The organism is Bacillus sp. DE0042 (assembly GCF_007680225.1).
GTDB classification, from domain to species: Bacteria; Bacillota; Bacilli; order Bacillales; family Bacillaceae_G; genus Bacillus_A; species Bacillus_A wiedmannii.
Genome location: NZ_VEJP01000003.1, coordinates 341,794 through 457,136 on the forward strand (window position 1 = coordinate 341,794; position 115,343 = coordinate 457,136).

Annotated in this window: 130 protein-coding genes, 2 pseudogenes and 3 riboswitches (1 of these 135 running past the window's edge); of the genes and pseudogenes, 43 read left to right on the forward strand and 89 right to left on the reverse strand. The window is 35.2% G+C overall.

The window, feature by feature from the left end; all coding sequences use genetic code 11:
* Positions 1–189: 189 nt before the first annotated feature.
* The 8 genes from FS802_RS15735 to FS802_RS15765 form a co-directional block, all read right to left on the reverse strand.
* A complete protein-coding gene (locus tag FS802_RS15735; RefSeq protein WP_000301172.1) occupies positions 190–1,320 on the reverse strand; it encodes an N-acetyldiaminopimelate deacetylase in 1,131 nt (376 codons plus the stop codon).
* Between the two features lie 61 nt (positions 1,321–1,381).
* Entirely contained in the window at positions 1,382–2,104 is a 723-nt protein-coding gene (gene dapD / locus FS802_RS15740; RefSeq protein WP_000783245.1) for a 2,3,4,5-tetrahydropyridine-2,6-dicarboxylate N-acetyltransferase, read from the reverse strand.
* 71 nt (positions 2,105–2,175) lie between these two features.
* Positions 2,176–3,060 carry a transcriptional regulator CcpC gene (locus FS802_RS15745; protein ID WP_002008407.1) on the reverse strand — a complete coding sequence of 295 codons (885 nt, stop codon included), beginning with the start codon at positions 3,058–3,060 and terminating at the stop codon, positions 2,176–2,178.
* A gap of 142 nt (positions 3,061–3,202) precedes the next feature.
* On the reverse strand, positions 3,203–3,646 hold the full coding sequence (gene cbpB / locus FS802_RS15750) for a cyclic-di-AMP-binding protein CbpB (protein WP_000623572.1): 444 nt from the start codon (positions 3,644–3,646) through the stop codon (positions 3,203–3,205).
* A gap of 169 nt (positions 3,647–3,815) precedes the next feature.
* The gene (gene abbA / locus FS802_RS15755) at positions 3,816–4,007 is read right to left on the reverse strand and encodes an antirepressor AbbA (protein WP_098653346.1); all 192 of its coding nucleotides are present in this window, start codon (positions 4,005–4,007) and stop codon (positions 3,816–3,818) included.
* Positions 4,008–4,115: 108 nt separating this feature from the next.
* Positions 4,116–4,634 carry a ribonuclease H-like YkuK family protein gene (locus FS802_RS15760; protein WP_000896654.1) on the reverse strand — a complete coding sequence of 173 codons (519 nt, stop codon included), beginning with the start codon at positions 4,632–4,634 and terminating at the stop codon, positions 4,116–4,118.
* A gap of 74 nt (positions 4,635–4,708) precedes the next feature.
* The gene (locus FS802_RS31100) at positions 4,709–4,858 is read right to left on the reverse strand and encodes a hypothetical protein (RefSeq protein ID WP_000440533.1); all 150 of its coding nucleotides are present in this window, start codon (positions 4,856–4,858) and stop codon (positions 4,709–4,711) included.
* A 215-nt stretch (positions 4,859–5,073) separates the two neighbouring features.
* Entirely contained in the window at positions 5,074–5,310 is a 237-nt protein-coding gene (locus FS802_RS15765) for a YkuJ family protein (RefSeq protein ID WP_000055151.1), read from the reverse strand.
* A gap of 232 nt (positions 5,311–5,542) precedes the next feature.
* Between FS802_RS15765 and FS802_RS15770 the strand changes: the two genes are divergently transcribed.
* On the forward strand, positions 5,543–5,779 hold the full coding sequence (locus tag FS802_RS15770) for a glutaredoxin family protein (RefSeq protein ID WP_001225788.1): 237 nt from the start codon (positions 5,543–5,545) through the stop codon (positions 5,777–5,779).
* A 116-nt stretch (positions 5,780–5,895) separates the two neighbouring features.
* Here the strand turns inward: FS802_RS15770 and FS802_RS15775 are convergent, their stop codons facing one another.
* From FS802_RS15775 to fadH, 3 genes are all read right to left on the reverse strand, one after another.
* The gene (locus tag FS802_RS15775; protein WP_001233813.1) at positions 5,896–6,384 is read right to left on the reverse strand and encodes a DUF3993 domain-containing protein; all 489 of its coding nucleotides are present in this window, start codon (positions 6,382–6,384) and stop codon (positions 5,896–5,898) included.
* 182 nt (positions 6,385–6,566) lie between these two features.
* Positions 6,567–7,784: an EAL domain-containing protein gene (locus FS802_RS15780; RefSeq protein ID WP_000564299.1), complete on the reverse strand. Its 1,218-nt coding sequence runs from the start codon at positions 7,782–7,784 to the stop codon at positions 6,567–6,569.
* 254 nt (positions 7,785–8,038) lie between these two features.
* Positions 8,039–8,803, reverse strand: coding sequence for a 2,4-dienoyl-CoA reductase (gene fadH, locus FS802_RS15785; protein WP_000660897.1), 765 nt, complete (start codon positions 8,801–8,803; stop codon positions 8,039–8,041).
* A gap of 244 nt (positions 8,804–9,047) precedes the next feature.
* Here fadH and FS802_RS15790 point away from each other — a divergent pair, with 244 nt between their 5' ends.
* Both FS802_RS15790 and FS802_RS15795 read left to right on the forward strand, forming a co-directional pair.
* Positions 9,048–9,905, forward strand: coding sequence for a metallophosphoesterase (locus FS802_RS15790; protein WP_098653345.1), 858 nt, complete (start codon positions 9,048–9,050; stop codon positions 9,903–9,905).
* A gap of 97 nt (positions 9,906–10,002) precedes the next feature.
* On the forward strand, positions 10,003–10,239 hold the full coding sequence (locus FS802_RS15795) for a hypothetical protein (RefSeq protein ID WP_000283743.1): 237 nt from the start codon (positions 10,003–10,005) through the stop codon (positions 10,237–10,239).
* Between the two features lie 173 nt (positions 10,240–10,412).
* Here FS802_RS15795 and FS802_RS15800 read toward each other — a convergent pair whose 3' ends face one another.
* Positions 10,413–12,521: a polyphosphate kinase gene (locus tag FS802_RS15800; protein WP_098653344.1), complete on the reverse strand. Its 2,109-nt coding sequence runs from the start codon at positions 12,519–12,521 to the stop codon at positions 10,413–10,415.
* A 108-nt stretch (positions 12,522–12,629) separates the two neighbouring features.
* On the reverse strand, positions 12,630–14,168 hold the full coding sequence (gene ppx, locus FS802_RS15805; protein WP_098653343.1) for an exopolyphosphatase: 1,539 nt from the start codon (positions 14,166–14,168) through the stop codon (positions 12,630–12,632).
* A 177-nt stretch (positions 14,169–14,345) separates the two neighbouring features.
* Here ppx and FS802_RS15810 point away from each other — a divergent pair, with 177 nt between their 5' ends.
* Positions 14,346–14,804 carry a YkyB family protein gene (locus FS802_RS15810; RefSeq protein ID WP_000804864.1) on the forward strand — a complete coding sequence of 153 codons (459 nt, stop codon included), beginning with the start codon at positions 14,346–14,348 and terminating at the stop codon, positions 14,802–14,804.
* A gap of 31 nt (positions 14,805–14,835) precedes the next feature.
* On the opposite strand, the gene FS802_RS15815 is transcribed toward FS802_RS15810, so the two are convergent.
* Both FS802_RS15815 and FS802_RS15820 read right to left on the reverse strand, forming a co-directional pair.
* Positions 14,836–15,498, reverse strand: a complete 663-nt coding sequence (locus FS802_RS15815; RefSeq protein WP_098653342.1) for a YkyA family protein — start codon at positions 15,496–15,498, stop codon at positions 14,836–14,838.
* A 653-nt stretch (positions 15,499–16,151) separates the two neighbouring features.
* Positions 16,152–16,793, reverse strand: coding sequence for a diguanylate cyclase domain-containing protein (locus FS802_RS15820; protein WP_000680839.1), 642 nt, complete (start codon positions 16,791–16,793; stop codon positions 16,152–16,154).
* A gap of 163 nt (positions 16,794–16,956) precedes the next feature.
* On the opposite strand from FS802_RS15820, the gene FS802_RS15825 reads away from it, so the two are divergent.
* The gene (locus FS802_RS15825; protein ID WP_000939452.1) at positions 16,957–17,190 is read left to right on the forward strand and encodes an SPP1 phage holin family protein; all 234 of its coding nucleotides are present in this window, start codon (positions 16,957–16,959) and stop codon (positions 17,188–17,190) included.
* Positions 17,191–17,221: 31 nt separating this feature from the next.
* Here the strand turns inward: FS802_RS15825 and FS802_RS15830 are convergent, their stop codons facing one another.
* Entirely contained in the window at positions 17,222–17,722 is a 501-nt protein-coding gene (locus FS802_RS15830; RefSeq protein ID WP_000870035.1) for a hypothetical protein, read from the reverse strand.
* Positions 17,723–18,147: 425 nt separating this feature from the next.
* On the opposite strand from FS802_RS15830, the gene FS802_RS15835 reads away from it, so the two are divergent.
* The 3 genes from FS802_RS15835 to metE all read left to right on the forward strand — a co-directional run bounded on the left by FS802_RS15835 (position 18,148) and on the right by metE (position 23,294).
* Positions 18,148–19,689 carry an MDR family MFS transporter gene (locus FS802_RS15835; RefSeq protein ID WP_098653341.1) on the forward strand — a complete coding sequence of 514 codons (1,542 nt, stop codon included), beginning with the start codon at positions 18,148–18,150 and terminating at the stop codon, positions 19,687–19,689.
* Positions 19,690–19,780: 91 nt separating this feature from the next.
* Positions 19,781–20,338, forward strand: a complete 558-nt coding sequence (locus tag FS802_RS15840) for a PadR family transcriptional regulator (protein WP_000062071.1) — start codon at positions 19,781–19,783, stop codon at positions 20,336–20,338.
* Between the two features lie 351 nt (positions 20,339–20,689).
* Positions 20,690–20,877: riboswitch (cobalamin riboswitch) on the forward strand.
* Between the two features lie 128 nt (positions 20,878–21,005).
* Complete coding sequence (gene metE / locus FS802_RS15845) at positions 21,006–23,294, forward strand: 5-methyltetrahydropteroyltriglutamate--homocysteine S-methyltransferase (RefSeq protein WP_076539918.1); 2,289 nt, start codon at positions 21,006–21,008, stop codon at positions 23,292–23,294.
* A 37-nt stretch (positions 23,295–23,331) separates the two neighbouring features.
* Here metE and comJ read toward each other — a convergent pair whose 3' ends face one another.
* Positions 23,332–23,721, reverse strand: a complete 390-nt coding sequence (comJ, locus tag FS802_RS15850) for a competence protein ComJ (RefSeq protein ID WP_000424013.1) — start codon at positions 23,719–23,721, stop codon at positions 23,332–23,334.
* A 35-nt stretch (positions 23,722–23,756) separates the two neighbouring features.
* Complete coding sequence (gene nucA, locus FS802_RS15855) at positions 23,757–24,191, reverse strand: DNA-entry nuclease (RefSeq protein WP_000811502.1); 435 nt, start codon at positions 24,189–24,191, stop codon at positions 23,757–23,759.
* A 237-nt stretch (positions 24,192–24,428) separates the two neighbouring features.
* Between nucA and FS802_RS15860 the strand changes: the two genes are divergently transcribed.
* On the forward strand, positions 24,429–25,178 hold the full coding sequence (locus FS802_RS15860; protein WP_098653340.1) for a DUF3967 domain-containing protein: 750 nt from the start codon (positions 24,429–24,431) through the stop codon (positions 25,176–25,178).
* Positions 25,179–25,216: 38 nt separating this feature from the next.
* Here the strand turns inward: FS802_RS15860 and kinB are convergent, their stop codons facing one another.
* Positions 25,217–26,491 carry a sporulation sensor histidine kinase KinB gene (gene kinB / locus FS802_RS15865; RefSeq protein ID WP_000420381.1) on the reverse strand — a complete coding sequence of 425 codons (1,275 nt, stop codon included), beginning with the start codon at positions 26,489–26,491 and terminating at the stop codon, positions 25,217–25,219.
* 309 nt (positions 26,492–26,800) lie between these two features.
* On the opposite strand from kinB, the gene FS802_RS15870 reads away from it, so the two are divergent.
* Together FS802_RS15870 and FS802_RS15875 are read left to right on the forward strand one after the other, a co-directional pair.
* A complete protein-coding gene (locus FS802_RS15870) occupies positions 26,801–27,001 on the forward strand; it encodes a hypothetical protein (protein WP_000929285.1) in 201 nt (66 codons plus the stop codon).
* Between the two features lie 123 nt (positions 27,002–27,124).
* Positions 27,125–28,288: an aminotransferase A gene (locus FS802_RS15875; protein ID WP_098653339.1), complete on the forward strand. Its 1,164-nt coding sequence runs from the start codon at positions 27,125–27,127 to the stop codon at positions 28,286–28,288.
* A 14-nt stretch (positions 28,289–28,302) separates the two neighbouring features.
* On the opposite strand, the gene malR is transcribed toward FS802_RS15875, so the two are convergent.
* The 4 genes from malR to FS802_RS15895 form a co-directional block, all read right to left on the reverse strand.
* Positions 28,303–29,325 (reverse strand): maltose operon transcriptional repressor MalR, encoded by a 1,023-nt coding sequence (gene malR / locus FS802_RS15880; protein ID WP_000219036.1) that lies wholly within the window; start codon positions 29,323–29,325, stop codon positions 28,303–28,305.
* A 282-nt stretch (positions 29,326–29,607) separates the two neighbouring features.
* On the reverse strand, positions 29,608–30,450 hold the full coding sequence (malD, locus tag FS802_RS15885) for a maltosaccharide ABC transporter permease MalD (RefSeq protein WP_001022594.1): 843 nt from the start codon (positions 30,448–30,450) through the stop codon (positions 29,608–29,610).
* Entirely contained in the window at positions 30,451–31,752 is a 1,302-nt protein-coding gene (malC, locus tag FS802_RS15890) for a maltosaccharide ABC transporter permease MalC (protein ID WP_001194989.1), read from the reverse strand.
* A 64-nt stretch (positions 31,753–31,816) separates the two neighbouring features.
* Complete coding sequence (locus tag FS802_RS15895; RefSeq protein WP_000709925.1) at positions 31,817–33,076, reverse strand: extracellular solute-binding protein; 1,260 nt, start codon at positions 33,074–33,076, stop codon at positions 31,817–31,819.
* Between the two features lie 323 nt (positions 33,077–33,399).
* Here FS802_RS15895 and FS802_RS15900 point away from each other — a divergent pair, with 323 nt between their 5' ends.
* Positions 33,400–35,160 (forward strand): alpha-glycosidase, encoded by a 1,761-nt coding sequence (locus FS802_RS15900; protein ID WP_098653338.1) that lies wholly within the window; start codon positions 33,400–33,402, stop codon positions 35,158–35,160.
* Positions 35,161–35,199: 39 nt separating this feature from the next.
* Here FS802_RS15900 and malL read toward each other — a convergent pair whose 3' ends face one another.
* Entirely contained in the window at positions 35,200–36,876 is a 1,677-nt protein-coding gene (gene malL, locus FS802_RS15905; protein ID WP_098653337.1) for an oligo-1,6-glucosidase, read from the reverse strand.
* A gap of 262 nt (positions 36,877–37,138) precedes the next feature.
* On the opposite strand from malL, the gene FS802_RS15910 reads away from it, so the two are divergent.
* On the forward strand, positions 37,139–38,239 hold the full coding sequence (locus tag FS802_RS15910) for an ABC transporter ATP-binding protein (protein WP_075308238.1): 1,101 nt from the start codon (positions 37,139–37,141) through the stop codon (positions 38,237–38,239).
* A 66-nt stretch (positions 38,240–38,305) separates the two neighbouring features.
* Here the strand turns inward: FS802_RS15910 and FS802_RS15915 are convergent, their stop codons facing one another.
* The 3 genes from FS802_RS15915 to FS802_RS15920 all read right to left on the reverse strand — a co-directional run bounded on the left by FS802_RS15915 (position 38,306) and on the right by FS802_RS15920 (position 39,616).
* Entirely contained in the window at positions 38,306–38,815 is a 510-nt protein-coding gene (locus tag FS802_RS15915; protein WP_000218425.1) for an SDR family NAD(P)-dependent oxidoreductase, read from the reverse strand.
* A gap of 64 nt (positions 38,816–38,879) precedes the next feature.
* Complete coding sequence (locus FS802_RS31105) at positions 38,880–38,978, reverse strand: hypothetical protein (RefSeq protein ID WP_000145652.1); 99 nt, start codon at positions 38,976–38,978, stop codon at positions 38,880–38,882.
* Positions 38,979–39,160: 182 nt separating this feature from the next.
* Complete coding sequence (locus tag FS802_RS15920; RefSeq protein ID WP_000769076.1) at positions 39,161–39,616, reverse strand: RDD family protein; 456 nt, start codon at positions 39,614–39,616, stop codon at positions 39,161–39,163.
* 131 nt (positions 39,617–39,747) lie between these two features.
* Here FS802_RS15920 and FS802_RS15925 point away from each other — a divergent pair, with 131 nt between their 5' ends.
* Positions 39,748–40,179 (forward strand): DUF3997 domain-containing protein, encoded by a 432-nt coding sequence (locus FS802_RS15925; protein WP_000758774.1) that lies wholly within the window; start codon positions 39,748–39,750, stop codon positions 40,177–40,179.
* A gap of 46 nt (positions 40,180–40,225) precedes the next feature.
* On the opposite strand, the gene FS802_RS15930 is transcribed toward FS802_RS15925, so the two are convergent.
* Together FS802_RS15930 and FS802_RS15935 are read right to left on the reverse strand one after the other, a co-directional pair.
* Positions 40,226–40,990 carry a hypothetical protein gene (locus FS802_RS15930; RefSeq protein ID WP_098653336.1) on the reverse strand — a complete coding sequence of 255 codons (765 nt, stop codon included), beginning with the start codon at positions 40,988–40,990 and terminating at the stop codon, positions 40,226–40,228.
* Positions 40,991–41,026: 36 nt separating this feature from the next.
* Positions 41,027–41,755: a DUF4184 family protein gene (locus FS802_RS15935; RefSeq protein WP_001116890.1), complete on the reverse strand. Its 729-nt coding sequence runs from the start codon at positions 41,753–41,755 to the stop codon at positions 41,027–41,029.
* A 215-nt stretch (positions 41,756–41,970) separates the two neighbouring features.
* Here FS802_RS15935 and FS802_RS15940 point away from each other — a divergent pair, with 215 nt between their 5' ends.
* Positions 41,971–42,696, forward strand: coding sequence for an AAA family ATPase (locus tag FS802_RS15940; protein ID WP_000567973.1), 726 nt, complete (start codon positions 41,971–41,973; stop codon positions 42,694–42,696).
* Between the two features lie 31 nt (positions 42,697–42,727).
* Here FS802_RS15940 and FS802_RS15945 read toward each other — a convergent pair whose 3' ends face one another.
* From FS802_RS15945 to FS802_RS15955, 3 genes are all read right to left on the reverse strand, one after another.
* Positions 42,728–43,903, reverse strand: coding sequence for an acetyl-CoA C-acetyltransferase (locus FS802_RS15945; protein WP_000552069.1), 1,176 nt, complete (start codon positions 43,901–43,903; stop codon positions 42,728–42,730).
* A 139-nt stretch (positions 43,904–44,042) separates the two neighbouring features.
* Positions 44,043–44,492, reverse strand: a complete 450-nt coding sequence (locus FS802_RS15950) for an NUDIX hydrolase (protein ID WP_000540530.1) — start codon at positions 44,490–44,492, stop codon at positions 44,043–44,045.
* Positions 44,493–44,602: 110 nt separating this feature from the next.
* The gene (locus FS802_RS15955; RefSeq protein WP_000288329.1) at positions 44,603–44,896 is read right to left on the reverse strand and encodes a DUF3928 family protein; all 294 of its coding nucleotides are present in this window, start codon (positions 44,894–44,896) and stop codon (positions 44,603–44,605) included.
* A 160-nt stretch (positions 44,897–45,056) separates the two neighbouring features.
* On the opposite strand from FS802_RS15955, the gene FS802_RS15960 reads away from it, so the two are divergent.
* The gene (locus FS802_RS15960; protein ID WP_000371616.1) at positions 45,057–45,674 is read left to right on the forward strand and encodes an ImmA/IrrE family metallo-endopeptidase; all 618 of its coding nucleotides are present in this window, start codon (positions 45,057–45,059) and stop codon (positions 45,672–45,674) included.
* A gap of 15 nt (positions 45,675–45,689) precedes the next feature.
* Here FS802_RS15960 and FS802_RS31555 read toward each other — a convergent pair.
* From FS802_RS31555 to FS802_RS15975, 4 genes and pseudogenes are all read right to left on the reverse strand, one after another.
* A pseudogene (locus FS802_RS31555) lies at positions 45,690–45,826 on the reverse strand (DNA-binding protein); the annotation flags it as partial.
* An 8-nt stretch (positions 45,827–45,834) separates the two neighbouring features.
* A complete protein-coding gene (locus FS802_RS15965; RefSeq protein ID WP_098653335.1) occupies positions 45,835–46,599 on the reverse strand; it encodes a DUF1129 domain-containing protein in 765 nt (254 codons plus the stop codon).
* Positions 46,600–46,612: 13 nt separating this feature from the next.
* Positions 46,613–47,380, reverse strand: a complete 768-nt coding sequence (locus FS802_RS15970) for a DUF1129 domain-containing protein (RefSeq protein WP_098653334.1) — start codon at positions 47,378–47,380, stop codon at positions 46,613–46,615.
* Positions 47,380–47,712, reverse strand: coding sequence for a PadR family transcriptional regulator (locus FS802_RS15975; RefSeq protein ID WP_000107987.1), 333 nt, complete (start codon positions 47,710–47,712; stop codon positions 47,380–47,382). The genes FS802_RS15970 and FS802_RS15975 overlap by 1 nt, the downstream gene beginning before the upstream one ends.
* A gap of 195 nt (positions 47,713–47,907) precedes the next feature.
* Between FS802_RS15975 and FS802_RS15980 the strand changes: the two genes are divergently transcribed.
* Entirely contained in the window at positions 47,908–48,684 is a 777-nt protein-coding gene (locus FS802_RS15980) for a 3-hydroxybutyrate dehydrogenase (RefSeq protein ID WP_098653333.1), read from the forward strand.
* A gap of 94 nt (positions 48,685–48,778) precedes the next feature.
* Here FS802_RS15980 and FS802_RS15985 read toward each other — a convergent pair whose 3' ends face one another.
* The 4 genes from FS802_RS15985 to FS802_RS16000 all read right to left on the reverse strand — a co-directional run bounded on the left by FS802_RS15985 (position 48,779) and on the right by FS802_RS16000 (position 52,392).
* Positions 48,779–48,916 (reverse strand): YvrJ family protein, encoded by a 138-nt coding sequence (locus tag FS802_RS15985; protein WP_000393342.1) that lies wholly within the window; start codon positions 48,914–48,916, stop codon positions 48,779–48,781.
* Between the two features lie 67 nt (positions 48,917–48,983).
* Entirely contained in the window at positions 48,984–50,045 is a 1,062-nt protein-coding gene (gene mtnA, locus FS802_RS15990) for an S-methyl-5-thioribose-1-phosphate isomerase (RefSeq protein WP_098653332.1), read from the reverse strand.
* Complete coding sequence (gene mtnK / locus FS802_RS15995) at positions 50,042–51,223, reverse strand: S-methyl-5-thioribose kinase (RefSeq protein WP_098653331.1); 1,182 nt, start codon at positions 51,221–51,223, stop codon at positions 50,042–50,044. The genes mtnA and mtnK overlap by 4 nt, the downstream gene beginning before the upstream one ends.
* A 91-nt stretch (positions 51,224–51,314) precedes the next feature.
* Positions 51,315–51,457, reverse strand: a riboswitch (SAM riboswitch).
* Positions 51,458–51,528: 71 nt separating this feature from the next.
* The gene (locus tag FS802_RS16000; RefSeq protein WP_141547091.1) at positions 51,529–52,392 is read right to left on the reverse strand and encodes a carbon-nitrogen family hydrolase; all 864 of its coding nucleotides are present in this window, start codon (positions 52,390–52,392) and stop codon (positions 51,529–51,531) included.
* Between the two features lie 14 nt (positions 52,393–52,406).
* On the opposite strand from FS802_RS16000, the gene FS802_RS16005 reads away from it, so the two are divergent.
* The 6 genes from FS802_RS16005 to FS802_RS16030 all read left to right on the forward strand — a co-directional run bounded on the left by FS802_RS16005 (position 52,407) and on the right by FS802_RS16030 (position 57,427).
* Positions 52,407–53,585, forward strand: coding sequence for a pyridoxal phosphate-dependent aminotransferase (locus tag FS802_RS16005; protein WP_088081506.1), 1,179 nt, complete (start codon positions 52,407–52,409; stop codon positions 53,583–53,585).
* A 64-nt stretch (positions 53,586–53,649) separates the two neighbouring features.
* Positions 53,650–53,755, forward strand: a riboswitch (SAM riboswitch).
* A 64-nt stretch (positions 53,756–53,819) separates the two neighbouring features.
* The gene (gene mtnW, locus FS802_RS16010) at positions 53,820–55,064 is read left to right on the forward strand and encodes a 2,3-diketo-5-methylthiopentyl-1-phosphate enolase (protein WP_000014173.1); all 1,245 of its coding nucleotides are present in this window, start codon (positions 53,820–53,822) and stop codon (positions 55,062–55,064) included.
* Positions 55,061–55,720 carry a 2-hydroxy-3-keto-5-methylthiopentenyl-1-phosphate phosphatase gene (locus FS802_RS16015; protein ID WP_098653330.1) on the forward strand — a complete coding sequence of 220 codons (660 nt, stop codon included), beginning with the start codon at positions 55,061–55,063 and terminating at the stop codon, positions 55,718–55,720. The genes mtnW and FS802_RS16015 overlap by 4 nt, the downstream gene beginning before the upstream one ends.
* Positions 55,717–56,355 (forward strand): methylthioribulose 1-phosphate dehydratase, encoded by a 639-nt coding sequence (locus FS802_RS16020; protein ID WP_098653329.1) that lies wholly within the window; start codon positions 55,717–55,719, stop codon positions 56,353–56,355. The genes FS802_RS16015 and FS802_RS16020 overlap by 4 nt, the downstream gene beginning before the upstream one ends.
* The gene (locus tag FS802_RS16025; RefSeq protein ID WP_000057317.1) at positions 56,333–56,845 is read left to right on the forward strand and encodes a 1,2-dihydroxy-3-keto-5-methylthiopentene dioxygenase; all 513 of its coding nucleotides are present in this window, start codon (positions 56,333–56,335) and stop codon (positions 56,843–56,845) included. Before FS802_RS16020 ends, FS802_RS16025 begins: the two co-directional genes overlap by 23 nt.
* Before the next feature lie 306 nt (positions 56,846–57,151).
* The gene (locus FS802_RS16030; RefSeq protein ID WP_000054671.1) at positions 57,152–57,427 is read left to right on the forward strand and encodes a hypothetical protein; all 276 of its coding nucleotides are present in this window, start codon (positions 57,152–57,154) and stop codon (positions 57,425–57,427) included.
* Positions 57,428–57,478: 51 nt separating this feature from the next.
* Here the strand turns inward: FS802_RS16030 and FS802_RS16035 are convergent, their stop codons facing one another.
* From FS802_RS16035 to FS802_RS16050, 4 genes are all read right to left on the reverse strand, one after another.
* The gene (locus tag FS802_RS16035) at positions 57,479–57,811 is read right to left on the reverse strand and encodes a DUF3909 family protein (RefSeq protein ID WP_000365719.1); all 333 of its coding nucleotides are present in this window, start codon (positions 57,809–57,811) and stop codon (positions 57,479–57,481) included.
* A gap of 5 nt (positions 57,812–57,816) precedes the next feature.
* Complete coding sequence (locus FS802_RS16040; protein ID WP_098653328.1) at positions 57,817–58,695, reverse strand: NAD(P)-dependent oxidoreductase; 879 nt, start codon at positions 58,693–58,695, stop codon at positions 57,817–57,819.
* Between the two features lie 4 nt (positions 58,696–58,699).
* The gene (locus FS802_RS16045) at positions 58,700–59,848 is read right to left on the reverse strand and encodes a serine hydrolase domain-containing protein (protein ID WP_141547092.1); all 1,149 of its coding nucleotides are present in this window, start codon (positions 59,846–59,848) and stop codon (positions 58,700–58,702) included.
* Positions 59,849–59,939: 91 nt separating this feature from the next.
* Positions 59,940–61,232 carry a GGDEF domain-containing protein gene (locus FS802_RS16050; RefSeq protein WP_048562406.1) on the reverse strand — a complete coding sequence of 431 codons (1,293 nt, stop codon included), beginning with the start codon at positions 61,230–61,232 and terminating at the stop codon, positions 59,940–59,942.
* A 330-nt stretch (positions 61,233–61,562) separates the two neighbouring features.
* On the opposite strand from FS802_RS16050, the gene FS802_RS16055 reads away from it, so the two are divergent.
* The 3 genes and pseudogenes from FS802_RS16055 (at position 61,563) to FS802_RS16065 (ending at position 63,252) form a co-directional block, all read left to right on the forward strand.
* Entirely contained in the window at positions 61,563–62,180 is a 618-nt protein-coding gene (locus FS802_RS16055) for a nitroreductase family protein (protein ID WP_000180385.1), read from the forward strand.
* A gap of 290 nt (positions 62,181–62,470) precedes the next feature.
* On the forward strand, positions 62,471–62,689 hold the full coding sequence (locus FS802_RS16060) for a hypothetical protein (RefSeq protein WP_000100492.1): 219 nt from the start codon (positions 62,471–62,473) through the stop codon (positions 62,687–62,689).
* Positions 62,690–62,885: 196 nt separating this feature from the next.
* Positions 62,886–63,252: pseudogene (locus tag FS802_RS16065) on the forward strand (DUF3915 domain-containing protein).
* A gap of 97 nt (positions 63,253–63,349) precedes the next feature.
* Here the strand turns inward: FS802_RS16065 and ptsP are convergent.
* The 4 genes from ptsP to glcT form a co-directional block, all read right to left on the reverse strand.
* Positions 63,350–65,062, reverse strand: coding sequence for a phosphoenolpyruvate--protein phosphotransferase (gene ptsP, locus FS802_RS16070; protein WP_070169108.1), 1,713 nt, complete (start codon positions 65,060–65,062; stop codon positions 63,350–63,352).
* Positions 65,062–65,325, reverse strand: coding sequence for a phosphocarrier protein HPr (ptsH, locus tag FS802_RS16075; protein ID WP_000411080.1), 264 nt, complete (start codon positions 65,323–65,325; stop codon positions 65,062–65,064). The genes ptsP and ptsH overlap by 1 nt, the downstream gene beginning before the upstream one ends.
* A 136-nt stretch (positions 65,326–65,461) precedes the next feature.
* Complete coding sequence (gene ptsG / locus FS802_RS16080; RefSeq protein ID WP_098653327.1) at positions 65,462–67,525, reverse strand: PTS glucose transporter subunit IIABC; 2,064 nt, start codon at positions 67,523–67,525, stop codon at positions 65,462–65,464.
* Positions 67,526–67,864: 339 nt separating this feature from the next.
* The gene (gene glcT / locus FS802_RS16085; protein ID WP_098653326.1) at positions 67,865–68,713 is read right to left on the reverse strand and encodes a glucose PTS transporter transcription antiterminator GlcT; all 849 of its coding nucleotides are present in this window, start codon (positions 68,711–68,713) and stop codon (positions 67,865–67,867) included.
* A 165-nt stretch (positions 68,714–68,878) separates the two neighbouring features.
* Here glcT and FS802_RS16090 point away from each other — a divergent pair, with 165 nt between their 5' ends.
* Complete coding sequence (locus FS802_RS16090; RefSeq protein WP_000594232.1) at positions 68,879–69,685, forward strand: Cof-type HAD-IIB family hydrolase; 807 nt, start codon at positions 68,879–68,881, stop codon at positions 69,683–69,685.
* Positions 69,686–69,755: 70 nt separating this feature from the next.
* On the opposite strand, the gene phnF is transcribed toward FS802_RS16090, so the two are convergent.
* From phnF to scpA, 6 genes are all read right to left on the reverse strand, one after another.
* On the reverse strand, positions 69,756–70,487 hold the full coding sequence (gene phnF, locus FS802_RS16095; RefSeq protein ID WP_002194085.1) for a phosphonate metabolism transcriptional regulator PhnF: 732 nt from the start codon (positions 70,485–70,487) through the stop codon (positions 69,756–69,758).
* On the reverse strand, positions 70,417–71,205 hold the full coding sequence (gene nagB, locus FS802_RS16100; RefSeq protein WP_098653325.1) for a glucosamine-6-phosphate deaminase: 789 nt from the start codon (positions 71,203–71,205) through the stop codon (positions 70,417–70,419). Before nagB ends, phnF begins: the two co-directional genes overlap by 71 nt.
* 4 nt (positions 71,206–71,209) lie before the next feature.
* Positions 71,210–72,352 carry an N-acetylglucosamine-6-phosphate deacetylase gene (gene nagA, locus FS802_RS16105; protein ID WP_002107769.1) on the reverse strand — a complete coding sequence of 381 codons (1,143 nt, stop codon included), beginning with the start codon at positions 72,350–72,352 and terminating at the stop codon, positions 71,210–71,212.
* 207 nt (positions 72,353–72,559) lie between these two features.
* A complete protein-coding gene (locus FS802_RS16110) occupies positions 72,560–73,462 on the reverse strand; it encodes a ComEC/Rec2 family competence protein (RefSeq protein WP_001257291.1) in 903 nt (300 codons plus the stop codon).
* Between the two features lie 78 nt (positions 73,463–73,540).
* On the reverse strand, positions 73,541–74,113 hold the full coding sequence (scpB, locus tag FS802_RS16115; RefSeq protein ID WP_000375162.1) for a segregation/condensation protein ScpB: 573 nt from the start codon (positions 74,111–74,113) through the stop codon (positions 73,541–73,543).
* A 158-nt stretch (positions 74,114–74,271) separates the two neighbouring features.
* Positions 74,272–75,015: a segregation/condensation protein A gene (gene scpA / locus FS802_RS16125; protein WP_001199757.1), complete on the reverse strand. Its 744-nt coding sequence runs from the start codon at positions 75,013–75,015 to the stop codon at positions 74,272–74,274.
* A gap of 169 nt (positions 75,016–75,184) precedes the next feature.
* Between scpA and FS802_RS16130 the strand changes: the two genes are divergently transcribed.
* Positions 75,185–75,280, forward strand: a complete 96-nt coding sequence (locus FS802_RS16130) for a YjcZ family sporulation protein (protein WP_000510194.1) — start codon at positions 75,185–75,187, stop codon at positions 75,278–75,280.
* Between the two features lie 97 nt (positions 75,281–75,377).
* On the forward strand, positions 75,378–75,896 hold the full coding sequence (locus FS802_RS16135; RefSeq protein ID WP_098653324.1) for a DUF309 domain-containing protein: 519 nt from the start codon (positions 75,378–75,380) through the stop codon (positions 75,894–75,896).
* A gap of 20 nt (positions 75,897–75,916) precedes the next feature.
* Here FS802_RS16135 and ribT read toward each other — a convergent pair whose 3' ends face one another.
* The 3 genes from ribT to FS802_RS16150 all read right to left on the reverse strand — a co-directional run bounded on the left by ribT (position 75,917) and on the right by FS802_RS16150 (position 77,191).
* Positions 75,917–76,285, reverse strand: a complete 369-nt coding sequence (ribT, locus tag FS802_RS16140) for a GNAT family N-acetyltransferase RibT (protein ID WP_000908397.1) — start codon at positions 76,283–76,285, stop codon at positions 75,917–75,919.
* A 67-nt stretch (positions 76,286–76,352) separates the two neighbouring features.
* On the reverse strand, positions 76,353–76,535 hold the full coding sequence (locus FS802_RS31560; RefSeq protein ID WP_098653418.1) for a hypothetical protein: 183 nt from the start codon (positions 76,533–76,535) through the stop codon (positions 76,353–76,355).
* Between the two features lie 218 nt (positions 76,536–76,753).
* Positions 76,754–77,191: a peptidylprolyl isomerase gene (locus FS802_RS16150; RefSeq protein WP_000853785.1), complete on the reverse strand. Its 438-nt coding sequence runs from the start codon at positions 77,189–77,191 to the stop codon at positions 76,754–76,756.
* Positions 77,192–77,378: 187 nt separating this feature from the next.
* On the opposite strand from FS802_RS16150, the gene FS802_RS16155 reads away from it, so the two are divergent.
* A complete protein-coding gene (locus tag FS802_RS16155; RefSeq protein ID WP_000850512.1) occupies positions 77,379–78,245 on the forward strand; it encodes a DUF1002 domain-containing protein in 867 nt (288 codons plus the stop codon).
* Between the two features lie 31 nt (positions 78,246–78,276).
* On the opposite strand, the gene FS802_RS16160 is transcribed toward FS802_RS16155, so the two are convergent.
* From FS802_RS16160 to dacF, 14 genes are all read right to left on the reverse strand, one after another.
* On the reverse strand, positions 78,277–79,080 hold the full coding sequence (locus FS802_RS16160) for a Cof-type HAD-IIB family hydrolase (protein WP_002096335.1): 804 nt from the start codon (positions 79,078–79,080) through the stop codon (positions 78,277–78,279).
* A gap of 95 nt (positions 79,081–79,175) precedes the next feature.
* Complete coding sequence (spoVAF, locus tag FS802_RS16165) at positions 79,176–80,648, reverse strand: spore germination protein SpoVAF (RefSeq protein ID WP_048562394.1); 1,473 nt, start codon at positions 80,646–80,648, stop codon at positions 79,176–79,178.
* Positions 80,635–81,204: a stage V sporulation protein SpoVABEA gene (gene spoVAEA, locus FS802_RS16170; protein WP_001254417.1), complete on the reverse strand. Its 570-nt coding sequence runs from the start codon at positions 81,202–81,204 to the stop codon at positions 80,635–80,637. The genes spoVAF and spoVAEA overlap by 14 nt, the downstream gene beginning before the upstream one ends.
* Positions 81,205–81,209: 5 nt before the next feature.
* Positions 81,210–81,560 (reverse strand): stage V sporulation protein AE, encoded by a 351-nt coding sequence (spoVAE, locus tag FS802_RS16175; protein WP_000345909.1) that lies wholly within the window; start codon positions 81,558–81,560, stop codon positions 81,210–81,212.
* Between the two features lie 3 nt (positions 81,561–81,563).
* The gene (spoVAD, locus tag FS802_RS16180) at positions 81,564–82,580 is read right to left on the reverse strand and encodes a stage V sporulation protein AD (RefSeq protein ID WP_098653322.1); all 1,017 of its coding nucleotides are present in this window, start codon (positions 82,578–82,580) and stop codon (positions 81,564–81,566) included.
* A 13-nt stretch (positions 82,581–82,593) separates the two neighbouring features.
* Positions 82,594–83,052 carry a stage V sporulation protein AC gene (gene spoVAC / locus FS802_RS16185; protein ID WP_098124045.1) on the reverse strand — a complete coding sequence of 153 codons (459 nt, stop codon included), beginning with the start codon at positions 83,050–83,052 and terminating at the stop codon, positions 82,594–82,596.
* A gap of 14 nt (positions 83,053–83,066) precedes the next feature.
* A complete protein-coding gene (spoVAB, locus tag FS802_RS16190; protein ID WP_000572950.1) occupies positions 83,067–83,483 on the reverse strand; it encodes a stage V sporulation protein SpoVAB in 417 nt (138 codons plus the stop codon).
* Positions 83,476–84,096 carry a stage V sporulation protein SpoVAA gene (spoVAA, locus tag FS802_RS16195; protein ID WP_000438359.1) on the reverse strand — a complete coding sequence of 207 codons (621 nt, stop codon included), beginning with the start codon at positions 84,094–84,096 and terminating at the stop codon, positions 83,476–83,478. Before spoVAA ends, spoVAB begins: the two co-directional genes overlap by 8 nt.
* A 116-nt stretch (positions 84,097–84,212) precedes the next feature.
* Positions 84,213–84,311 carry a methionine/alanine import family NSS transporter small subunit gene (locus FS802_RS16200; protein ID WP_000016829.1) on the reverse strand — a complete coding sequence of 33 codons (99 nt, stop codon included), beginning with the start codon at positions 84,309–84,311 and terminating at the stop codon, positions 84,213–84,215.
* Entirely contained in the window at positions 84,311–85,837 is a 1,527-nt protein-coding gene (locus FS802_RS16205) for a sodium-dependent transporter (protein ID WP_144525174.1), read from the reverse strand. Before FS802_RS16205 ends, FS802_RS16200 begins: the two co-directional genes overlap by 1 nt.
* A 137-nt stretch (positions 85,838–85,974) precedes the next feature.
* Positions 85,975–86,733 carry an RNA polymerase sporulation sigma factor SigF gene (gene sigF / locus FS802_RS16210; RefSeq protein WP_000350733.1) on the reverse strand — a complete coding sequence of 253 codons (759 nt, stop codon included), beginning with the start codon at positions 86,731–86,733 and terminating at the stop codon, positions 85,975–85,977.
* A gap of 12 nt (positions 86,734–86,745) precedes the next feature.
* Positions 86,746–87,186 carry an anti-sigma F factor gene (gene spoIIAB / locus FS802_RS16215; protein WP_001243399.1) on the reverse strand — a complete coding sequence of 147 codons (441 nt, stop codon included), beginning with the start codon at positions 87,184–87,186 and terminating at the stop codon, positions 86,746–86,748.
* Positions 87,187–87,537: an anti-sigma F factor antagonist gene (spoIIAA, locus tag FS802_RS16220; protein ID WP_000059133.1), complete on the reverse strand. Its 351-nt coding sequence runs from the start codon at positions 87,535–87,537 to the stop codon at positions 87,187–87,189.
* Between the two features lie 170 nt (positions 87,538–87,707).
* Positions 87,708–88,898: a serine-type D-Ala-D-Ala carboxypeptidase DacF gene (dacF, locus tag FS802_RS16225; protein WP_064474894.1), complete on the reverse strand. Its 1,191-nt coding sequence runs from the start codon at positions 88,896–88,898 to the stop codon at positions 87,708–87,710.
* 166 nt (positions 88,899–89,064) lie between these two features.
* On the opposite strand from dacF, the gene FS802_RS16235 reads away from it, so the two are divergent.
* From FS802_RS16235 to FS802_RS16250, 4 genes are read left to right on the forward strand one after another with little or no spacing between them, the layout of a single operon-like run.
* Positions 89,065–89,484, forward strand: a complete 420-nt coding sequence (locus FS802_RS16235; protein ID WP_000548033.1) for a GntR family transcriptional regulator — start codon at positions 89,065–89,067, stop codon at positions 89,482–89,484.
* Positions 89,450–90,331: an ABC transporter ATP-binding protein gene (locus FS802_RS16240; RefSeq protein WP_098653321.1), complete on the forward strand. Its 882-nt coding sequence runs from the start codon at positions 89,450–89,452 to the stop codon at positions 90,329–90,331. The genes FS802_RS16235 and FS802_RS16240 overlap by 35 nt, the downstream gene beginning before the upstream one ends.
* Positions 90,321–91,382, forward strand: coding sequence for an ABC transporter permease subunit (locus tag FS802_RS16245; RefSeq protein ID WP_098653320.1), 1,062 nt, complete (start codon positions 90,321–90,323; stop codon positions 91,380–91,382). Before FS802_RS16240 ends, FS802_RS16245 begins: the two co-directional genes overlap by 11 nt.
* A gap of 12 nt (positions 91,383–91,394) precedes the next feature.
* Positions 91,395–92,459 carry an ABC transporter permease subunit gene (locus FS802_RS16250; protein ID WP_098653319.1) on the forward strand — a complete coding sequence of 355 codons (1,065 nt, stop codon included), beginning with the start codon at positions 91,395–91,397 and terminating at the stop codon, positions 92,457–92,459.
* Between the two features lie 24 nt (positions 92,460–92,483).
* Here the strand turns inward: FS802_RS16250 and FS802_RS16255 are convergent, their stop codons facing one another.
* Together FS802_RS16255 and FS802_RS16265 are read right to left on the reverse strand one after the other, a co-directional pair.
* Positions 92,484–93,029 carry a hypothetical protein gene (locus tag FS802_RS16255; RefSeq protein WP_000820923.1) on the reverse strand — a complete coding sequence of 182 codons (546 nt, stop codon included), beginning with the start codon at positions 93,027–93,029 and terminating at the stop codon, positions 92,484–92,486.
* Between the two features lie 102 nt (positions 93,030–93,131).
* Entirely contained in the window at positions 93,132–93,551 is a 420-nt protein-coding gene (locus FS802_RS16265; RefSeq protein WP_001003312.1) for a MarR family winged helix-turn-helix transcriptional regulator, read from the reverse strand.
* 160 nt (positions 93,552–93,711) lie between these two features.
* Here FS802_RS16265 and FS802_RS16270 point away from each other — a divergent pair, with 160 nt between their 5' ends.
* Positions 93,712–94,383: an SIMPL domain-containing protein gene (locus tag FS802_RS16270; RefSeq protein WP_001161444.1), complete on the forward strand. Its 672-nt coding sequence runs from the start codon at positions 93,712–93,714 to the stop codon at positions 94,381–94,383.
* 134 nt (positions 94,384–94,517) lie between these two features.
* Positions 94,518–95,807, forward strand: a complete 1,290-nt coding sequence (locus FS802_RS16275; protein WP_098653318.1) for an NCS2 family permease — start codon at positions 94,518–94,520, stop codon at positions 95,805–95,807.
* A 34-nt stretch (positions 95,808–95,841) separates the two neighbouring features.
* Here FS802_RS16275 and corA read toward each other — a convergent pair whose 3' ends face one another.
* From corA to spoIIM, 9 genes are all read right to left on the reverse strand, one after another.
* Positions 95,842–96,804: a magnesium/cobalt transporter CorA gene (gene corA, locus FS802_RS16280; protein ID WP_064475085.1), complete on the reverse strand. Its 963-nt coding sequence runs from the start codon at positions 96,802–96,804 to the stop codon at positions 95,842–95,844.
* Positions 96,805–96,866: 62 nt separating this feature from the next.
* On the reverse strand, positions 96,867–98,171 hold the full coding sequence (locus FS802_RS16285; protein WP_001243077.1) for a pyrimidine-nucleoside phosphorylase: 1,305 nt from the start codon (positions 98,169–98,171) through the stop codon (positions 96,867–96,869).
* Positions 98,172–98,178: 7 nt separating this feature from the next.
* Positions 98,179–99,000 (reverse strand): purine-nucleoside phosphorylase, encoded by an 822-nt coding sequence (locus FS802_RS16290; protein WP_001078443.1) that lies wholly within the window; start codon positions 98,998–99,000, stop codon positions 98,179–98,181.
* A gap of 12 nt (positions 99,001–99,012) precedes the next feature.
* On the reverse strand, positions 99,013–100,197 hold the full coding sequence (deoB, locus tag FS802_RS16295) for a phosphopentomutase (RefSeq protein WP_098653317.1): 1,185 nt from the start codon (positions 100,195–100,197) through the stop codon (positions 99,013–99,015).
* Positions 100,198–100,639: 442 nt separating this feature from the next.
* Positions 100,640–101,380 carry a FixH family protein gene (locus FS802_RS16300; RefSeq protein WP_098653316.1) on the reverse strand — a complete coding sequence of 247 codons (741 nt, stop codon included), beginning with the start codon at positions 101,378–101,380 and terminating at the stop codon, positions 100,640–100,642.
* Positions 101,381–101,526: 146 nt separating this feature from the next.
* Positions 101,527–102,417, reverse strand: coding sequence for a site-specific tyrosine recombinase XerD (xerD, locus tag FS802_RS16305; protein ID WP_000390083.1), 891 nt, complete (start codon positions 102,415–102,417; stop codon positions 101,527–101,529).
* Between the two features lie 6 nt (positions 102,418–102,423).
* Complete coding sequence (locus FS802_RS16310; protein ID WP_001250432.1) at positions 102,424–102,654, reverse strand: YqzK family protein; 231 nt, start codon at positions 102,652–102,654, stop codon at positions 102,424–102,426.
* Between the two features lie 103 nt (positions 102,655–102,757).
* Positions 102,758–103,213 (reverse strand): ferric iron uptake transcriptional regulator, encoded by a 456-nt coding sequence (gene fur / locus FS802_RS16315; protein ID WP_000392657.1) that lies wholly within the window; start codon positions 103,211–103,213, stop codon positions 102,758–102,760.
* A gap of 106 nt (positions 103,214–103,319) precedes the next feature.
* The gene (spoIIM, locus tag FS802_RS16320) at positions 103,320–103,937 is read right to left on the reverse strand and encodes a stage II sporulation protein M (RefSeq protein ID WP_240515220.1); all 618 of its coding nucleotides are present in this window, start codon (positions 103,935–103,937) and stop codon (positions 103,320–103,322) included.
* A 155-nt stretch (positions 103,938–104,092) separates the two neighbouring features.
* Here spoIIM and FS802_RS16325 point away from each other — a divergent pair, with 155 nt between their 5' ends.
* A complete protein-coding gene (locus FS802_RS16325) occupies positions 104,093–104,644 on the forward strand; it encodes a GNAT family N-acetyltransferase (protein ID WP_000803489.1) in 552 nt (183 codons plus the stop codon).
* Positions 104,645–104,668: 24 nt separating this feature from the next.
* Here FS802_RS16325 and FS802_RS16330 read toward each other — a convergent pair whose 3' ends face one another.
* Positions 104,669–105,208: an NUDIX domain-containing protein gene (locus FS802_RS16330; protein WP_000067040.1), complete on the reverse strand. Its 540-nt coding sequence runs from the start codon at positions 105,206–105,208 to the stop codon at positions 104,669–104,671.
* 74 nt (positions 105,209–105,282) lie between these two features.
* Between FS802_RS16330 and mciZ the strand changes: the two genes are divergently transcribed.
* A complete protein-coding gene (mciZ, locus tag FS802_RS16335) occupies positions 105,283–105,411 on the forward strand; it encodes a Z-ring formation inhibitor MciZ (protein ID WP_000870295.1) in 129 nt (42 codons plus the stop codon).
* Between the two features lie 53 nt (positions 105,412–105,464).
* The gene (gene lolS / locus FS802_RS16340) at positions 105,465–106,379 is read left to right on the forward strand and encodes an aldo/keto reductase (protein ID WP_000747222.1); all 915 of its coding nucleotides are present in this window, start codon (positions 105,465–105,467) and stop codon (positions 106,377–106,379) included.
* A 29-nt stretch (positions 106,380–106,408) separates the two neighbouring features.
* Here lolS and FS802_RS16345 read toward each other — a convergent pair whose 3' ends face one another.
* From FS802_RS16345 to FS802_RS16355, 3 genes are all read right to left on the reverse strand, one after another.
* Positions 106,409–107,236: an aldo/keto reductase gene (locus tag FS802_RS16345; protein ID WP_098653315.1), complete on the reverse strand. Its 828-nt coding sequence runs from the start codon at positions 107,234–107,236 to the stop codon at positions 106,409–106,411.
* Between the two features lie 121 nt (positions 107,237–107,357).
* Positions 107,358–107,882 carry a GrpB family protein gene (locus FS802_RS16350; RefSeq protein ID WP_001227181.1) on the reverse strand — a complete coding sequence of 175 codons (525 nt, stop codon included), beginning with the start codon at positions 107,880–107,882 and terminating at the stop codon, positions 107,358–107,360.
* A 70-nt stretch (positions 107,883–107,952) separates the two neighbouring features.
* Positions 107,953–108,216 carry a YqkE family protein gene (locus FS802_RS16355; RefSeq protein ID WP_000727565.1) on the reverse strand — a complete coding sequence of 88 codons (264 nt, stop codon included), beginning with the start codon at positions 108,214–108,216 and terminating at the stop codon, positions 107,953–107,955.
* 201 nt (positions 108,217–108,417) lie between these two features.
* On the opposite strand from FS802_RS16355, the gene FS802_RS16360 reads away from it, so the two are divergent.
* Complete coding sequence (locus tag FS802_RS16360) at positions 108,418–110,007, forward strand: bifunctional metallophosphatase/5'-nucleotidase (RefSeq protein WP_098653314.1); 1,590 nt, start codon at positions 108,418–108,420, stop codon at positions 110,005–110,007.
* Between the two features lie 122 nt (positions 110,008–110,129).
* Here FS802_RS16360 and FS802_RS16365 read toward each other — a convergent pair whose 3' ends face one another.
* The gene (locus FS802_RS16365) at positions 110,130–110,606 is read right to left on the reverse strand and encodes a ribbon-helix-helix domain-containing protein (RefSeq protein ID WP_000151919.1); all 477 of its coding nucleotides are present in this window, start codon (positions 110,604–110,606) and stop codon (positions 110,130–110,132) included.
* Between the two features lie 121 nt (positions 110,607–110,727).
* Between FS802_RS16365 and FS802_RS16370 the strand changes: the two genes are divergently transcribed.
* Together FS802_RS16370 and FS802_RS16375 are read left to right on the forward strand one after the other, a co-directional pair.
* Entirely contained in the window at positions 110,728–111,726 is a 999-nt protein-coding gene (locus FS802_RS16370) for an alpha/beta fold hydrolase (RefSeq protein WP_000898977.1), read from the forward strand.
* A 131-nt stretch (positions 111,727–111,857) separates the two neighbouring features.
* Positions 111,858–113,177 (forward strand): Na+/H+ antiporter family protein, encoded by a 1,320-nt coding sequence (locus FS802_RS16375; protein ID WP_000994824.1) that lies wholly within the window; start codon positions 111,858–111,860, stop codon positions 113,175–113,177.
* 23 nt (positions 113,178–113,200) lie between these two features.
* Here FS802_RS16375 and FS802_RS16380 read toward each other — a convergent pair whose 3' ends face one another.
* Complete coding sequence (locus FS802_RS16380; protein WP_098653313.1) at positions 113,201–114,064, reverse strand: LacI family DNA-binding transcriptional regulator; 864 nt, start codon at positions 114,062–114,064, stop codon at positions 113,201–113,203.
* 99 nt (positions 114,065–114,163) lie between these two features.
* Positions 114,164–114,646: a GNAT family N-acetyltransferase gene (locus tag FS802_RS16385; protein WP_098653312.1), complete on the reverse strand. Its 483-nt coding sequence runs from the start codon at positions 114,644–114,646 to the stop codon at positions 114,164–114,166.
* A gap of 81 nt (positions 114,647–114,727) precedes the next feature.
* Between FS802_RS16385 and FS802_RS16390 the strand changes: the two genes are divergently transcribed.
* On the forward strand, positions 114,728–115,343 hold the 5' portion of the coding sequence (locus tag FS802_RS16390; RefSeq protein ID WP_098653311.1) for an alpha/beta hydrolase. Its footprint extends 308 nt past the window's final position; only the first 616 of its 924 coding nucleotides appear in the window; its start codon is at positions 114,728–114,730; its stop codon lies off the right edge, out of view.

Consider the following 115,343-nt stretch of genomic DNA (forward strand, 5'->3'; position numbering starts at 1 on the left):
CATATATAAGCTAGTTAACTAATCATCTTCTTAATAAGCGATAATGAATAATGAGCAGCGGCTCAAAACCGCTGCTCATTACTTTATCCATTTGTATGCCAATGTGTATCCAAAACAAATATGAAAGATGTTTTCGTCTTGGAACTAACAAGTACCCACTGTAAGTTTTTGCAAAGTTGGCGAGCGAGTTTACTTTCTAGTTCCTTTCCACTTTACATATTGATCTAAAAATGCGATAGCTTTCTCAATAACCTCTTCATCTGGTTTTAATTTCGCATGGTGTAAACCATATTCTGAATTTACCCCAAGCCAAAACATAAATCCAGGAATCTCTTGAAGCATATAACCAAAATCTTCCCCTGTCATTGCCTCAGTACATGTAATTACCTTCATATCGGTTTGTTCACTTACAAACTGCATAAACTCTCTCGTTAATACTTCATGGTTATATACTTGATGATACATCGCTCCATAGTCAATAACAGCTTCACATTGGAAGGAAGCTTCTATACCTGCAACAATTGCCTCAATCCTACTTTTAACACGCCTCATTGATTCCACTGATAACGTTCGGATCGTTCCTTCTAACCGAGACTTTTCTGCTATGATATTTTGAACTGTACCACCTGTTATTTTTCCGATTGTAATCACTGCACTATCAAGAGGATTCACATTACGACTAATAACGGATTGAAGTTGTGTAACAAGGTGACTTGCTGCTACAATCATATCATTTGCAGTATGCGGGTAGGCTGCATGTCCACCTTTCCCTTTCAAATCAACATATAACTCTGATGTATTTGCAAATAATAGCCCCTCTTTTGTGGCAATTGTTCCTACAGCGTATTCAGGTGCAATATGAAGACCAAGAATTATATTCGGCTTCCATTCTTTTAACTCTTCACTCTCTAACATAGGAAGAGCCCCTCCTGGCCCTTCTTCAGCTGGTTGGAATAGAAACACAAGGTCATCATCTATTCTTTCTGTTACAGCTGCTGTTAGAAGGCCTAAACCGATTGTTGTATGCAAATCGTGTCCACATGCATGCATCATTCCTTCATGAATAGAAGCAAACTCATATCCAGTTTCTTCGGTAATTGGTAAACCGTCTATATCTGCGCGATAACCGATAATTTTTTTTGGATTTTTTCCATTTACTTTAACAATGACACCCGTTTTCCATACTTTCACTTCCACATATTCATTCGAAAGCGTTCCTATGTAATCTAAAATATACTGTTGTGTTTTCCACTCTTTAAATCCAATTTCCGGTATTTTGTGTAAATCTCTACGAATTTGAACGAATTTGCTTACTGCCATTTTTGCACCTCTATCTATAAAAAGCGCAAGAGCCTGTTATGCTCTTACGCTTTTTTTGTGTTTATTTCTCTGGGTTTAATTGACGAAGCTCTTGTTTAATTTCAGTTTTTGCTTTTGTCTTCTCATCAATCTCTTTAATTACACGTGCTGGAGTACCGGCAACAACTGTATATGGAGGTACATCTTCTGTTACAACAGCTCCTGCTGCTACAACTGCACCCTTACCTACTGTAACTCCTTCTAACACAACTACGTTTGCACCAATTACAACATCATCTTCAACGATAACTGGTTTTGCTGAAGGCGGCTCAATAACACCTGCAAGTACTGCACCTGCACCTACGTGACAGTTCTTACCAACAGTTGCACGTCCACCAAGTACCGCGTTCATGTCAATCATAGTACCTTCACCAATTACAGCACCGATATTAATTGTTGCATTCATCATAATAACAGCGTTGTCGCCGATTTCAACGTGATCACGAATAATCGCGCCTGGCTCAATACGAGCTTTAATACCTTTTAAATCAAGCATTGGAATTGCAGAATTACGACGGTCATTTTCAACAACGTAATCAACAATGTGCTTGCTATTTTCATCAAGAATTGTCTTAATTTCAGACCATTCTCCAAATAATACACCAGACTTTTTATTTACAAATGCTTGTACCGTTTCAGGGAATGTTACTTCTTTTAAATCCCCTTTTATGTATACCTTTACAGGAGTTTTCTTTTCACTTTTTTGAATAAACGAAATAATTTCGTTAGCGTCCATCATTTTCATTCTTGTTGCCTCCTAAATCCATTTATAATGTTACTCTACCAAACGATAGAGCGAGTAGCAAGATAATAATCCTATTTTTCCATTTGAATTTCTTCTATAATTTCTAAAAATGCCCTTACTTGCTTCAATTGTCTGGCCGATTCACTCGTCAATAACCATGTTTCTCTCGTTAATTGAACAGGTGTTTTATACATATTTTCCTGTACTTCTTTTAAAACAGTAGAAGGTAAAAGAGCATAACCTATACCATTTAAAACGAGTTGTTTGCAAGTCTCAATTTGATCAACCACAATTGTTCTCTTAGGTGGATTAGAAAATAAACCATACCACCAATTTTGTATTTGTCCATAATAAGTCGAATCACTTTTAAATTGAATAAATGGTCTATTTGTTTCTTTTAACATCGTAATATCTTTTATTTCTTTATCCACTAAATAAAGTTCATCTTCAAATAATTGTTGCTTCTGACCTTTATATTCTTGTGTTCCTCTCAATATAGCAACATGAACGTCCCCTTCATAAAATTGCTTTTGTACTTCACTACTCCAGCCAGTAAACAGCGATATTTTCACAGAAGGGTATTTATGTACAAACTTCTTCAAAACAGGAGGAAGCCAATATTGACCAATAACTGATGCAACAGCTATTTTTAACGTTCCGTGAGTTTCTGTTCTAAAAACAGCTAGCTCACTTTTAATATCCTCTTCCTTTTGCAGCATTTCTTTTGCATAATTTGCGACTTTTTCCCCTTCAGGTGTAATTGTCAATCCTTTTTGTGAGCGAATAAAAAACTTCATTCCCCATTGTTTCTCCATAGATTGTAATCGTTGACTAAGCGCAGGTTGTGAAACAAATAAACGTTCCGCCGCTTTTCTCATATTTGATTCCTGAGCTAACACAACCATCATTTGAAAATCATCAATTTGCAACTTTCTCCCTCTTTCCTTAGCTTCCATACACCTTATCTCAATAAGCTTTTCATCCTTAATTTAACTATATACTCTTATATTTTTTATCTTTTTAAATATAATACATACACAACTGATATGCACGAAAAAAAAGTGACTTCTCCGCTTCTATGAAGTCACTTTTCTCACATTATCGATTATGTTGCCTTACTTTTTTATTCAACAATTTTAAAATAGCCCGACGTGTTAAAATCCCCTCAAAATACCCATCTTCATTGACAGCGCAAATAAAAGGATGATCAATTGTCATTTCTAAAGCTTTTGCAAACGAATCTTCTAACTTAAGAACCGGAATGTCTTCCTTCATCACCTGTTCTACTTTCATTTCGTCAAGTCTTTCAAACTCAATACGTTCTAACCCTAACATACCATCTAAAATCATAGCAGTACTAATTAACCCATGCAATTTATACATCGGGTCCAAAACAGGTATCGCCGAATATCCAGATTTCACAAGAACGAGTAAAGCATGCTCTAAACCATTCCCCATTTGGACATGTGCTACTTTTTCTGATGAAATCATTAAATCTTTCACAAAAATTTGTTGAAACTCGTCTTTCGGAATACTAATCATATTACATCCCCCATTTTCCCTTTTTCCTACTTTTAATCACCGAATCTATTCATATTTTATGACAGCGTTTTCACATTATTATTTTGTCCTTACTTTATTTCAATAAAAACAAAATTACACAGCTATTTTAGCATACAACACAAAAAAAAGACTACCATTCCGGTAGCGCTTAATACCCCTTATTTTTTAATCTGTAAAATAACCTTGTGATTTTTTTATATTGTGTCACATCTGTCTGTTTTAAACCATTCTCAATATCTGTAATTTCCACAGCTAAAACTTCACTCGCATAATTTTGCTGAAATAGAATATCTAGTAATAAACTCTCTTCTTCTTCTGTTAAAACAAATTCCCTTTTCATATACCCCTCTCCTTATACTCGCATCGTTACTCTTATTATATATAATTTCCAACCTATTTAATAGATGTAATATTCAGTTTTTAGCGAAAGATATATATAAATTGTTTTTTATTTCGTATATCGATTTGCATAACTAAACGCCGCATAAGCATCTGGCTTAATTTTTGCAGTTAATCCCATCGCTTGAATTTTCGCTGTCATATCTAGAATAAATTCTTTTGTTAAACCATCATTTCCAATATCCAAGTGAATTTCCATTATAAATCCAGCCCCATCTTGAGCATATGGATGCAATAAATCCCATATTGTTTGTATATGATTTGGAGTAAATAGGCATGCGATCTCTTGGCTAAACTGCGTTTCTAAATATATTTTCTCACGTAAAGTTGCTGGCTTATCTTTCACTGATTTATGGTGTAAACATCCCCAGGCACCTTTTCCAACGCGATGAATATGAATTGCCGTAATAAACCTCGTATCCTTTTGATGTGCTTGTGAGTCTGTCCCAATGGATAAGCGATATAAATTTCGTGGATCCTTTTCAATGAAACTACAAATACGGCTAAAGACCATATCAAAATTTAAATGTCTCTCTGAAACATTATAAAATGTATGTTCACCGGCCACATAGTCACGTCCTTTCAATTAGACAGACTTTTCGTATTCTCATTGTATGGGACAAAAATAAAAATTATAACTTCCTATCCTTTATTCGTTTCAATATTTCGAATTACATAATGGCAAACTTGGCACGTATAAATTACATTTTGATTCGATTGAGCCGTTAATACATGAATAATCTCAGCAGAATTGTGACATTTAGGACAAATCACAACTGGTAAACGTTCCATACAGCACACCTCCTCGTTATTTTTATCTTGCTTTTGCTATCTGTAAACAACCAATTGGTGATGACTAATATTCAGTATAGGACGAAGAAGCCCCACTGATTACAATTTCACTTTATTACCATTGTAGGAAAAATGAAAACTCCCTATACATATATGCTAAAAAGTAATAGAACTAAAAAAGGTGTTGCCATATGGCAACACCTTTTTTATATGTATCAAGAAATGATATCGTAAATCTCAATTGCAACCATGTCGATATTATCGAATTGATACACTTGAGGTTTTTCACCTTGTTGATACACTTCTAACTCATACATTTCACTTTTATCGAAAAATTTCACGCTACATTTGCGCTCACCGTTCACTTCAAAATAGCGTTGTGCTACTTCACCGCTTTCAGCTTGTTCTTGTAGACTAACAAGTCGAGTTAAAATTCCTTGGAGTAGAGACATGAAATCTCTCCTTTCTCTGATCTTCCTACCAATAGGTTTTACAGCTATACTCATTCTATCCGTCATAACAGAAAAAATGTTCCACAGTCTAGGATAAAGGTTATTGGCCAGAAACTCAACTAAAAATTGTCGAAATGCGAAGGAAAAAACAGAAAGAACATCTTTTCCCTTCTTTATTGCGATTTTTATACTGGAAGAATATAATAAAAAACAGAAAAAAGGAGGAATTACAATGAGAAAAATTGAGGTTTACACACAACCTGATTGTCCGCCATGTGTCATTGTGAAAGAATTTTTAAAGCATAATAACGTTGTATATGAAGAATTTGACGTAAAAAAAGACGCTGCTGCACGCAATCGTCTTTTATACGACTATGATTCGTATTCAACTCCAACAGTTGTAATTGATGGAGAAGTTGTTGCTGGTTTTCAAATTGAAAAATTACAACAGCTACTCAATATTGAATAAGAATAGGTAAAGACCTATTCTTATTTTTATCCCACTATTTGTGGGCAGTAATAGCCCGATTGGTGCGAGCTATTAATCAGTGAGAGATGAACATCCCCACCGATTAAAGTTTCACTTTATAATTGTTGTAATCGTTTTATTTCAGTTAAAAGTTCTTGGCTTTCATGATATCCGGCCAATTTCCATTTCCCTTGATCTCTTTGCAATGTTACAATTTGATATTGTCCACTTTTCGCCCGCTCATATACATATAATATTTTATGCTCTTCATCATATGACATTTTCGTTTCTGAATGAAAAGAAAACGGCGCTTCTTTTGCTGGAAGTAAATATTCACCACTTTGTTTATCACTTCTACTATTTTCATCTGTAAATACTTGAAGGAAATTCTCTGTAAAATATGGTGATAACGTTTCTATCATCTTATTCATCGGCAAATGCTTCCCACGAATTGAAAATTGGGTTTCATAGCCCTTTTGTATCGTTGTAAACACTTCTTCCCGATCGACTTTCACTTCCTCTTTTCCTAAAACAGTTGTGACACTATAACCAACTAGAAAGGCAACGCATACAAATAGAACTAACCATATTCCATATTTCCTCATTTTTTCACCTTCCTTTTAAGAAAACTTGTCTTTGTAGTATTCATTGTAACAATGATTATGCAAAGACAGGGGTGGTTTCGTTCGTAAAATCTTTACAACGATAGACAGCATTTTCATCACCATTTTCACTATTACCAATTTATGATAAAAACAAACAAAAAATGCACGAATCTCTTCGTGCATTAAAATAAAACATCTTCTTCATATAAATATTCATACGATAAATCTATAAATAAAAAGTTTTCATCATCAATTGGGAAGGAAAATGTCCGTACCATCTCACCGGTTTCAATATCAGCATATAAATCTGAAAGTCTTGCCTTATTCTCAAAACGCATTTTCATAATATTTTCTAGAAAATACGGACGCCAACTCCAGTTCTTCATATAATACTCAGGCATCACAATCCATTCCCCATCTTTTTTCATAACGTTTCCTGATTGTTGGAAACCATCTTCGTTACAAATAAATATGCGGAAACTACACTGTGATACACTTTGGCTAAATTGTAATAACCAATCATTTATATCTTCATTCTTTTTCTGTTTAGCTAGAACATCACCAATTCGATCACGTAACAGTTCTGTTAAATTATAAATTTTTTGTAATTTCTTCTTCTCATGTTGAATAAATTGATGACACTCATTACCAAGTCGTTCTTTCAAAACGTTCGTTTCAATAAAATCAGGTAAGCACTCTTTCAAATAATTCCCTTGATAATATCTACCACCGTTTTTCCAAGCATATTGTAGTTGATAAAAAGCATCTATTTCTTCATATAACAATGTTGCACCAATTCTTCTAGCAAGTAATGATAAAGAATATAAAATATCTTGATAAGATTGTAAAAGTGCAGTTTGCCTTAAGTTTGTTAAATCTACTTTTAAAATATCCGGTGCTAACACGCTAATACGTTCTAAATTACTTGTACCCGTTCCGACTTTATTAATCGAAATTTGAATACCATATGTACGATAATACATAAGCAAATGATTAAATTGCTCTATGTCTTCTTTACATTCATGTTCTGTAATTTCTAAAACAATGTGTTTCAAATTTAAACCTTGCTCTTCATACATCAATAAAAGTTGAAGTAAACTTTCATCATCATCGTTCATTAATACGTTAGCATTCCGATGTATAAATAATAATAGTTTTTGATCACTTTCTAAATAACGATTTAAAGCTTTTTCTACTATAATGTTATCCGCTTCCAGTTGAAACTCACTCGGAATAGAATCATCATGAAAGAAAGACGCTAAACTTTGTATGCCCTCTTCTGTTTGAATACGTCCTACTACTTCATATCCAATTACAGTATGCTCATCAGCACTAAAAATAGCTTGATAATAAGGAAGGACTTTATCCAAGTTACTCATTACATCTAATGCATCTATCAACGTGCTTCCCTCCCTTTACTTTTCAAAAATTATAACATGATATTTACGGAAAAATAATAAAAAATCCCTTCAGTTTTCCTGAAGGGATTAGAGGGGTAAAATGCTAAGGGGAATTAGCAATTCTACTATGAAGAAAAAAGAGGTCTTAAATATAACGTATATATGACCTCTTGTAAATACTTTTCTTCATATGTCACAATTCCGTCACATTTAACCGTAAGAATACGGATCAAACATTCATTTTCTCATCCCTTTTAAAATGGATATTGATGTAAATGTTGTCCTCCATCCATTGTCATGCAAGTTCCATTTATGTACGCAGCTTCATCTGAACATAAATAATAAGCTAGACCTGCGATTTCTTCTGGCGTACCCAGCCTTCCAAGCGGAACACTTTGTATCGTACGCTTAGCCATTTCTTCTGAAATCCATAACTTATCAGCACCGCCCGTACGTTCAATTGGTCCTGGCGCGATAGCGTTAACTCGTATTCCATATTTACGTCCCCACTCAACAGCAAGCGTCTTCGTCATTGCTAACACTCCAGCCTTCGCTGCAGCTGAATGAATAACTCCCGGACCTGCATCCCATGCATATGTTGCTACCATGTTAATGATATTCCCTTTTATACCTTTTTCAATCCAATATTTTCCGACAGCCTGACTACAGTAAAATGTACCATTTAACACAATATTTATGACCGAATTCCAGCCATTCACGGATAAATCTTCTGCTGGACAAATAAAGTTTCCAGCTGCATTATTTATTAAAATATCAATTCGGCCAAACTTCTCATCAATCTGTTCAATCATTTTCTGAATATCATCAGTATTTCTTACATCCATTTGTACGGGTAATATTTGCCCTGGAAATTGTTCAATTTCCAACTTTGTTTCCTCTAGTTTTTCCTTTGTACGTCCTGTAATAACAACTCGTGCCCCTTCTTTTGCAAAACGAATCGCCATTCCTTTTCCCATTCCGCTTGATCCACCTGTTATAATAACTACCTTTTCTTTCACATACATCCCCTCCCAAAAATGAATACACATTCATTTTATCATTTTATTTAATAGAAATCTTTATATTTTTAAACTTTTCTGATATTTTAACGTAAAGAGGTTTCTTTTCATTCATTTTTTTCGTAATCTATACTACTTTTTTATTATTTAAAATATATTTCAAATAAACTGAAAGGAGATTTGAGTAACCTGTAAATGTAACGAACACATGTGATATAAGTCAAATAGGTATACTCATATTTTTATGAAGAAAATTACTAGAAGAGATTTTTTAAAAGTTGGCATGCGCACTTGTCTATATTCGTTTATAACCACTGGCATCGGATACTATTACGCTAAATATATTGAGCCTCACTTACTCTCTTTTACAGAGCATACACTTACATCACAACTCATACCCAAAAGTTTTCATGGTATGAAGATTCTTCAATTTAGCGATTTACATCTCGGATACTATTTCTCTCTCCAACATTTATCTCAAATCGTTTCTAAAATTAATGCTGTAAAACCCGACATTGTTCTTTTTACTGGTGATCTCATTGATAATTATCAAACATATACTGACACTCCTTTCGTTGCATCCATTTTAAAAAATATAAAAGCACCCTTCGGTAAATTTTCTATTTATGGTAACCATGATCATGGCGGATATGGAACGGAATACTACGAGCACATCATGCGTGAATCTGGATTTGAACTATTACTAAATAACGAAAAGAGAATTCGTCTACTGGATAATAGTGAAATTTCAATTTTCGGTCTTGATAATATACTACTAGGCAAACCAAAAATAGAGGAGACGCTACAACACGCGAGGCAAAATACTTATAACATTGTTCTTGTTCACGAGCCAGATATTGCACCGCAAATTGCTAACTACCCAGTTAACTTACAACTTTCTGGTCATAGCCATGGCGGTCAAGTACAAATTCCTTTTTTAGGCGCTATTATTACCCCAGCACTTGCTAAAAACTATGTTGAAGGTTTCTATACGATTCAAGATTTAGCTCTCTATGTCAATCGAGGCCTTGGAAGAACACGTGTCCCATTCCGATTTATGTCAAAACCTGAAATTACGATTTTCACGCTCCAACATTCGTAATAATTCGCCTATTTTCTTACATATCCTTTCTTGTACGCGCTCATCCACGTTTCATTTACCATATGATAAAAGTGAGTCCAATAAAGGAGGTTTGTTCATGTATCCATATTATCAACCAATCCCAGTCCGTTCAGCACCTATTGGTCCAGTAGGCGACTCACGCTTCTTTCCGTTTTTTGGCGTTCCATTTCTAGCTGGCATTGCTGGTGGACTGCTCGGCGGAGCATTAGCTTTCGGTCCTAGACCGTATTACCCACCATATCCACCACCTTTCCCACCGCCAGCACCTTATCCTTGTTATGGTGGACCTTGTCAACAACCATACTATTATTAATGTACCGCAACAATTCTAACAATGTTATTCCCTCTCTTAACCGATTCATAATCCATTTACATGCTTACAATAAAAACTATTCTCTCTACTCATGCTTCTATTTTGAGAACATACAATAAGTAGAGAACAAAGTAAAAACCTCTTTTTAAAAAGAGGCTTTTACTTCGTTCTCATTATTCAGCATCTGTGTTTTGATACGCCATCTTAAACAACTTCACTTGGCTATCAATCTCTTCTGCACTACTATTAATAACATAATAATAATCACCGTCTTTATTTTGTTCGCGCGTTTTCACATTATCAGCTAAAGTAAGCTGTAAAATCGCCTTAATTCGCGCCTTCATTTCAATATCTAATATCGGGAAAGATATTTCTACGCGCTTCTCCATATTCCGCGTCATCCAGTCAGCTGAAGATAAGTATATTTTCTCTTCCCCATTATGATGGAAATAATAAATTCGGCTATGTTCTAAATATCTCCCGACAACACTAACTACCCGAATGTTTTCACTTACATTTGGAATACCAGGCCTTAAACAACATGTTCCTCGAACGATTAGCTCTACCTTTACTCCAGCTTGTGATGCTTCATACATTTTTTTAATGAGTGGTTTATCAGTTAACGAATTCATCTTAGCGATAATATATCCATTTCCATATTGTCTATGGTAACGGATTTCCTCATCTATTAAATCCATAAATTGCTCTCTTATATCAAATGGCGCAACCGATAAATGATGAAAATGCGGTTTTGTTGTATAACCGCTCAAATAATTAAAGAAATTTGTTGCATCAACCCCAAAGTCTTTTCGTGATGTAATATAGCCAAAATCAGTATATAGCTTTGCGGTTGCATCATTATAATTTCCGGTCCCAAGATGTACGAACCTTTCGATTTTTCCGTTTTTTCTTCTTACAACTAGCGTAATTTTACTATGTGTTTTCAAATGACTTACACCGTAAATAACATGACATCCAGCCTGTTCTAATTCTTTAGCCCAATGCACATTATTTTCTTCATCAAATCTTGCCTTTAATTCAACTAATACTGTCACTTGCTTCCCTTTTTCAGCCGCTACCTTTAGCGCCTGAATAATCGGCGAATCCCCACTTACTCGATATAATGTTTGTTTAATTGCAAGTACATTCGGATCGTCTGCCGCATCACGGACAAAATCAACTACTGGCTGAAACGATTCAAAAGGATGATGTAATAAAATATCATGTTCAATCGCTTTTTCAAATACATCTTCTGCATCCCCTAAGTCTTGAGGCCGTTGCGGAATAAGAGCCGGATATACTAGATGTTCATATAAAGGAGCTAGTTTTTTATATAAAGAAAATAGACATGTTAAATCTAAAGGTCCATCCATTATATACACATCTTCATCCTTTACTTCCAACACCTCATATAATAATGCTAATACTCTTTCATCAATATGCTCTTTGCCAACTTCTAAACGTACAGCAGCTCCCCACTTACGCTTTTTTAATTCTTTTTCAATTACCTTTAATAAATCTCTCGCACCTTCTTCGTGAATTGTTAAATCCGCATTGCGTGTAATACGGAAACGAGTAACAGATGATACTTTATATCCTGTAAATAATTTATGAGTAAAACTACTAATTACGTCTTCTAATAAAATAAATTTATGCTTTTGCCCTTCACTCGGTAAAAATATGAAACGTTCAAGTAGTGAAGGAACTTGTACAATTCCTAACTTCGTGCGGTTTTCTTCTTCCACTTGTTTCTCATCATATAAAAGAGTAGCTAAATTTAAACTCTTATTTAATAACATCGGAAATGGACGATATGCATCGATAGCCACAGGTGTTAATACTGGAAAAATTTGTTCATCAAAATACTCTTCTATAAATTCTCTCTGTTCTTTCGTTAAATCATGGAATGTTAAACGCTCAATCCCCTCTTGATCCAGCGCTGGCAACACATAATTTTTAAACGTATTATATTGTACAGTCATTAATTCATGGGTCTTTATTGCAATTTTATTTAATTGCTTTTTTGGTGTTAAGCCGGCCTTATTTTCTGGTTGGTTAAAACCAGCACTCACTTGATCCTTCAATCCTGCCACGCGTACCATAAAAAATTCATCTAAATTTGAGCTGAAAATGCTAATAAACTTTAACCTTTCTAAGAGCGGATTCGTTTCATCCTGTGCTTCTTGTAGTACACGTTCATTAAATGCTAACCAACTTAATTCTCGATTATTGTAATAAGCTGTATCATTTAAATTGACTATATTCCCCTTCAATAATTCCATCCCCTTCACACTTCCCCTTGAAACTTTTTTACTATAATTTAGTTACTTTCATTTTAGCAAATTACAATATTCCAAAGTGTTATTTTTTTGTAAAGACATCCGTACAACTTAACGTTTTGATTCGAAGGATAAGTTAATAGTCGTTTTCAATACTCTTTCTAGCTGCTTTTTTTGCTTTTCAGCTTGCACTTTTTCCGCTAATGCTGATTGCTCACATACAATTTTAAATGTTAATCCTTCCTTACTTTCTGTTATAGATATTGATTCCACAAGTGATCTTTGTCTTATATTTAGAGCTGCTGAAAATTGTAAAACAGCCCCTAATAGGCGAATTTTCTTTTGTTCGTTTTTATCAAACCATCCTTCAAATGGAGACAAATGTTGTTTGAATAACATTTTTGATTTATAAGACGCAATAAGCGCTAATCTAACTCGCTCTTTATGCATCATACCATCAATTGTTTTATTCGCTAATAAATAAAACGTATGTAAGCGGCTCGCTTCTTCGTCTATATATTTACCTATATTAAATACTTTCGCAGCTTGATGGAATACTTCCCAGTCTTGTACTGACATAGAAATCAGCCCTGTTTCTTCAAGCTGTTGACAAATCAATCTTCCATGTTTAATAAGCTGAATTACAAATTCCATATCCACTTCATATTCATGTGATAATAAATGTAAACTTTCTTCGACTACGTTCGGATAATATGAAATCCCCAAATCTTTAGTTAACTCTTCATAGAAAACACCTTCTCGTAACCCTTTTCTACTTAAAACAAATGCTGGTGCCTCTATAACATTAACAAGCTTATGAAAAACTTCGACTGCTGGAATAATTGTATCTGCTCGATCTTTTGCCAATCCTTCCAATTTTTGAAGTTCTATGAACGACAATGCTTCCAATTCTTCTTTCACATTTTTAATATCTGCTTCTTTCATTTTATATAAATGTACCCCTGCTATAGGATAACAAATTAAATTTTGATGAATTTTCACTAAGTTCCTCGCACTACCACCAATTGCAATAAGAGGCAATTTCTTATCAATTAACCATGGTAATGTTTGAAATTGATATTCTAAGTACGTTTGAATCTTTTCCAACTCGTCTTCAGTAGGTATATCCTCTTTAATAAATTGTTGCTTTAAAGAAAGTGCTCCAAAAGGAAAGCTATGGTACTCTAGAATCTCTCTATTTCGAAAGTATGTAACTTCTGTACTTCCTCCACCAATATCTACTGTAATTCCTTCAGAGAACGAAGTTGAATTCATAACTGCTAAATAGCCGTAACGTGCTTCTTCATATTCTGATAAGACTCTAAGAGTAAAGTCTGTTTGTCCTTCAACCAGTTTTTTAATTGACTCTTGATTCTCAGCCTGTCTAATTGTTGCTGTTGCAACACAAAGTACATGATGCAACTGGTGGAATCGCGTACTTTCTTGAAATTGAAATAATGTTTGTAACAATACCTCTATTCCTTCTTCAATCAACACACCATCAATTAAGTAATTCCTTAACCGAGCAACCACTTTCGTATTTTCAATCTCCTTATAAAAACCTCCGTTTTGCTTTTCATAAATAACTAAACGCATTGTATTAGATCCAATATCTATAATGGCATATTGCTGTTTTAATATTTCTTTCAAACTTCTCACTCTTTCATTATCAAATTTCTAAAGCACATTCTATTACTATTATACAAAATAGTTGTTTTTTGTAACAATATTGCTTTAATATTGAAAATATATACAATCACTTTTTGCATATAATAAAAACCTCTTTTATTTATGTTATAATAATGAAAAATTGAAAGGAGATTCAATATGAAACCTTCACAACCACAATCTCAATTACAAAACCAACATTCTATTAATCGACTAGCTCAATCTATTTTCGTTGTGAATCGTCATGCTAAAGCTGCAACTAATCCGAAGTATTTATACTGGTTAAAAAAGACGGCTTTAGAACGCTTAATTGCTGAAAAAAAAGCTATTAAAGAAGGATTACATTTTTCTAGAAATCCACGTTTTAGCCAACAACAATCTGATGTTCTTATACGTTTAGGTGATTATTTTTTCCATATTCCTCCTACCAAAGAAGATTTTCGAATCCTACCACATCTTGGTCATCTTGAATCCTCCTATCGAAATCCGAAAACAACCTTATCTTTAACAGTAGCAAAAAAAACACTTCAAGATTATATTGGTCCTGAAGCACTGAAACAAGAAAAAAAATTAAGTGAACCTGTCCCATGGTATAGTCGTACTTATACAAAAAAATAAAACAGTTTGGCCAATTGTAGGCCAAACTGTTTTATTTTTTCTCTTCTTTAATTTTAATATTTGCTTGTTTATAAAAAGCTATTTTTTCTGTATTATAAGATTTTGTAAATTCATTAAACTTGTCTTTTTCCGTTTCAATATCCTTATAAGATTGATTTACTACTTTTACTTTTTCACTAATATCTTTTAATTTTGTACCTTTATCTTGTAACATTGTATATAATTCTTTTTCTTGTTTTAACGATTTATTATAGCTATCATACATCTTGTTAAATGAATCTTGTCGTTTCTCATATGTGCTTTTCACTTTATCCGCTTGATCTTTCAATTTCTTATCTTCAATTTTCTTCACATATTTATCTGCTGATTTTACTTCTTCTTGTGCCTTACTTAAAGATTCTTTTTCTTTTTTAAGCACTTTGTCTCGTTCATCTGTATTTTTCACTGCTTGGTTCAATTTTTCCTTAACAGTTTGATTATTATCTTTTCCTTCTTGAACAATCTGGTTATATAATTCTTGTCCCTCTTTTTCTAAAGTTTCAAGTTTCTTTGCATCTTCAAACATTGTTTTTTCTTGCTTTGCAGCATTTTCAAATGCAACATATAATTCCTCTTCTGGTTTCGGTCCGAAACAACCGGCTAATAAAGTCATTGATAATGCCGTTACAATTGCTAATTTACTATATTTCAACATCTTCTTCCTCCTACTTATATACGATCATCGTGTAAAAAGCTATGAAAATTATATATCCTTCTATAAACTCCATACTCGCACCTTTTCTACGAAAATCATTGATATTGTTTATAATGCTTGTACAAATTGTATTACTTAAAATTACATTTTACTTTTTTGAACCAATTAGCAGTTTCATATCCATCTTTTACTTAGCACTTTTTAAAGCCTGTTCATACTATGTATTACATAAAAGTACAACGGAATTCATCACAGCCATAATAATTTGAAGAACAACAGTAATAATAACTCACCTGATAAAAGATGATCGTTGTTCTCTCACGTCTATCATTCTATCATTCCCTTTCCGGCTTTCTATCAAATAATCTATTTGTTCATTTTACACAGTATAAATGCTATCTTGCAACAACTTACAATTATTCTTGTCATTCCCTAAAAAGGAAAAGTGTAGAGCATGCTTTCCTCTACACTTTTAAAATGAAACACATTGTGCAAAATGCATTGACACATCCATCATAATTATATGCTTATTCCATATATTTTTAAAGACTTTTATTACAATAAAAGTTCTTTTTGTAATAAAAGTCAAAAAAATGTTACATTCAAAACTTCTTCATATCATATTTCTTCAAATCAAAGTTTCACTCATTTTCTTACAAATCCCTATGCTGGTACAATTGATTTTGTGCCTTTCTTAACAATTCTTCAAAAGTTTTTCCTTCTATTGGATAACTAGCAGCTCCAAATAATAGCGTCATACTTAACAAACCATTTTCTATTTCACTTTCAATATTTTTCATTAATCGGTTTGTGATTGTCGACTTTTCATGTCCGTTATCAATCGCCACAATAACATACTTATTTTCATCCCACCTAGTAACGACATCTCCTTTACGAATTGTCTTTACAATCGTACTCTCCAATTTTTGTACTAACACCTCCAATTTTTTTTCTTGCACTGTTTCTTTTAGTTCTTTCCATTCTTTCACAGAAAGAATGTACACTGTAATATTATGAGAATCCCGTTCTGATAAAGCAGCTACTTTCTCAAAGAAATCAACTACAAAATCATTACTTGCCATGCCCCCTACTTCCGTATCCATACGCCCACTCGCTCTTTTATCATACCAATGTCCAAAATAATAGCTGAGTATCATTTGCAATATATAAATAATAAAGACGGTATAAAATGATCGCGAATCCAGTTTTGTAATTACATCCTGAAGCGCAATCCATTCTGTAACTGCCACTGTATTCCCAAGTAATAACCCACTAATTTTCCCTTTATGTTTCATACTTCTCCTCCTTTCTATACCAATATATGTTTCTATAACAATTATGTTTTTCTACAAAATAAAAAATGTACATATTGAGTGTACATTTCCGCTTAAGCTTGTCTACCATTTCTATTCTATTTCATATATATACTATATATCGTTTTAGAAAGAGGTGACTTATATGCTACAAAAAGAGAATCTATCAGATATTATACGTTTACTAGCAGGTTTTCTATTATCATTAAAATTACTGTTTAATTCTTTCGGAGTGAACTTTATTACAAACGATCAAATTGATGCTATTGTAAATGTTGCTTCCTTTCTTTTCATTTTATATTTTGGTTATAAAAATAATTATGTAGGAAAAAAAGGAATCGAGCAAAAAAAAGTACTCAAAAAACACAACCTTCATTAAAAAAGGAACCTTTCTTACAGGTTCCTTTTTATCATTGCCGCACAACAACTTCATTTGTTTGCAGCGGGCCATATGATACTCCTTTATATTGAAATGTATATGTAGCCTGAAATAATGCGTTTTTGATTGCTTTATCTTTATTTGCTTTTATTTTACAAATTAGTTCTACTTTCTCATTCGGTAATAAATTATCAATTCGCCACCTTACAAGCTGGAACAAAAACTCGCTCATCCCCTTATCAGCCTTTAATGAATTTGGGATATATGCAAAATAATCTCGAATCATATGACTTACTACAACTCGTGAAATCATTTCCATTCCTTTATTTTCTACTTCAATTCGAATAATAAGTATGTCATTTACATCATAGGTCAGTTCATATGAAAATTTTTCTTTATACATACTACGGATTTGCAATGTAACTGCTACATTAGGACATTCGTTTTCCTTTTTTGAGCCATCAATCCATAACACCGGTTGTAGCGGTATTGAACGCCTACCTTGATCTGAAATTCGTTTCCATACTTTCATAATAATATTCACCCCATTTCAGATGCATCATATCCATACGACCTTATTCTGCCTCTCCACACAATATTAATAAAGCTTGTTACAAACGATATATAGTTATTACTCTTCCTTTTATCCTATTCGACAATATAAAGAAAAAACCATTTTTCCTCTGTTAACAGAAGGTATTCTTACTGAAATATTTTTTTACAATTTCCTTCATTGACTTTACAACAATACTAAGTATTGCTCACTCTTTCTCTGTCCATACAACAGAATATTTTGGCGGAAGAAAAAGTTTGCCTTTTAGTCAAATTTGACTATAATATTCTTTATGGCTTTGTCAGTGCACTTATGTAAATTGATGTAAAAAACTATATTTCAAATTTTTATGCGCTGCACTCAAAACTTCATATAGTTTACTTATTATTAAAGGAGGGTTATATTTGGAATCTCAATTATCAAAAAAAGACTCCAACAATACAAAATTTGTCGTTGCAGGTTTATTACTTGGTATTTTAATGGCGGCAATGGATAATACAATCGTTGCAACAGCAATGGCAACGATTGTTGGAGACCTAGGAGGATTTGACAAGTTCGTTTGGGTCACGTCTGCATATATGGTAGCAACAATGGCAGGGATGCCTATCTTCGGAAAACTTTCTGATATGTACGGACGGAAACGCTTTTATATTGGTGGTCTCATTCTTTTCTTATTTGGTTCTGCACTTTGCGGGACAGCATCTAGTATTGAGCAACTAAGTATTTATAGAGCAATTCAAGGGATCGGTGGCGGTGCTCTTATGCCTATCGCCTTCACGATTATGTACGATATATTCCCACCAGAAAAGCGTGGAAAAATGACCGGGCTATTCGGTGCGGTTTTCGGGACATCTAGTGTATTCGGCCCTTTATTAGGTGCTTATATTACAGACTATATAAGTTGGCATTGGGTCTTCTATATTAATATTCCATTAGGACTTATCTCCTTCTTCTTCATTACTAAATACTACAGTGAATCTCTAGAATTTAGAAAACAAAAAATTGATTGGGCCGGCGCTATTACACTTGTCATTAGTATCGTTTGCTTAATGTTCGCCTTAGAACTTGGTGGTAAAGAATACGCATGGAATTCCACTGTAATTATCGGTTTATTTACAACAGTTGTTATTATGCTTATTATTTTCTTCTTCGTAGAACGAAAAGCAACTGAACCTATCATTTCTTTCCATCTATTTAAAAAACCTTTATTCGCAGCTAGCCAAGGAGTTGCCTTTTTCTATGGTGCCGCTTTTATTATCTGTACAGTTTATATCCCAATCTTCGTTCAAGGTGTTCTCGGTGGTTCAGCCTCCAATGCTGGATTAATTTTAACACCTATGATGGTTGGCTCTGTACTTGGAAGTCAAACAGGTGGACAGTTAGCTTCTCGAACAAGTTATCGTAACATCATGATGGTATCTGGTGTTTTCTTCGTAATTGGTATTTATTCACTAAGCACTTTAACAATGGATACACCTCGTCTACTTGTAACGCTATTTATGGTTCTCACTGGACTTGGAGTTGGTTTCTCATTCTCAGTTTTAAGTATGTCTTCTATCCACAAGTTAGAAATGCGAGACCGTGGTTCTGCTACATCAACAAACTCATTCTTCCGTTCACTCGGTATGACTCTTGGTGTAACGATTTTCGGTACAATTCAAAACCATATTTTTACTACTAAATTAAACACTGTGTTCCCTCCTGAACTAGCTAAATTAGCTCCAAAAGGCGGAGACACAAGTTTCTTATTATCACAAGGTGCTACCGAGAAGATTCCAGCTGAAATATTAACTGGTATTAAAGATGCTCTCGCTACCTCTATTGCCAGTACATTCTTCTGGGCACTTATCCCGGCTGTACTAAGTATTATTTGTATTTTACTTATGGGAAATGAACGCCTCTTTACAGGTCCAAAAACGAAACAAAAACAAAAGCAAGTAAGTTAATATAGAGAAAAGAAACGGCATATCCCTTTATGAAAACGGATATGCCGTTTATAATATGTATAAAGTTTTTATTTATAGGAGTTGAGACAGCATGAGCATGAAATTAGTCATTCTCGGCTTGCTACTCGAAGGAGATAAACATCCATATGAAGTGCAGCACATCATGAAAGAACGACAAATGGATTGTTATATTAAATATGCAAAAGGATCACTTTACTACGCCTTCGAGCAATTAGAAAAGCAGGGTGCAATTCGTATTACCACGATTGTTCGAGATACGAATAGACCCGATAAAACAATCTTTCATATAACAGAAGAAGGTAAACGGTTATTTCACACGTTACTATTAAAACAATTCGAGGCAAAAAATCAAATATATAAACCAATTTATTCAGCACTCTCTTTCGCTCATTTTGGTGATGATCAAGAGTTAATTCCTATTTTAGAAAAAAAGAAAAATGATACCGTTCAATATTTACATAAAATGCAAACTATTTATGATTGTAGCAAAGGACACATTCCACGTGCACAACTATATATTTTACAAAGCGTTATTGAACATATTACAGTTGAATTGCAATGGTTAAACACCCTCCTTACAGATGCAGTTGCAGGAAGGCTTTCAGAAATTGATATAGATGAAGGTTAAACTTGTAAAGAAGAAACTGTAAAAAAGACAATAAAATTATTTAATGTTAAAACCTAAACAAGTATCCCCCGTTCTAATTTAGGACGGGGGATACTTGTTTAGGTTTTGATATAACATGGACCGATTGTTAAACAACAGAAATGGCATCTTATCTCTGTACAGGTACACAATTCTTTATAAGTTTAATCGCACTTTATTTCAATTACTGCTACCTCTTTTCAACCCTATAAAAATCAGAAGAATCCGAATAATAAAAATAAAAAACTTTAGAATTTTCTTATTTTAAAACAGTAGACAAAATTCCAAAAATTGTGTTAGAATTTGTTTCAATATCATATCGCTTGTTAACTTCCTTTCAAAAGGAAAATAGGTACACGAAAATTTCGTTTCGTGTTTAAAAGGGAAGCTTGGTGAAACTCCAACACGGTCCCGCCACTGTAAATGCTGAGATTTCTTTTCTATGCCACTGTGAAAACGGGAAGGTAAAAGAGATTATATGAAGCATAAGTCAGGAGACCTGCCTGTTTTAACAACACTGATAGATTCACGGATGATGATGAGGTGTTAAAACAAAAAGGAAGGCTTATTTTCTATGCCTTTATGCTTTTTGTTATAGGTATTTCCTAGTAAACGGAAATGCTTACTTTCAATTAGGGAGGAATTTAAAATGGCAATTCAAACAAGTAACTTAGGTTATCCACGTATCGGACTACAACGAGAGTGGAAAAAGACATTGGAAGCTTTTTGGTCCAATAAAATCGATGAAGAACAATTTTTAACAAAGATGAAAGAAATTCGCCTTCAACACGTAAAAGTACAGCAAGAAAAAGGGATTGAGCTCATTCCAATTGGCGACTTTACATATTATGATCACGTTTTGGATACTGCTTATATGCTAGGATTTATCCCATCACGTTTTTCTGAGTTTACATCTTACCTTGATGTATATTTCGCAATGGCGCGTGGCTCTAAAGATCACGTAGCTTCTGAAATGACAAAATGGTTTAACACAAACTATCATTATATCGTTCCTGAATATGAAGAGGGATTACAAATCTCTTTAAAAGATAATCGTCCACTTCGCTTATACGAAGAGGCAAAACAAGAATTAGGAGTAGATGGAAAACCTGTTATTTTAGGACCATATACTTTCTTAAAATTAGCTAAAGGTTATACACAAGAACAATTTACTACGATTTTAAAACAATTAGTTGCACCATACGTACAACTGCTTTCAGAACTACATGCAGCTGGTGCACAAGTCATTCAAGTTGATGAACCGATTTTCGCTTCTTTAACGAAAGAAGAAGTTCAACAAGCAAAAGAAATTTATGAAGCTATTCGTAAAGAAGTTCCAAATGCGAATCTTCTTTTACAAACATATTTTGATAGTGTAGAAGAAAACTATGAAGAAATTATTACATTCCCTGTATCCGGTATTGGATTAGATTTCGTTCATGGTAAAGAAGGTAATCTACATGCTATTTCAAAATATGGATTCCCAGCTGATAAAATTTTAGCTGTCGGTTGTATAGATGGCCGTAACATTTGGAGAGCTGACCTTGATGAAGTTATTACGTTATTTACAACGTTACAAAAACAAGTCCAAACGAAAGATTTCATCGTTCAGCCTTCTTGTAGCTTATTGCATACACCAATCGATAAAACAGAAGAAACTCACTTATCGACTGAACTATTCGATGCGTTAGCATTTGCAAATCAAAAATTAGAAGAGTTAGTTCTCATTCACTCTGCTCTCACTAAAGGTACAGAAAGTATTAGTAATGAGCTGGAAACATATCGAAATGTACATCATACAATTCGTTCATCTGCTGTACGTAACCGTGAAGATGTCAAAGCAGCACGAACAGCACTAAAAGAAGAAGATTTTTCACGTCCTCTTCCATTTGAAAAACGATACGAATTACAACAAGTTGCCCTAGAGTTACCGTTATTACCAACAACTACTATTGGTAGCTTCCCGCAAACAACTGAAGTTCGTCAAACGCGAAAGGAATGGCGTAACGGTGTTATTTCAAATGAACAATATGAACAATTTATTGAAAAAGAGACAGAAAAATGGATTCGTTACCAAGAAGAAATTGGTCTTGATGTCCTTGTACATGGTGAATTCGAAAGAACTGACATGGTCGAATATTTTGGTGAGCGCCTTGCTGGTTTCTCATTCACAAAAAACGGTTGGGTACAATCATACGGTTCTCGCTGCGTAAAACCACCTGTTATTTATGGTGATGTTGCCTTTATTAACGGAATGACTATTAAGGAAACGGTTTATGCACAAAGCTTAACAGAGAAAGTTGTAAAAGGAATGTTAACTGGACCTGTTACGATTTTAAATTGGTCTTTCGTTCGAAATGACATTCCAAGAAAAGAAGTTTCGTATCAAATTGCATTAGCTCTTCGTCACGAAATTGAACTACTTGAATCTTCCGGAATTCGAGTAATCCAAGTCGATGAGCCAGCACTTCGTGAAGGAATGCCACTAAAAGAAAAAGATTGGGACGCTTATATTACATGGGCAGTACAATCCTTCCTTTTAGCAACTTCTTCTGTAGCAAATGAAACACAAATTCATACGCATATGTGTTACAGTAATTTCGAAGATATTGTTGACGCGATTCGCGCATTGGATGCAGATGTGATTTCTATCGAAACATCAAGAAGTCACGGAGAATTTATTGATACATTAAAACATACAACATATGAAAAAGGCATCGGTCTAGGTGTATATGATATTCATAGTCCACGTGTACCGAGTAAAGATGAAATGTATAAAATCGTGGAACAATCTTTAGAAGTATGCGATCCTAAATATTTCTGGATTAATCCTGATTGTGGTTTAAAAACGAGAAGAACGGAAGAGGTTATCCCGGCTTTAGAACACATGGTGCAAGCAGCAAAAGATGCACGTTCCCTACTAAAAACAAACGCATAACGAAAATGGGTTATCCTTTTTGAGGATAACCCATTTTTTATTCTTTACTTTCAAAAAAGAATTCGTATTGTATTTTATATAATTCATCATCCGTTGGTTCTTCAAGAGGAGTTGCCTGTAATACAACTGTATACTCACCATTTGGAATAGGGATTTGAAATTTATTTGAAAGAATACTTGTTACAACGATACATTCATTTTCAATTGTAAAAGGAACTGTAACCGTTCTAATCACTTCTTCTTTCTCAATATGCTTCCCGCAAGTCACTTTTACTTCACAAGTATAATCAGAGAGTGCTTCAAAAATAACAGTTCCATCCGCCTTCGCATAACCCCTTTCAAAATCTTCATCCGTCCAGTCAACGTAAGGCTGATCACCGTCATAGTTCATCAACATTAATTGCGAATACGAAATTGTTAACTCCATAGGTCACTTCTCCTTCATTATGAAATATGCAACTACTACTTTACGTCAAATTTCACACGTGTACCATCTGGGTATTTATCTAACTTATTTCCTACCCAAGACCCTGCCCCGCGATTATCGGCTGGACTTATATATTCAATATGTGCTCCTTTTCCGCCTTCTTTACACATCGCCATTGGCCATTCATCACGATCATACCCTTTTTTTGATGGGTATGGAGCTAACGATAATTTTCTTCTATCCGCAGCGCCACCACGGTCGATTGTACAAACTTCTGAATGCCCTTCTTTTATAGCATCGGTAATATGTTTCCCTGTCTCTGGATATCGCTCTTTCGGAAATTCTAGAACTTGATCATACGCATTTGTTTTTTTGATACTTGTTTCTTCTGGAACAAGTACTTCATACACCGCTACTACAATAGAAAGAATTGCAATAATTGAAATGATAATACCTTTTAATTGCTTCATGTATACCTCCATGATTCTACCAGTTTCTTTTCCTCCGTTATTATAACAAACTTCTCCTGTATATGTTTTCAGACATTATTTTAGCTCTTCTTCGCCATTCCGCCAAAAAACTCTCATTTTCCTTCATCTTTTCACTAATGCTGTAGAAAACTAATAACCTTCCGACATTCTTTTTTAAAGGAAGTCCTCATAAAAGATTGAAATGATATATACGATACTTTTGGGGGAGGAAATATTATGGAAGCTACCTATAAAACGAAAGATGTCACGAATAAAACAGGCATCCCAAAACATATAGTTCGCAAATATAGTCAACTGTTAGAGGATCATGGTTATATCATTTCCAAAACAGCTGATGCTCGTATTTATAAACTGGATGATTTAAAACTATTGAAATCTATACATGAAAGAGCTGCTACACTGCAAGAAGATATTTCAGAAACGATACCTATTATTTTAAAAGAAAAAGAGGCCCCGCCTGTACCAGTTATACAAAATACGCAAGAAATACAACCGAAAGAAAAAGAAGATGGGCGTAACTTTGAGGAGTTCATGTTAAAACTTGAAATGCTCGCTCAATTAAATGAAGCAATTATTCATCAAAATTCTACCCTTATTACCCAAAATCGTTTAAAAGATGAAAAGCTAGATGAATTAATGCAACAAGTTTATGTAAAAGAAGGCTCTCAAGAAAAAATGCTACAAGAGTTAGTGGATCATGCCGCTCAAACAGATGCCCTGCAAAAAGAAAAGATGGACTTATTAATGAATCATATGTATAAACGAGAATCTAAGCAAGAAGAAAAAATGAATAAACTCGTAAATCAAATTTATAATAAAGATAGCAACCGTGATGCACAACTTATGCAAGTGATTCGCGAAATTCAAGAAACAAAAAGAATGGTTGCTGCTTCAAAAGAGCAAGGATTCTTGCAATCATTTAAAAGTTTATTTAGCCGAGCAAAACAAGAAAAAACAAATGAATAAACAATATAAAATAAAAAGTTACCTTCCATCGGTAACTTTTATTCCTTATTTCTTACAGCTGGCAATATAATAATCGCTTCAGTTCCTTTCCCACTTTCGCTTTTATATTCCAGCGTACCATTATGCGCTTGTAAAATACTAAATGTTACCATAAGCCCTAATCCTGTCCCTTTTTCTTTTAAAGAATAATACGGTTGTCCCAGTCTTACTAACTGTTCTTTCGTCATTCCAACACCACTATCTTTAACTCTTATTACTATCGTTTCATCTTTTTGCATAGCCGTTACTTTTAAATATCCTTTATTTCCTTGGATTGCTTCAATACCATTTTTAACAACATTCATAATAGCTTGCTTCAATTTCGTCTTATCACCGATCGTATAAAGACTTTCAGAAATCTCAACTTGCAAATATACACCTTGCATCGCTGCAAATGATGACATAAGAGTTGTCATTTCTATTAATTGAGCGGATAAGCAAATGTGTTCTTTTTTCTCAATTTGTGGCCTTGCTAAATTCAAATAATCTGAAATAATTTGTTCTGCCCGATCCAATTCGGCTAATACGAGACGCATATAATCCTTATTTTTCACATCTTCCGTACTTTCTAACAATTGAATAAAACCACGAACAACAGTGAGTGGATTTCGAACCTCATGTGCAACACTTGCTGCCAACTCACTTACAATATTAAGCTTTTCTGACTTTTGCATCTCTGTACGTAATATTGCATTTTCATTTAAATATTCTGTTAAGTACACTTGAAATACCATAGTCATAACCATAATAAGCGAAGCAAATATATATCCGCTATATAAGTGTGAAATATGTGGTGTAAACCCCGTTTCTAACAGAACGTTAATCATGCCAATCACTAAAGAAACAAGTACGTATAGTGATGAAATCATAAATGCTAAAATTAGCTTCTTATCCCTTGAAAATAGAGACCATTTCTTTGATAAAAATAATGGAACTATCAATAGAAATATTACTTCTATGACTGGAAGAAGGCTCATTCCCTTTAGCGCCCATTCATATGCAACAAAAATAACGGCCGGGATTAAACCAACAATCCCACCATATAAAAAACCACTAACAATCGGGATTGGGTGAAAGTTATACCCACAAATGTCACCAAAACAAATAGAGTATGTCATGGAGAGAACGAGTGTAATGCTGGATAAAAACATAATAAAGTAGCGGTTCGGCTTCGGAGGCATTTCTTGATAACGATTTAAACGAATCGCTTCATATAAAAATAGCGGCAAAATAATGATGGCAATTTGGATCATTAAATCACGGATCAGCTCCATAGCCTCTCATCCCCTATATGTATTTTGATATGATTATATCATTTTACGGGTTTATTTGTTTTAAAATTTTGATTTTTCTTAACATATTTGTTAATTCTTTGTTAACAACACATAATAATTGTTACAGATTTTCGAAATGAATGTAAACCCTGTACCAAATTTCCGTCGGACAGTATACAATGAATACGGATTACAAAGAAAATAAAAAATACTTCATGAGACGGACAACTATAGCAAAATACAGCATATAATCCATACTATCTATGTTTACAAATAAGTGATCATTATTTTAGTAGGAGGAAGATAAATATGGCAGGTACTACGCTTGTTTTAAAAGAAGAAAATTTGGTCGTTCTAGAAAATGTTGAAAAATCAGTATATGAAGAGTTACAGCATAAAACCGGAGAAGAAAATTGCACATGTGCTGTGAATGAATCAGTTGTTCACCTTGGCAAAGTATCCTCTGTACTTTGGAATGAAGATGAAATAGATTGGGAGTACGGATATTAAAAAGTCGCTTACAGCGGCTTTTTTTCTATTATCCCTCTCTTTCTACATAACATATACGCAAGCGAAATCATAGAAAATATGTTAAAATGAACTTAATTTTCAAACGGAAGAAAGGGAGATACAATGGAACAATTCATTAACCCTAGAGTGAAGGACATCCAAATTTCTGGAATCCGTCAATTCTCTAACATGATTCAAAACTATGATAATCTTATCTCTTTAACAATTGGACAACCCGATTTCCCTACGCCTTCTCTCGTAAAAGAAGCGGCAAAACGGGCTATTACAGAAAATTATACAAGCTATACACATAACGCCGGTTTACTAGAATTACGCAAGGCAGCTTGTAACTTTGTAAAAGATAACTACGATTTACAGTATTCACCTGAAAACGAAACCATCGTTACAATCGGTGCCAGTGAAGCAATTGATATTGCATTCCGAACGATTTTAGAGCCAGGAACAGAAGTTATTTTACCTGCCCCTATTTATCCAGGATACGAACCAATTATTCGATTATGCGGTGCTACACCTATTTTTATCGATGTTCGTGAAACTGGCTTCCGTTTAACAGCCAAAGCGCTAGAAAATGCCATTACAGAAAAAACAAGATGCGTCGTACTGCCGTATCCTTCTAATCCAACTGGTGTAACTTTATCAAAAGAAGAATTACAGGATATTGTAACTGTTTTAAAAGATAAAAATATTTTCGTCCTTTCTGATGAAATATATAGCGAACTTGTATATGAACAAAAGCATACATCTATCGCTCATTTCCCAGAAATGCGTGAAAAGACTATCGTCATTAACGGTTTATCAAAATCTCATTCTATGACTGGCTGGCGTATCGGTCTATTATTCGCACCAAGCTATTTAGCAGGACATATACTAAAAGTTCATCAATACAACGTAACGTGTGCTACTTCAATCGCTCAATATGCTGCAATTGAAGCATTAACAGCTGCTAAAGATGCACCAAAAATGATGCGTCATCAATACAAAAAACGTCGTGATTACGTATATAATAGACTCATTCAAATGGGCTTAACAGTTGAAAAGCCCACAGGTGCATTTTACTTATTCCCATATGTTGGTCATTTAACATCTTCATCATTTGATTTTGCACTTGACCTTGTCAAAGAAGCTGGACTAGCTGTCGTTCCTGGAACTGCATTTTCTGAATATGGTGAAGGCTATCTTCGCTTGTCCTATGCGTATAGTATTGAAACTTTAAAAGAAGGCTGTGATCGATTAGAGGCCTTTCTACAACAAAAAGCTAAGAGTTAAACTCTTAGCTTTTTTTATGCATAATGATCGCAAGTTTGGCGCTTTAGTAATTTATGAGGAATAATAATACACTTTGCAGTAGACTCCGCATTCTCTACTTTATCCACTAAAGCTTTTGCTGCCTCATATCCTAGTTGATAAATATTCACATCAACTGTCGAAAGTGGCGGACTCGCAATTTCTGATAATAAAGCATTGTTAAAGCTTATAATGGAAACATCCTTTGGTACAACGAATCCTTTTTTAGAAAGAGCACTTAACACACCAAGTCCAATTAAATCATCCGTTGCCACAATTGCTGTCGGTGGTTGCTGTAGTCCCATTAACTCCTCAACAGCTTGCTGACCACTTTCCCTCGAAAAATCAAAATGTAAAATATACTCTTTTGGTAATACAATGTCCGCTAATTTTAAAGCATCACTCATACCAGCCAAACGATCTCTCGTTACAAGTAAATCTGATCCGCCGCCGATGAACGCGATTTGTTTATGACCTAATGAAATCAAATATTCTGCTACTTCTCTTGCAGCTGTATAATTATCATTATCTACATATGTAATTTCATCTTTTCGATCATACGGTTTCCCAATTAAAACAAACGGGAAATTTTGTTTATGCAAATATTGAATAATCCGATCATTCTCTCTTGAATATAAAAGAATAATGCCACCAATTTGGCGCCCCTGTACCATCTTTACAACACCATTAAAAATTTCATCTTCCGTTTCACCTGTCGACATATAAAGCGCATACCCTTCCACATGTGCAAATGAACTAATCCCTCTTATAACTTCTGGGAAAAACGGATTTTGAAAAGCTTTACTTGCAGAACTTGGCATAACAAGACCAAGTGTTTTTGTTGTTTGGTTAGCCAGATTTCTTGCGTTTAAATTGGGATGATACCCTAGTTCACTCATTACTTTCCGAACACGACGCTTTGTTTTTTCACTTATACTTGGATTATCAGCAATTACACGAGAAACGGTAGATGGTGCTACATTTGCCTTCTTCGCCACATCTTTAATTGTAACTGTCATAAAAATCCCCTCCTCTCACTTCTCTGCCATTTTGTTATATATTTTAATCTTGCACCCGTTGCAAGTAATAGGAGAAGTCATAAACTTTCATTGATTCTATCTTGTAATACCTATCATATTCTCCCTCTCCATGTATTGTAAGGGATATAGCTCTTTTTTCCTATACTATAATATACTATTTATTTCACTTCTTTGCATATGTGATGTCAAATCTCTTTTCATCTCCCTATAAAATTTTTTATAGGGAGATGAAAAGAAAAATGGGACGTAACGTCCCATTTTTCATCCTTTCGTACCTCCAGCAGTTAAACCAGAGATAAAGTATTTTTGTAGTGATAGGAATAAAATTGAAATTGGGATTGCAATCAATACTGAACCCGCTGCGAACGTTGTAAATTCATTACCAAATTTCTTCGCTACCATTTCATATAACCCAACTGCTAACGTATAATTTTCTGGTGTGCGCAAAATAACACTCGCTAAAATGAAATCTGTAAATGGGCCAATGAAAGTGAATAATGCCACAACCGCTACGATTGGCTTTGCAAGTGGCATAATGATTTGCCAAAAAATACGGAAATGTCCTGCCCCATCCATACGAGCTGACTCATCCAATTCTTTCGGAATCGTATCAAAATATCCTTTCATAAGCCATGTATTCATTGGAATTGCCCCGCCTACATAAATTAAAATTAATGCAAGGTGCGTATCGATTAACCCTGTTAATTGTGCTAATACGTATAGAGCGATTAGCGCCGCAAAGTTCGGAATCATTTGCAGAATTAAAAACGTTAATAAACCATTTTTCCTTCCAACAAAACGGTATCTCGAAAATGCATAAGCAGTAAAACTAATTGCTAACACTGAGAAAATCATCGTTATAACACTTACTTTTAACGTGTTTTTATACCATAGTAAATAATTACTATTCTCTAAATCTAATAACTTACGATAATGATCTAACGTTGCATTTTGCGGAATAATACTTGATCCAGATAAACTATCACCTGGATTAAACGATGAGCCAATAATCCATAATAATGGATAGAAAATGATGGCACACATTACGAAAATAACGAAATAACTTAATGAGAGACGTAACATCTTTTGTCTTTTAATATTCATTTACATCATATCCTCTTCTTGGAATGATTTTGTTCTCTTAAATTGCCATAACGCAACTGTAATAACGATTAACGATAATATCATTGTAAGAGCTGCTGCTTTCCCGTACTGCGCCGAAGTCATCGTTAACTTATAAATCCATGAAATTAAAATATCCGTTCCACCTGCGTCTTGTCCAGCTACAGCAGGACCTCCGCCGTTAAATAAATAGATGATACTAAAGTTATTAAAGTTAAACGTATATTGCGTAATTAATATTGGTGCTGTTGCATATAGAACAAGTGGCAATGTAATTTTACGAAACTGTTGCCAAGCTGTAGCTCCATCTACTGTAGCAGCTTCATATAACTCCCCTGGAATCGATTGCAGTATACCTGTTGTCATTGCAAAGACGAACGGGAATCCAAGCCACGTTTGAATCATAATTAAAGCGATTTTTGCCCAAAATGGATCTGTCATCCAAGCAATCTTTTCGATTCCGAATAACGCCAATACTTGATTGTTAATTGCTCCAAATGTTTCATTAAACATACCAGAGAAAACAAGAATAGATACGAATGCTGGGACCGCCCACGGTAAAATGAAGATTGTTCGAATAATTGCCTTCCCTTTAATACCAGGCTGATTTACGATAATCGCTAAGAAAATACCAAGCGCAACTTGTAATGTCGTTGCAACGAATGTCCAAATGACAGTCCAAGAAAATACGCTTAAAAACGTCTCTCTCCACATCGGTAATGTAAAGATATCAATAAAGTTTTTGAAGCCCACCCAATCTACTAATTTAGCTGGAGGAGAGTGGTATAAATCATAATTCGTAAATCCAATTAAAATTACGAAGATGATTGGAAATACAACGACAAAGATAAGTAATAGAAAACCTGGTGAAACCATTAAATATGGAAAACCTTGATCTAGTAAATTACGGTATTGCTCTTTTACAGAGTTTAATGGTGTTCCTATATCACGTTTCTTCCCGTTTTGGTATGCATCATATAAATTAAATGCATATATTCCGAGTCCAAAAACGATGACGATGAGTGCCAAGATTCCTTCTACTAATAGAAAGACAGAATGATCACGTGGAACTTCTGTACCAAGCGTTACAATTCCCCATAATCCCATATTTAATAAATCAGCAAAGGCTACAATAAATGAACCTGTTAATACTAGAAAAATAAGACCTTTTACAAATTGCTTATTATACATTTGGCCCACGCCTGGAATGATAGATAACATGGTTGCCATTTTCCTATGCTTTGAACCGTTTAAACCATTTGCTGGTTCCATAGATGTTTGCATGTTCCTTCCCCCTTTTTTCTGGGAGAGAATTCGTGCCCCTCATATGAGAGGCACGAATTTCACCTTATTTTTTCTTACTATGATTTGCCTCAATATTACCTTTAATTTGCTTCACTGCATTGTCAAGTGCTGCTTTTGGTGCCTCTTTTTCCGTAACAACTAATTGAAGCGCATCTCCAGCTGGTTTCCATACTTCTTGCATTTCTGGAATGTTCGGCATTGGAATTCCATTTTCAGATTGTGTTGCAACTGCTTTTGCAGCTTCATTATCTTTAATAATTGGATCTTCCATTACTGCTTTTACTGGAGGAATTTCTTTTGTTTTCTCAAATCGAATTTTTGCGTTTTCTTCATTCGTTACCCATTCAGTGAACTTTGTAGCTAAATCATTTTGTTTAGAGAAGCTTGTTACATGCCACCCTTTAACCCCAACAAATGTTTTCATTGGTTGACCGTTTGGTAATTTCGGCATTGGAGCAACGCCATAATCAATTCCGTTCTTTTCCATTGCTTGGAACGCCCATGGACCATTCATGATAGATGCTGCTTTGCCTTCGTTAAATAGTCCATCAGCAGCAGGTCCACCAGATTCACCGATAATACCTTTCGGGAATAACTTTTCTTTGTACCATTTTTGAAGATATTCAGCACCTTGTACTGCCCCACTATTATTTAATCCAACATCACTTGCATTTGGCTTTCCATCTTTTTCACCAAACACATAACCACCCATACCTGCCATGAATGCATTAGCAAAGTAGAAATTATCTCCTAGTGTTAAAAATCCATACTTGCCATCCTTCGTAAATTCTTTTGAGAAGTTAAACAGCTCGTCCATCGTTTCTGGTGCTTTTGGCATTAATTTTTTATTGTAAATAAAGACTGGTGTCTCAATTGCTTTTGGTAAACCATATAATTTTCCGTTATATGTCTGTGCTTCTATTGATGATTCAGTAAATCTACTCTTCACAGCATCATCAGCTTTCACTTCAGAAAGTAAACCTTCTGTTACTGCGTTTCCAATTTGATCATGTGGCAATGTTACAACATCTGGTCCAGTCCCCGCTGGTCCATCAAGGCGTAACTTCTTCACTTGATCTGTCATTTGCATTTCAACGACTTTTACTTTTACTTTATATTTTTCCTCAAAACTTTTCACTGCTGGTTCTAAACCAACACCTTTTTTATCATCTTCCCAAACGAGAAGATCGTAATCTTTCTTCGCTTTACTTTCTTCTTTTTTCCCTGAATCTTTCGGTCCACATGCAGATAACATACCAATTGATAATGCCGAAACCGTTAATAATGATAATGCTTTCTTCATCCCAAAAACCTCCCTAAATTGTATATGTACCCTAATAGTTGAAAACGTTTGCATTAAATAGTTTAATAGAAGCGCAAACAATATCTCAATCTATGAAAACGTTTGCGCTATTTGTCTATCATTATACATTCTTTTATTCATTTTGCAAATATTAATTTTAAAATATTATTACTACACTCTTTATACATTGACTTTATATGAAATGAATACTACTCTTATAAGCAATATTAAAGCTATGCAAAAAGCAATCGTTTGCAACATATACTTTATTATTATACTTAAGGGAACAATATGCATGGAGATATTAAAGGGGGATTTTCTATATGCTTAAAGAAGCTATTTATCATAGGCCAAAAGATAATTACGCATACGCTTACGATGAAAAAACGATTCACATCCGAATACGTACTAAAAGAGAAGATGTTCAAAGCACCACTCTTATTTACGGTGATCCTTATGAATGGAAAGAAGGGAAATGGATTACATCAAGTACACCGATGAAAAAAACTGGTTCTACTGCATTGTTTGATTATTGGTCCATCTCCATCGAGCCAAAATTTAAGCGCTTACGTTATGGATTCGAATTAAAAAATGATACAGAAACGCTTATTTATGCAGAGCGGGGATTTTTTTCCAATATTCCAAATGATGACGTTGGTAACTTTTTCTGTTTGCCATTTATTCATGCAAATGATGTATTTCAAGCACCTTCTTGGATTAAAGACACCGTTTGGTATCAAATTTTCCCAGAACGGTTCGCTAATGGAGATCGTGCACTAAATCCAGAAAACACTCTTCCTTGGGGAGGCGCTGAGCCAACTCCAACTAATTTTTTCGGCGGAGATTTTGCTGGTATTATTCAAAACCTCGATTACCTTGTTAAGCTTGGAATTTCGGGAATATACTTCACACCTATTTTCAAAGCACATTCCAACCATAAATATGACACAATTGACTACATGGAAATCGACCCACAATTCGGGACGAAAGAAACGTTCAAAGAACTCGTTCAAGCATGTCATACACACGGTATAAAAATAATGCTCGATGCCGTGTTTAATCATAGTGGATACTTTTTCGATAAATTCCAAGACGTACTAGAAAACGGCGAGAAGTCTGCTTATAAAGAGTGGTTCCATATTCATGAATTTCCAATTATAACTGAGCCACTTCCGAATTATGATACTTTCGCGTTTACACCGTATATGCCTAAATTAAATACAGCACACCCAGATGTAAAAGAATACTTACTTGAAGTTGGGCGTTATTGGGTAAGAGAATTTAATATAGACGGTTGGCGCCTTGATGTAGCAAATGAAGTCGACCACAGCTTTTGGAGAGAATTCCGAAGCGAGATAAAAGCATTAAATCCTGAAGTATATATTTTAGGAGAAATTTGGCACGATGCACTTCCATGGCTACAAGGAGATCAATTTGATGCTGTAATGAGCTATCCTGTTACAAACGCTCTGCTGTCTTACTTTGCTAATGATTCCATTAAAGCAAATGAATTTATGAAACAAATTATAGAATCTCTACATTCCTACTCTATGAATGTAAATGAAGCAGCGTTTCATTTATTAGACAGTCATGATACACCAAGAATATTGACAACATGTAACGGAGATAAAAATAAGTTACAGTTACTTTATGTATTCCATCTTTCCTTCATCGGCTCTCCTTGTATTTATTATGGAGACGAAATTGGTATGGACGGCGGTATGGACCCAGATTGTCGCAAATGTATGGTTTGGGATACGAAAGAACAAGATCATCTATTATTTACACATATACAAACATTAATTTCATTACGAAAGCAATATAAAGCATTTGGAGGACATGGTACTTTCCATTTCATCGAAGCAAATGATGAACATAATTCTATTTCTTATACGAAAACATATGAAGATGAAACTATCTTTTTCGTTTTAAATCCGACTAATAGTGATGTTACAGCTTCACTCCCTCTCCATGTTACTGGAAAGAAAATCATTAACATTTATACAAACGAAGAATTTTCAGCGGAAGCAAGTGTATTACAAGTTACACTTCCTCCATATGGATTCTCAATCTTAAAATGGTAATAAAAAATCCTTATGCCAAGGTGTGGCATAAGGATTTTTTTATTTCAATTTAAATACCATCGCTTCATATGGACGTAATGTCATGTTATCTATCGATCCACTCTCTACGTCGTAATTGTGTATTAATAACTCTGATTCACTATAAATAACGTCCTCAGGCAATTCAAATACACTTTCTTCCGCCGTAAAGTTTGCAATAACAAGAATTTTTTCTTCTCCATATGTTCTTACGTATGCAAAAATAGAAGGATTATTATCTAATATTAAATCATATGATCCGTACACAACTATTTCATTGTTTTTGCGTAGATCAATTAATTTTTTATAGTAATAAAAAATTGAATCTTTATTTTGGATCGCTTGTTTCACATTGATTTCTTTGTAGTTAGGGTTTACCGTAATCCAAGGCTCACCTGTTGTGAATCCAGCATGATCTTTATCATCCCACTGCATCGGTGTTCTAGCATTATCTCGGCCTTTTATATAAATAGATTGCATCACTTTATCTATATCTTCACCGCGCTCTATCACTTTTTCCTTATACATATTTAATGTTTCAATATCTCGATATTCATCAATCGACTCAAATCGAACGTTCGTCATTCCGATTTCTTCTCCTTGATAAATATACGGTGTTCCTTTCATCATATGAAGCACCGTCGCTAACATTTTCGCAGATTCAATGCGATACATTCCATCATTACCAAAACGAGATACAACGCGTGGCTGATCATGGTTATTCCAATAAAGACTATTCCACCCTGTATGCTCTAATGCTTTTTGCCACTTCGTTAAATTCTCTTTTAAAGTAAGGAGTGAACATGGTTTTACATCCCATTTTCCGCCTTCTCCCGAATCTAAATCCATATGTTCAAATTGGAATACCATCTGCAGTTCTTTTCGTTCTTCTCCAGTATACATTTTCGCTTCTTCTGTCGTTACACCAGGCATTTCACCAACCGTCATAATATCATAATGAGACAATACTTCTTCATTCATTTCATGTAAATATTTATGAATGTTTGGACCGTTCATAAAATGCTTATGACCTGAAACATACCCCTCTTCTTCGGTTTCAACAGCTGGTAATCCCTCTTCTTTAGAAATAAAATTAATAACATCCATACGGAAGCCATCAATTCCTTTTTCTAACCAAAACTTCATCATTTCATAAACATCTTGTCTTACCTTTTCATTATCCCAATTTAAATCCGGCTGTTTTTTAGAAAACAGATGTAAATAATATTCATCTGTCATTTCATCATACTTCCATGCGGATCCACTAAAAGCTGCTCCCCAGTTGTTCGGCTCTTTTCCTTCTTTTCCAGGACGCCATATATAGTAATCTCTATATTTATTATCTTTTGATTTACGTGATTCAATAAACCAATTATGTTCATCAGAAGTATGGTTAACAACTAAGTCCATCATAAGTTTCATATTACGTTCATGCATTTCATGTAATAGCTCATCCCAATCTTCCATTGTTCCGAACTCATTCATAATTTTACAATAATCACTTATATCATAACCATTATCATCATTTGGAGATTCATAGACCGGCGATAACCAAATGACATCAATCCCTAATTCTTTTAAGTAATCTAGCTTTGAAATAATCCCACGAAGATCCCCAATACCATCACCGTTACTATCCATAAAGCTACGAGGATAAATTTGATATACTACACTTTCTTTCCACCACTGTTTTTCCATTATGCTACCCCATTTCATTAATAATTCGATTTTCTCTTTTCCAAGGCGCAAACGTTTTCATTAATGAATGATAACAGATTCTATCTTAATTTAAAATAGCGCTTACAACTTTTTATTCTTATTTTTCTAAGAAAACATACGAAAATTACTAATATTCTTCTAATAAATGAAAACGTTTTATTTTTTTGTTTATTTTTTGAATCTATTAGTTTATAATGAACTCAAAGAAAACGTTTGCATAATTTTTCTAGGGGGCAATACCATGGCAGAATTGAAATTAGAAAACATTTATAAAATATATGATAATAACGTAACAGCTGTAACAGATTTTAATTTACACATTCAAGATAAAGAATTTATCGTATTTGTCGGTCCTTCTGGATGCGGAAAATCTACAACATTACGAATGGTGGCTGGACTGGAAGATATTTCAAAAGGAGAGTTTTCAATTGATGGTAAGCTAATGAATGATGTCCCTCCAAAAGATCGCGATATCGCAATGGTCTTCCAAAACTATGCTTTATATCCACATATGAGTGTATATGATAATATGGCATTTGGATTAAAACTTAGAAAAATACCAAAAGATGAAATTGATCGTCGTGTGAAAGATGCAGCAAAAATTTTAGGACTGGAACAATATTTAGATAGAAAACCGAAAGCGTTATCTGGTGGACAACGTCAACGTGTTGCGTTAGGTAGAGCAATTGTTCGAGACGCGAAAGTTTTCTTAATGGATGAGCCTTTATCCAACTTAGACGCTAAATTACGTGTTGCAATGCGCTCAGAAATTTCTAAATTACACCACCGTCTTGGAACGACAACAATTTACGTAACACATGATCAAACAGAAGCAATGACAATGGCTTCACGTCTCGTTGTTATGAAAGACGGAAAGATTCAACAAATCGGAACTCCAAAAGAAGTATATGAAACACCTGAAAACATTTTCGTTGGTGGATTTATTGGCTCTCCAGCGATGAATTTCTTCCGTGGTAAATTAACTGAAACCGATTTCGTTATAGACAATGCAATAAAAATTAAAGTAACTGAAGGAAAAATGAAGATGTTACGTGAACAAGGCTATGTAAATAAGGAAATTGTTTTAGGCATTCGCCCTGAAGACATTCATGATGAACTCTTATTTTTAGAAGCTTCACAATCTACTGCCTTCACAACAAAAATCGAAGTTGCTGAGTTACTAGGTGCTGAATCTATTTTATATATGAAACTTGGAGATCAAGATTTTGCAGCACGTGTTGATGCAAGACATACATTTTCACCTGGAGATCAAATTAAACTAGCATTTGATATGAATAAAGCGCATTTCTTTGACAGTCAAACTGAACAACGTATTCGTTAAAAAATAATTTTCCCCTGTATAACATACAAAAAAACCGTCCACATACTTTGAGGGCGGTTTTCATTATTATACTAGGGCTTCTACTGTATGAAATGATTGTCCTTTCGTGCCAATGATACCGGAAATCGGTAAGTCACTCAGCACCACTTCTTCTTGCTGTTTCATAAAAGATGACGTTAATTGTTTTATCTCTATCCAAACGTCATTAATACAAAGTACATTGGAATCGTTCTCTTGTTGGCGAGAAAAAATAGAATCTATTTTATATAAACCAGCATTTTGAAAAAGCATATCAATGCGACTAAATGCATTCAAAGTAATACTGATAACGCGTTGCCAATCTCCTTGCTTTCCCATATCATAGGATACAAAAAGTGCTTCTCCGCCTAGATTCGTAATTTCCTCCACTGTTGCTTGTCCACTTTCTTGATCAATGTCCGTCACAATTACTTTTGCGCCTTGTTTAGCCAACAAAAGAGCTGTATTACGTCCAATACCGATGCCACCGCCAGTTACGATAGCAACTTTTCCTGCAAGCTTCATTTTCATTACCCCTTCTATAAGTCTTACCGTCATTCAGTATACTCCTTTATGAGATTAGTCTGCAAGCAAGAAAAGTTGCTTATTAATTTGTAAGCGATTACTTTTTCGCTTCTTCTTTTTTCTTACTATTACGCTGATCGAAAACTAAACCGATGAAAATTAAAATCCCCCAAAATATTACGCTACCCCCAGTCATTTCAATTTCCCCCTTATTATATAAAGATATTATTTTAATCATTATAACATTTTCTTAATTTTCAATCTATTAAAACCAAAAATGATATGGATTAACTTTTTCTTATTATATATCCTTTAAAATATATTTATATAATAAAAAAAAGACCTTCTTATTTTATGTATAAAAAGGTCTCTGTTTTATTATACAAGACTTATCACTTTTGTTTTTGTAATTAAATCTTGAAAACCACAATTATCTTTGCGGAATAACATCATATATACGTTACATAATATCGGAATTCCAAGTAGCAATATGTTCGGTAATAACAATACAAAAAATCGTATAATTAATGTTTGTAATGTTAACTTTTCACTCTTCAATGAAATTAATTTTATTCTCGTTACCTTTTTACCAAGTGTAACACCGTTCCAAATAAAGGGTACCAAAATAAAATAGATCGCCATTAATATAAAAACTACTGCGAGATCATATCTATAATCACCAAAACTAATATTAAAGCGATTAAAAATAGCACTATAATTTCCGGTCATAATAGCTACTACTGCACCATACATAACCGAGATTAAAAACATGTCAATTAGGGAAGCACCTATGCGATTCATTACAAGCGCTGGACGATGCATCTTTAATTTCATTTTATGTCGACTCCTTCATATCCTTCTTTACCCGTCTCATCGTACCACTTCTAAAAAACATTGTAAACTAGCGTTTCTTTTACTTTTCTTGTACAATGTGTTACAACAGCATTGTAAAGGAGGTTCCCATATTGAAAAAATGGATAATCCTATTCGTCGCATTCCTATTAGCCGGTTGTGCTGGAAATACAAATCATATAACTTATACGATTAACGATGAATACGAACTCATACGTACTTCTGGAAATGCATTTGAACTTTTCCCATCGCAAGATGCTGTATATGCCACACAATACATTCCTGCAAAAATTACAGACATAGCTTGGGATGATAAATACATTATCGCAAAACAAATTGAGGAAAAGTCAGATCCGAATAACCCTGACGGAGCAATTGCAAATAAAAAAAGTGAGCATTATTGGATTATTGACGTAAAGCATAATAAACGTTTTGGTCCTTATAATGAAAAGCAATTTAATGAACAAAAAGATGCGTTTAAAATTAAGGTACCTTTTCAAAATGTAGATTCATACATAAAAGAACAGAAAAAACAGTCAGCATAATATTTTTAACGCTGACTGTTTTTTCTTATATGTTTTTAAAAATCCCCTACTCAGAAAGTGAGATATTAAAAGTTTGTGCCTCTTTTACAACATCTTGCGTTTCTGCATCTGCTGCAACTACATTATCTGTTGTAAACTTAATATCCTTTACCTTTTCTTTTCCATCATCAAGTATTAAGCCGATAATACCATTTCTTGTTTCACCAGGCTTATAGTCTTCTCTTGATACATTTTTTGTACCAACGAGCGTATCTTCATCATATAAAAAGTTTTGAGTTGCTACTTTAAAGTGTTGCTTATCATTAATCACAACATCATTCATAGAGAAAAATTGCATATTTTTATTCCCGCTATTTTCCACCTTATATGTAATTTCAACGTAACGAATCGTATCACTAATCTCTGTGCCACTGATCGATGCATATAACTCCGCATCTTCTTGACTTACTTTATCTCCTAATCTACGCTTTACTTCTTCAGGAGTTAATGCCGTATATACTTTTAATGTATTTTTTGCATCTTTACTCATCTGCGATAAAGAGATTACTTTCACATCTTGTACGTGAATTTTCATTGGTGCTACTTCAAATGTTTGATTCACAGAATGAATCTGGTCTAACTTAAAAGTACCCCAACCTGTTTCTTTCACTTTTTGTCCTACTTTTTTCAGCTCACGCCCGCCATATTCTTTTGTTTCAGGAATAGATTCTTTCTTCTTCGGTTCAACTTTCTTTTCTTCTTGATGGAAGCAACCACTTAACATAAGAAGAAAACTACATAAAATAAAAATACTTTTCCATGCTTTCATCATATAATTTCTCCTAACACTATCATTCATTAATGTAAATTAGTCCCTTGCTTTGTAAACTATAGAAACAATGAGAAGCCCACAAAACGAACTTGTCAGTCCAGATACTATTATACCTCCTATTTGGAAAATATGAAAATAGGGATCTACGAACGCATGAACGATAAATATCAGAGCTGCCACAATTATTACCGAAACCCAATACTTCCTTTTTTCTGAAGCTATCATAATATCTTTCCCTGTTTCATCTTTATACTTCCATAGTACGTATAATAGTAATAAGAAACCAACACATGTACTCCCATGTTGCATATATTTATATACTGGAATACTATGTAATCCTCTTTGTAACAATGGTATCTTCGTAACAAAATAGCCTGTCTTATGAGTAAATGCATCCCAAACAACATGCGTGAGCATACCAAATAAAGCAGAATAGCAAAATACAAAGAAATCCTTCCATGTATGAAGCCCCCACCTCTCATCTACTGCATATGCAAAATAGCCAGCAAACGGTTTAGGTAAATGTGTTATAAACGGCTTTTTTAAAATGTAATGATACATATATGCTAACAGAAATACAAGCGGTAAATTTAAATATAAGAATCCAAGCCATGTATGCCCAATAACACCATACGGTCTAAAGTGTAAAAAATATTCAAAATCAGGCGCCATACTCCCTAATATAAGAGCCGTTACTGAAATATATTTGGACTGCTTTTTCACAAAAGGAAGGACTGCTGCTGGATGCGCAAATGTAAACGGCATGTTTTAACTCCTTTTCATATCTTCAATAGAATACCATCTATCATAACGAGAGAATTGATTTTGATGCAATATTTATTTTCACATTGGAATATGATAGTTTACATGTTATAATCCACATAAAATATTCAGAAAATAAGGAGAGGTTCACGTGTCATTAACACTTGTATTTACTGTTTTGTTACAATCAAAATCCGTTATGAATTGAGGTTTATATATTGATTGATGTACCCTTTTTAAAAAATGTCACATTAAAAAAAGAAAATATCCCTAGTTTTTCCGCATATCCTTACTGTCTACCCGCTATCCGAACATTACAATCACTAGCTTTCCACCCAAATGTAACATTCATTATTGGAGAAAACGGAGCGGGTAAATCAACATTACTCGAAGCAATTGCAATTGCTTTAGGTTTTAACGCAGAAGGTGGAACGAAAAACTTCCGCTTTAGTACAAACGATTCACATTCATCTTTACATGAATACCTTCGAATTTCCAAAAGTTTCAATACACCAAACGACGGTTTCTTTCTTCGTGCTGAATCATTTTATAACGTTGCTTCTTATATTGATGAAATAGATGCTATAAAATCTTATGGAGGTGTTTCACTTCATGAGCAATCCCATGGTGAATCATTTTTCTCCTTATTTATGAATCGTTTTTCAGGACAAGGTTTATACATTTTAGATGAGCCTGAGGCCGCTCTATCACCAATGAGGCAACTTTCCATGCTTATTCGAATGCATGAACTAGCGGAACAAGGTTCACAATTTGTTATCGCGACGCACTCTCCTATTTTAATGGCTTATCCTGAATCCACTATATATTCTTTAACACAAGAAGGGATTCATGAATCCACATTAGAAGAAACCGAGCATTACCAAACGACAAAACTTTTCTTTGAAAATCGTGATCGATTATTTCATCATTTATTTGATTCTTAATAAAAAAGAAGCAGCGATTGCTGCTTCTTTTTTATAGTGCTTCTATAAATAATGCTACCCCAATACCGCCACCGACGCATAGAGAGGCAATTCCTTTTTCTAAACCGCGTCTCTTCAATTCATGAATTAAACTTACAGTAATACGAGCTCCTGTACAACCGATTGGATGTCCAAGTCCTACACCGCTTCCGTTTACATTCACTTTTTCACGGTCTAAACCTAATTCTTTCTCTACAGCTAGGTATTGAGCCGCGAAAGCTTCATTAATTTCCAGTAAATCAGCATCTTCTAATGACCAATCTACTTTTTCTAACCCTTTACGAATTGCTGGTGCTGGTCCAATACCCATAATTTTCGGATCTACTCCAGCTACTGAATATCCAACAATTCTAGCTAACGGTTGTAAGCCTTTTTCTTTCGCTTTTTCTTCGCTCATTAATACTAGAACCGCACTTCCATCATTAAGGCCAGATGCATTCCCTGCCGTTACAGATCCATCTTTACGGAAAGCTGGTTTTAATCCTGCTAATTTTTCCGCTGTAATATCTGCACGTGGATGTTCATCCTTCGAAAATACTATTTCTTTTCTACGTTCTTTTATCGTAATAGGAACAATTTGCTCGTCAAAATATCCAGACTCGATTGCTTGCAGTGCCAATGTATGACTACGAAGCGCAACTTCATCTTGTTCCTCTCTTGTAATTTCATATTGGTCAACTAAATTTTCAGCCGTTTCACCCATCATAATATGGTGAATCGGATCTTCTAGTACTTCCCACACCGTATCACGAATTTCTCCGTGCTGTAGACGTTGTCCCCAGCGGTGCTGTTTTAATGCATAAGGGCTTGAACTCATTGCTTCTACTCCACCTGCAATAACAACATCACTTACACCTAATTGAATTTGCATTGCAGCTGACATAATTGCTTGCATACCTGAAGAACATTGGCGTTGGATTGTATAACCCGTAACTGTGTCAGGAAATCCTGCCGCTAATGCAGCTGTTCTTGCAGTATTTGCTTCGTCAGTTCTTTGAATACAATGACCTAAAATTACTTCATCAACTTCGTGTGGTTCTACCCCGCCTCGTTTTACAGCTTCCTGAAGTACAGGAACCGCTAATTCTACTGGCGTTACATTTTTTAGCGCTCCTCCAAAAGTTCCAATTGGCGAACGAACTGCAGCTGTAATAACAACATTATGCATTTTGCACTTGCCCCTCTCTTATGTACCCTAGTCAGTTTTTAGGTGAAATTCCATAAGATGTATGTCTACATCTATCATACTATAAACATACTAAAAAATCAAAATATTTAATATAATAAAAATAGAAGGAATTAACCTTCTATTCTGTTAATGCGTATAAAAATTTTTGTAAAATTTTCTCTGTCGTTTCATTCAATTTCGGTAACTTATCTACTGGAAAATATTGAAGCTTCAACCCTTCATGATCGAGCCTTAATTCTCCACTCACATGATGCCCCTGATACAGATGAATGACATTAAAAATTTCATCTCCATTTGGATAACGGAAATATACTTCCTTTCCTGAAAGGACACCAAGAAATTGCATTATTTTTGCAGTTAACCCCGTCTCCTCGAATAATTCTCGACGAGCAGTTTCTTCCGTCGTTTCTCCTAGTTCCATCGCGCCGCCAGGTACACCCCAATCATATGTATCTGAACGATATTGAAGCAATACTTCTTGATTATCATTTAATATAATTATTGCTGACCCAACAAGAATAAGTGGTCTTGTACCAACGACTTTGCGTAACTCTTCAATATACCCCATTATGTAAAATCTCCTTTCCTCACCCTCCCTTATCATAACAAAATTTTTCTCCTTTTGTTGATGTAATTTCCAAGAAAAAAAAGGAAGCTTTCGCTTCCTTTTTTTCATTCTTATTTCTTAAAACTTTCATATTTTACAGCTTCAAAAGCTTCTTCAATTTCATCATTACGATAATGCACGTATGTAAAACGCCCTAATTCTACTAATCTTGCTATTTCTTGTAACGCTTTATGTTGCTCATATGTTTCCCCCAGCTTAATATGTACATAAAACTTCATTAATGGATGTTCATATAAAGGTTCTCCCACCTCTACATATACATCTTCCACACCTTGCACAACTCTTACATAACTTGCAAATTGATAAAGAGCTTCTCTGTCTGAAACGATTTTTAATGTATACATATATTCTCCCCCTTTTCTTTACTATATCAAAAAGATGATCACACCATGTTATAGAACTATGAAATTTTTTCGACTTGTAATAAACAAGGCGTTTATCCATACATAGGAGCTTTTTTCCACATATATTATAAGAAGAATTTTTTCAGTTGAGGTGTTCCTTATGGATCCATACGTCAATATATGTATTTGCATTACTCCAGGCGCCGATATTTCTGATGACCGTATCGCAAAAGATTTAGCAGTTGCAGAGTCAATTTGGCACCCGATTACATTTCAAATTACAGACGTAATTATTTTAAATGAACTTTTCCGTTTTTCTGACCGTGAAATTAGTTATAAAAACTCTATTCAAAGTCAGGAAAAATTAGCATCCTTTTTCCAGACTTGTGTAAATGAAGCACCTGAATGCGACCTTTACATTTGTTATATTGGCAGTGATTATTTCAAAGAAACAGCCGTAATTGCCTGCGCTTACTCTTTAGCAAAACAACAGCAACTTACTGGTTATATCGTTTTAACAAATTCGGCTGCCCCCATGAAAAATATATATACGCTCGCTCACGAAATCGGTCATATTTTATTTACAAGACGTGTTCACGGAAAACTTACTCACGCAGATCCTCATTCTCCAACTGGCTCGGAGCACCATCCCTCTCCAACAAATCTTATGTATCCGATAGTCCCACGCCCTGAAAATGTCCATATTCAGTCACTATTAACGAACGAACAAAAAGCACTCTCTTTACAAAGTGCTTTATTGCAAAGAAAAAAACAGTAACCGTCACGTTACTGTTTAAAACAACCTATTCCAATCAACAAACGAAAGCCCGGCTGCAAAGGATACACTATACACGAAAACGGCATCCCTCTAAAAATCAAAATATAGTATTTCTTTGGAAATAATTTTTTGTATATCCAGAGCAGCCACTTTTTTTGAACTACTCGTTTACACTTTTTCTCTCTTCAATTTTTAAAGACCATCTCATTAATCCATATATACTTCCATACATAAGTAATATCTTTGCAATTCCCCAAAATACATTTTTTTCTTCTAATTCTTTAAATATAAACATAATCGCTAAAGGAACAATTAGTACCAAAACACCCATCCAACCAAGGACATACACTTCACCAACGAAAAGTAATAAAAAGATACTTGCTGCTAATATATATGTTTGTATTGTCGACAATTGCAAAATAGGTATCCCGTACCATTTATCAATAAACATCAATAATACTAATAATAAGATGGGAACCATTACTATTACGTAAATAATTCCGAACTCTACAAACTTATTTTTAAAAGAAGACATTCTAAATGCAACAATGGTTCCAATAATCGTAATGATTAAGACGATAGGATAGCCAATTAACTGTATATTCGTTAGTGTAAATTGCTGATTCGGATTATTAAATAAAATATGAGTTAATATCCAATACCCGCCAATACCAATTATCATGGCAAGAATACTCTTTATACTCCCGCCTTTATCCTTCTCCATTTCTTTCGCTAATTCTTCCGCATATTCTTTTGGTGAATCACCGAATATATCACTTACCGTCTTTCCCTCTTTCTCGCCTTCTATTAAATGAAGTTCTGCATCTTCTAGAAAGGCGTCCACATCTTCTTCTTTCATTCCTTTTGTTATTAAATACACTTTCGTATCGATTAAAAACTTTTCTCCTTCTTTAGAAATCTGCATGATAACCCCTCCCTTATTTAACCGTTACTCTTCTATTCGTCTTCATCATAATTTCAAGGAAAATTAAAACAAACAAACTTCCGTATAAACATATAATTTGAAATAACATTGGCATGAGATCTTCCGAAGTAAATGTTTTAAACAGTAACATAATCGAAAGCGGAATAATTAAATATAAGTTTTTAAACCATCCTTCAAAATACATATTTATCGCTACTGTGATAAGAAAAATAGCTCCAGCTAATATATAACTTTGCGTTTGGGTGAATGTAAACATTTTTGTAGGATATATTACATCTAATATCGTAACAACCCCTATTAAAAACATCGGCGCAATCATAACTAAAAACCACATAGAAAACCACGTTTTTGTAAAACTTGTTACGAAGGTCATTTTACTAAGTAAAAAATTGGGACCCATTACAGCTACGATCAATGTAAAACTATACCCAACGCACTGAATAAGTGAAATCTGTAACATTCCGTTATTCACTATTAAGATAGAAGCAATAATCCAAAACGATACGATATTCATTACTGTAAAACCAATTTGCTTCCACGTTTCCTGTCTATCCTTTTCCATTACTTTTACAAGTTCATTTGCATATTCTTTCGGTGAGCTTCCGAAAATATCTTTTATACTTTTTCCATCGCTCTCACCCTCGATTAAATGAAGTTCTGCATCTTCAATAAAATTTTCAATATCGCTTTCTTTCACACCCTTTGCCGCTAAAAACAATCTCATTTCTAATAAAAACTTTCGTGCTTCACTTGATAGCATTATTTTTTTCTCCCCTTCCCTTCAAGTAGACGCTCTACACTACTTTGCATCGCTTCCCAGCGATCCATAAATTCATTAAGTGCTTCCTCACCTTTTTCTGTTAATGTATAATATTTCCGCTTTGGACCAGATGGAGATTCCTTCATTACACTTGTTATTAATCCTTCCTTTTGCATTCGTATTAATAACGGATAAATACTTCCCTCACTCGCCATTGTAAAGCCATACTTCGCTAGCTTTTCACTCATTTCATAACCGTATATTTCACCTTCAGAAATAATAGCAAGTAAGCATCCTTCTAAAATTCCTTTCAGCATTTGACTTGTCGACATAATTCAAATCCTCCCACTATCTTGTTTTACAAGATAGATAAGCGTAAGTATCTTGCTTTACAAAATAGTATAGCAGAGACTATTTTGCAAAACAAGATAGCTAACAATATTTTTCCAAATCTTTGCAGGATTTTTATTATCCGCTCTCTAAATAGAGCAATATGAGAACTTTATTACGAAGGGATGTTTTTCATCATGGTTACAAATCGAGTTGTTTTTTTAACAGGTGCTGCAAGTGGTATTGGTTATGAAATGGGAAACGCTTTTGCAAAAGAAGGTGCAAAAGTTGTTATTACCGATCGTCTTGAAGAACGTGCAAAAGAAGCTGCTGAACAATTACAAAAAGAAGGCTATCAAGCTATCGGTTTAAAATGTGATGTTACATCTGAAGAAGAAATTACAGCTGCAATTTCTCAAACGGTTAATCATTTCGGTTCATTACATATATTAATTAATAACGCAGGAATGCAGCACGTTTCACCAATTGAAGATTTTCCAACCGAAAAGTTTGAACAACTTATTAAAATTATGCAAATCGCTCCTTTTATCGCAATTAAGCATGCCTTCCCAATCATGAAAAAACAAAGGTATGGCCGAATTATTAATGTAGCCTCCATTAATGGCCTCGTTGGATTTGCAGGAAAATCTGCCTACAATAGCGCGAAGCATGGCGTAATTGGATTAACAAAAGTTGCCGCTTTAGAAGGCGCTACTCACGGAATTACCGTTAATGCGCTTTGTCCTGGTTATGTCGATACCCCTCTTGTACGTAATCAACTACAAGATTTAGCTACTACACGAAATGTACCACTTGAAAATGTTTTAGAGGATGTCATTTATCCACTTGTACCACAAAAACGCCTATTGCAAGTACAAGAAATCTCTGATTATGCTATGTTTTTAGCGAGTGAAAAAGCAAGAGGTATAACCGGACAAGCCGTTGTTATCGATGGTGGTTATACTGCTCAATAAAGTGAAGGCTTTTACTTCCCATTAATGCGAGGTAAAAAATAAAGTTTGCTCACGAAGAGCAAACTTTATTTTACTTTCTATCGCGAGGACCTTCCTACTTTAGTAATTGTTTAGGGAGTTTCTCGATTGCAACAATTACCCCATCTAATTTACTTTCAATACGATGGAGTAAATATAATGTTACAACAATCGGAAACCCTACATTACCTATCATCCTGATCCACTCTTCCATCTTTCTCTCCCCCTTTCATTATATAAATAAGAGTGCGAAATACATTTAGGCATAAAAAAACAAGCTATTATGTATTAGCTTGTCTTTCAAATAATGATGCAATTTCCCGTTTATAATCTCCATGTATGATGCCTTTTTCAGTAATAATACCTGTAATTAATTCATTCGGTGTTACGTCAAATGCAGGATTATAAACATCAGTTCCAATTGGCGCCACTTGTTTTCCAAAAATTTTCGTAACTTCGGTCTCATCTCTTTCTTCAATAACAATTTCTGTACCTGTTTGTTTCGTAATATCAAACGTAGATAACGGAGCTGCAACGTAAAATGGAATATCGAAATACTTTGCTAATATAGCTAAATTCATTGTTCCGATTTTATTTGCTGTATCTCCATTTGCGACAATTCGGTCCGCTCCTACTATAATCGCATTTATTTCTTTCGTTTGAATAGCATGCGCTGCCGTATTATCTGTAATAAGTGTTACATCAATATTTGCCTGTTTTAATTCCCAGGTCGTTAAACGCCCGCCTTGTAAAACCGGTCTCGTTTCACACGCATACGCATGTAAACGTACACCTTTTTCTTTCCCAATATAAAACGGTGCTAATGCAGTACCATATCTAGCAGTTGCAATACTTCCAGCGTTACAAATTGTTAAAATGTTATCACCGTCTTTAAAGCATGTTAATGCATGTTCTCCAATACTCCGGCATACCGCTTCATCTTCTTGCTGAATGAGAAGCGCTTCTTCTTCTAATATTTTTTGTGCTTCTTTTATTTTAGTAATTTCTCGAATGGATTCTCTCATACGATCGATTGCCCAAAATAAATTGACTGCTGTCGGGCGTGACGTTCCTAAATAATTACAATCTCTATTAAACTTCTTTTGAAATTCTTCCATATGTACAGTGTTATATTTTTTTGATGCAAGCGCCAAGCCAAATGCAGCTACAATTCCAATTGCAGGTGCTCCTCGTACTTCTAGCATGACAATACTTTTCCATACCTCTTCAATCGTCGTTAATGTTTTGTATTCTGTGCTATGCGGCAACTTTGTTTGATTTAATACTGCAATGGCATCACCTTTCCAACTGACAGACCTCGGAACAGTAACAATTGTACTCATGCTTTTATACCTCCTGGAACTGTCTGTTGAAATAGTGTTCGGAACAGTTGAATATCAGCGCTCTTATATTCATATTTTATTAGCTCTTTACCTAAGGATAGCGCTTGTTTCTTAGCTTGAATTCTCGTTTCTTTATTTGCTATTTCATCTAAATCAGCTACATGCGCTAAGCCAATTGTTCTACGGATAAGCTCACATCCAGCAAATCCAACGGCATCCTTAAAAATATTTTGCAAAATAATCGGCAACCATTGTTTCTCTTTCGTATATGCTTCTACACCTTCTCCAATCCATAACTTCGTAAAAGTTTCTACAAAACAACTCCACGTCTTCTCGATATGGAAAAATAGCAAACTTCTCTGTTCTTCTTCTCTGGATAGAGCATTTAATAATAGATTTGCAATAAATTGACCAAGATCAAATCCAAATGGGCCATATGTTGCAAATTCTGGATCAATCACTTTCGTTTCAGCAGGTGATGAAAAAATACTACCAGTATGTAAATCACCATGAATAAGCGCTTCTTTTCTCGTTAAAAATTTATATTTATATTGCGCGACTTTTAACTTTAAAGTTTTGTCACTCCACAATTCATCCACCGCTAGTTGTAACTCCGGCTCATAATCATTCGTATCGTAATGACCGAACGGATCTGTAAACACTAAATCTTCTGTAATCTTACAAAGGTCTGGGTTTACAAATGCACCTTCTAGTACCCTTTTCTCTTCTGACTCTAACCCGAAATCTGAAGTATAAAACAACACATGTGCTAGAAAACGACCAATATGTTGAGATAAAAGTGGGTACTCCTCTCCATCTATTAATCCTTTTCTTGCAATTGTTAGCCTTGATAAGTCTTCTATGACCGTTACTGCTAACTCTTCATCATGACTGTACACTCCCGGCACATATTCCGGCACATACTTCGCAAAAATTTGTAATGCTTTACTTTCAATCGTCGCTCTTTTTATAGACAGTGGCCAGCTCTCACCAACTACTTTCGCATATGGCAGTGCTTGTTTTATTATAATAGACTTCTCTCCATCATCTAATTTGAACACGTAATTTAAATTTCCATCTCCAATTTCATGACAAACTACATTTGCTTTCTTTTCAAAATAACCGTGTTCTTTCGCATATTGTATAGCTGTTGTTTCAGTTAATGAATAATATCCCATCGTCTTCTCCCCCTTTTTTAAATTCAGAGGTTTTTCTGACGTAGAAAAACCTCTTTCCACAAAGAAAGAGGTTTGAAGTTTATCTTCTCCCCTCTTATCTGCCAGAAAGGTTTACTTTCTGCTGGAATTAGCACCGTGCCTTTTGGCGTAAATAAACGCCCCATTTCACAATGGTATTACGGTCGGTTGCTGGGCTTCATCGGGCCAAATCCCTCCACCTGCTCTTGATAAGAGTTGTATAATTTTTTGAATTTTTAACTTTATGTTGAAGACTATACCAAGAATAAAAATCACTTGTCAATATTTTATTTGTATAATTCTGGACGACGATCTGCAAAAACTGGAATTCCTTTGCGTACTTCTTTAATTTTCTCAAAATGAAGCTCTCCAAATAAAATTGATTCTTCTTCATTCGCTTCTACAACAACTTCGCCCCAAGGATCGACAATTAAAGAATGACCGGCAAACTCATTATTCGGATCCTTTCCTGCCCTATTACATGCAACAACATAACACTGATTTTCAACTGCTCTTGCTTGCAATAGCAAACGCCAATGAGCTAAACGAACCAATGGCCATTCTGCTACAACAAATAAAACTTTTGCACCTTTAGCAGTATGAACACGCATCCACTCCGGAAAACGAATGTCATAACAAATTGTACCGGCGCACTCTACATCATCTAGCTTAAATTCACCTGTACTATTTCCAGCGATTAAATATTTATGTTCATCCATAAGCTGAAATAAATGCACTTTACTATATTCATTGACTAGTTCTCCTTCCATGTTTACCACATACATTGTATTTGTAACACCTTGCTCTGTTTGCTTCGCTATAGACCCACCGACAATATGTACACCATATTGCTTCGACCACTCTTTCAACTTTTCTTTCGTTTGCAATCCATCCCTATCTGCAATTTCAGTAAGCCTCGTTAAATCATATCCCGTTGTCCATAGTTCTGGTAAGACAATAACGTCTGGTCTTTCCTTCATCGCTTCGCTTATTTTATTTTTAGCATTCTCAATATTTTTTTCTACATCTCCAAAGACAATGTCCATTTGAATACATGCGACTTTCATTTTGTCAGCCCCATTCATAATTTTTTCTTTACAAAATACTGGAAAGATTATATCATTTGTCACTAGAATTGTAACAACTTTCAAAAGAGGTGGAAAGTATGAAATTATTTAAACCTTCTGAGATAGTAACATCATTGCCAACACAATTTTTCGCTTCACTTGTTGCAAAAGTTAACAAAGTCGTAGCAGCTGGTCACGATGTTATTAATCTTGGTCAAGGTAATCCAGATCAACCAACACCGCAGCATATCGTAAAAGCTTTACAAGATGCTGCTGAAAAGACCATTCATCATAAATATCCGCCATTTCGCGGACACGAAAGTTTAAAAGAAGCCGTGGCAACATTCTATCAACGCGAATATGATGTAGTAGTAAATCCAAAAACAGAAGTTGCTATTTTGTTTGGTGGAAAAGCTGGATTAGTAGAATTACCACTTTGTTTTACAAACCCTGGCGATACTATTCTCGTTCCAGATCCAGGCTATCCAGATTATTTATCAGGAGTTGCTTTAGCAAAAGCACAATTTGAAACAATGCCGCTTATTGCAGAAAATAATTTTTTACCAGATTATACAAAAATTGATGCCACTACCGCTGAGCGTGCAAAGTTAATGTTTTTAAACTATCCAAATAATCCTACCGGTGCTACTGCATCAAAAGATTTCTTTGATGAAACCATTCATTTTGCTAATAAACATAATATATTAGTCATTCATGATTTTGCTTACGGTGCTATTGGATTCGATGGTCAAAAACCTGTTAGTTTCTTGCAAGCAGACGGTGCTAAAGATACAGGTATTGAAATTTACACTCTATCGAAAACTTTCAATATGGCTGGATGGCGCATCGCTTTTGCTGTGGGGAATGAAAGTGTGATTGAGACAATTAACTTATTACAAGATCATATGTATGTTAGTATTTTTGGTGCAGTTCAAGATGCTGCCCGCGAAGCACTATTAAGTTCACAGTCTTGCGTAATAGACCTTGTAAATAGTTACGAATCTCGAAGAAACGCTCTTGTTTCAGCTTGTCACTCAATTGGTTGGAATGTAGATATTCCAACAGGCTCATTCTTTGCATGGCTTCCTGTTCCGAAAGGATATACATCTGAGCAATTTTCTGATATTTTACTAGAAAAAGCACACGTTGCAGTTGCTCCTGGTGTTGGATTTGGTGAACATGGCGAAGGATATGTCCGTGTTGGTCTCTTGCATACAGAAGATAGATTACGAGAAGCCATTAATCGAATTGATAAATTAAATTTTTTCAAAAAGTAATTGACAACATGAAAAATATCTGACAAAATTCAGTTATCTTAAAAATTTAAACATTTCTAAATACTTCTTATCAAGAGCAGGTGGAGGGACGAGCCCGACGAAACCCGGCAACCGATCTACAATTGTAGACACGGTGCTAATTCTCGCAGCATTATGCTGACAGATAAGGAGCTGGTTGTAAAAAAACCTCTCCTTAGCTGAGAGGTTTTTTTATTTAACTAGGAGGTTTTAACAATGAGCGGAATTATAGCAACGTATTTAATCCATGATGATTCACATAACTTAGAAAAAAAGGCCGAGCAAATTGCACTCGGTTTAACAATTGGCTCTTGGACTCATTTGCCACACTTATTGCAAGAACAATTAAAACACCATAAAGGCAACGTTATTCATGTTGAGGAACTAGCTGAACAAGAACATACCAATTCGTATTTACGTAAAAAAGTTAAACGCGGGATTATTAAAATCGAATATCCGTTATTAAACTTCAGTCCAGACTTACCAGCAATTTTAACAACTACATTCGGAAAGCTATCACTTGATGGTGAAGTGAAATTAATCGACTTAACATTTTCAGACGAGTTAAAACAATATTTCCCTGGTCCAAAATTCGGGATAGATGGTATTCGAAATCTTTTACAAGTGCATGAGCGTCCCCTTTTAATGAGTATTTTTAAAGGAATGATTGGACGAAATATTGGTTATTTAAAAACGCAATTACGCGATCAAGCAATTGGTGGTGTAGATATAGTAAAAGATGATGAAATATTATTTGAGAATACATTAACACCACTTACGAAACGCATTGTATCTGGAAAAGAAGTTTTACAATCCGTATATGAAACATACGGACATAAAACGTTATATGCCGTAAATTTAACAGGACGAACTTTTGATTTAAAAGAAAATGCGAAACGCGCAGTGCAAGCTGGGGCTGATATTCTATTATTTAACGTATTTGCTTACGGACTAGATGTACTACAATCACTTGCAGAAGATGATGAAATCCCAGTTCCTATTATGGCACACCCTGCTGTAAGTGGTGCTTATTCAGCATCCAAGTTATATGGAGTTTCCTCTCCATTATTACTAGGAAAGCTACTACGTTATGCTGGGGCTGACTTTTCATTATTCCCATCTCCATACGGAAGTGTTGCACTAGAAAAAGAGGAGGCTCTTGCTATCTCAAAATATTTAACTGAAGACGATGCATTTTTCAAGAAGAGTTTTTCTGTTCCGTCTGCTGGTATTCACCCTGGTTTCGTTCCCTTTATTCTACGAGATTTCGGTAAAGATGTTGTTATTAATGCTGGCGGCGGGATACATGGACATCCGAGTGGAGCGCAAGGGGGCGGTAAAGCTTTCCGTACTGCAATTAATGCTACTTTGCAAAATACACCACTCCATGAAGTAGATGACATAAATTTGCATAGTGCACTTCAAATATGGGGAAATCCCTCTCATGGGGTGAAATTATGAGTATTCAAGTATTTTGTGATTTCGATGGCACGATTACAAATAATGATAACATTATGTCCATTATGGAAAAATTTGCACCACCAAAAGCCGAAGAAGTAAAGAATAGAATTTTATCACAAGAGCTGTCTATTCAAGAAGGTGTTTCTCAATTATTTCAATTAATACCTACTAGTCTACACGATGATATGATTCAATTTTTAATAGAAACTGCTGAAATCCGTAGTGGTTTTCATGAATTTATACAATTTGTAAATGAAAATAACATTTCTTTTTACGTTATATCAGGTGGAATGGATTTCTTCGTCTATCCACTCTTACAAGGAATCATTCCAAAAGAGCAAATTTACTGTAATGAAACAGACTTTTCAAATGAATTCATTACAGTTAAGTGGCCTCATCCTTGTGATCATCATTGTCAAAATCATTGCGGATTATGCAAATCATCTTTAATCCGTAAATTAAGTGATACGAATGACTTCCATATTGTGATTGGAGATTCAATTACTGATTTACAAGCTGCGAAACAAGCAGATAAAGTATTTGCTCGCGACTTCCTTATTACAAAGTGTGAAGAGAATTATATTGCTTATACACCGTTTGAAACATTTCACGATGTTCAAACCCAATTAAAACATTTGTTGGAGGTGAAATCATGAAACAACTTTTTCGTCAATGGTATGACTTAAGCGAGATAAAAAAAGAATTAACAACACGAAATTGGTTTCCAGCAACGAGTGGTAATATTTCTATAAAGGTTAGTCATGAGCCACTTACTTTTCTTATTACAGCAAGTGGTAAAGATAAAACAAAAACTACTCCAGATGATTTTCTATTAGTAGATCATCTAGGGCTTCCCGTATTAGAGACTGAATTATGCCCTTCAGCAGAAACAATATTGCATACACATATTTATAACAATACGAATGCTGGGTGCGTACTTCATGTTCATACAACTGATAATAATGTCATCACAAATTTATATAGTGATGCAGTCACCCTTCAAAATCAAGAAATTATTAAAGCTCTCGATATTTGGGAAGAAGGTGCAACAATTCACATTCCTATTATCGAAAACCATGCCCATATCCCAACGCTTGGAGAAAACTTCCGAAAACATATACAAGGAGATTCGGGAGCAGTATTAATCCGTAACCACGGTATTACCGTATGGGGCCGAGATAGCTTTGATGCAAAGAAAAGATTAGAAGCTTATGAGTTTTTATTCCAATTTCATATAAAACTATTATCAATTCAAGGAGGCGTTTCTAATGGCGCAAATTCGTATTCATGAAGTAAATACTCGCATCGAAAATGAAGTAGAAGTATCTAAATTTCTACAAGAGGAAGGCGTTTTATATGAGAAATGGAATATTTCTAAGCTTCCTACTCATTTAAATGAAAATTATTCGTTAACAGATGAAAACAAGGCTGAAATATTAGCTGTGTTTTCAAAAGAAATCGCTGATGTTTCAGCGCGCCGAGGCTATAAAGCACATGATGTAATTTCACTTTCAAATAGCACACCTAACCTTGACGAATTATTAATTAATTTCCAAAAAGAACACCATCATACCGATGATGAAGTTCGCTTTATTGTTAGTGGCCATGGCATCTTTGCTATTGAAGGAAAAGATGGAAAATTCTTTGACGTTGAACTTGAGCCAGGCGATCTCATATCTGTTCCTGAAAATGCAAGACATTATTTTACCTTGCAAGATGATCGTCAAGTTGTAGCTATTCGTATTTTTGTTACAACTGAAGGCTGGGTTCCAATTTATTAAGGTAGTTAGTTGAATAAAAGGACTTGGATCCCCTTTTCCAACCTTTTATTCACTCTACATATATACATCCTCCTATGGAACAGGCTTATTTCAAAAAATGAAATAAGCCTGATTTTTTATTTTCTCAAACATATGAGTCCTTCTATTCCAAAACAATCTCCCCTTCTATTTTTTAAGTAAATTTTTTAACACTTTTTGAACATTTATTGAACTTTTTTTGAATTTTTTCTGAAAATTCTGTTTTGTTTGTGATATACTACAATTAAATAAAAAGGAAAAGAATATCGCAAACAGAGGGGGATAATCATGAGTTTACTTATCGCACTTATACTAGGGGTTACGTGTGGAGCACTTCCTGTTATTCTAGGAGCTATTATGGAAGAGTTGGAAGTTGGTGTTTTAGGTTTTGTCGCATCTTGTGTAAGCGCTTTATTTTTCGGCTTATTCGGTGCTATTCCTGTTTCAATTCTGTGTGCATTTTATATAGTACGCCATGCTCGTGCAAAACAATTCGGTCCTAATCACATCGCGCAAGTTATTCCATTTCCAATCGAACGATGCCGCAGAGCTTCTAGCTTATAATTATAAAAATTAAATATACCTAAATAAATAAAAGTCCTCAAATGAGGACTTTTATTTATTTTCTTCTAGAAATTGAAACAATTCTTGTAAGTGCAAGGCGTCTTCACTATAGCTAACAGATACGTGACATATACCGTCAATCTCTGCTTGCATATAAAGATCAACCCCATCTCGATCATATTTCAATGCCAAATAAAACTCCATTTCTTCTAACATCTTTTTTGAAGTTCGAATAACATAATGCCCCTTCTCATCTCTTCCATATTCGAATTCCGGCCCAAAATCATATTTTTGTTTAAAAGCTTCTTTTTGTTTTTCACTAATTTGTATACAAGTTGCTCGTTGTACAGTATCAATCATCTCATCAAATCTTTGTAGATCCATCTCATTTACCCCTTTATGTATTTTTTGTATAACACTTGTGTTCCGCTATTCTCTTCCCCATCTTTTATTAACTCTTCATACAATTGCTTCGCCAAACTTAAACCTGGTACTGGTAATTGCAATTTTTCAGCCTCATCTAAAGCTATCTTCATATCTTTCATAAAGTGCTTTACATAAAACCCTGGTTCAAAATCTCCCTTTAACATTCGAGGAGCTAAGTTACTCAATGACCAACTACCTGCTGCTCCCGTTGAAATACTTTCTAATACTTTATCCGGATCTAGTCCAGCTTTTTTTGCATAAGCAACAGCTTCACATACTCCAATCATGTTAGAAGCAATCGCAATTTGATTGCACATTTTCGTATGTTGTCCACTTCCAGCTGGTCCTTGCAACTGAATGTTTGTTCCTAGTTTTTCAAATAACGGTAAACATTTTTCATATATTTCTTTTTCACCACCGACCATAATTGCGAGCCTTGCTTCTTTCGCACCAACGTCTCCTCCAGATACAGGCGCATCTAACGTATATACATTCTTACTTTTACCGGTTTCATTAATACGTTTTGCCAATGTTGGTGTAGATGTCGTGAAATCAATTGCTATCGTACCTTCATTTGCATTCTCCAAAATCCCATCTATCCCAAAGTACACTTCTTCTACATCATGTGGATATCCAACCATAGTCATTACAACATCAACTTGCTTTACTAACTCTTTCGGTGTATCACACCAATTTGCACCATCTTGCACTAAAGAGTCTGTCTTCGTTTTCGTTCTATTATATACATATACTGTATGACCACCTTGCATTAAATGACGCACCATACTTTTTCCCATTACTCCAATACCGATGAAACCTATTGATAAATTTTTACGTTCCATTTTCTCATCCCCTTTGTTCTAATAAATCACTTACCATCTTTCGGAACTCTTTATTAAGACCATCATCCATACTATTTTTCACATTTGAAAATAAAATAACAAAAGTCCCTTTTTCTTTATTAAAATTATTGAAAGTGTTCCAACCAGATAGTACACCATGATTATGAAAATAATCAGGATATATATAAAAACTAAATGCGTATTTTTTTTCTGCTGAAGGTAAAAACATCGCTTGTATACTTTGTTTAGAAAGAAGTTTCCCATTTATTATCGCTTCGTCTAATTTCTTCATATCCCCAACTGTCGTATACATCTCACCGCATCCATATAACCAATCCATTAACAATTTCTGTGCAGGTTCAAGTACATTCTCTTTCTTTACATATCCTTTTGTAAAATGCTGTTCTCCCTGAGCCATATTTCCCATTCCAGATTCATGCATTCCTGCTCTAGTAAATATATTTTCTTTTATGTAATCTCCTAAAGGTTTTTTTGATATACTTTCTACAATATAGGCAAGCACCATATAATTATAATCTGTATATCTCCAACCTGTGCCTGGCGGAAATTCTAATGTTTGACTTCCAATCCAATTTACTAAATTTTTACGGGAAGCCGCATTCACTTTCCCTTTCCCTTTCTCTTTCCCACTTTCCGGTAAACCTGATGTGTGTGTTAGCAAGTGATATAGGGTGATATTTTTATCTACTGGAAAAGAGGGGATATATTTATTTACATTATCTTGAATATTTAGCTTCCCTTGTTCCTGCAGCTGTAAAATAGATGTGGCCACGACTGTTTTCGTAATAGAACCGACACGATATTTTGTTTGAGGCGTATTTTCTATCTTATTTTGAACATCAGCATATCCATATCCTTTATTCAATATAACATGCTCTTTATCTGTTACTAAAACTGTTCCATTAAATTGCTTTCCTATTAAATATTGATCTAACTTTTGAGATATACTAGCATAATCAATTTGTTGTTCTTCTTTTTCTTCTATATTCTCTTGTACTTCTGATTCAATAGTAGGATTCACCTTAGTTGTTAATACAGTGCTTTCCTTTATATTGGGATTACAGAGAAAATAGTATACTCCACCACAAACTACAGCAGACAGCGAAGCCATCGTCATTATTTTTTTTATCATGTTGTTCCTCCATAATTCCTTCGTCCAAAATCCTCCCCCACATTCTATTATCAAACAAAAAAAAAAAATCGCAACAATTTGTTGCGAAAAATCACTTTTTTTCTTTTCTATATACACACACTTGATTTTTCCCATTTTTTTTCGCTTCATATAATGCAATATCCGCTCGTTGCATTAATTCTTCTCTTGTAATCCCTTGTTCATATAACGCGACTCCAAAACTCGCTGTTAATTTCGAAATTCCGGAGAAATGCTTTGTTTCAATGAAAAATCGTAATGATTCCGCAACCTGAAATGCTTCTTTTTCTACTGTATTAGTTACTAATATAATAAATTCTTCTCCTCCCCACCTTGCAAATACATGTTGCTGCTCCACTTTAGATTTCATAAGCTCTGCAAGCTGAATTAATGCTAAGTCACCAAAATCATGGCCATACGTGTCATTTACTGTTTTAAAATTATCTATGTCAAATAAAATAAGTGCTATTTTTTCATCGTTACGCATTGCATTATCCCATTCTGCCTCTAGTATTTGTTGGAACTTCAAACGATTATAAATCTCTGTTAACGAATCTATCATAGCAAGCCTTTCTTGTTCTTGATAGATTTCATCTAATTCTGTAATCTCTGTACACTTCACAATAAATCTTGATAAATCTTCTGGCAGTGGTGTCGCACGCAATAAAAAAGTTGACACTTCTCCTTCATAATTGGACATCTTAATTCTTCTATCATATGATAATGTATCATCTAACCATGTTATATCATGGGTTGTTGAATAGTATCCGTTTTCTCTAATAAAATGTTCAGCAAATACTAAATGTTGCTCACGATAGGCAAATAAATTTTCATATCCGAAAAACTCTAAAAAATTTGTATTACAATCAACAATCTCATCGTCTTCTACTATAAATAATAGATCATTTTGAAAATCAAACATCGTTTGAAGTAGTTCTTGTTGCAAACTTACTTGCCGCACTAAAGAAAGCTGATACAAACTCTTATTCACTTCCTCTAACACCATTTGTGGGGTCACAGGGGCTATCACAATATTACGTATTCCTAACGTAAGCACCTCTGCAAACTCGCTTGTTATTTGTTGATCCCAAATGACAATAAATGTACTCTGTGGATTATACATATTCTTTATATATTTTATTTGAGAAAAATCTGTTACATACATAATTACAATATGTGGTTTAGTCCTCTGATACAATAATTCTCCTTCTTCAAAACTATTTGCTATAAACATACATTTTGGATGAATATTTTCTATCGTTTGTTGATGTGTGCATCCATTTTCTATATAAAGGACATTTAACTGAAGATCTTGTAATACATTTTGGAAAACCGTATTCTCTAATAAAAAATGTAGTATGTTCATCACTAGTCTTCACTCACTTCATATATCTTGTTCTACTGCATTCCTCACAAACATTTTATAAAAAGACTGTTCTCTAAATACTTTAATGAGTGAGGGATCCATATTAACAAGCTAATTGAGAATGCTCTCTTCGCTTTTTCTCTATAAATTCCTTTTTTAGTGTATGATTATAGGTATTGTATCGTTTGTATGAATGCCCTAGCTTCCTCTTTAAAACTTGACAATTAAAATAAAGATATTATATTCTTAAATTCGACAACTTACAAAATGTAAGTAGAATATATTACATGTATTTTTTTATAATTTGATATGTTACTTGGAGGATATATAATGACAAACGACAACTTTTTTAATGTTCTATACGAACGCACATCTACACGTGCATTCAACCCAGAGAAAGAAATTTCATCTACAGAGTTACACGAGATTTTAAAGGGAGCTGCTCAAGCACCTTCTGCTTGGAACTTGCAGCACTGGAAATTCCTTGTATTCCAAGGTGAAGATGTACAGAAACGATTGCATCCAATTGCTTATAACCAGCAACAAATACTTGATGCTTCTGCTGTAGTCGCTATTTTAGGTGATTTAGAAGCTTATAAAAACGTTGAACCAGTTTATGGTCCAATTGTAGAACAAGGATTTATGAAAGAAGAAGCAAAAGAGCGCTTAGCTAAAAATATTGAGTCTGCATATGCTCGTGAGCAATTCCCAAGAGATGCAGCCTTTTCAAATGCATCTTTAGCAGCAATGCAACTTATGCTTGCGGCTAAAGCAACTGGCTGGGATACTTGTGCTATTGGTGGTTTCAACCCACAAGCACTTACAGAAGAATTCAATGTTTCATCTCGTTACGTACCAATTATGCTTATTACAATTGGTGAATCAACTTTAAAAGGTCATCCTGCACCACGAATGAGCGTAGAACAAGTGAGTGAATGGGCAAAATAATAAAGTGAACCTTTAATCAATGTGAGGGGCTTACTGCCTGTTAATACGGTATAAAAAAGAAACGAAGGTAATTTCATTACCTTCGTTTCTTTTTCTTCTGTCACACACCCGTAATATTACAATGTATTATTCGACATCTATACATAAAAAAATAGTAAATTTCATGCTATCCCCATACACATAAATGGCGTTTCGTGTCGAATTTTGTTAAAGCATTGAAATATAACCGTGTGTTTTTGTTACAATTATGATACAATGATAACAAATAGATAACAAGAGAGGGATTTTCATTGAGTTCATACGGAAGCTTTATCGCACTTTTAAGTTACATAGTAACTGTACTACTGTTATATTTTATTGGCGATGCTACAAACATATCAGTGTTACAATTCCCAAAAGAAGAAACGTTCCAATTAGACGCAGAAAAACATACTGCAAGATCCATTGCACCACTACTCTTAGCTCTCCCTGTATATATCATCGTTTTATATAAAAGTAAAAAAGTGTAAAGCCTACCTATTTCATTCATTTCGGTGGTCTTTACACTTTTTTGTGATATTTCCCCTATTTTAAACATCATTCCGTACTAAACACCCAGCTAGTCTTTTAAAATGAGAAAATCCCCCAGAAAAAATTCCACTCTCTGTCCAGTCACTAACTACCGAACTTACATAGATTATAAGTGTGAAGGGGGTGATGAGGATTATGTTTGGATCATTTGGATGCTGTGATAACTTTAGAGACTGTCATCATCGTGAAAGAGAGTGCGACCATCGTGACCATCGCGAGAAAGAGAGAGGTAAAACCACAACAACCAGCTGTATGTAACGTACTTGCTAGCATTTCAGTTGGAACAGAACTTTCTCTTTTAAGCATTAAAGGTATTGGATCTTTCAACAATGTAATTTTTGAAGGTTTCGCTAACGGCGTTGCTCTTTTCTCTGCTTTAGCTCGTAACAATAATGATAAAGATGATAAAGACAACGACAAAGATGATAAGAACCGTCAACGTAATACTTTTAATGGTATTTTACGTGTATGCCCAACTGATATCGTTGCTATCGCTATCTAGTTCTGTGTCTTATCCTCTATAGTAAGAAAATAAGCTTTACTTTTCTCATAGAAAAAACCTGAGACCGATTTCAAATCGACTCAGGTTTTTTTATTAATTATATGCTTTTAACTAGTTCAACAACTTCTTCAGCAGTTGACATCATTAATGCTTTTTCTGCTAATGTTTCCATTTCTGCTTTTGACAACTTGCTTAGTTGTGTTCTTGCAGGAAGAATAGATGTTGCACTCATACTGAACTCATCTAAACCTAATCCTAATAATAATGGGATAGCAAGTGAATCTCCCGCCATCTCACCACACATACCAGCCCATTTGCCTTCTTTATGAGCCGCATCAATAACCATTTTTACAAGACGTAAAATAGATGGGTTATATGGTTGGTATAAGTAAGCTACTTGTTCGTTCATACGGTCTGCTGCCATTGTGTATTGGATTAAGTCATTTGTTCCGATAGAGAAGAAATCAACTTCTTTTGCGAATTGATCTGCTAATACTGCTGAAGCTGGGATTTCAACCATCATACCCACTTCAATAGAATCAGAAACAGTTGTACCCGCTTCTACAAGTTTCACTTTCTCTTCTAATAAGATTGCTTTCGCTTGACGGAACTCATCAAGAGTTGCAATCATTGGGAACATAATTTTTAAGTTACCGTATACGCTAGCACGAAGTAATGCACGAAGTTGTGTACGGAACACATCTTGCTCATCAAGGCATAAGCGAATTGCACGGTATCCTAAGAATGGGTTCATTTCTTTTGGTAAATGTAAGTATGGAAGCTCTTTATCTCCACCGATGTCAAGTGTACGAACAACAACAGGTTGACCTTCTTTTACACCTTCAAGAACTGCTTTATACGCTTCGAACTGCTCTTCTTCTGTTGGAAGATTGTCACGGCCCATGTATAAGAATTCTGTACGGTATAAACCAACGCCTTCTCCGCCATTATCGATAATACCTTGTACATCATTTGGTGTTCCGATATTTGCAACAAGCTCAACGTGATGTCCATCACTTGTTACAGTAGCTTGGTCTTTTAATTTTGCCCATTCAGTTTTTTGCTCTTCAAATTTCGCTTTCTTTTCTTCAAAAGAACGAAGAGTTTCTTCTGATGGATTTACAATTACTTCTCCATCTAAACCGTCGATGATTACGATATCGCCGTTTTGGATTTTCTCCATAACAACTTTCGTACCAACAACTGCAGGAATTTCCATAGAACGAGCCATAATTGCAGAGTGAGATGTACGTCCACCGATATCAGTTGTAAAACCTTTTGCATACTTACGGTTTAACTGAGCTGTATCAGATGGTGTTAGATCTTCAGCAATGATGATTACTTCTTCAGAAATTGTACCAGGGTTTGAGAAGTTAATTCCTAGTAAATGTGCAAGAACGCGTTTTGTTACGTCACGAATGTCCGCAGCACGTTCTTTCATATATTCGTTATCCATGTTTTCAAACATAGAAATAAACATGGATGCAACTTCATCCATTGCAAATTCAGCATTTACTTTTTCACTATTTACTTTATCTTTTACTGGGTTTACTAGTTCTGGATCATTTAACACTAATAAATGTGCTTCAAAGATCGCAGCTTTATCAGCACCCAGCTCAGCAAAAGCATGGTCCTTAATTGCTTCTAATTCAGTTTTTGCTTTCTCAAGCGCAGCGTCTAAGCGTGCAATTTCAGCAGCTTCGTTTGTAATTGATTTCTTTTCGATGTTAAATTCAGGATTCTCAAGTCTGAAAGCCTTTGCAATAGCAATCCCACTTGATGCAGCGATCCCTTGAATGTTAAGAGTCATTATTCTCCTAATCCTTCGTTTTTCATAGTTTCTTCGATAGCTGCTAGTGCTTGAGCTGCATCATCACCATTTGCAGTGATTTTAATTTCTGCGTTTTGTTGAATGCCTAAAGACATAACACCCATGATTGATTTTAAGTTAACGTTTTTTCCGTTATACTCTAAGTTAATGTCAGAACCAAATTTGCTTGCAGTGTTTACAAGTAGAGTTGCTGGACGAGCATGAATTCCTGAGTCGCTAGTTACTTTAAAGATTTTTTCCATGATAATTTATCTCCTTTAAATTACAGTATTTTTTTAGTTGTATAGACGTGAGTACTACATCATCTATTGTATATAATAGGCGATGTTCGGTCAACCACATCGCCTATTATAATTATAAACATTTTGCGTCAAATTCCTACTGAATGTCAATAATAGCGTTTTCGCCCTTCTTAACATTTCCATCTTTTTTCAATTCGACTTGTTGTCCTTGTTGTAAATTCGTAAAGACAATTGGTGTAATGATAGATGGTGCATTTTCTTTTACAAATGCAAGATCTACTTTTAATAATGGTTGTCCTTGTTTCACTTTGTCGCCTTGTGCTACAAGTGCTTCAAAACCTTCACCATTTAATTTTACAGTATCAATACCGAAGTGGATTAAAATTTCTTTTCCGCCTTCAGATTGAATACCAATTGCATGCTTTGTAGGGAATACGTTGACGATCTCACCGTTAACTGGAGAAACTACTGTTCCTTCTGTTGGCTCGATTGCAAATCCGTCTCCCATCATTTTTCCTGAGAATACTTGATCAGGTACTTCTGTAATCGATAAGATTTTCCCTTCAATTGGTGATACGATTGTTTCGTTTTCATCAACTTGTTTAGGAGTTTCTTCTACCTTTACAGGCTCTTCTTTTTCAACATGAGGTGTACGACCTGACATAATATCATGAATTTGTGATTTTAATGTGTCAGATTTCGGTCCAAAAATAGCTTGAATGTTATTTCCAACTTCAAGTACACCAGCTGCTCCAAGCTCTTTTAAGCGATCTTTGTTTACATTCTTTTGTTCGTTAACTTGAACACGTAAACGAGTAATACAAGCGTCTAAAGAAGCAATGTTTTCTTTACCACCAAGTGCTACTAATACTTCACGTGGAAGTTCTCCTGCTTCTGTTTTACCTGCGCCGTCATTCGCATTTGCTACTTCACGACCAGGTGTTTTTAAATCCCATTTACGGATTGCAAAGCGGAATCCGAAGTAGTAAATAACTGCTAGTACAAGACCAACAATAATTACCCACCACCATGCTGTACGGCCTGGTAGTACACCGAATAACATAAAGTCGATTAAACCACCAGAGAATGTCATACCAATTTTAACACCTAAAATTTGCATTGTCATAAATGATAGACCAGCGAATACTGCGTGAATTCCGAACAGTACTGGTGCTACGAATAAGAATGAAAATTCAAGTGGTTCTGTAATACCTGTTAAGAAAGATGTTAATGCAGCAGAGCCTAAAATACCAGCTGCTAATTTTTTATTTTCAGGACGTGCTTCATGGTACATTGCTAATGCTGCTGCTGGAAGACCGAACATCATGAACGGATACTTACCAGTTGTAAATGTACCTGCTGTTAATTCTACACCGTCTTTTAACTGTGCCATAAAGATTTTTTGGTCACCACGGATTAATTCGCCAGCTGCATTTGTATACTGACCGAATTCGAACCAGAACGGTGAATAGAAAATGTGATGTAATCCAAATGGAATTAATGAACGTTCAATTAAACCGAATATGAATGCTGCTAATGTTCTATTTGCATCAATCATTTGATGTGAGAACGTATTTAAGCCACCTTGAATGTATGGCCAAATGAAACACATGATTATACCTACTACTAAAGAGAATGTTGCAGTCGCAATCGGTACGAAACGCTTACCTGCGAAGAAACCTAAATATGATGGTAATTCAATGTTGAAGTATTTATTGTAGCAATATGCCGCTACTATACCGACGATAATACCACCAAACACTCCCGTTTGTAGCGTTGGAATTCCTAATACGTTTGCATATGCTGGATCTGTAAATCCAATTTTTACTGGGTCTGCTCCAGAACTTGTTACTTTCACTAGCTTATCTACTTCTAAGAACACACTCATCGTTTTGTTCATAATTAAGTAGCCGACGAACGCTGCTAATCCAGCTACTCCGTCTCCACCAGCTAAACCAATTGCTACCCCAACTGCGAATAATAATGCAAGGTTAGCGAAAATAATATCACCAGATTGTTCCATAATTTTTGCTACCATTACGAACCAATCTGCTTTTAAAGCAGGAATGACATCTGTTAACTGTGGATTTTGAAATGCATTACCAAATCCAAGTAAAATACCTGCTGCCGGTAAAATCGCTACTGGAAGCATTAACGCTTTTCCGACTTTTTGAAGAACACCAAAGATCTTCTTAAACATGGAAACCCTTCCTCTCTTATCTATATTGATACCTTCCGACAAACGCCAAAAAGACATGAGGAAAAAAAGATAGAACGATAGCTATACAAAGGGTAGTATAACCCTTTCTCTAGCTTACATTCCTTACTTTTCTCCACTCATGCCTGATCGAATCAGTAACACGTGTCAAAAATAGGTTTACGTATAAGTTCACTATAATTAAGGCAAACGTTTTCGTTACTTACCTTAATGTGTTTGTCGAAATTTGTATAACTTTGCAATAGTTATTATACATAACTATTGTAAGCGATTCAATGATTTTTTTTAACGTTTTCATTTTAGACAAAAATATATGTCTTTTTACACATGCTCTGCTTTTACTAAGCGCTGCAGGTGCATCGTTAAATATATGCTCTCTGCTTCATACACAGGAAGTTGCAATTCTTTTTGCATGACCTTAACTAGCTTCCAAGCTAAATTATAACAGACAGGATATTCTGCCTTTAATAAATCAGCAAAACTTTGTGATTCCTCTACTTTTTCCCCTTTTTTTACCCGTTCAATTGCATATTGTAAATGACGGATAAGGCGTAAATAGTGAATACTTTCTTGGTCTAATGTAATTAGTAAGTTTGTCTCAATTAAAGATACAAGCTGTGCAATGAGACGGGAATTTTGATTAACTGAAGATAAATCTGAATTTGTAAGCGAACTGTAAATATGGAGTGCAATAAAACCAATTTCTCCTTCTGGCAATGTAATTTGTAAACGAGAATTTAAAAGGTCTACAACACCTTCAGCAATTTCATATTCCTCTGGATAGAGCATTTTCGTTTCAACTAAAAAAGGATTATCAATTGTAAATCCTTGTTTTAACCGCTTAATCGCAAAAGAAATATGATCTGTTAAAGCGATATGAATATGTTCATTCAATGGTGATTTTGCTTTTTCTTGAATGTAGAACATAATATCATTCATTAATTCAATTAGTTTTTCACTCACATGCGGCACTAACAGTTTGTATTGTTCACGATCACGTTCATTTTTTAAAACAAACATTTTTTCAATTTGTTCTTGCTCCAATACATCTTTCGCTTTTTTCCCAAATCCAATTCCTTTACCGATCACTACTACTTCCTCATGTTCAGGATGGCTAGCAATGATGACATTATTATTTAAAACTTTTTTAATTTCTAGATAATTATTCATATAACACCACCCTCGTACTTAAATAGCCTGCTTTTATGTTACAGAACATTCTTCTTTGTCGTCAATGTAAAACATCTACCATTTCATAAAAATTCGTTTTTTAGACATGTTTATATATGATGCGTATAATGTAAGAGCAACTGTACATAGAGAGGAGATAACAACATGATTAAAATGTTTGTAAGTGATATCGATGGTACAATGATGCAACACGGAGGGTTAATTGACGAACAGGATATTGTAGCACTTCGTAGTCTTGCTGAGCAAAATGTTATTCTTTGTTTCGCTTCTGGCCGATTGGATAATGAAATTGCAGACTTAATGAAAGCTGTAAATACAAATTTCCATCGTATTAGTGTAAATGGTGTTTTCGTGTACACACATGAAAACAAGCAACTATTATCCGCAACATTCGATTCGAGTATTCTACCTGATCTGTTAGCAATGACAAATGAAGATCCTTATTTTCGTTATGTAAGTGATGAGCATAATTATTACATTGAAGAGAAAACACCGTTCATTCATGAGCTTGAACAACAAGTAACGATGACTTCTGTTGAAGAACCGCATCTATTACAGAAAATTGATGATACAATTTTCCCAAATAAAATCTCTGTCGGTGGAACAAAGGAAAGCTTACAACTCCTTCAAAAAAAAATTGATGAAAAATTCCACGGAAAAGTTAGTACATTCATTTCAGCAGAACAATGTTTAGATGTAATGCCACCTAATATTAGTAAAGGGGCTGCTATTTCTGTTTTATTAAAAGAGTTTCAACTACAACCAGAGGAAATTGCTTGCATAGGGGATTCTTATAATGATATCCCGATGTTTTCTTTAACTCCTCACAGTTTTGCTATGTCTCAAGCAGATGAAGCAGTAAAAGAACACGCTCACTATGTAGTAAATACAGTTAAAGATGCTGTTAACCACGTAATTACTCATAATAAAAATACGACTCACTCCTTGTAAGGATGAGTCGTATTTTTTCTTTACATGTTAAACAATTTGACATTAACTGTACTTCACAAACTGAAATATATTATTTGTTACGTGCGATGTTTGTAATAAACTTATAACGATCCCCACGATAAATACATTTCACATACTCTAACGGTACTTCACCTTCTGAATATGACCATTGACGCATTACAAGCACTGGCGCCTTTTTAGGAATATGCAGATGTTCAGCTTCATTATCAGTTGCAATTGAAGCTTCAATTGATTGAGTAGCGCTAACAAGTTTAAAGCCCAGTTTTTTCTCTAAATGTTCATATAAAGATTGTTGCAATATTTCTTCGTTAATATCTTTTACAAGAGCTGGCGACAAATATGTCGTCTCAAAAGCAATCGGTTCATCATCAGCTAAGCGTATACGCCTCACTTCATAAACCGACTCTCCCTCCTGTATTCTCAACCGGTCTGCTATTTTCGCAGTAGCTGGAACTAGGCGGAAACTAAGTAATTGACTACTTGGGTTCATCCCACGAGAAATCATATCTTCTGTGAATCCCGTCATTCCTTGCAATTTTTGTTCCACTTTCGGAAGTTGGACAAACGTACCAATTCCACGTTTCCGATATAAATAACCTTGTTCCACTAAATTATTAATCGCCTGTCTGATTGTCATACGACTCACTTCGAACTTATCGCAAAGTTCATTCTCAGATGGGATTTTATCTCCCGGCTTCCATTCGCCGTCCTCAATTAGCTGTTTCACCCACTCTTGAATCTGATAATAGATCGGAAATGGTGAATACTTGTCGATGTTCATCAGCAATCGCCTCACTGCATAAAGATAGAGCTTCTTGATCAGCGATTACGGTTACATTCGGATGACGTTGTAAAACTGTAGCAGGACACGCTTCGCTATATTCACCTTGCAATAATTCTTTCACAGCTTCTGCCTTTTTAGAACCGATAGCAACAAGTAGAATTTGTTTCGCTTTCATAATGCTTCCAATTCCCATTGTAATCGCATGCGTTGGCACATCTTCTTCTTTTTCGAAGAAGCGAAGGTTTGCTTGGCGTGTAGATTCTGTTAATTCAACAATGTTTGTTGGAGAATTAAACAGTGTTCCTGGTTCGTTAAATCCGATGTGACCGTTTTCACCGATTCCAAGAATCTGTAGGTCAACTGGGTTAGCAGCTAGAATGCCCTCGTAACGTTTGCACTCTTTCTCTAAATCACTTGCCATCCCGTTTGGTACATAAGTTTGTTTAAATGGAAGATGATCAAACAACTGTTCTTGCATGAAATAGTGATAGCTGTTTTTATCTTCATGTGGTAAATTTACGTACTCATCTAAGTTTACAGTGGTTACACGGCTTGTATCAAGTTTATTTTTTCGCATTTCTGCATAAATACCTAATGGAGAGCTTCCTGTAGCCATTCCTAATGTTGGATTTTCTTTTGTTTTTACAACTTCTTCAATTAATTTATAACCTGCTTCTGCTAGTTCTTCTGGAGTTTTTACAACAAGAATATTCATTTAATTACTTCCCTTCCTTCATATGAATTCCTAAACGAACCGTATCATATACATGTAAATCTTCATTCATCACAACAAAGTCTGCATCTTTTCCTACCGCTAATGCACCTTTATGATTTAATCCAAACTCTTCTGCTTGGTTAACTGATGTCATCAGTACTGCATCTTCGATTGAACAACCTGTAAATTCAATTACATTTCGGAAAGCTTGATCCATTTTTAGAATACTACCAGCTAACGTTCCATCTTCTAATCGAGCACTACCATCTTTTACATGTACTGGCTGTCCGCCAAGCTCATATAATCCATCTTCAAGACCTTTTGCACGCATTGCGTCAGTAATAACACTTACTTTTTTCGGTCCTTTTAATTTATATGCTAATTTCACCATATCAGGGTGAATATGAATACCATCTGTAATTACTTCAACCATTACATCTGGATTTAATAACACATGACCAACAACTCCTGGTTCTCGGTGATGTAATCCACGCATTTGATTGTATAAATGCGTTGCATGTGTAATGTTTCTATTTTTTAGTTGCGCATCAATTGCATCTGTATGCCCCATTGTGCCAACAACACCAGTTTCAGCAAGATACTGTTCAAACTCTAACGCACCTTCTTCTTCAGGTGCATATGTTACTAATTTAATTAGATTCCCGCTTGCTTCCTGCCATTGTTTAAATTGTTCAATATTCGCAGGAACAATATGTTCAAGTGGTTGTGCACCTGCACGTTTTTTAGAAACATACGGTCCTTCTAAGTGAATATATTCGAAATGTGCTCCTTTTTCTTTCGCTTCCTTCGCCGCATGTAGTGCCGCTTCGATTGCTTCTGGAGCTTGTGTCATTGTTGTTGGAAAGTAAGTTGTAACTCCTTCTTTTAACATTTCTTTACCTAGAGTTACTAATCCATCGCTATTTGCATCCATCGCATCAATATCGTACCCACCATGAATATGAACATCAATCATACCTGGAATCACAATCTTCCCTGCCGCATCTAAAACCGCTTCATTTTCTTGTGATACATATTGAGCCATCAAACCAATTTCTTTAATTGTTTCTGCGTAACGAATAAATCCGTTTTCCACTACTTCTTGACCTGTATAAATTTTGGCATTGATGACAACTTGCGTTTTCATTTTCATCGATCCTTTCCCATGAAATACCTACTTGTTATTATTACCTTATTCGCCTAATTCCATCTTAATATATGCACGAGTAGTTGTCTAGACATTCGAATAAAATTTCCTCTTTGTTTAACAAAAAGGAAACTTAGTACGTCTCTTGCAATTATAATATATGTTATTCAGTTTTCCAAAAAGGGAGAATATCCCCTATCATATTTCTCACTTAAGTAATGGCATTAATCCACTAGAGCCTATTGTAATATGCTCGCCGTCTGTTTCCATTTCTACTGTACGTTTGTTTGTTCCATATATCATTATACCATGCTGTTTTAAGCGTCTTACTACACTTTGATGCGGATGTCCATACGGATTTCTGCTTCCATATGAAAGAATTGCAAACTGTGGTTCTACTTTCTTTATAAACATTTCACTTGTTGAAGTATAGGAGCCATGATGTCCCACCTTTAACACATCTGCATGTACATCAAATTGCTTTAATATTTCAGTTTCCGTCCGCACATCAGCATCACCCATTAGTAAAAAATCCGCTTTTCCGTATCGTACCTTTAACACAATTGAAGATTCATTATTTTCGTCTTTTGATTTCCCATTGTTTAATACTTGTATGGAAACATGCGGATCTAGCGGTATGTATTGTCCCTCTTTTACTGAAACGAAAGGAATTCCTCTTTTTTTAATATGATTCCGGTATGTGTGATACGTAAAAGAACTATATGTTTTTCCACTATCTAATATAAGTGCTACCGGCATTTGCTCTACAATCGGAATGAGTCCTCCAATGTGATCCATATCAGGATGCGTACTGACGATAGCATCTAAATGGTTAATCCCTTTTTCGATTAGTTTTTGAATGATAACCTCACCTGCTTCATAAGGTCCCCCATCAATTAACATCGTTTGTCCATTTGGCAATGTAATAAGTGTCGCATCACCTTGCCCAACTTTAAAAAAACTCACTTTCATTTTACCAAAATGTTGCCGCTGCATATGTAAAGGAGACGCGGTATGAATAGACATCATATATCTTTTGGCCGATGCACTATTTAAAGAAAAGCATAATAAAACAGAAACTAACAATAAAATACTTCGCATACTTCTCATAACTCGTCTCCTTTTTTCAATTAGTATGGCACGGTATATAATTGATATACAAAAAAAGCTTAGCAAAATGCTAAGCTTTTATTTCGATATCTCCTGTAAAGAACCAAAGAATAAATCTGCTTCATTCATTTGTTCATTCTCTTCAGAAAGTGCCGGTAAATCATCTAATGTTTTCAATCCAAATGTATCCAAAAATTCTTTCGTTGTTCCATATAAAATAGGACGCCCTGGACCTTCTGCTCTTCCCATTTCTTTTATAAGTAAGTGTGAAACTAACGTTTGTAACGCCTTATCGGTTTTCACCCCTCTAATCTCTTCCATTTCAGTCCTTGTAATAGGTTGACGATATGCCACAATCGCTAACGTTTCTAAAGCAGCCTGAGAAAGTGAAGCAGCTGTTGGGATATCTATTAATTTTTGATAGTACGAAGCATGTTCTTTCTTTGTAGCAAAACGATATACTTTTGCATACTGTACAATTTGCAAACCGCGGTGTGCACCTTCACATTCTTTTTGCATTTCTTCTAAAATATCGATTACTTCATTTCCTTCAATTTCAAGCACTTTCGCTATTTGTTCTGGATAAATCCCTTCATCACCAGAAACAAATAAAAGCCCTTCAATGATTGATTTCTGTTCTTTTCTATCCATTTTACGAGCTCCTTCCTCCAATTTTCTCCATAAAAATACACATCAAAAAACCGAATCACAATTAATGCGTTCGGTTCAATATTTTTTCTCTTGTTCCAAACGATACATTCAAACCTAGCATGAGATATATTATTTCCATCCCATTTTCCATACTAAATCTATGCAGATTTAGTAGAGCTTGATACGAAAATTTCATCAAAATTATGTTCTTGTTCAATTATGATTTGTTGATTTTTCATAAGCTCAAGAACCGCTAAAAATGTTACAACCATTATTTCCCGTTCATCATCAACAAACAAATCATAAAAACTTTGACGACCACCTTGTATTTCTAACTGTTTTAAAATATCAATCATGCGCTTTTCAATTGGTATTTCTTGACGAGTAATACGTGTTGTTACAGGTTTCTTTGCTTTTTTACGGCGCATTAATTTTTGAAATGCCGCTAGCATATCATATAACGTAACATCAAGAGGCAAGTTTGTCTCCTCTTCTTGTTGTAACGATGTAAAATCAATTGGCGGACGTGTATATAGCTGTGCTCTTTCTTGTTCTCTTTCTTTTAGCTCAGTAGCAACTTGCTTATATTTCTTATATTCAATTAACCTCTCCATCAATTCTTGACGAGGATCATCTATAAAGTCATCACCGTTATCAAGTACATCTTCTTCATGTTTCGGCAACAACATTTTACTTTTAATTTGTAATAAAGTCGCAGCCATTACTAAATACTCACTTGCAACATCTAATTGTAGTTCTTTCATCGTATGAACATAAGATAAATATTGCTCTGTAATTTCCGCTACAGGAATATTATATATGTCAATTTCATAACGATGTATTAAATGTAACAATAAATCTAAAGGCCCTTCAAAAGCCTCTACTTTAAAATTATACTGCACAAAGCATCCCACCACATTTTTTCTATAACAACATAAGTATAGAGCATACTCATGTTCTATCCAACCTTTTTAAGAAATTTAATTAAAAATAGACCTATGCCTATATCATCATGCCCACCGCTTCATATGATAACAGTGTAGTAAGAACAATGTAGGAGGTCAAAAAACTATGGGTCACGTTGATTGCGGTTTTAGCGGTGGGTTCGCATTACTTGTTGTATTGTTTATTTTACTAATTATTGTAGGGGCAGCTTGCTTCTGCTAATATGAACAATAACGACTAGGGACAATTCCCTAGTCGTTTATTGTTTATATTTCTATGATACACTTGTATTTATAACCGTTAAACAGGGGTGAAGAAAATGTATCCTACCGAATACATCCAATTTTTAATTCATTTTCACGGAGATTATGATTATTTTGAGTGCCACGAAATACTGGAAGAATATTGGAAAACAAAACCGAGAGAAAATCGTGATAATTATTTAGTCGGTCTTATTCAAATTGCAGTTTCTTTATACCATCAAAGACGCTCTAACTGGAATGGCGCAGAGAAAATGATGAAAAGCGCCATAAAGATTTTAAAAATAAACAGTGCACCTTTACTACGTTTAGGAATAAATCAGACACAACTTCTATGCTTACTCCAGGATAGATTGCAATCTATACAGAAAGAAGAGAGTTTTACACCGTTATTTTTACCATTATCGGATACAGCATTAGAAAAGCACTGCATGGAATTATGTCAGAAACAAAACCTTCCTTGGAAAGACGTGAATGCTACTTCTAATGAATATATAATACATAAGCACACATTACGTGATCGAACAGAGGTCATCGCTGAACGAAACGAACAATTACAAAAAAGAAAGCAGAGATAATAAACTACTTATCTCTGCTTTCACGAATGTATATTTTGTTCTAGCCCTTTACACTTTTTGCAAAAACTTGCTGTTTGCTCATTTCCGCAAATTGTAAACTCAAGAAATTTACTCTTTAACTCTTGAACCATCTTCGTCCCAATACCCATATGACGGTGAGACGGGTTCACACTCAAATGCTGAATTTCCAACACTTGATTCTCTTTTTTTACAATCCCCATTATCCCAACAAAATCTTCGTTTTGTTTCCACAAATACAATTGCCAATCATCTTTTGCTTCATAATCTTTCATAGTCAATTGTAATGTTTTTACATCTTTTTCAGTTGGCATAAATGAAAGAAGCCCCATTGCAATCTTTTCATAACTTTTTTTAAAACGAATTAACATAACCCTTATCCCTTCTTACAAAAGTTACAAACTATTAATCCCCTCAACCACTCTTTTCATATCACATTCATTTTACAATATTTTCAACAGAGTGAGAAGGGCCTAAAACAACTTGATAATCATACAAAGCGAAAAGAAGAAAGTCAAATATATGTTTCATTACTATTTTTTCTAAGTAGATTAAAGAAGAAACGCTGTTATATGAAAGCAAAAAGAAACATCCACCGCTCATTACCACTTCAATATTCATCACCTGAGAGCAAATGAATTCTAGCAAAATTAATGTAATAAAAATATTTCTTGAAACATGTAATTTAATGTATTCTATGTAATTTGTTAAAATTTTGTTCTTATAGGCGCCATATTTTCGCTTCAATACAGTACTACTTGTATCATGTACTGCAAACGAAATACCCATTCCTATTAAAAAAACAAAAAAGAGAGCCATAGCTCTCTTTTCCCATTAACTTATTCTTCCCAAACTTTAACTTCTTTCATTACATCGCCTTGACGCATGTTTAATACTGTTTCAATACCGCTTGTTGCTTTACCGAATACAGTATGTACACCATCTAAATGCGGTTGTGGCTCATGAACAACAAAGAATTGGCTACCGCCTGTATTACGGCCAGCATGAGCCATAGAAAGTGAACCTACAAGATGTCTATGAGGATTTCCATCAGTTTCACATGGGATAGAGTAACCTGGGCCACCTGCACCTGTTCCTGTTGGATCTCCACCTTGGCTTACGAAGCCAGGAATAACGCGGTGGAATGTCACACCATCATAAAATCCTTGCTCTGCTAGTTTTTTAAAGTTTTCTACTGTTTTTGGTGCCTCTTCTGGGAAAAATTCTAAATCGATTTTTTCACCATTTTCCATTAATATGTATCCTAAAGTTTTCATACGTATATGTCTCCTTTCAACTATCTCAGCACTATATTACCACATTCATGACTAGAAACAAAAAGAATCCGACAATCTAGATACTTCTTTTTCGAAATGTGGAAAAAGCTAGGTGACAAATAAGAAATATATACTATAATAACTGTGTTGCCCGAAAATTTTAGAAAGAGAAAGGGAGCGATTTTTCGTGAAAACGAAATTACTAGCTCTGCTATTGGCTGTAACGGTATTTATGATGCCAACAGCTTCGTTTGCAGACATCATCGAAGGAGAATCAATTGTTACACTAGGAGAAAACTTGTCTGAACAACAAAAACAAGATCTGTTAAAAGAAATGAAAGCACCAAAGGATGCTACAATCATTACTGTGTCTAATGCGGAAGAACATAAATTTCTAGAAGGGATTGTTCCAAAAGCGCAAATTGGTACGAGAGCAATTTCCTCTTCTATGATTACATACACAAAACCAGGGTCTGGTCTCATTGTACGTTCAAAAAACATTAATTCGATAACAGATGCAATGTACACAAACGCACTTATTACAGCAGGTGTGAAAGATGCAGAAATTCAAATTACTGCACCATTTAAAGTTTCAGGAACTGCTGCTTTAACCGGTTTAATGAAAGCCTATGAAACAACATCGAACAAAGCAATTCCTGAGGAAGTAAAAAAAGTAGCCAATGAAGAAATGGTGCAAACAGCCCAGCTCGGCGATAAAATTGGTGAAGAAAAAGCAGTTCAACTTGTTGCAAAAATTAAAGAAGAAATTGCCAAAGAACAGCCAAAAACGACTGAAGATTTACGTTCATTAATTCAAAAAATTGCGGATCAACTTGGCATTACATTAACGGATGAACAGTTAGATAACTTAGTTGCGCTATTTGATAAAATGAAAAATCTTAATATCGATTGGAATCAAGTTGGCAGTCAGTTAAATAAAGCAAAAGAACACGTTTCTGCCTTTTTAGGATCTGAAGAAGGGCAAGGTTTCCTAGATAAAGTTAAAGATTTCTTCTCAAGTATCATTGATTTTGTTAAATCGTTATTCAAGTAAAAAGAAGCTCGTCAGTGACGAGCTTCTTTTTTTATACAAGTAATGGCAATTTCATAACAGCTTCTTCGACCGAACGAACAATATGATTTGCCTTCTCCTTCACATATGGATGAGCATGATGTAGAGTAAATGAATGCGGAGTTACTTCAAACATAGAAATATCATTGAAAGAATCTCCAATGCATGCAACTTCATTTGCTTCAATTTGTAAATGTTCCATTAGTCGCCTTAAAGCACTCCCTTTACTTACTCCCCTTGGCATAATGTCAACATAGCGTTTACCCGACATAAAAACTTCCGCTTCGCTCTGAAATGTATCTCGTAACTCTTGATCTAATGCTGCAATTGTCTCTTCTTCCCCAAAAACAAACAATTTCGCAGGATGTACAGTCTTACCAAATTCCTCTTCTAATGCTTCTATTTCAGCAATATGCACGCCCATATACGTTTCAAAAGTATGATGATGTTCATTCTTTCTTTTTGTATACCGTTGCTCATTTGCACAAACAATATCTGCTAGTCCCTTTTTATGGATATATCGATATATTTCCTGGGCAATCCCATCTTCAAAACTTGATTCATGAAATATTTTTCCATCCGGCAGTAACATCGTTGCTCCATTTAAACTAGTTGTGTAATACGGGAATGCAAACCTATTTACGACTTCATCAATTCGATGAGTAAAGCGGCCAGAGGCAAAACAAATATTTGTCCCTTTTTCAGCTAACCAACAAAGTGCACGTTCATCTTCTTTTTGCATATGATTCACATTGTAAACGAGCGTATCATCTAAATCACTTACAAATAATTTAATCATGTCCTCTTCCCCTTCCATACACAATATCTACTCTAAGTGTACACAAAAAATGTTTGATTTTTGTTAAAAAACAATAAATTTTCGATAAAAAATAAGCAGGAGATTAATCCTGCTTATTTTTGCCTTCTTACATTTTGAGGTTTTACAATACTTGGGCGCACTTTTAAACTAGACATCGTTGGACGGAGTAGAATTTTTGTTAACGCTCCCCAATCAAATGGTAAAAACGGCCATAAATACGGTGTTTGTAAACTTTTTATAGACGTTAAAAATAAAATCAATATCGTCATTCCAACTACAAATCCCATTTCATGAAATATACCTGTCAAAATAATGACAAATAGCTTTCCGACTTTATTCCCAAGCCCTAATTCATAACTCGGTGTTGCATATGCTCCGATCATAGAAACTGCTACGTATAAAATTACTTCTGGTACAAACAAACCTACATCAATGGCAATTTGACCAATTAATATGGCAGAAATTAATCCTGCTGCAGACGACAATGATGTCGGTGTATGAATGGCAGCCATCCTTAAAAATTCGAGTCCGATTTCGGCCATCAAAATTTGTAATAAAATTGGTAAATGCGTCATCTTGTTCGGTCCAATGAAAGCAAGACTTTCCGGTAAAAGAGTTGGATCAAAAACAAACACTAACCAAAATGGCAATAAGAACAGTGAAAATATAACACCTAAAAAACGTACCCAACGTAAAAATGTACCTACAGCTGGATTTTGCCTAAACTCTTCTGCATGCTGTAAATGATGAAAATATGTTGTCGGTGTAATCATAGCACTTGGCGATGTGTCAACGAGTACTAACACATGTCCTTCTAATAGATGATTTGCTGCTACATCTGGTCTTTCTGTATATCGAATAAGCGGGAAGGGATTATAGCCTTGTTTAACTACAAATTCCTCTATCGTTTTATCCGCCATCGTAATCCCGTCTACTTCAATGTTATTTAATTCTTGTTTTATAATTTTAACTAAATCCGGATTTGCAACATCTTGTACATATGTAATACAAACATCCGTTTGTGATCTATCTCCTACTCGAATCATTTCATTTCGAAGACGTGGGTCACGTATCCTTCTACGAATTAACGCTGTATTTACAACGATATTTTCAACAAATCCATCCCTTGCACCACGTACTACCTTTTCTGTATCTGGTTCTGTCGGCGTCCGGCCCGGATAACTACGAACATCTATTGCAAACGCTTCTGTTTCACCTTCCACAAATATAACGATGAGTCCTGATAATACTTGAAGCATTACCTCATCCATCGTTTTCACTTTGCTTACTTGTTGATGGATTAAACGATTCTCTAAAAGCTTCACTGTATCTTCTTCTACATCCCTTATCTCATTTGTATCCACCGCTTCTTCTAAAATAGGGATAATATAATTTGTATCACAAAGTCCATTTACAAATAACACACCAATTTCTTTATTCAAAATTTGAAATTTACGAATGCCAACGTCGTATGTAACACCCAGTCCAGCTGTTTGCTTTAAGTAATTTTCATTATCACTTATGAAAGATGAAATAGGGATTTCCACTTTTTTAGGTTTCGTCATAAAAACCACTCCTTTCCAAAATTAATTGAATCGCTTTTCTAGTAATAGGTGATCCTCTCTCCCATTCATCGTTTCCACACATCTTACCAATATCACCAACTCCCACAATGACAGGAACATTCAGATCATCTAAACAATAAATTGTATCTCCGCTAATTCTGCCAATTTCACCATCTGGAAGTCCAAATTTATCAACACCGTATTCGGTTAAATTCCCGTTCCGATCTACACTGACATCTACACGTGCCCATTCCCAATGATGTGTATTAGACGCTACTGCCAAAATCCCCAGTACATCAATTTGTTTATGTGTGGCTACATATTTTAAAGCCTTTTCACCAGATCCTTCTCCAATAAATCCACTGTCATCAAACATGACAAATACAGGGTCATATGGCGTTTGCATAATAAGCTCAACAACTTTCTTCCCTGTCAATTTGGTTGGATTACTTTGTGATGCTGAAATACACCTTCCCCCAAATTCCTTCGTTAAAAGCTCAATTGTCCGCTTTGCATATTCATCTCCATCTGTGACCAAAACAACCCTTCGTCTCATTTGATTTATCCTTTCGGTTTACATATAAGTGCTACAAAAAATGAAAATAAAATCGCTGCAGAAATGCCTGCAGACGTTAAACTAAACATACCCATACCAATCCCAATATATCCGTGTTTTTCTGCCGCATGCATTGCCCCATGTAATAGTGAATGTCCAAAACTTGTAATAGGAACTGTCGCACCAGCACCAGCAAACTTTATAAGCTTATCGTACAATCCGAATCCATCTAAAACTGCTCCTATAACTACAAAGGTAGCCATTAAATGGGCTGGTGTTAACTTTGCGAAATCTAACAATACCTGTCCAATTACACAAATGGCGCCTCCTACAAGAAATGCATATATAAAATCCACAATTCACTCTCCCTTCACTCTCTCAAATACGACACCATGTGCAATTGTTGGAATGGTTTCTTTCTGCTGCATCATCATCGGACTTAATAACGCGCCAGTAGCAACGACAAAAATTCGTTGTAAATTCCCTTTTTGCATCTCGCTTAATAAATGACCATATGTGACAACAGCTGAACAAGCACAACCACTACCACCGGCAAATACTTCTTCTTGACCGGAATCATAAATCATTAATCCGCAATCATTATATATATGCCCAAGATCATAACCTTCTTCCAGTAACAGTTGTTTTGCGATTGGTGTCCCAATAGCTGATAAATCACCGGTAACAATCAAATCATAATCTGCTGCACTCCTCTTCAAATCTTCAAAATGTTGTTGAATTGTATGAGCAGCAGCAGGTGCCATCGCCGACCCCATATCTAAAGGATTCGCAATCCCTAAATCTTGCACTTTTCCAATCGTAGCTGCCGTAATTTTAATGGCACTTTTTTCTTTACTAATTAATATGGATCCCGCACCTGTAACAGTGGAATTTGCTGTTCCTGGTTTTTGTCCCCCATACTCTGTTGGATAACGGAACTGTCTTTCAGCCGTTGCATTATGACTACTTACCGTCGCTAAAACACGATTTGCGAATCCACCATCTATAAAGGCTGATCCAACCGCTAAAGTCTCCATCGAGGTTGCACAAGCGCTAAACATCCCTAAAAAGGGAATCCCCCACTTACGCGCAACATAATTTGCTGTCACTGTTTGATTTAATAAATCACCTGCTAAAAAGAAATCAATTTGTGATGTCTTTACATTTCCTTTTTGCAAGACTTGTTGAATTGAATCTGACATTAATCTTCGTTCAGCAAGTTCCCAGTTTTCCTCTCCGCAATGTAAATCATCATATGAAATATCAAAAGCCTTTCCAAGAGGGCCTTTCGCTTCTTTTGGACCGACAGCAGTACCGGTTGCATTCACATAAATATCATTTTGAAATACCCACGATTGTTTTCCGGTCAACCTCATACTAGCCCCTCCTTTAAGACATAAAAATGTTAAAAGTATATCTTATTAATCCAATAACGTATGCACCAACGACCCCAAAAACGATAACACTTCCCGCTAGCTTAAACATATTTGTAGCAACCCCAAGCACAATTCCTTCACTCTTATGTTCTAGCGCAGCGCTCGCCATAGAATTCGCAAATCCCGTAACAGGTACGGCCGATCCCGCTCCAGCAAATTGACCGATTTTATCATATACACCACAACCTGTTAAAATCGCCGATAGTAATACAAGCGTTGCAACCGTCGGATTTCCTGCCTCTTGTTCACTGAAATGAAAATAATGTATATAAAATTTCATCAATACTTCTCCGACAGTACAAATGAATCCACCTACAAGAAATGCCTTGACACAATTTAGGTAATAGTTTGGTTTTGGATGGTACTCCTTCACTTTATTTATGTAATCATCCTTTAGTTTTCGCCCTGTCATTTATATATTGCCTCCTACTTTACGAAATAAATCCAGTGAAACAATGAGCCTATTACTTTGCCAAGTACAAGAGCAACGAGTAAAACAACGATTTTCCCTTCTACCCCTACTCGTTTCGCTAAAATAGGTAAAACATTTAACACTTCTGTTAATGCGGCTGCAAGCATTCCAATGAATGTGCCACAAAATAGTCCTAATATAACAAGCCAATATTGCGATGTTTGAAATGTAATGTTTTTCAAACTACACCAAGCTCCTGTTAACGTACCTGCAATAACTGCCCACTCAAAATATTGAATGTGCTTTCCACTTCTCGTTAATTGAGCTAGTCGGGGGATTATACCAAGTACAGCTAAAAATGCGACATATCCGCTACCTACTGCAATTCCTCCCGCTAAACCAATTAAAATAACAAGCCCAGACTCAATCATCGGCAAGTTGTTTCATATTGTCCTTGTTTTCATGAACAATTACATATTGGTCAAGTGACTGCTGGTATTGGAACATCTCCACTTCTAACGGACTCGGCTCTTCATTAATTCGCTTTTGAAATACATGATTAAAAAATAAAACCATACCTAACCCAAGACCTACTGAATAAGGAATTTGAAATAGAAGTGGTTGTGCCTTAAATTCTCCCGTAATCATGTAATATAACCGCTGGTGTACTTGTTGCATACTTACATCTTCATGGAAATAAATGATCGCAAGAGCCGCTCCAATAAAAAGTAACAACCATACAAGTCCGAAGAAAATCGGATGTACTTTCTTTTTTTCATATATAATTTCAACAAGAGTTTGTCCAGAACCGAGTAAATTAATTTGTATATGAGCCGCTTTTTGTTGAATAATCTCAATAATTTTCATAACATCAATTACAACATGCGTCTTATCATGCGCTGTTATTTTGTAAACTACCTCATTCTGTAATGACTCAACTACCATAGCATCTCCGGCAAGTTGAGCGACATCACCCAGTTTCACTTCATACGTAGGAGAAACTTTTAATCGATTACGCATTTTAATATAAATTGTTTGTTCCAATTTCCATTCACCTCTTCACTCTTCCTCGTAGTTGTAGTATGGTTATTGAATTTTTTTCTAATACAATTTTTTCATAAAAAAACATCTGTACCGTTTCGGTACAGATGTTTTTTAGTTTATGCCTTTTTCTTAAATAAATTTGCAATACTTAATGCGAGTCCTCCCCAAATGACTACCATACCAATAACCATCATCATAATCGCTGATCCGCTCATTATGAAACACCCCGATCTTTCCATTCTTTTTCAAGCTTAGCAGAATCTGAATGTATTTGTGCATTCCATTTCTTTATACTAATGATTAGTGCAACGATAAGGAACGCTGCTGCAATTGACCAACCATATGTTACGACAAACTCCGTTGGATAATCTCCGTAGTTCTTTTTAATATTTTGGATTGTCCCATCAATTAACATGTATCCTAACATAAGCGGGGTAATAACGAGTAAACTCACTCTCCAAAACGTCCCTAACTTAATATCAGATACGAAGTTTGCGTGATTTTGATAAGCTGGTAAACGGCGTAGAATGAGCCCTATCGTAACTACTTCCACTAATGCAATTGAAATTAACCCGAAGTTATTAGCGAAATAATCAACAACATCTAGGAACATAAGCCCACCACGTGTTGCAAAAACAAGAGACACTAGTACGAGAAGCGTTCCCATAATTCCAATTGTTTTTTGGCGGCTTAAGCTGAACTTTTCAGATACGGCCGCAAAACATACTTCCGCAAGCGAAATGAGGGATGTAATTCCGGCAACCGTTAATGATAAGAAAAACAATACGCCAAATAACGGTGACATCGGTAATTCATTAATAATTTGCGGGAATACTACGAATGCAAGTCCTACACCAGCACTTGCTACTTTATCAACTGGTACTCCCATATTGTTTGCCATAAATCCAAGAGCTGCAAAGACCCCAATCCCTGCTAATAATTCAAATCCTGAGTTTGCAAAGCCAGTAATAAAGGCATTATTTGTTGTATCTGAGTTTTTCGGTAAATAACTAGAATACGTAATCATAATTCCAAATGCTAAAGATAAGCTAAAGAAAATTTGACCATAAGCAGCAAGCCATACCTTCCCATCAAAAATACGACTCCAATCTGGTTTGAAGAATGCATCTAATCCTTGCATCGCACCTTCCATCGTCACTGCACGAACTACGATAATAAGGAACATAACAACTAGTAAAGGAATGAAAATGCGGTTAACCACTTCGATTCCTTTTTTAACTCCTTTGAATGCAACACCAAGCACAATAATCCAAACGAGAGCTAATGGAATCAATACTTCCGGCACAAGCCCCCCAAACTGCCCTGGCTTATCTGCAACATGTAAGTACTCTTTAAATAAAAATGATTGCGTGTCTTTCCCCCATGCTCCAGTAATTGCAAAGTACGTATATGAAATAGACCAAGCAATAATTACTGCATAATATGTTGAAACGATAAATGTTACACACATTTGCCACCATCCGATGAATTCAGCACGCGGACTAATACGGAAGAACGTAAGTGGCGCTGAACCACGGTGACGATGCCCAAGAGCAAATTCAAACGCCAATAATGAAATACCAGTCGTTAATAATGCGAATAAGTACGGTAAAAAGAATGCGCCTCCCCCATTTTCATACGCTGTATAAGGAAAACGCCATATGTTTCCTAATCCAACGGCAGAGCCGACCGCTGCGAAAATAAATCCAGCCCTCGTTCCCCATTGTTGCCTCGTTTCCATATTTTCTTCCCCCTTTGTGACAAGTTCATACTTGGATTATATTTTAAATTTACTATATCACCAATAAATTCTGTTAATTTTTGCGAAAGTTTACAATTCCTACTAAATTAAAGTCATAAAAAAAATCGAATAGATAGCTATTCATCTATTCGATCTTTCATCTGTTTTAATATTTTCTTTTCAAGTCTTGAAACTTGTACTTGCGAAATGCCTATTCGTTCCGCTACTTCTGATTGGGTTTGATCTTTATAGTAGCGTAAATACACGATTAAACGTTCTCTATCATCTAATTCTCTAATTGCTTCTTTTAAAGCAATTTTATCAAACCATTTCGTTTCAGATTGATCTGCAATTTGATCTAAAATAGTGATTGGATCCCCGTCGTTTTCATACACCGTTTCATGTATGGATGAAGGAGCTCGACTCGCTTCTTGCGCCAGAACAACTTCCTCTGGCGTTAGTTCTAACGCTTCGGCTACTTCATTAATCGTTGGGGCCCTTCCGAATTCTTTCGAAAGCTCGTCTCTCATCTTTCGAATTTTATTTCCTGTTTCTTTTAAAGATCTACTTACCTTCACTGATCCATCATCACGTAAAAATCGTTGTATTTCTCCAATAATCATTGGAACTGCATATGTTGAAAATTTCACGTCGAAAGATAAATCAAATTTATCTACCGATTTTAATAGCCCAATACATCCAATTTGAAATAAATCGTCTGGTTCGTACCCTCGATTAAGAAAACGCTGCACAACCGACCATACGAGACGCATATTACTTTGAACGATTGTATCTCTCGCTTGTTGATCTCCATCTTGACTTTGTTGAATTAACGCTTTTAGCTCGTGGTCCTTTAACTGAGGTTTCTTCTTCTCATTTTTGACCTCTATGTCCATAGGCTATTCTCCTTAATTGCATAGAGCGTTACTATTTGATAAGTATTTTGTCAAATGGATTGTTGTCCCGAAAGATTCGTTTGAAATAACTTCTACTTCATCCATAAAATTTTCCATGATAGTAAATCCCATTCCGGAACGCTCTAATTCAGGTTTAGTTGTAAACAGGGGTTGTCTTGCTTCATCTAAATCAAAGATGCCAATCCCTTCATCTCGAATCGTGAGTTTCACCATTGCTTCTTCCAAAATTACAGAAATATAAACAACACCTTCTGCATTTCCTTCGTACCCATGAATAATTGCATTCGTAACTGCTTCTGACACAACTGTTTTAATCTCCGTAAGTTCTTCCATCGTTGGGTCTAGTTGCGCAATGAACGCTGCTACTGTAACGCGAGCGAACGATTCATTTTGACTTAATGCTGAAAATTGAAGGTTCATTTCATTTCTCATTTATGCCACCCCCAACGTCGCGAGCGCATGCGCTTCACTTTCTTCTAAACGAACAATTTTAAATAAGCCTGACATTTCAAATAAACGTTTAACAGGCGGTGAAATTGCACAAACAACCATTTCTCCACCTAATCCCTTTACATGCTTATATCGGCCTAATATAACACCTAAACCAGAACTATCCATAAACGATAAGTTCTCTAGGCTCAAAACAATATGATGAACACCATGTGTCTCAATCATATCTGTTACTTTCGTTCGCAACTCTTCAGCAGTATGATGATCTAATTCACCCGCTAGTCTCACACATAGGACGTCACGTTTTACTTCTAATTGCATGGAAAGACTCACACGATTTCCTCCTTATGCTCAAACTTTACTCATTTACATACATAAAGATTTTCGTGATACAACATAAGAATCCTTCCTACTGACAAAAGAAGAACTATTTCGCCATAAAGTGAAACTATTCAGCAATTATTTACTTTCATACGAATAGAAAAGCGGCAAAATATTTGCCGCTATTTTGATGTTGAAAACATCCCAAAACTTCTTTTAAATAACTCCCACCAGCTCGCTGCAGCAACATCTTCTTTTGCTACAATTGTTTGTTTTAATAAAACATCTTTATCTTTTTTAATAACTAGTGTACCAAGCGCGTCACCTTTTTTAATCGGCGCTTTCACTTTCTTTTCAGCAATTACTTCTTGCTTTACTTTGTCCATATTTTCGCCCTTCTTCATAAGAAGAGACACATTGTCTGACGCAACTAAATCTACTTTTTCTTTTTTCCCTTTTCCTACTTGTACAGTCTTAATTTTTTCGCCTCGTGTATACATTTTTTTTGTCATATATTGTCCAAATGCGTAGTCAAGAAGCTTTGTTACTTGGTTGTTCCGTTCTTTCGATGTAGGTGCTCCCATAACAACTGAAATAACACGCATCCCATTCTTTTCAGCCGATGCTGTTAAACAATATTTTGCTTCTGTCGTAAAGCCCGTTTTCACACCATCTACTCCAGGATAAAAACGTACTAACTTATTCGTATTCACGAGCCAAAACTTCTTATCCGTATCTTCACGTAAATAGTCTTCGTATTTACCTGTATATTTGCGAATAAGTGGGTACTTCATCAATTCTTTTGCCATTATAGCCATATCATTTGCTGTGGAATAATGGTCTTTAGCCGGAAGACCTGTTGGGTTTTGAAAATGAGTATTTTTCAGTCCTAAATCTTTCGCTTTTTTATTCATCATATTTACAAAACCTTCTTCTGAACCCGCGATATGCTCCGCTACTGCAACAGACGCATCATTTCCAGATGCAATAGCAATACCCTTTAGCATTTCATTTACAGTCATCTCTTCTCCAGGCTCTAAAAAGATTTGTGATCCACCCATTGAAGCTGCATGCTCACTTGCTCTAACTTTATCGGTCAGTTTTAGTTTTCCTTTTTCAACTTGTTCCATAATTAATAGCATTGTCATAATCTTCGTCATACTAGCAGGTGGTAATTTCTCATTTGGATTTTTGTCAAACAAAACTTTACCTGTATCTTGTTCAATTACAATTGCTGACGACGCTTGTTCCGCTAACTTCGGCGCTGTTTCTTCTGTTTTCTCCTGCTTCGTCTTCTCAGATTGTGCGAAACTAACTGAAGTACCAGAAAGCAATAACATGAAACAAACAAGTATTCCAAAAACTCGCTTCATGACTAACCCTCCATTCTATATCAGACCTATTTTTTCCAATTTTTTATTTTTTAATACCATATTTTTCTAATATTTTCAGTTGACAAATACATTCATTAACTATATTGTATTAAGTGTATTACACACAGTAGTACACTTAATACACGTCAGAAAGGAGACATTGCTCTTGCATATTCAACTTGATCCAAGAAGCAACACTCCGATATGGGAACAAATTGTTCAAAATATAAAAGAACTCGTATTGAAAAACATGTTAGCTCCAAGTGATAAACTTCCTTCTGTACGCGAACTCGCTTCTTTACTCGTTATAAATCCAAATACAGTGAGTAAAGCGTATCAAGAGTTAGAGCGACAAGGGATTATTGAAACATTACGAGGAAAAGGAACATTTGTATCCCAATCGATTACCCCAACATTAGACGAAAGGAAAATCGCTATGGTTGAAAAGCAATTTCATCAATTACTATTAGAAGCCTCTTATCTTGGTGTTACGAAAGATAAAATTCATGATTGGATAGATTCATACTACAAAGAGATTGGAGGAAATGCGGATGCTGAAAGTGACAAGCTTGAAGAAAACAATTGATAATCAAACAATTTTAGATGATGTTTCTTTCACGTTACAAAGAGGAAGTATTATCGGATTACTCGGAAGAAACGGTGCGGGGAAAACAACTTTATTACGAACGATGGTCGGTATTTTAGACCCTGATGCCGGGACTGTTACATATGAAGATACAAACATTCATCAGTGTCCTGAAATAAAGCAAAAAATCGTATATGTTCCGGATTCTACTAACATACTGAACGGATATACGGTAAAAGAAATTGTAAAGTTTTATAAAGAAGTTTATACCGCATTTGATGAAGCATATTTCTATGAACTGTTAGAACGTTTTAACTTACCAAACAAACGAATTCGTAGTTATTCAAAAGGAATGAAAGCACTCCTTGCCATCATTTTAGCCGTTTCTACAAAAGCAGAATATATCATTTTAGATGAACCGACAAACGGACTTGATCCTATCGTTAAAAGGAAAATTTTACAGTTTCTCGTTGGAGAAGTTGCAGAAAAAGAGATTACCATTTTCATCTCAACTCACCATTTAGATGAAGTGGAACAAATTGCAGATACAATCATTATATTAAAAGGCCATACTATATCGTCTATTACATCACTAGACGATGCAAAATCACGATTTGCTAAAATCCAAGTTGCTTACGAACGTTCATTACCTCAAAAACTAGAAAACTTAAGCAATATTAGAATATTAAATCAAACAGGAAAAGTATATACAATCTTAATTGAGGGAAATGTGGCTACAACACTGGAGAAGTTTTATAAAGAACAACCTATACTCATTGAAGAATTAACAATGTCACTTGAAGATGTCTTCGTTACGACACTAGAGGAGGATGGGTATGTTTCATAAGGCGTTATGGATGTGGAATTGGAAGCGCGGGAAATATGCTGTACTACTGTTCTTCTTTTATACACTTTATCTTCTATCTTTCGGATACTATAAAGCAGCTCAGCAACAACTTGCTAATTATTATAAATTACATGAAAAGGGAACGTTCTATTATGATTATGCTTTTTGGTCAAATACAGGTAATAGTTTTTGGATAACTATCCTTATTATTTCTATTGCTTGTCTATTAATAGGGTGGGAACGTAGCAGCCAGTCTAATGCACTACTTTTAACAATGCCATTTAAAAGAAAAGATGTTTTCTTATCTAAATGGGCTTTCGGTTCATTTTGGATTATTGGGTCTCTCCTTGTAAACTGGGGGCTTATGTACGTTATTTATAGAACAACGATTCATTTTGATTATCAATCATTCGGGACATTTCATCGATACTTTCTTTATGCAATTGTTTCATATGTTGCAGTATATACAGCTGCATTATGTATCGGTGCCTTTACTGGAAGCGTTGTTTCACAAGTTGTTTTTTGTATTCCTTGGTTACTAATGGGTCTTACATTTATTTCATTGCTGTACAATTTTACAATAAATCATTTAGATGCTCAAAATAATAGAAACTCTCACTTATATGAAAGTCTTTCTGAAATAAATAATAAAACAAATATTGTTGCACCAATATATAATTTTTCTATTTATTACGATTATGATCCAAAATCACGTAAAAAAGAAAACGATCCAAACACTTTAAGAGATCCAGCATCTTATAGATATTATTCAGCTAAATCCATATTGGTCCCGATTTTTTATACAATATTTTACTTACTACTTGGCGCATATTTATATACAAAATCACCAAATGAAAACACTCAAAAGATATTTATTTTCCAAAAGCATTTACGAATATGGATATGGGGGACAACCCTCTACTTTGCATTACTAGGTGGCTATAAAATAAATCAATTTTTTTTCTTACCTAGCTACTATATCAGTTTGTTTCTCGCTGGAATCATTACTTATGTTGTATTATCACGCCTAACAAATTATAAAGTTTTTTAAAGGAGAGATCCTATGTTTCAAAAAGCATTGTGGCTAAGAACGTATCAACAAAGTAAATATGTTGTATGGTTATTTTGGCTCGTCAGCTTCTATACTTTGTCATATAAATACTATATGACTTCTATTCAACAGCAACAATTTCTAAATGACAATAAAAAGTGGAACTCTATATATCACTATCACTTTGATTTAACACTTCTAGATTCTGTCATGCTGTTAGGTAGCGTACTGATCGTTCTAGCTTGTAAGTTAATTGGATGGGAAAGACAAAATAACTCTAGCGACTTGTTATGGTCTATGCCATTTAAACGTTCACACCTCTATATAACAAAGTGGTTGTTTGGAATCTGTAATATCGCCACTGTTGTCATTTTAAACTGGGGACTATTTGCTATTATGAAAAAGTTGACTTTTCATAATAAATATCAAGTATTCTCCCCCTTTCATAGTTACTTTATATACATGTTAATTGTATTAATTGCTATTTATACAATTACCTTATGTGTAGGTACAATTACAGGGAATATTATATCGCAAGGATTTCTCACTACAGCTATATTAATCTTCCCAGTTTTACTTCCATCACTTATCTCAGGAGTCATTGCTGTTCACTCAAACACTGAATTTCATGAGGGCAATGGCCTTATACATGATCTGATGGAAAACATACGTATTTCTAGTCCAGCAGAAGAGTTTACTATTAGCTTTAATTACGATCCTCAAAACGCTTATACTGATTTAAATGGAGTGCGTCATAACGAACCAAACTTTACAAAGATTCCCCCGGCAAAAACATTGCTTGGACCTATCGCACAGATCATTATTTTATTACCACTCGGTATATATTTATATGCCCGTTCAGTCAATGAGCGAAATGGTAACTACTTATTATATCCGAAACTACAAAAAGTAGTTTTAGCTTGTGCGATTTTCTTTGGTGGGATCGCTGGAGGTTTAATGCTAAGTCGCGCGCAGTCATTGTCCAGCTTTTACATCGGATTTTTAGCGACTAGTTTAATTACGTATTTCTTCCTACCTAAAATATTAAAATGGAAAGTCTCTTGGAATTTCAAATGAAATAACCTCCTCTCGATGAGGAGGTTATTTCACATTCTCTCTTCTTTTCCCATACTCTTTCTCTTGCTTCGTTCCAAAACCGTCACCATTTGCCACGATTTGATCTGTTGGAGCAACTATACTTTCAGCAATTCTCCATTCTCCCCCTTGTTGAATAAACACTTGCATAAAATAATTCATGCCATTTAACTGATACGGATTTTCTTTTTTCACTTCATAACGAGCTGCAACATAGTATACTTGCACATTCTCAGCTTCAAACTTAGAAATATATTGCGATAATCTCGGGATATACTGCGATGCTTTCTGAAGTGGAAGCTGTTTTACTTTTATAAGAGAAGACTTTGTCACATTGCTTATCGTATCTTCATGCCGAATGTTATCACTATGATGAAATAAAATAGCATTCTGCATTGAACGAATCCATAGTTTTGAATATAAAACAGGTTGCTTATTTGAAATATGTTGTAATTCTTTCTGAACGACTTGAAGAGGCGTAGCCGCATCCGCGAACTGATTAAAGCAGAAAAAACTTCCAATCATAATGAAAAGCGTACAAATACGTTTCATAATTTTTCACTCCGATTCTTTTTAATTAAAGTATTGGAGTTTCAAAATGTTTTTATTCAAAAGAAAAAGGATAGGAAAGCTTTCGCTTCCTATCCTCATTTATTATAATACGCGGCCAAATAAATCTAAAACCATCTCGATTTCTTGGTCGCTCCAACCTTTAAATCTCTCTTTATAATATTCTTTACGCACAGCTTCAAGTTTTTCAGTTACTTCTCTTCCGTGTTCTGTAATTTCTAGGTACACGATACGACGGTCTGAATTTGAACGCTTTCTTTCTACAAACCCTTTTCGTACGAGACGATCAGTAACAGCTGTAATATGACTGGAGGTTACGTTTACTTCACTCGCAATTTGCGAAGCCATCTGTGGACTGTTTAAAAATAACGCGCGTAATACAGAAAATTCATTGTATGGCATATGTTCTGCAAAACGTGTATTAATATCATTTTGTAATAAACGTATCATCTTTCGGAATGATCCGGATAACTCTAAAATCAGTGTTTCTCTTTTTTCGTTCACTAGCCTCGTCCCTTTTTTATCATATTTACACATATTATAATCTATAAATACCTATGTTGTATATGCTTTCTTCCCTCAACATTCTCATTTATGTAACTTTTTTCATATAAATTTCTTTTTTGTTCACACATATACATATAAATAAGGATGGTGATGGAAGATGCAAGGTGGAATGAATCCTTATTTACACAACGTACGTACAGCTAATACTGGTAAAGAAGCTACCATTACGGTGCAAGGTGAAGGCGTTGTAAAAGCAAAACCCAATGTTGTTATATTAACGATTGGTATTCGTACAGATCATAAAAATGTAAAACAGGCACAAGAAGAGAATGCAGTGCAATCAAAACAATTATTGGATGCACTAAAACAACTAGGTATTGCCGACAAAAATATAGAAACCATTTCATATACAATTACGCCCCAGTACGAATATGTAAATGATAAAGCATTATTACAAGGATATCGTGTGGAACATTTGTATGAAATTACCGTTTTAAATGTACAAAAAGCAGGGGAAGTATATGATATAGCCGTTTCAAATGGAGCAAACTTAGCAAAAGGGTTACGTTTTCGAATATCTCATCCAAATAAATATTATGAGCAAGCTCTCATTCAAGCTCTGCAACAAGCGGTAGAAAAAGCTCGTGCTATTGCGAGTACATACAATTTAAACATTAATCCTGTTCCACTCTCATTCGTTGAAGAATCTGCCCAATTACCACGGGAAGTGACGTCCTATGCTACTTTACATGCGCAAGCAGCTCCGCCCATTCAATCAGGAGAATTAGAAATCATTTCAACAATACGAGCGATTTTTACGTATTTATAAATAATTTCTTTTACAAGTAAACGTTATCATTTTCCTTGTTGTAAAAACATGATGTTCTGATATAATAAAGGACGGTGAGCTCTTACGAAAGAGATATCACGGGTGGGAGAGGGATATGAAAAAGAAGGTTTAACATGAAAGGAATACTTGAAAGAACATTTAAATTAGGTTTACACAAAACATCACCAAAACAAGAAGTTTTAGCTGGAGTTACGTCATTTTTCACAATCGTATATATTATGATTGTAAATGCATCAATTTTATCGGATGCTGGCATTCCTCTTGAAGCTGGAATTTTAGCAACTGTTTTCAGTTCATTTGTCGGATGTCTGCTCATGGCATTTTGGGCAAATGCACCTGCTATTCTTGTCCCTGGTATGGGCGTAAATGCATTCTTCACGTACACTGCTGTGCATACGCTCGGATTAGCTTGGCAGGAAGCATTAGCAGCTGTCTTCATCTCTGGTATTATTTTTGCAATTGCTGCGTTTACACCAATCGCTCGCGTGCTTTCAGTATCGATTCCAAAGTCATTAAAGGAAGCTATTACTGTCGGCATCGGATTATTTTTAGCATTTATCGGATTGCAAAAAGGTGGTTTAGTCGTTTCGAATCCAAATACTGCTGTTGCAATGGGTAAATTAAGTAACCCTGTCGTTCTTGCGACACTACTTACTCTTATCGTTGCACTTGTACTATTTATTCGTAACGTACGTGGAAACTTTTTATGGACGATTGCAATAGGAACTGGTATTGCATGGCTATTTGGTCTTGTTGATACAAGTCAAATCGGAAATAGTTCATTCTCATTCGCTAATTACGGCGATGTGTTTGGAGCTATGTCATTTGGCAAACTTTCTTCCTTACCGTTTTGGATTGCAACATTCTCCTTAAGCATGGTGCTTATTTTTGAGAACATGGGACTACTGCACGGTTTATTAGAAGATGACCGTAAATTCCCACGTGCTTACCAAGCCAATGCAATTTCAGCAATGACATGTGGTCTATTTGGCACAAGCCCTACCGTATCAACAGTAGAGAGTGCCGCAGGTATTACTGCAGGCGGAAAGACAGGTCTGACGTCTATCGTTACAGGGTTGTTATTCTTTGCATCACTGTTTGCACTTCCGTTTGTGAAACTAATTCCTGATAGTGCCATTGCACCAATCTTAATTATTATTGGCGGCCTGATGATTACAAGCATTCAGCAAATTCCTCTGAACGATTTTTCAGAAGGATTTCCAGCGTTCTTAATTATCGTCATGATCCCGCTCACATATAGTATCGCTGATGGCATTGCGTTCGGATTTATTGCTTATCCTATCTTAAAAGTTGCTCTTGGAAAGCGTAAAGAAGTCGCACCGTCTATGTATATCGTTACATGCTTATTCTTAGCCATGTTTGTATTACATGCTATTGGTTAAGTAAAAACACCGAGGAAAATCCCTCGGTGTTTTTTTACTTAAACCATCCTTTTTTATAAAACCAAGCCATCATGCCACCGCCAATTAGCGCCATTAGAAGTAGACAAACAAAATAACTATATTGTCCACCAAGCTCCGGCATATGCGTAAAGTTCATTCCGTATACTCCCGCAATAAATGTTAATGGCATGAAAATAGTCGAGAATACAGTTAATGTTTTCATAATGTTATTCATATGATGTGAGTTTAATGAAAAATAGCTATCTCGAATATCTGCCGTTAACTCTCGGCTTGCCTCAATCATTTCTGTTAGTTTAAGCAAATGGTCATGTATATCTTTAAAGTAAATCTCATGATCACTTATACCGTAAAAACGAGTCGAATTTAAAATACGATACAATAAATCACGCATCGGAATGATTGTGCGCCTTAGCTTCGATAAATCTGCACGTATATCAAATACTTCTTCTAATACACTTCCCGCTGTCTCACCCGTTAAATTATCATCAATTGCATTTAAATGATCCTCAATGTAATATACAGGCGCAAAATAGTCATCTACAATTTGGTCGATAATTGTATGAGCTACGTGTAAAGGACTATTTTTAATACGCTTCTTTTCTCCAAGTGTTTTCCATACTCTTTCGATTGCATTGTTATGAGAAAAGTGGAAAGAAACAATAAAACGATCACTAATAAATAAATCGATCTCGTGCGGTTCTAATCCATCCTCACCAAATGCATGAAGAACTAAAAAGTTATATCCATCATAAAAATCAACTTTTGGCCTCTGTACATATTCTATACAGTCTTCAATTGCAAGGGGATGGAACTTAAAATGATCTTGCAAAATGTATGTATACTCTTCTTTCGTTGGCTTATATAAATCTAGCCAATACCATACAATATGGTCTTTCGTTGTTTCTTCTAGCGAAACATCATATAATACTTCATCTGTTTTTGTTATTGCACAAATTCTAATCATAATTTCACCCATTATTATTATAAACAAAAAATAGCAAAAAAAGCCAAGGAGAAATACTCCTTGGCCCTTTTTTATTATTCAGTAACGATGCCGTGCACTAATGTTGGTGCATCTACATGTTCGTTAGCAATCTTCATGTTCTCATAAATTTTTGCTTTTACATCTTCCACATTTTCACGGTTTGCGTAAATTGTAACAAGGGATTCACCTTTTTTCACGCTGTCCCCTACTTTTTTGCGAAGCATTAAGCCAACTGCTAAATCAATTTCAGATTCCTTCGTCGCACGCCCTGCTCCTAAAAGCATTGCTGCTGTTCCGATTTCATCTGCAACGATTTCTGATACATAACCGTCTTCCTTCGCTTCTACTTCAATTTTAAACTGTGCTTGTGGTAATTTAGAAGGATCATCAACAACAGAAGCATCGCCGCCTTGCGCTGATAAGAACGTTTTAAATGATTCTAGCGCTTTACCGTTGTTCATTACTTCAATTAATTTCTCACGTGCATCTTCTAAAGATGAAGCTTGTCCAGCAAGGTATACCATTTGACTTCCAAGTGTTAAACATAACTCTTCTAAATCTTTCGGCCCCTTACCTTGTAATGTATCAATTGCTTCTTGTACCTCAAGTGCGTTACCAATCGCCTCACCAAGTGGTTGACTCATATCAGAAATAACAGCCATCGTATTACGACCAACGTTATTACCAATGCGCACCATTGCTTCTGCTAAACGTTTTGCATCTTCATCTGTTTTCATAAATGCACCTGCTCCAGTTTTTACATCAAGAACAATTGCATCTGCACCAGCAGCAATTTTTTTACTCATAATCGAGCTTGCAATAAGCGGAATTGAGTTTACTGTTGCCGTTACATCACGAAGTGCATATAACTTTTTATCGGCAGGTGTTAAGTTTCCACTTTGACCAATAACTGCGATTTTGTTTTCATTTACAAGTCGCATGAATTCATCATTTTCGATTTCAACATGGAATCCTGGAACTGCTTCTAATTTATCAATTGTACCACCAGTATGTCCTAACCCACGTCCAGACATTTTTGCAACCGGTACACCTAAAGCGGCTACTAATGGACCTAACACAAGTGTTGTTGTATCACCAACACCACCTGTTGAGTGCTTATCTACTTTTACCCCTTCAATAGCTGATAAGTCGATTGTATCACCGCTATTTACCATTGCCATCGTTAAATCAGCACGTTCTTGATCGTTCATATCTTGGAAGAAAATTGCCATTGCAAGTGAACTTACTTGATAATCAGGAATATCACCATTCGTATATCCTTCAACAATAAAGTTAATTTCTTCTGTCGTTAATGCATGTCCGTCACGTTTTTTTGCAATTAGGTCCACCATTCTCATTGTGAGGTCACCCCTTCATTTGTTTTACGATTGCTTTTACTAATGCTAAGAAGTTAGCTTTAACACGTTCTGTCGTTTCAATTACTTCATCGTGGTGAAGTGGCTGATCTAAAATACCAGCTGCCATATTTGAAATACAAGAAATACCAAGTACTTTCATACCAGCATGACGCGCTACAATTACTTCTGGTACTGTAGACATACCAACTGCATCTCCGCCAAGTGTACGAAGCATACGAATTTCAGCAGGTGTTTCATATACAGGACCTGTCATTCCAACGTATACACCTTCTTGTACTTTAATATTTAAGTCCGCTGCAACTTGTTTCGCCATTTCACGAAGTTCTGGTGTATATGATGTAGACATATCAGGGAAACGCACACCCATTTCCGAATCATTCGGTCCGATTAATGGATTTGTACCCATGAAGTTAATGTGATCTGAAATTAACATAAGATCGCCTGGCTCAAATGATGTATTTACACCACCAGCTGCATTTGTTACAACAACTGTTTCTACACCTAGTTCTTTCATAACACGAACTGGGAATGTTACTTTTTGCATGTCGTATCCTTCATAGAAGTGGAAACGTCCTTGCATTGCTACTACTGTTACACCTTGAAGTGTACCGAATACTAGTTGACCTGCATGACCTTCTACAGTTGATACTGGGAATTCAGGGATTTCACTGTAAGGTACTGTTACTGCGTTCTCGATTTCATCTGCTAATACACCTAGTCCAGATCCAAGGATTAGTCCTACTTGTGGCGTTTCTTGAAATTTCTCTTTTAAGTATGAAGCTGATTTTGTAATAAGTTCACGATTCATTTGTTTATCCCCCTATTTCTTTAGCTCGTTTAAGAAGCTTGTTCCGTGTTCTGGCATTTTCACGCCGAAGTTTTCTGCTACCGTTGCACCAATATCAGCAAATGTTTGACGAAGTGCTAATTCTTGTCCGCCTTCTTTCATGCTTGGGCTATATGCTAATAACGGTACATATTCACGTGTATGATCAGTACCAGGATGTACTGGATCATTACCGTGGTCTGCTGTAATTAATAATAAATCATCTTCTTTTAGTTTTTCGAATACTTCTGGAAGACGAGCATCATACTCTTGCAGAGCTTCTCCATATCCTTGTGGATCACGGCGGTGACCGAATAATGCATCAAAGTCAACTAAGTTTAAGAAGCTAAGACCTGTAAAGTCCATGTTTAATGTATCTACAAGCTTATCCATTCCATCCATGTTAGACTTCGTACGAAGTGATTCAGTTACACCTTCACCATCATATATGTCAGAGATTTTACCGATAGCAATAACATCGTAGTCACTATCTTTTAATTCATTCATTACCGTACGGCCGAATGGTTTTAACGCATAATCATGACGGTTTGGTGTACGTGTGAATTTCCCTGGTTCTCCAACGAATGGACGAGCGATAACACGACCTACCATGTACTTTTCATCTAACGTTAATTCACGTGCAATTTTACAAATTTTATATAACTCTTCAAGTGGCACTACTTCTTCGTGTGCTGCGATTTGTAATACGCTATCAGCAGAAGTGTAAACGATTAAAGATCCTGTTTCCATTTGTTCTTGACCAAGTTCATCAAGAATCTCAGTTCCAGAAGCTGGTTTATTACCGATAATTTTACGACCTGTTTTTTCTTCTAATTCATCAAGTAATTCTTTTGGGAATCCTTCAGGGAACACTTGGAATGGTGTATCAATGTAAAGACCCATGATTTCCCAGTGTCCTGTCATTGTATCTTTACCAGTAGATTTCTCTTGCATTTTTGTATAATATCCAAGCGGTTTTTCTACTTTAGAGATACCTTTCATTTCACGAATGTTACCAAGACCTAACTTCACCATATTTGGCATTTGTAATCCATTCATATGTTCAGCAATGTGACCAATTGTGTCAGAACCTAAATCACCAAATTGCTCAGCATCCGGTGCTTCGCCGATTCCTACAGAGTCCATTACGACTAGGAATATACGTTTATATTTATTCATAACTGCGACCTCCTATAAGTTCAGTTCTACTTCTTGTAGTATGTTCAAAACGCTATAAAGTGAAACTGTTCTCCATAAGAATTCTCTTTCGTTCTCATTGTCAAACAGTACTTCTTTAATTGATTCTCTAACCTATTTCGTTTACTTTGAAACGACTCAAAAACATTTCTAGTTTTTTCTAAGTCAGATGTCAGACATCTGATACTGATATCATAACATGTTTACGCTTTCTTTTTAATACATTTTCGTAGAATTTCTCATTTTCTTCACACTTCTATTGTAATCCATTATGCAAATAAGTGCTAATTATTTTATGATTTATTTCTTCATATAAAGTGAAACTTTGATTAGCAGGAGTTTAGTTCTTCTCCACTGATTATTAGCCCTCATCAATTGGACGTTTACAGAATAAAAATAAAAAGCAGCTCTAAAGAGCTACTTTTTATTTTACTTCTACTGTTTCTTCTTTATGTTCATGTAGTTCGCCTTTTTTAACATGAACTTTCACTTTGTAAGAACCGTTTTCTTTGAAAGTATGTTTCGTTTCATACTCTCCTTTATTTCCTTCTTTCACTGGAATAAATTCGTGTTTTTCAACACCATCTTTCCAAATCTCAAGTTGTACTTCAGCACCAGTTAACGCTTCTTCTTTTTGTTTTAAATGAACTTTCATAGTTGATTCAGCATTTGCTTTTATATCACCAGCCATAAGATGGATCATTGTATCGCTTTTATGATCGCCATGCCCTGCACCGTGATCACTATTTTCTTTTTTCGCATCTTCTACTTTCGCATTTCCTACAGCCACTTTTACTTCTGGCATAACATGCATTTCACGTGCATTTGTGTGAGCGATAATATGGTATACTCCATCCGTCTCGAACGTTTTCTCTACTGCATAAACACCTTTTCCTTTATGCTTCCCATCTAACATCTCGTGATTTTCGTCGCCATCTTTCCAAATTTCAAACTTTACATCATCAGCATCTGTTACTTTTTCTTTTCCTTGTGTAACAAGTGCTTGTACTTCTGTTTTTTCACCAGGTTTAATTTCTTTCGGATTTGTTTGAACTGCTACTTTTACAGCTTCTAGTTTCTGTTCTTTTTTCGGTTCTTCTTTGTTTGTATTACAGCCAACCAATGCTAGCATCGCGATAAATAAAGTCATAATAAGTTTTTTCATCATCATTTCCTCCTTCATACCTTATTTAGTATAGAGGAAATACATTGTAATATTCTAGTCTTCTGCTGAAAACAATGTACGAAATGTTTGTGAAGTTTTTGTGAAGTACTATAGCCTTTTGAATCTATGAAAAAAGAGCATAGTAACTATGCTCTCGGATGAAACTGTTTATATACATCTTTTAATCTAGCTTTTGAAACATGCGTATAAATTTGCGTCGTTGAAATATCTGCATGTCCTAGCATTTCTTGCACAGCACGCAAGTCTGCTCCATTTTCTAATAAATGCGTAGCAAAAGAATGGCGCAACGTATGCGGTGTAAGCTCTTTTTCAATATTTGCTTCTTTCGCCAATCGTTTTAAAATTTTCCAAAATCCTTGTCTTGATAATCGATTCCCATGATGGTTTAAAAAGAGTGCATCTACTACTTTTTTACCCATCAATTCTCTTCTTCCCTTTTCAATATACTTTTGAATCGCTTCCGTCGCTAAACTTCCTAGTGGAATAATTCTTTCTTTATTCCCTTTCCCTATGCAACGAACAAATCCCATCGTTAAATGTACATCTTCTAAATTTAAGGCAATTAATTCCGAAACACGAAGTCCTGTTGCATAAAGTAACTCTAGCATCGCTTTGTCACGAACCCCAAAAGCACTCGTCATTTTTGGCGTCTGAAGTAACGCCTCTACTTCATCGATTGATAGTACTTTCGGTAATTTCCGTTCTCCTTGCGGCGTTTCAATATGTACGGATGGGTCGTGCTCTACCGCTCGTTCACGAAGTAAGAATTGGTGAAACGAACGAATCGATGCAATATGACGTGCTAATGTTTTCGAAGATTTTCCGTTTTCTTTTAAGTGCTGCAGAAAATTAACAATGTGCAAGCGTGTCACTTCATGAAAGCTTTTCGCCTGTTCTACATTTTGCAAATACTTTACATAACTTTTTAAATCACGTTCATAAGATACTACTGTATTTTTCGCTAGCCCTTTTTCGACAACCATATAATGAATAAAATCTTTTAATTGATCTTCCAATCTACACTACTCCCCATTTTCATAGAAAAACATCATTCTATTTACGAAAGCATCCTTTGCCGGCTCTTCATTCCCTGATACTTTTTCTACAGTCTCTTCTTTTGGTTTTTCATAACGATGATAACTTTCATATTCTTCATTTATCCATAGTATAGCGAAATAAAACAAAATCGTACAACTTGTAAATAATAAAAATACTTTTATCCCATCAAAAGTTAATTTTAAAGCTCGGCGCATTGTAAATTCCTCCAAAATATAAGTTATTACAACATATGCCAAGCTTTCACCAATTTATACCTTATTCAAATAAAAAACCTCTTCCTAGATAAATAGGAAAAGGTTATTTTTCATCCGTTTCATTTTCTTGACAATTTTTACAAATCCCATGGAATGTTAAACGATGATCTTTCACCTTAAAGCTCCAGTCACGTTCTACTTTCCTTTCCACTTCACCAAGTAAATCTTCTTGTATTTCTTGTACAGCACCACATTGTGTACAAATCAAATGATGGTGAAAACGCTGCGCACCTTCTTGGCGTAAGTCATAGCGTGAAACACCGTCTCCGAAGTTAATCTTATCGACAACTTTTAACTCAGATAATAGTTCTAAAGTTCGATAGACGGTTGCTAATCCGATCTCTGGCGACTTTTCTTTTACAAGGAGGTAAACATCTTCTGCGCTTAAATGATCTTCTTCATTTTCTAGCAGCACACGAACTGTTGCTTCACGTTGCGGTGTTAATTTGTAGCTCGCTGCATGTAATTGCTTCTTAATTCGTTCAATTCTTTCTTCCATTCGGTACTACTCCCTCCTCGCCACTCTTACACCATTATATCAGAAGAAGGGCTTCTGTCAAAAGAAAAACAATAAAAACAAATTGATAATTATTCTCAAAAAGTATTTATTGTTTATTAATAGCCTCAACGACTTCTTTCATTAAAACTGGTGATGCATAAGCTTCTACACTAGAAGCAAGAGCTAACACCGCTCCAATTACAAGAAAGAAGCATGTATAACGAATTAATAATGGTAATAATGGCTCGGTTATTTTCCTGATAAATTGATGCCTAATCATGCGTAAGGAAAAGCTTGCGGCAATTGTTGTCATAACGAGAAATACTGGAATAATAATGAGGTTTTGTGGCAATACAGAAACGAATGATAATAATAATCCATTCCATCCATGCTGACTGACTAAAAAACCTACTGTAAATCCGACAACTACTCCTTTTACAAATAATAAAATAAAAATAAGTGGCAATCCAATAATTGAAATCCCCAAAATCCAAATAAATCCAATGTATTTTAATTGCGAAAAGTAACTTTCTCGAAACATTTCGCTCGCAATAGCAAATTCTCCTTTAGAAACTTGTCCAAAAAAACGTTGTAAATAAAATGATAAATCTTGTTTTTGATTTAATTGTAAACTATTTACAAGAATGGCCCCAAATATTACTCCCATCAATAATAAAACAGCGTTAAATATATATAATGAAGAGTTTTCCTGTATGTGAGACATTACACGGTCTTGCCAAGTTTTTCTCCACATTTTTCTTCCCTCCGTTCACACTCTTACTAAAAATGTATGAAAGAAAGAAAAAAGTATGACGAATTAACATTGAAATTCCGCTCTACTTTGCTAAACTAAAAAGTAGAGAATAGGAGGGATTTCTCTTGAAACCATTATTATTAGATTTTCCAACATTATTTCAAACTGAACGCTTACAAGTTCGTAAGCCATTTCCAGGTGATGGTGCAGAAGTGTATGAAGCAATCCAAGCTTCTCTAGAAGACTTAGTACCGTGGATGCCAATTAACGCTGAAACAGAAGAAAGTGCTGAAGAAATCGTTCGTAACGCTCACGGGCAGTTTTTACTTCGTGAAACACTTGATTTTCACTTATACGATAAAGTATCTGGTACATTCATCGGAGCTATAACGCTCAAGCCTGAAAACTGGGATATTCCAAAGTTTTCACTTCACTTCTGGCTGCATAGCGCTTATACAAAACAAGGCTATATGACTGAAGCCATTAAAGGTGCCATTCAATTTGCCTTTGATAAGCTAAGTGCTAGAAGAATTGAAATTCGTACTGATGCAACAAATGCAAATGCATGTAACCTAGCAGAACGTTTAGAATTTATTCTAGAAGGTACAATGGAAAATGATTTCATAGCACCAGATGGTAGCTTACGTGATGCACGCGTATACGCAAAAATCAATTAAAAAACACTCGCCTTTGGCGAGTGTTTATTTTTGTAGTTGTAAGTATTGTACTGCAAACATCGTCTTCGCATCATGAATACGAAGATCTTTCATAAGAATAATCGCTTCTTCTAACGATACTTCCATCAATTCCACGAATTCATCTTCATCTAACTCAGCTTTATTTTCTTTTTTCGTCAAACCTGTCGCTTTATATACATATAAAATTTCATCTGCAAATCCTGGAGATGTATAGAAAGAAGTAATAAGCTCCATATTTTCACATACATATCCTGTTTCCTCTTCTAATTCACGAACTGCTGTCACCTCAGGTTTTTCACCAGGTTCTAACTTGCCGGCCGGAATTTCTATAATCGCCTTTTCAAGCGCTTTACGATACTGCTCAACAAGCACAATTTTCCCCTCATCAGTAATAGCAATAATAGCAACTGCACCAGGGTGATTTACAATTTCACGTTTACTCATTGCTCCATTTGGTAATACTACATCATCAACACGAACTTTTATAACTCTACCATCAAAAATCGGCTCAGTTTTTACTGTTCTCTCTGCAAGATTACTCATACTACTTCATCTCCCTGTTCTATTTCCTATTCTTTCCTCATACATTTTACCACATTGAAAGGAGCGTGATAGAAATGAAAGTTTATATTTTACCAAATCGCGTCACTTTAGTCGGAAAAGCATGGCAAATCCGCCATAAACTAAAACAATATGGCAAAGAGTATACAACTGTACAAGAGTGGATTACAGCAAATAAAAAGTAAACGTTTGTCAACCTCTTTTTCCTTTCGTACAATAAAGGTAAGGAGGTTGACCTATGAAAAAACGTCAATTAGGAAACTCAGATTTGTTTGTTACAGAAATGGGCCTTGGCTGCATGTCTCTCGGTACATCTGAAACAGAAGCTATGCGTATTATCGATGAAGCAATCGATTTAGGAATCAATTTTTTTGATACAGCGGATTTATATGATTATGGATTAAACGAAGAATTTGTTGGAAAAGCCTTAAAAGGGAAACGAGACCAAATTGTTCTTACAACAAAAGTTGGAAATCGATGGACAGAAGAAAAAAACGGGTGGTCTTGGGATCCTTCTAAAAATTACATAAAGGCTGAAGTGAAAGAAAGTTTACGTAGACTTCAAACTGATTATATTGATCTTTATCAACTTCACGGCGGGACGATTGAAGATCCAATAGATGAAACAATTGAAGCCTTTGAAGAATTAAAAAAAGAAGGTATTATTCGCCATTACGGTATTTCTTCTATACGTCCAAACGTTATCCGTGAATATGCTAAACGTTCAAATATCGTTAGTGTGCTAATGGAATATAGCCTTTTAAATCGTCGCCCTGAAGAATGGTTCCCACTTCTAAGTGAACATCAAATTAGCATTATTGCTCGTGGGCCACTTGCAAAAGGAATTTTAACTGACAATAATGCAAGAAAGATAGAAAGAGTAAAAGAAAAGAATTACCTTTCTTATTCTTACGATGAATTATATGCGACACTCGCGAATGTAAAAGAAATAATCGGAGAAAGCTCTTTAACAGGAACAGCTATTCAATATTGCTTACATAACGAAACTGTTGCAGCTGTTATACCTGGTGCAAGCTCTATCCAACAATTGAAAGAAAATGCCCAGGCTAGTAAACAAACACAGTTAACAACAGCTCAATATATACAACTTCAGCAAATTGCTAAATGTGATACTTACGCTTTACATCGTTAAAAAGACGCTACCATACTGGTAGCGTCTTTTTATAGCGTATCATATTTATCCGGATTCGTTCCTACATGTAAATTACGATTTAACGTATTAATTTGAGTCATCTCTTCTTCTGTTAGTGAAAAATCAAAGATAGAAAAATTCTCCTTAATGCGAAATGGTGTAACAGATTTAGGAATCGTCACTACCCCGCTCTGAATATCCCATCTTAATATAACTTGCGCAGGTGTTTTTTCATATTTCGTAGCAATGGCCTGAATAATCGGGTTCTCGAATACTTCCCCGCCTCTCATTAATGGGCTCCATGCTTCCATTTGAATTTGCTCACCTTGACAGAAATTACGCAATTCAAATTGCGCTAACATCGGATGAAGTTCCACTTGGTTAACCATCGGCTTCACTTTACAATTTGGTAATAACAGTTCTAAATGATGTTTATGAAAATTTGAAACACCAATCGAGCGCACTTTACCTTCTTCATACAGTTTTTCTAGCGCTCGGTACGTATCGACATACTTCCCTCTAATTGGCCAATGTATTAAATATAAATCTACATAGTCCATTTGTAATTTCTTTAAGCTTTTTTCAAACGCCTCAAGTGTTTCCTCGTATCCTTGATCGTCGTTCCAAACTTTTGTTGTAATAAATATGTCTTCTCTCGGAATTCCTGATTCACGAACCGCTTCTCCGACACCGCTTTCATTTTCATATACAGTTGCTGTATCAATCGAACGGTATCCAACCTCTAACGCTGTTTTTACTGCTTGTTTTACTTCGTCGCCTTCTTTCGCTTTATAAACGCCTAGACCAATCATCGGCATTTTTACGCCATTATGAAGTGTAGTTGTTGGAATGTGCACAGTCGTCTCCCTTTCATTCTTACATTTTTTATAAGCCACCACTTTATTTCAACAAGATTCAACCAAAAAGTCAAAACATATGTACAGTTTACATAATAATTTTATACACTAAAACGCAAACTCAATTATTCATATTTCCTTCTCTCCATTCTTTCGCTTTTTCATCAACACTACGTACAAACTCATTTTTTCCTTCCGTATATAACGTGCCATCATATGTATATTTTTCGGCTAATTCTTTCTTTAAGGTTGCATATGCCTCTGCTTCTTCACAATGAGCCATCATATAATCACGAAACGCTAAATGCCTTACTATCTCAGGATTTCCTTTTTCAAAAACGTGTAAGTGATACGAGCGTTTTTCCTCCGTTCCATGAATAAAATAACGACGTCTTGAAATACCATTTTCCCCTTTTACGATGTAACCAAGCTCTTCAAAACGTTCATTCCAATGATCTACTCTGTCGATACTCTCTACTTCCATAATCATATCTATAATTGGTTTAGCTGCCAGTCCTGGCACTGATGTACTTCCAATATGATGGACTTTCACCATTTCTGGCATCGCCGATTTTAATCGTTCAGCCTCTATTTGAAATTTTTCGTTCCAATGATTTTCATGCGGAACGACTACAATTTTTCTCATTTTACACTCCCCTTTTCTTACAAGCTCGTCAAAAAAATGATCAGCGGTATGCACTGATCATTTTTTTATATTATTTAAAGTCTTTCCAAGTAAGGCTACTTTCACTTAACAGTTCTTCAAATGATTTATTCTTTTCACGTTCTTTTTGTTCTTGGCGCTTTCTTTCCAGTTCAGCTGCCTCTTTTTTCTCTTCTCTCACTTGCAATTCTTTCTTCTTATTCTTTAATTGCTGCATGAGTGAATCATTTAATTGATCGCCTAATGTAAGCGACTCTTTCTCTGGTCTATTCACTTGCGATTGTCTTTGCATTTGTCTTTGTTTCTTTTTCTTCATGCTAATCACCTTTTACTTTTTTCTCCATTATAGTAGATACACAATGAACTCGACAATAAAAAAGGTTCTTTACTCTATTATTCACCTTTTGTAAATATGTTAATTTTTCGAAAAAACTAAATTTTTATATAGATATAATCCTATGAATCTATTAAAATTATGTCGTATGATGTCAGATTATAAAAAAAGGAGAAATGAATTATGTGGAAAAAAATCATTCCTGCTGTTGCCGTTTTAAGCACCATAACTTTTTCAAGCGTATTTGCCGCTCCCCCATCCCAGATTCCAGCTGAACAAAACCGCTACGTAGACGTACAAATGCTTGGTATTAATGATTTCCATGGACAACTAGATACTGTTAAAAAAATTAATAACAAAGAAGCTGGTGGCGCTGATTACTTAGCTACTTATTTAAAAGAACGTAAAAAGCAAAACCCTAATACACTTCTCGTACATGCTGGCGATATTGTCGGAGCTAGTCCACCAGTTTCAGCGTTGTTACAAGATGAACCAACGATTGAATTTTTAAATGACTTAAAATTCGATGTTGGTACAATTGGAAACCATGAATTTGATGAAGGTATCGATGAAATGAAACGCCTCATTTACGGTGGATATCACGAGAAAACAGGTAATTTCAAAGGTGCTAACTTCCCTTATGTCGCTGCTAACTTCTATAACAAATCAACTGGTCGCTTATTTTTACCACCATTTACTGTAAAAATGGTAGATGGTATTCCTGTAGGATTCATTGGCGTTGTTACAACTGATACGCCAAATGTCGTGATGCCTACTATGCTTAAAAATGTACAGATCACTGACGAAGTAGAAGCAATTAATAAATCAGCGCAACAATTAAAGCGTCTCGGTGTTAAATCCATCGTCGTCCTTGCCCATGTCGGCGGAACAACTGATGAGTCTGGCGTGACAAATGGAGACCTTACTCGAATTGCAAATGAAACAGACTCGGAAGTTGATGTTATTTTCGGTGGACATAGTCACACGTATGTAAATGGTACTGTAAATAATAAACTAATCGTCCAAGCGAACTCTTATGGAACAGCTTTCTCAGACGTAGATGTAACAATTGATCGTAAAACAAAAGATATTGTAAAGAAAAAAGCTGAAGTGATTACAACATATCATGAAGGTGTGGAACCTGATAAACAAGTAAAACAAAAAATAGATCAATATAAAGAAACAATCGCACCACTTGTAAATGAAGTTGTAGGAAAATCTACAGCACCTATCGACCGTAAACAAAATGATGCTGGTGAATCTACTCTTGGGAATGTAATTGCCGACGCACAGCGTCAAACGATGCAAGCTCAAATCGCACTTATGAATCCTGGTGGCATTCGTAATGACTTAGATGCTGGCGATATTACTTGGGGCGAATTATATGGCGTTCAGCCTTTTGGAAACCAATTGATTAAAGTAGATTTAACAGGTCAAGATATTCGCGACATTTTAAATCAACAATGGCAAAAAGGAACAACGAGAATGCTTCAAATTTCAGGTATTCAATATACGTGGGATGCAAATAAACCAAGCGGTGAAAAGGTTACGAATATACGCTTAACAAATGGCGAAGAGTTATCTCCATCTAAAACGTATAGCGTAGTTGCGAATGCTTTCTTAGCTTCTGGCGGTGACGGATTCGTATCATTTAAAAATGGAAAGAATTCAGAAACTGGTCCAAACGACTTTGAAGCGCTAGTCAATTATGTAAAACAATTAAAAGAACCAATTCAGCCAGTTATTGATGGAAGAATTCAAAAGGTAAATTAAGTATTTCCCTAATATGCGATCCAGATTTTTATTGTAAAGGATACGCACTTATACTTAATCCACAATATTAGTAAAACCTAAAAAGGATACTCGTTCTTACAATGAACATAGTATCCTTTTCTTTAGTTATCAAAATGTGATGTTTTGTTAACATCATATTGTTGTAAAAATTGTTGTAACGCCTCTTCTACAAGTTTAGATTTTCGAATTCCTTTCGCTTCTGATATAACGTCTAGTTTTGCTAATATTTCTTTATTAATAGAAAAGGTACGTTTCTTTTTTTCTGTACTTATACTCATAGTGGGCACAATTACTTCTTCTCTCTTTCTTAATAACTCATAAATACTTTGTAATTGCTCATAAATTAATAATTGATAATCCGTTGTCGCATATTGAAGGGCTGTCGCTTCTTGGAGTTGTAAGTGACGCGGTTCTTCTCCATCTCCTACAAAAATACGTTTCTTCTGTTCTCCATCATATTCGTATCCAATCAATCTTAATTTCTTTGATAATGTATATGGGCTTATTTCAAGACGTTTTGCTATAATAGCGATGGATTCACGTCTATTTAAGCAATCTATAATTTCTCCAATCGTCACAATTTCCCTCCTCCCGTGTTGAAATGACACTAGTATGGTATGTTACAATGATTTTCTAACAGTATATGCAAAACGAATAGCCTGTGCGATTCATACGATTTCAGAAAAGGAGGTTTTCCATATGCTTTTTCGTAGCTATACCCCACAGTTTTATAATGAAAATAAACAACTCATTCCTAATAGTATTGCTACGATGGAAGGCGTTATGATTCATAATCGAAAACAAACTCTCCTTATGCGCGGGCAAAACATAGAGCAGCCAATTTTATTATGCTGTCATGGCGGACCTGGCATGGCACAAATTGGATTTATTCGTCATTTTCAAAAAGAATTGGAGAAACAATTCATCGTTATTAATTGGGATCAGCGCGGGGCAGGTAAATCCTTTTCAATGAAAGATTTCGGAGCAAATTTTACAATCGAACAATTCGTTTCCGATGCAAAAGAAGTGATTCAATATGTACTTAAAAAGTTCAATAAACAGAAACTATTTCTCGCTGGTCATTCTTGGGGAAGCATTATTGGGCTTAACATAGCACATCAATATCCACAGTATATCGAGGCTTACATCGGTATTGGGCAGATTGTACATATGAAACAAAACGAAGAATTGCTATATCAGCATTTAATTCGTTCTGCAAAAAAACATGATCATAAAAAAGCATTAGCGTCCCTTTTAAAATTAGGCAAACCACCATTTTTAGATACGAGACGCCTTATTATTCAAAGAAAGTGGCTTGGCACATTCGGCGGAGCAATCCAAAACGGATCTTCCTTTTCTTTCATACGAAAAGGCTTCTTTTCCCCTGAATATACGCTATTAGATTGGTTCAAGTTTCTCGCAGGAAATTTAAAATCTGGCGTTTTATGGGAAGAAATGTTGACAATCGATTTCTTTTCTTCTATTTCAAGCTTATCTATTCCGATTTATTTTTGTTCTGGTCGCTATGATTATCAAACTCCTTATGCTCTCGTTCAGGAATATTGTGATGTGATAGAAGCCCCCATAAAAAAAATGATTTGGTTCCCAAATTCAGCACATTCTCCTGATTTAGAAGAACCAGAATTATTCGCCAATTCTTTACAATCAATTAAACAAGAGCTAGCTTTTCAGCATTAGTAACAAAAGGCTCTTTTACATTTCATAGAAAACAATTTATAATAATATGTCGCAACTATGTATAAATATAGCAAAGTGCTTCATATTTACTTGCCTTAGCACAATAAAATTTTAGGGAGATTACATTTATTATGAATGCTGTACTCGTCGCAGTAGCAGTTATGCTATTGCTTAGTTTGTTACGTGTCCAGGTCATTGTCGCCATCATTGTTGGAGCTTTAACAGGCGGAATTATCGGTGGACTCGGTATTTCAGAAACTATTAACACTTTTACAACTGGCCTTGGAAACAGTGCTCCAATCGCTTTAAGTTATGCAATGCTTGGCGGTTTCGCTATTTCCCTTTCCAAAACAGGACTTCCAGATGCCATGATTCAAACTGCACTAAAATGGATTGGCAATGAACAAGACACGAAAAAACAAGTTTATTCTAAAATACTTATTTTATTCATCATTTTAACGATGGCTTGTTTCTCACAAAATGTGATTCCTGTTCATATCGCTTTCATCCCCATCCTAATTCCAGCACTTTTAAAAGTATTAAATGAGCTGAAAGTGGATCGCAGACTTGTTACATGTATTATTACATTCGGATTGATTACTCCTTATATGTGGATTCCAGCAGGGTTCGGAAAAATTTTTCATGACGTATTGCAAACAAATGCTGCGCAAAGTGGTCTTACATTTGATGTCGCACTTATTCCAAAAGCAATGACTATTCCAGCAATCGGTATGATTATTGGATTATGTGTAGCGGTATTCATTACGTACCGGAAACCTCGTACGTATGAAACAGAACAAGTTCATACTACCGCAAATGAAATCGTTCCCTATACAAAACGTAGCATTACTTTCGGATTGTTATCTATCATAGCCACATTAACTGTTCAATTAGCAACAGAATCAATGATTTTCGGTGCTTTAGCGGGGATTATCGTCTTATCAGTAAGTGGTAGTCTACCTCTTAAAGAAGCAGATGCGATATTAACAAGCGGAATGCGCATGATGTCCTTTATCGGTTTTGTTATGATCGCTGCCGCTGGATTTGGCGCTGTTCTTCGAAAAACAGGACATGTTGAATCTCTTGTGCAAACGAGTGCACATATAATTGGAAATAACAAACCACTCGCTGCATTTCTTATGCTTGTGATTGGACTTCTCGTTACGATGGGAATTGGTTCATCCTTTTCAACCATCCCTATTTTAACAACAATTTTTGTGCCTCTTTGCATGCAGCTTGGATTTAGTCCAATGGCCACAATTGCAATTATCGGTACAGCTGGAGCGCTAGGCGATGCGGGATCTCCAGCATCAGATAGTACACTTGGGCCAACATCCGGTTTAAATGCTGATGGTCAACACCATCATATATGGGATACATGTGTACCAACTTTTCTGCATTATAATATACCGTTACTTATATTCGGCTTTATTGCCGCAATTACATTATAAAAGGTGCGTTTTATACGCACCTTTTACTTTTTTATTTTTTCTTTTAATTGTTGTAAAGCTATTTTCCCATTTTTTTCGGTGCAACTTTCAATTTTCATGAGTGACGGGCCTATCCATTCACTGTCTATGCTCCCGTTCGGTCCGATAATTTTCAACTTATCCGGTATACGGATATTTAAATTTTTCGCTGCTTGAATTAACTCAAAAGTAACCTTTTCACTTGAAGTTACAATTCCATCTATATACGGGTAAGTTTGCAAGAATGTAATAAACTGTTTATTCGTATACCCTTGTACACATACTTCTCGATAAGAGATCCCTTCATCCCAAACAGCGTCTAAAAATCCTGATATGTGCTCTTCCATTTCTTCACTATCTTCTCCCTCATCGAAATAAGCAAGAAATTGACAGCCTTTTTCTTTTAATAAAGAAACCGTTCTTTGTCCACTTTCATAATAATTTGCATGGGATTTTTTTTCATCAATCACAACAAACGGAAGTGGAATTTCTCCTATACTTTTAAAAACGGATCTTGTTAAAATAACACCTGCAACGTTATTTCCCTTCAACATATGTATGTATCTATCTTTATTCTCTATATTACAAACAATGATTTGATATCCTTCTTTATATGCTATTTCCTCAATACAATGTAGCAAAGTGATGTTTGATGGGTCATATAGATTATCTACAAGTAATGCAATTATCGTTGAATTCTCTTTAAATAATGGCTTTGCTGCACTATTTGGCCTATAACGTAATTCCTCAATTGCTTCCTTTACTTGTTTTACTGTGTCCTCATGAACGTATCCTTTTTCATTAATAACTCGTGAAACGGTTGCGACTGAAACACCTGCCAATTTTGCAACATCACGTATAGTTGCCACATCGTCACCCCTTAATATGGTAATAGATTACAATTTTACGGTAACCTAAATTACAATATTCGTCAAGGTTACTAACTTATATTTCTGAAAATTGTTACATCAATTTATTAAACGATACTCCAACTGTATTTCATGTAAAATTGGGATATTATCATATCCGATACGCGGAATTTCTTTCTTTATTTTTCGTGCCTCTTCCACTGCATTCACATATAAATTAGTCATCACAAAATTACGTTTTTGGTAAAAACGTAACGCATTCATATTATCATTTGTTGTTATGAGCCAAACCCGCCCGCACCGTTTTTCTTCTGCAACTTGTAATACACAATCTACAAGTTTCGTCCCTATTCCTTTTCTTTCTTCAAAGCTATCTAACGATACAATTCCACACATATTTCCGGTCACTTCATACGTTATAATTCCGATTATTCTGTCATCCGAGAGCGCAACAAATCCTGGCAACTCTTCTAACTGATGCCCCTTACCACGTGAAACCATCAATGAACTCCCCCAGTTCTCACACATGAACATTCGGATTGTTTCTTTCATCGCTGGCGTAATTTTTTGTATATACACCATTTCCTATTTCTCCCCTTTTCTATCATTGTGATACAATGTAAGTGTATCACATGTAACGGTATTTGGAGGATGAGGTAAAGTATGAAACGTTTTTTTGCAGCATTGTTTACTATACTAGGTGCGATAACTGCCCTTGGGATTTTCTTTACAAATAAAGTGATGTACTTAAAGAAAAAAACAGAGGAAGAAGTACTCGAAAGAGAAACGAAAAAACATTTTCGCATAGAGGATTTTGATGCTCTTCATAAAGAAGAAATTCATATTCCTTCGCAATTCGGATATGATCTTCACGGCTATTACATTCCTGCTGGTCATTCCAATAAGTTTATGATCTTTTGTCACGGCGTAACTGTAAATAAAATGAACTCTGTAAAATATGCAAGGTTATTTTTAAACAGAGGGTATAATGTCGTTATTTATGATCATCGTCGTCATGGTAAAACTGGCGGAAAAACAACAAGCTATGGATACTATGAAAAACATGATTTAAAATCTGTAGTTGACTGGCTAAAAAGTCGCTTTGGAACAAATATAACACTCGGTATTCATGGTGAATCTATGGGAGCTGCAACACTTCTTCAATACGCAGGACTTGTAGAAGATGGTGCTGATTTCTATATTGCAGATTGTCCTTTTTCTGATTTCTACGGACAATTACAACACCGTTTAAAGGTTGAATTCCATTTACCTAAATGGC

Coding starts and splice junctions, on each gene's coding strand:
- FS802_RS15735 (WP_000301172.1), bottom strand. CDS start 1,320: ATGGCAGTAAGCAAATTCGTTCAAATTCGTAGAGATTTACACAAAATA.
- dapD (WP_000783245.1), bottom strand. CDS start 2,104: ATGAAAATGATGGACGCTAACGAAATTATTTCGTTTATTCAAAAAAGT.
- FS802_RS15745 (WP_002008407.1), bottom strand. CDS start 3,060: ATGGAAGCTAAGGAAAGAGGGAGAAAGTTGCAAATTGATGATTTTCAA.
- cbpB (WP_000623572.1), bottom strand. CDS start 3,646: ATGATTAGTATTCCGAAAGACGAGTTTCAACAAATTTTTGTGAAAGAT.
- abbA (WP_098653346.1), bottom strand. CDS start 4,007: ATGAAAAGGGAATTTGTTTTAACAGAAGAAGAAGAGAGTTTATTACTA.
- FS802_RS31100 (WP_000440533.1), bottom strand. CDS start 4,858: ATGGAACGTTTACCAGTTGTGATTTGTCCTAAATGTCACAATTCTGCT.
- FS802_RS15765 (WP_000055151.1), bottom strand. CDS start 5,310: ATGTCTCTACTCCAAGGAATTTTAACTCGACTTGTTAGTCTACAAGAA.
- FS802_RS15770 (WP_001225788.1), top strand. CDS start 5,543: ATGAGAAAAATTGAGGTTTACACACAACCTGATTGTCCGCCATGTGTC.
- FS802_RS15775 (WP_001233813.1), bottom strand. CDS start 6,384: ATGAGGAAATATGGAATATGGTTAGTTCTATTTGTATGCGTTGCCTTT.
- FS802_RS15790 (WP_098653345.1), top strand. CDS start 9,048: ATGAAGAAAATTACTAGAAGAGATTTTTTAAAAGTTGGCATGCGCACT.
- FS802_RS15795 (WP_000283743.1), top strand. CDS start 10,003: ATGTATCCATATTATCAACCAATCCCAGTCCGTTCAGCACCTATTGGT.
- FS802_RS15800 (WP_098653344.1), bottom strand. CDS start 12,521: ATGGAATTATTGAAGGGGAATATAGTCAATTTAAATGATACAGCTTAT.
- FS802_RS15810 (WP_000804864.1), top strand. CDS start 14,346: ATGAAACCTTCACAACCACAATCTCAATTACAAAACCAACATTCTATT.
- FS802_RS15815 (WP_098653342.1), bottom strand. CDS start 15,498: ATGTTGAAATATAGTAAATTAGCAATTGTAACGGCATTATCAATGACT.
- FS802_RS15820 (WP_000680839.1), bottom strand. CDS start 16,793: ATGAAACATAAAGGGAAAATTAGTGGGTTATTACTTGGGAATACAGTG.
- FS802_RS15825 (WP_000939452.1), top strand. CDS start 16,957: ATGCTACAAAAAGAGAATCTATCAGATATTATACGTTTACTAGCAGGT.
- FS802_RS15830 (WP_000870035.1), bottom strand. CDS start 17,722: ATGAAAGTATGGAAACGAATTTCAGATCAAGGTAGGCGTTCAATACCG.
- FS802_RS15840 (WP_000062071.1), top strand. CDS start 19,781: ATGAGCATGAAATTAGTCATTCTCGGCTTGCTACTCGAAGGAGATAAA.
- metE (WP_076539918.1), top strand. CDS start 21,006: ATGGCAATTCAAACAAGTAACTTAGGTTATCCACGTATCGGACTACAA.
- comJ (WP_000424013.1), bottom strand. CDS start 23,721: ATGGAGTTAACAATTTCGTATTCGCAATTAATGTTGATGAACTATGAC.
- nucA (WP_000811502.1), bottom strand. CDS start 24,191: ATGAAGCAATTAAAAGGTATTATCATTTCAATTATTGCAATTCTTTCT.
- FS802_RS15860 (WP_098653340.1), top strand. CDS start 24,429: ATGGAAGCTACCTATAAAACGAAAGATGTCACGAATAAAACAGGCATC.
- kinB (WP_000420381.1), bottom strand. CDS start 26,491: ATGGAGCTGATCCGTGATTTAATGATCCAAATTGCCATCATTATTTTG.
- FS802_RS15870 (WP_000929285.1), top strand. CDS start 26,801: ATGGCAGGTACTACGCTTGTTTTAAAAGAAGAAAATTTGGTCGTTCTA.
- FS802_RS15875 (WP_098653339.1), top strand. CDS start 27,125: ATGGAACAATTCATTAACCCTAGAGTGAAGGACATCCAAATTTCTGGA.
- malR (WP_000219036.1), bottom strand. CDS start 29,325: ATGACAGTTACAATTAAAGATGTGGCGAAGAAGGCAAATGTAGCACCA.
- malD (WP_001022594.1), bottom strand. CDS start 30,450: ATGAATATTAAAAGACAAAAGATGTTACGTCTCTCATTAAGTTATTTC.
- malC (WP_001194989.1), bottom strand. CDS start 31,752: ATGCAAACATCTATGGAACCAGCAAATGGTTTAAACGGTTCAAAGCAT.
- FS802_RS15895 (WP_000709925.1), bottom strand. CDS start 33,076: ATGAAGAAAGCATTATCATTATTAACGGTTTCGGCATTATCAATTGGT.
- FS802_RS15900 (WP_098653338.1), top strand. CDS start 33,400: ATGCTTAAAGAAGCTATTTATCATAGGCCAAAAGATAATTACGCATAC.
- malL (WP_098653337.1), bottom strand. CDS start 36,876: ATGGAAAAACAGTGGTGGAAAGAAAGTGTAGTATATCAAATTTATCCT.
- FS802_RS15910 (WP_075308238.1), top strand. CDS start 37,139: ATGGCAGAATTGAAATTAGAAAACATTTATAAAATATATGATAATAAC.
- FS802_RS15915 (WP_000218425.1), bottom strand. CDS start 38,815: ATGACGGTAAGACTTATAGAAGGGGTAATGAAAATGAAGCTTGCAGGA.
- FS802_RS31105 (WP_000145652.1), bottom strand. CDS start 38,978: ATGACTGGGGGTAGCGTAATATTTTGGGGGATTTTAATTTTCATCGGT.
- FS802_RS15920 (WP_000769076.1), bottom strand. CDS start 39,616: ATGAAATTAAAGATGCATCGTCCAGCGCTTGTAATGAATCGCATAGGT.
- FS802_RS15930 (WP_098653336.1), bottom strand. CDS start 40,990: ATGATGAAAGCATGGAAAAGTATTTTTATTTTATGTAGTTTTCTTCTT.
- FS802_RS15935 (WP_001116890.1), bottom strand. CDS start 41,755: ATGCCGTTTACATTTGCGCATCCAGCAGCAGTCCTTCCTTTTGTGAAA.
- FS802_RS15945 (WP_000552069.1), bottom strand. CDS start 43,903: ATGCATAATGTTGTTATTACAGCTGCAGTTCGTTCGCCAATTGGAACT.
- FS802_RS15950 (WP_000540530.1), bottom strand. CDS start 44,492: ATGGGGTATATTGAAGAGTTACGCAAAGTCGTTGGTACAAGACCACTT.
- FS802_RS15955 (WP_000288329.1), bottom strand. CDS start 44,896: ATGTATACATTAAAAATCGTTTCAGACAGAGAAGCTCTTTATCAATTT.
- FS802_RS15960 (WP_000371616.1), top strand. CDS start 45,057: ATGGATCCATACGTCAATATATGTATTTGCATTACTCCAGGCGCCGAT.
- FS802_RS15965 (WP_098653335.1), bottom strand. CDS start 46,599: ATGCAGATTTCTAAAGAAGGAGAAAAGTTTTTAATCGATACGAAAGTG.
- FS802_RS15970 (WP_098653334.1), bottom strand. CDS start 47,380: ATGCTATCAAGTGAAGCACGAAAGTTTTTATTAGAAATGAGATTGTTT.
- FS802_RS15975 (WP_000107987.1), bottom strand. CDS start 47,712: ATGTCGACAAGTCAAATGCTGAAAGGAATTTTAGAAGGATGCTTACTT.
- FS802_RS15980 (WP_098653333.1), top strand. CDS start 47,908: ATGGTTACAAATCGAGTTGTTTTTTTAACAGGTGCTGCAAGTGGTATT.
- FS802_RS15985 (WP_000393342.1), bottom strand. CDS start 48,916: ATGGAAGAGTGGATCAGGATGATAGGTAATGTAGGGTTTCCGATTGTT.
- mtnA (WP_098653332.1), bottom strand. CDS start 50,045: ATGAGTACAATTGTTACTGTTCCGAGGTCTGTCAGTTGGAAAGGTGAT.
- mtnK (WP_098653331.1), bottom strand. CDS start 51,223: ATGGGATATTATTCATTAACTGAAACAACAGCTATACAATATGCGAAA.
- FS802_RS16005 (WP_088081506.1), top strand. CDS start 52,407: ATGAAATTATTTAAACCTTCTGAGATAGTAACATCATTGCCAACACAA.
- mtnW (WP_000014173.1), top strand. CDS start 53,820: ATGAGCGGAATTATAGCAACGTATTTAATCCATGATGATTCACATAAC.
- FS802_RS16015 (WP_098653330.1), top strand. CDS start 55,061: ATGAGTATTCAAGTATTTTGTGATTTCGATGGCACGATTACAAATAAT.
- FS802_RS16020 (WP_098653329.1), top strand. CDS start 55,717: ATGAAACAACTTTTTCGTCAATGGTATGACTTAAGCGAGATAAAAAAA.
- FS802_RS16025 (WP_000057317.1), top strand. CDS start 56,333: ATGGCGCAAATTCGTATTCATGAAGTAAATACTCGCATCGAAAATGAA.
- FS802_RS16030 (WP_000054671.1), top strand. CDS start 57,152: ATGAGTTTACTTATCGCACTTATACTAGGGGTTACGTGTGGAGCACTT.
- FS802_RS16035 (WP_000365719.1), bottom strand. CDS start 57,811: ATGGATCTACAAAGATTTGATGAGATGATTGATACTGTACAACGAGCA.
- FS802_RS16040 (WP_098653328.1), bottom strand. CDS start 58,695: ATGGAACGTAAAAATTTATCAATAGGTTTCATCGGTATTGGAGTAATG.
- FS802_RS16045 (WP_141547092.1), bottom strand. CDS start 59,848: ATGATAAAAAAAATAATGACGATGGCTTCGCTGTCTGCTGTAGTTTGT.
- FS802_RS16050 (WP_048562406.1), bottom strand. CDS start 61,232: ATGAACATACTACATTTTTTATTAGAGAATACGGTTTTCCAAAATGTA.
- FS802_RS16055 (WP_000180385.1), top strand. CDS start 61,563: ATGACAAACGACAACTTTTTTAATGTTCTATACGAACGCACATCTACA.
- ptsP (WP_070169108.1), bottom strand. CDS start 65,062: ATGACTCTTAACATTCAAGGGATCGCTGCATCAAGTGGGATTGCTATT.
- ptsH (WP_000411080.1), bottom strand. CDS start 65,325: ATGGAAAAAATCTTTAAAGTAACTAGCGACTCAGGAATTCATGCTCGT.
- ptsG (WP_098653327.1), bottom strand. CDS start 67,525: ATGTTTAAGAAGATCTTTGGTGTTCTTCAAAAAGTCGGAAAAGCGTTA.
- glcT (WP_098653326.1), bottom strand. CDS start 68,713: ATGAATAATTATCTAGAAATTAAAAAAGTTTTAAATAATAATGTCATC.
- FS802_RS16090 (WP_000594232.1), top strand. CDS start 68,879: ATGATTAAAATGTTTGTAAGTGATATCGATGGTACAATGATGCAACAC.
- phnF (WP_002194085.1), bottom strand. CDS start 70,487: ATGAACATCGACAAGTATTCACCATTTCCGATCTATTATCAGATTCAA.
- nagB (WP_098653325.1), bottom strand. CDS start 71,205: ATGAATATTCTTGTTGTAAAAACTCCAGAAGAACTAGCAGAAGCAGGT.
- nagA (WP_002107769.1), bottom strand. CDS start 72,352: ATGAAAACGCAAGTTGTCATCAATGCCAAAATTTATACAGGTCAAGAA.
- FS802_RS16110 (WP_001257291.1), bottom strand. CDS start 73,462: ATGAGAAGTATGCGAAGTATTTTATTGTTAGTTTCTGTTTTATTATGC.
- scpB (WP_000375162.1), bottom strand. CDS start 74,113: ATGGATAGAAAAGAACAGAAATCAATCATTGAAGGGCTTTTATTTGTT.
- FS802_RS16130 (WP_000510194.1), top strand. CDS start 75,185: ATGGGTCACGTTGATTGCGGTTTTAGCGGTGGGTTCGCATTACTTGTT.
- FS802_RS16135 (WP_098653324.1), top strand. CDS start 75,378: ATGTATCCTACCGAATACATCCAATTTTTAATTCATTTTCACGGAGAT.
- ribT (WP_000908397.1), bottom strand. CDS start 76,285: ATGTTAATTCGTTTTAAAAAAAGTTATGAAAAGATTGCAATGGGGCTT.
- FS802_RS31560 (WP_098653418.1), bottom strand. CDS start 76,535: ATGAATATTGAAGTGGTAATGAGCGGTGGATGTTTCTTTTTGCTTTCA.
- FS802_RS16150 (WP_000853785.1), bottom strand. CDS start 77,191: ATGAAAACTTTAGGATACATATTAATGGAAAATGGTGAAAAAATCGAT.
- FS802_RS16160 (WP_002096335.1), bottom strand. CDS start 79,080: ATGGAAGGGGAAGAGGACATGATTAAATTATTTGTAAGTGATTTAGAT.
- spoVAF (WP_048562394.1), bottom strand. CDS start 80,648: ATGACGAAACCTAAAAAAGTGGAAATCCCTATTTCATCTTTCATAAGT.
- spoVAEA (WP_001254417.1), bottom strand. CDS start 81,204: ATGAGACGAAGGGTTGTTTTGGTCACAGATGGAGATGAATATGCAAAG.
- spoVAD (WP_098653322.1), bottom strand. CDS start 82,580: ATGAGGTTGACCGGAAAACAATCGTGGGTATTTCAAAATGATATTTAT.
- spoVAC (WP_098124045.1), bottom strand. CDS start 83,052: ATGACAGGGCGAAAACTAAAGGATGATTACATAAATAAAGTGAAGGAG.
- spoVAB (WP_000572950.1), bottom strand. CDS start 83,483: ATGATTGAGTCTGGGCTTGTTATTTTAATTGGTTTAGCGGGAGGAATT.
- FS802_RS16200 (WP_000016829.1), bottom strand. CDS start 84,311: ATGAGCGGATCAGCGATTATGATGATGGTTATTGGTATGGTAGTCATT.
- FS802_RS16205 (WP_144525174.1), bottom strand. CDS start 85,837: ATGGAAACGAGGCAACAATGGGGAACGAGGGCTGGATTTATTTTCGCA.
- sigF (WP_000350733.1), bottom strand. CDS start 86,733: ATGGACATAGAGGTCAAAAATGAGAAGAAGAAACCTCAGTTAAAGGAC.
- spoIIAB (WP_001243399.1), bottom strand. CDS start 87,186: ATGAGAAATGAAATGAACCTTCAATTTTCAGCATTAAGTCAAAATGAA.
- dacF (WP_064474894.1), bottom strand. CDS start 88,898: ATGAAGCGAGTTTTTGGAATACTTGTTTGTTTCATGTTATTGCTTTCT.
- FS802_RS16240 (WP_098653321.1), top strand. CDS start 89,450: ATGCTGAAAGTGACAAGCTTGAAGAAAACAATTGATAATCAAACAATT.
- FS802_RS16245 (WP_098653320.1), top strand. CDS start 90,321: ATGTTTCATAAGGCGTTATGGATGTGGAATTGGAAGCGCGGGAAATAT.
- FS802_RS16250 (WP_098653319.1), top strand. CDS start 91,395: ATGTTTCAAAAAGCATTGTGGCTAAGAACGTATCAACAAAGTAAATAT.
- FS802_RS16255 (WP_000820923.1), bottom strand. CDS start 93,029: ATGAAACGTATTTGTACGCTTTTCATTATGATTGGAAGTTTTTTCTGC.
- FS802_RS16270 (WP_001161444.1), top strand. CDS start 93,712: ATGCAAGGTGGAATGAATCCTTATTTACACAACGTACGTACAGCTAAT.
- FS802_RS16275 (WP_098653318.1), top strand. CDS start 94,518: ATGAAAGGAATACTTGAAAGAACATTTAAATTAGGTTTACACAAAACA.
- corA (WP_064475085.1), bottom strand. CDS start 96,804: ATGGGTGAAATTATGATTAGAATTTGTGCAATAACAAAAACAGATGAA.
- FS802_RS16285 (WP_001243077.1), bottom strand. CDS start 98,171: ATGAGAATGGTGGACCTAATTGCAAAAAAACGTGACGGACATGCATTA.
- FS802_RS16290 (WP_001078443.1), bottom strand. CDS start 99,000: ATGAATCGTGAACTTATTACAAAATCAGCTTCATACTTAAAAGAGAAA.
- deoB (WP_098653317.1), bottom strand. CDS start 100,197: ATGAATAAATATAAACGTATATTCCTAGTCGTAATGGACTCTGTAGGA.
- FS802_RS16300 (WP_098653316.1), bottom strand. CDS start 101,380: ATGAAAAAACTTATTATGACTTTATTTATCGCGATGCTAGCATTGGTT.
- FS802_RS16310 (WP_001250432.1), bottom strand. CDS start 102,654: ATGCGCCGAGCTTTAAAATTAACTTTTGATGGGATAAAAGTATTTTTA.
- fur (WP_000392657.1), bottom strand. CDS start 103,213: ATGGAAGAAAGAATTGAACGAATTAAGAAGCAATTACATGCAGCGAGC.
- spoIIM (WP_240515220.1), bottom strand. CDS start 103,937: ATGTCTCACATACAGGAAAACTCTTCATTATATATATTTAACGCTGTT.
- FS802_RS16330 (WP_000067040.1), bottom strand. CDS start 105,208: ATGAGTAATCTTGCAGAGAGAACAGTAAAAACTGAGCCGATTTTTGAT.
- mciZ (WP_000870295.1), top strand. CDS start 105,283: ATGAAAGTTTATATTTTACCAAATCGCGTCACTTTAGTCGGAAAAGCA.
- lolS (WP_000747222.1), top strand. CDS start 105,465: ATGAAAAAACGTCAATTAGGAAACTCAGATTTGTTTGTTACAGAAATG.
- FS802_RS16350 (WP_001227181.1), bottom strand. CDS start 107,882: ATGAGAAAAATTGTAGTCGTTCCGCATGAAAATCATTGGAACGAAAAA.
- FS802_RS16355 (WP_000727565.1), bottom strand. CDS start 108,216: ATGAAGAAAAAGAAACAAAGACAAATGCAAAGACAATCGCAAGTGAAT.
- FS802_RS16360 (WP_098653314.1), top strand. CDS start 108,418: ATGTGGAAAAAAATCATTCCTGCTGTTGCCGTTTTAAGCACCATAACT.
- FS802_RS16370 (WP_000898977.1), top strand. CDS start 110,728: ATGCTTTTTCGTAGCTATACCCCACAGTTTTATAATGAAAATAAACAA.
- FS802_RS16375 (WP_000994824.1), top strand. CDS start 111,858: ATGAATGCTGTACTCGTCGCAGTAGCAGTTATGCTATTGCTTAGTTTG.
- FS802_RS16385 (WP_098653312.1), bottom strand. CDS start 114,646: ATGGTGTATATACAAAAAATTACGCCAGCGATGAAAGAAACAATCCGA.